122 protein-coding genes and 6 tRNA genes (1 of these 128 only partly in view) are annotated in these 114387 nt (G+C 33.8%); 81 read left to right on the forward strand and 47 right to left on the reverse strand.

Annotation, left to right across the window (positions count from 1 at the left end; all coding sequences use genetic code 11):
- Positions 1-322: 322 nt before the first annotated feature.
- On the forward strand, positions 323-901 hold the full coding sequence (locus EDC58_RS07540) for an O-methyltransferase (RefSeq protein ID WP_123352909.1): 579 nt from the start codon (positions 323-325) through the stop codon (positions 899-901).
- Between the two features lie 8 nt (positions 902-909).
- On the opposite strand, the gene EDC58_RS07545 is transcribed toward EDC58_RS07540, so the two are convergent.
- From EDC58_RS07545 to EDC58_RS07560, 4 genes are read right to left on the reverse strand one after another with little or no spacing between them, the layout of a single operon-like run.
- The gene (locus tag EDC58_RS07545; RefSeq protein ID WP_123352910.1) at positions 910-2616 is read right to left on the reverse strand and encodes a mechanosensitive ion channel domain-containing protein; all 1707 of its coding nucleotides are present in this window, start codon (positions 2614-2616) and stop codon (positions 910-912) included.
- Entirely contained in the window at positions 2613-3869 is a 1257-nt protein-coding gene (locus tag EDC58_RS07550) for a chloride channel protein (RefSeq protein WP_123352911.1), read from the reverse strand. Before EDC58_RS07550 ends, EDC58_RS07545 begins: the two co-directional genes overlap by 4 nt.
- Positions 3866-4480 carry a MarC family protein gene (locus tag EDC58_RS07555; RefSeq protein ID WP_123352912.1) on the reverse strand — a complete coding sequence of 205 codons (615 nt, stop codon included), beginning with the start codon at positions 4478-4480 and terminating at the stop codon, positions 3866-3868. The genes EDC58_RS07550 and EDC58_RS07555 overlap by 4 nt, the downstream gene beginning before the upstream one ends.
- An 8-nt stretch (positions 4481-4488) precedes the next feature.
- The gene (locus EDC58_RS07560) at positions 4489-5640 is read right to left on the reverse strand and encodes an OmpA family protein (RefSeq protein WP_123352913.1); all 1152 of its coding nucleotides are present in this window, start codon (positions 5638-5640) and stop codon (positions 4489-4491) included.
- Positions 5641-5833: 193 nt separating this feature from the next.
- On the opposite strand from EDC58_RS07560, the gene EDC58_RS07565 reads away from it, so the two are divergent.
- From EDC58_RS07565 to EDC58_RS07575, 3 genes are read left to right on the forward strand one after another with little or no spacing between them, the layout of a single operon-like run.
- Complete coding sequence (locus EDC58_RS07565) at positions 5834-6043, forward strand: hypothetical protein (protein WP_123352914.1); 210 nt, start codon at positions 5834-5836, stop codon at positions 6041-6043.
- Positions 6040-6420 carry a PIN domain-containing protein gene (locus EDC58_RS07570; protein ID WP_123352915.1) on the forward strand — a complete coding sequence of 127 codons (381 nt, stop codon included), beginning with the start codon at positions 6040-6042 and terminating at the stop codon, positions 6418-6420. The genes EDC58_RS07565 and EDC58_RS07570 overlap by 4 nt, the downstream gene beginning before the upstream one ends.
- Before the next feature lies 1 nt (position 6421).
- The gene (locus EDC58_RS07575; RefSeq protein WP_123352916.1) at positions 6422-8731 is read left to right on the forward strand and encodes a helicase HerA domain-containing protein; all 2310 of its coding nucleotides are present in this window, start codon (positions 6422-6424) and stop codon (positions 8729-8731) included.
- Here EDC58_RS07575 and EDC58_RS07580 read toward each other — a convergent pair whose 3' ends face one another.
- Entirely contained in the window at positions 8732-9415 is a 684-nt protein-coding gene (locus EDC58_RS07580; RefSeq protein ID WP_123352917.1) for a YaaA family protein, read from the reverse strand. It lies immediately after the preceding gene.
- Positions 9390-10358: an agmatine deiminase family protein gene (locus EDC58_RS07585; RefSeq protein WP_123352918.1), complete on the reverse strand. Its 969-nt coding sequence runs from the start codon at positions 10356-10358 to the stop codon at positions 9390-9392. The genes EDC58_RS07580 and EDC58_RS07585 overlap by 26 nt, the downstream gene beginning before the upstream one ends.
- A gap of 72 nt (positions 10359-10430) precedes the next feature.
- Here EDC58_RS07585 and EDC58_RS07590 point away from each other — a divergent pair, with 72 nt between their 5' ends.
- Positions 10431-10904 carry a rhodanese-like domain-containing protein gene (locus EDC58_RS07590; RefSeq protein ID WP_123352919.1) on the forward strand — a complete coding sequence of 158 codons (474 nt, stop codon included), beginning with the start codon at positions 10431-10433 and terminating at the stop codon, positions 10902-10904.
- 83 nt (positions 10905-10987) lie between these two features.
- On the opposite strand, the gene leuC is transcribed toward EDC58_RS07590, so the two are convergent.
- Positions 10988-12265 (reverse strand): 3-isopropylmalate dehydratase large subunit, encoded by a 1278-nt coding sequence (gene leuC, locus EDC58_RS07595; RefSeq protein ID WP_123352920.1) that lies wholly within the window; start codon positions 12263-12265, stop codon positions 10988-10990.
- Between the two features lie 186 nt (positions 12266-12451).
- Between leuC and EDC58_RS07600 the strand changes: the two genes are divergently transcribed.
- Genes EDC58_RS07600 through amrA form a run of 4 tightly spaced genes read left to right on the forward strand, consistent with a single transcriptional unit; the run spans position 12452 to position 14014 of the window.
- On the forward strand, positions 12452-12661 hold the full coding sequence (locus tag EDC58_RS07600) for a DUF2905 domain-containing protein (protein ID WP_123352921.1): 210 nt from the start codon (positions 12452-12454) through the stop codon (positions 12659-12661).
- Positions 12658-13125, forward strand: coding sequence for an RNA 2',3'-cyclic phosphodiesterase (gene thpR / locus EDC58_RS07605; protein ID WP_123352922.1), 468 nt, complete (start codon positions 12658-12660; stop codon positions 13123-13125). Before EDC58_RS07600 ends, thpR begins: the two co-directional genes overlap by 4 nt.
- Positions 13103-13384 carry an EscU/YscU/HrcU family type III secretion system export apparatus switch protein gene (locus tag EDC58_RS07610; RefSeq protein WP_123352923.1) on the forward strand — a complete coding sequence of 94 codons (282 nt, stop codon included), beginning with the start codon at positions 13103-13105 and terminating at the stop codon, positions 13382-13384. The genes thpR and EDC58_RS07610 overlap by 23 nt, the downstream gene beginning before the upstream one ends.
- A 60-nt stretch (positions 13385-13444) precedes the next feature.
- Positions 13445-14014, forward strand: coding sequence for an AmmeMemoRadiSam system protein A (amrA, locus tag EDC58_RS07615; RefSeq protein ID WP_123352924.1), 570 nt, complete (start codon positions 13445-13447; stop codon positions 14012-14014).
- Here amrA and EDC58_RS07620 read toward each other — a convergent pair whose 3' ends face one another.
- Positions 14015-15268 carry a hypothetical protein gene (locus EDC58_RS07620; protein ID WP_123352925.1) on the reverse strand — a complete coding sequence of 418 codons (1254 nt, stop codon included), beginning with the start codon at positions 15266-15268 and terminating at the stop codon, positions 14015-14017. It lies immediately after the preceding gene.
- 42 nt (positions 15269-15310) lie between these two features.
- Between EDC58_RS07620 and EDC58_RS07625 the strand changes: the two genes are divergently transcribed.
- The gene (locus EDC58_RS07625; protein WP_123352926.1) at positions 15311-15805 is read left to right on the forward strand and encodes an ATP/GTP-binding protein; all 495 of its coding nucleotides are present in this window, start codon (positions 15311-15313) and stop codon (positions 15803-15805) included.
- Here EDC58_RS07625 and EDC58_RS07630 read toward each other — a convergent pair.
- The 4 genes from EDC58_RS07630 to ilvD form a co-directional block, all read right to left on the reverse strand.
- Positions 15780-16640: a nucleoside recognition protein gene (locus EDC58_RS07630; RefSeq protein WP_123352927.1), complete on the reverse strand. Its 861-nt coding sequence runs from the start codon at positions 16638-16640 to the stop codon at positions 15780-15782. The genes EDC58_RS07625 and EDC58_RS07630 overlap by 26 nt on opposite strands.
- Positions 16641-16753: 113 nt before the next feature.
- Positions 16754-18340, reverse strand: coding sequence for a sensor domain-containing diguanylate cyclase (locus EDC58_RS07635; protein ID WP_123352928.1), 1587 nt, complete (start codon positions 18338-18340; stop codon positions 16754-16756).
- Between the two features lie 23 nt (positions 18341-18363).
- Entirely contained in the window at positions 18364-19452 is a 1089-nt protein-coding gene (locus EDC58_RS07640) for a GGDEF domain-containing protein (protein ID WP_123352929.1), read from the reverse strand.
- Positions 19453-19480: 28 nt separating this feature from the next.
- Positions 19481-21169, reverse strand: a complete 1689-nt coding sequence (gene ilvD / locus EDC58_RS07645) for a dihydroxy-acid dehydratase (RefSeq protein WP_123352930.1) — start codon at positions 21167-21169, stop codon at positions 19481-19483.
- Between the two features lie 269 nt (positions 21170-21438).
- On the opposite strand from ilvD, the gene EDC58_RS07650 reads away from it, so the two are divergent.
- Genes EDC58_RS07650 through EDC58_RS07660 form a run of 3 tightly spaced genes read left to right on the forward strand, consistent with a single transcriptional unit; the run spans position 21439 to position 25450 of the window.
- Positions 21439-24795, forward strand: coding sequence for a hydantoinase B/oxoprolinase family protein (locus tag EDC58_RS07650; protein ID WP_123352931.1), 3357 nt, complete (start codon positions 21439-21441; stop codon positions 24793-24795).
- 32 nt (positions 24796-24827) lie between these two features.
- The gene (locus tag EDC58_RS07655) at positions 24828-25064 is read left to right on the forward strand and encodes an antitoxin (RefSeq protein ID WP_123352932.1); all 237 of its coding nucleotides are present in this window, start codon (positions 24828-24830) and stop codon (positions 25062-25064) included.
- A complete protein-coding gene (locus tag EDC58_RS07660) occupies positions 25064-25450 on the forward strand; it encodes a type II toxin-antitoxin system VapC family toxin (RefSeq protein ID WP_123352933.1) in 387 nt (128 codons plus the stop codon). Before EDC58_RS07655 ends, EDC58_RS07660 begins: the two co-directional genes overlap by 1 nt.
- Here EDC58_RS07660 and EDC58_RS07665 read toward each other — a convergent pair.
- Genes EDC58_RS07665 through EDC58_RS07680 form a run of 4 tightly spaced genes read right to left on the reverse strand, consistent with a single transcriptional unit; the run spans position 25447 to position 28743 of the window.
- Complete coding sequence (locus EDC58_RS07665) at positions 25447-25965, reverse strand: hypothetical protein (protein ID WP_123352934.1); 519 nt, start codon at positions 25963-25965, stop codon at positions 25447-25449. The genes EDC58_RS07660 and EDC58_RS07665 overlap by 4 nt on opposite strands.
- Entirely contained in the window at positions 25962-26930 is a 969-nt protein-coding gene (locus EDC58_RS07670; protein ID WP_123352935.1) for an MlaD family protein, read from the reverse strand. Before EDC58_RS07670 ends, EDC58_RS07665 begins: the two co-directional genes overlap by 4 nt.
- Positions 26927-27676, reverse strand: coding sequence for an ABC transporter ATP-binding protein (locus EDC58_RS07675; protein WP_123352936.1), 750 nt, complete (start codon positions 27674-27676; stop codon positions 26927-26929). The genes EDC58_RS07670 and EDC58_RS07675 overlap by 4 nt, the downstream gene beginning before the upstream one ends.
- Positions 27673-28743, reverse strand: a complete 1071-nt coding sequence (locus EDC58_RS07680) for an MlaE family ABC transporter permease (protein ID WP_123352937.1) — start codon at positions 28741-28743, stop codon at positions 27673-27675. Before EDC58_RS07680 ends, EDC58_RS07675 begins: the two co-directional genes overlap by 4 nt.
- Positions 28744-28917: 174 nt before the next feature.
- Between EDC58_RS07680 and EDC58_RS07685 the strand changes: the two genes are divergently transcribed.
- On the forward strand, positions 28918-30000 hold the full coding sequence (locus EDC58_RS07685) for a hypothetical protein (protein ID WP_123352938.1): 1083 nt from the start codon (positions 28918-28920) through the stop codon (positions 29998-30000).
- Here the strand turns inward: EDC58_RS07685 and EDC58_RS07690 are convergent.
- Positions 29975-31684: an ABC transporter ATP-binding protein gene (locus tag EDC58_RS07690; RefSeq protein WP_123352939.1), complete on the reverse strand. Its 1710-nt coding sequence runs from the start codon at positions 31682-31684 to the stop codon at positions 29975-29977. The genes EDC58_RS07685 and EDC58_RS07690 overlap by 26 nt on opposite strands.
- Positions 31685-31705: 21 nt before the next feature.
- Here EDC58_RS07690 and EDC58_RS07695 point away from each other — a divergent pair, with 21 nt between their 5' ends.
- Genes EDC58_RS07695 through EDC58_RS07710 form a run of 4 tightly spaced genes read left to right on the forward strand, consistent with a single transcriptional unit; the run spans position 31706 to position 34615 of the window.
- Complete coding sequence (locus tag EDC58_RS07695; RefSeq protein WP_123352940.1) at positions 31706-32083, forward strand: rhodanese-like domain-containing protein; 378 nt, start codon at positions 31706-31708, stop codon at positions 32081-32083.
- A 48-nt stretch (positions 32084-32131) separates the two neighbouring features.
- Positions 32132-32593, forward strand: a complete 462-nt coding sequence (locus EDC58_RS07700) for a PAS domain-containing protein (protein ID WP_123352941.1) — start codon at positions 32132-32134, stop codon at positions 32591-32593.
- 52 nt (positions 32594-32645) lie between these two features.
- A complete protein-coding gene (locus EDC58_RS07705) occupies positions 32646-33860 on the forward strand; it encodes a sensor domain-containing diguanylate cyclase (protein ID WP_123352942.1) in 1215 nt (404 codons plus the stop codon).
- Between the two features lie 23 nt (positions 33861-33883).
- The gene (locus EDC58_RS07710) at positions 33884-34615 is read left to right on the forward strand and encodes an EAL domain-containing protein (protein ID WP_170151131.1); all 732 of its coding nucleotides are present in this window, start codon (positions 33884-33886) and stop codon (positions 34613-34615) included.
- Here the strand turns inward: EDC58_RS07710 and EDC58_RS07715 are convergent.
- Positions 34589-34661 (reverse strand) — tRNA-Ala (locus EDC58_RS07715). The two genes, EDC58_RS07710 and EDC58_RS07715, sit on opposite strands and share 27 nt — an antisense overlap.
- A 288-nt stretch (positions 34662-34949) precedes the next feature.
- Here EDC58_RS07715 and EDC58_RS07720 point away from each other — a divergent pair.
- From EDC58_RS07720 to EDC58_RS07730, 3 genes are all read left to right on the forward strand, one after another.
- On the forward strand, positions 34950-36041 hold the full coding sequence (locus EDC58_RS07720) for a tyrosine-type recombinase/integrase (RefSeq protein ID WP_123352944.1): 1092 nt from the start codon (positions 34950-34952) through the stop codon (positions 36039-36041).
- Positions 36042-36244: 203 nt separating this feature from the next.
- Positions 36245-36451 carry a ribbon-helix-helix domain-containing protein gene (locus EDC58_RS07725; protein WP_123352945.1) on the forward strand — a complete coding sequence of 69 codons (207 nt, stop codon included), beginning with the start codon at positions 36245-36247 and terminating at the stop codon, positions 36449-36451.
- The gene (locus EDC58_RS07730) at positions 36448-36819 is read left to right on the forward strand and encodes a type II toxin-antitoxin system VapC family toxin (RefSeq protein WP_123352946.1); all 372 of its coding nucleotides are present in this window, start codon (positions 36448-36450) and stop codon (positions 36817-36819) included. Before EDC58_RS07725 ends, EDC58_RS07730 begins: the two co-directional genes overlap by 4 nt.
- Before the next feature lie 16 nt (positions 36820-36835).
- Here EDC58_RS07730 and EDC58_RS07735 read toward each other — a convergent pair whose 3' ends face one another.
- On the reverse strand, positions 36836-37777 hold the full coding sequence (locus tag EDC58_RS07735; protein ID WP_123352947.1) for a helix-turn-helix domain-containing protein: 942 nt from the start codon (positions 37775-37777) through the stop codon (positions 36836-36838).
- Between the two features lie 108 nt (positions 37778-37885).
- On the opposite strand from EDC58_RS07735, the gene EDC58_RS07740 reads away from it, so the two are divergent.
- From EDC58_RS07740 to EDC58_RS07770, 8 genes are all read left to right on the forward strand, one after another.
- On the forward strand, positions 37886-38149 hold the full coding sequence (locus EDC58_RS07740) for a helix-turn-helix domain-containing protein (protein ID WP_170151132.1): 264 nt from the start codon (positions 37886-37888) through the stop codon (positions 38147-38149).
- A complete protein-coding gene (locus EDC58_RS07745; protein WP_123352948.1) occupies positions 38149-38457 on the forward strand; it encodes a hypothetical protein in 309 nt (102 codons plus the stop codon). Before EDC58_RS07740 ends, EDC58_RS07745 begins: the two co-directional genes overlap by 1 nt.
- Positions 38458-38486: 29 nt before the next feature.
- The gene (locus EDC58_RS07750; protein WP_123352949.1) at positions 38487-38867 is read left to right on the forward strand and encodes a hypothetical protein; all 381 of its coding nucleotides are present in this window, start codon (positions 38487-38489) and stop codon (positions 38865-38867) included.
- On the forward strand, positions 38864-39106 hold the full coding sequence (locus EDC58_RS07755) for a hypothetical protein (RefSeq protein WP_123352950.1): 243 nt from the start codon (positions 38864-38866) through the stop codon (positions 39104-39106). Before EDC58_RS07750 ends, EDC58_RS07755 begins: the two co-directional genes overlap by 4 nt.
- A complete protein-coding gene (locus tag EDC58_RS07760; RefSeq protein WP_211325240.1) occupies positions 39106-39885 on the forward strand; it encodes a BRO family protein in 780 nt (259 codons plus the stop codon). The genes EDC58_RS07755 and EDC58_RS07760 overlap by 1 nt, the downstream gene beginning before the upstream one ends.
- Before the next feature lie 13 nt (positions 39886-39898).
- Entirely contained in the window at positions 39899-40066 is a 168-nt protein-coding gene (locus EDC58_RS10090; protein ID WP_170151133.1) for a hypothetical protein, read from the forward strand.
- Positions 40067-40090: 24 nt separating this feature from the next.
- The gene (locus EDC58_RS10095) at positions 40091-41332 is read left to right on the forward strand and encodes a hypothetical protein (RefSeq protein ID WP_170151134.1); all 1242 of its coding nucleotides are present in this window, start codon (positions 40091-40093) and stop codon (positions 41330-41332) included.
- Positions 41333-41479: 147 nt separating this feature from the next.
- Positions 41480-41671, forward strand: a complete 192-nt coding sequence (locus EDC58_RS07770) for a hypothetical protein (RefSeq protein ID WP_123352953.1) — start codon at positions 41480-41482, stop codon at positions 41669-41671.
- 1312 nt (positions 41672-42983) lie between these two features.
- Here EDC58_RS07770 and EDC58_RS07775 read toward each other — a convergent pair.
- The 7 genes from EDC58_RS07775 to fliI all read right to left on the reverse strand — a co-directional run bounded on the left by EDC58_RS07775 (position 42984) and on the right by fliI (position 47494).
- Positions 42984-43068: transfer RNA gene (locus EDC58_RS07775), tRNA-Leu, on the reverse strand.
- A gap of 26 nt (positions 43069-43094) precedes the next feature.
- Positions 43095-43171, reverse strand: a tRNA-Arg gene (locus tag EDC58_RS07780).
- A 25-nt stretch (positions 43172-43196) separates the two neighbouring features.
- Positions 43197-43273: transfer RNA gene (locus EDC58_RS07785), tRNA-Arg, on the reverse strand.
- A gap of 17 nt (positions 43274-43290) precedes the next feature.
- Positions 43291-43367, reverse strand: a tRNA-His gene (locus EDC58_RS07790).
- A 46-nt stretch (positions 43368-43413) separates the two neighbouring features.
- Positions 43414-43491: transfer RNA gene (locus EDC58_RS07795), tRNA-Pro, on the reverse strand.
- A 44-nt stretch (positions 43492-43535) separates the two neighbouring features.
- Positions 43536-46184 carry an EAL domain-containing protein gene (locus EDC58_RS07800; RefSeq protein ID WP_123352954.1) on the reverse strand — a complete coding sequence of 883 codons (2649 nt, stop codon included), beginning with the start codon at positions 46182-46184 and terminating at the stop codon, positions 43536-43538.
- An 11-nt stretch (positions 46185-46195) separates the two neighbouring features.
- Positions 46196-47494 (reverse strand): flagellar protein export ATPase FliI, encoded by a 1299-nt coding sequence (fliI, locus tag EDC58_RS07805; protein WP_123352955.1) that lies wholly within the window; start codon positions 47492-47494, stop codon positions 46196-46198.
- Positions 47495-47556: 62 nt separating this feature from the next.
- Between fliI and tig the strand changes: the two genes are divergently transcribed.
- From tig to EDC58_RS07840, 7 genes are read left to right on the forward strand one after another with little or no spacing between them, the layout of a single operon-like run.
- Positions 47557-48843 (forward strand): trigger factor, encoded by a 1287-nt coding sequence (tig, locus tag EDC58_RS07810; RefSeq protein ID WP_123352956.1) that lies wholly within the window; start codon positions 47557-47559, stop codon positions 48841-48843.
- Positions 48843-49433, forward strand: a complete 591-nt coding sequence (gene clpP, locus EDC58_RS07815; protein WP_123352957.1) for an ATP-dependent Clp endopeptidase proteolytic subunit ClpP — start codon at positions 48843-48845, stop codon at positions 49431-49433. Before tig ends, clpP begins: the two co-directional genes overlap by 1 nt.
- The gene (locus EDC58_RS07820; RefSeq protein ID WP_123352958.1) at positions 49433-50440 is read left to right on the forward strand and encodes a GGDEF domain-containing protein; all 1008 of its coding nucleotides are present in this window, start codon (positions 49433-49435) and stop codon (positions 50438-50440) included. The genes clpP and EDC58_RS07820 overlap by 1 nt, the downstream gene beginning before the upstream one ends.
- Positions 50440-50970, forward strand: coding sequence for a peptide deformylase (def, locus tag EDC58_RS07825; RefSeq protein WP_123353079.1), 531 nt, complete (start codon positions 50440-50442; stop codon positions 50968-50970). The genes EDC58_RS07820 and def overlap by 1 nt, the downstream gene beginning before the upstream one ends.
- Entirely contained in the window at positions 50928-52412 is a 1485-nt protein-coding gene (locus EDC58_RS07830) for a YifB family Mg chelatase-like AAA ATPase (RefSeq protein ID WP_123352959.1), read from the forward strand. The genes def and EDC58_RS07830 overlap by 43 nt, the downstream gene beginning before the upstream one ends.
- Entirely contained in the window at positions 52409-53794 is a 1386-nt protein-coding gene (locus tag EDC58_RS07835) for an NAD(P)H-hydrate dehydratase (protein ID WP_123352960.1), read from the forward strand. Before EDC58_RS07830 ends, EDC58_RS07835 begins: the two co-directional genes overlap by 4 nt.
- Entirely contained in the window at positions 53787-54398 is a 612-nt protein-coding gene (locus EDC58_RS07840; RefSeq protein ID WP_211325241.1) for a tyrosine-protein phosphatase, read from the forward strand. The genes EDC58_RS07835 and EDC58_RS07840 overlap by 8 nt, the downstream gene beginning before the upstream one ends.
- Here EDC58_RS07840 and EDC58_RS07845 read toward each other — a convergent pair.
- The 15 genes from EDC58_RS07845 to EDC58_RS07915 all read right to left on the reverse strand — a co-directional run bounded on the left by EDC58_RS07845 (position 54384) and on the right by EDC58_RS07915 (position 71268).
- Positions 54384-54731 (reverse strand): diacylglycerol kinase, encoded by a 348-nt coding sequence (locus EDC58_RS07845; protein WP_123352962.1) that lies wholly within the window; start codon positions 54729-54731, stop codon positions 54384-54386. The two genes, EDC58_RS07840 and EDC58_RS07845, sit on opposite strands and share 15 nt — an antisense overlap.
- Entirely contained in the window at positions 54728-56296 is a 1569-nt protein-coding gene (locus EDC58_RS07850) for a sulfatase-like hydrolase/transferase (RefSeq protein WP_123352963.1), read from the reverse strand. The genes EDC58_RS07845 and EDC58_RS07850 overlap by 4 nt, the downstream gene beginning before the upstream one ends.
- Positions 56293-57846, reverse strand: coding sequence for a sulfatase-like hydrolase/transferase (locus EDC58_RS07855; protein WP_123352964.1), 1554 nt, complete (start codon positions 57844-57846; stop codon positions 56293-56295). Before EDC58_RS07855 ends, EDC58_RS07850 begins: the two co-directional genes overlap by 4 nt.
- Positions 57839-58861 carry a pseudaminic acid synthase gene (gene pseI / locus EDC58_RS07860; protein ID WP_123352965.1) on the reverse strand — a complete coding sequence of 341 codons (1023 nt, stop codon included), beginning with the start codon at positions 58859-58861 and terminating at the stop codon, positions 57839-57841. Before pseI ends, EDC58_RS07855 begins: the two co-directional genes overlap by 8 nt.
- Positions 58842-59291, reverse strand: a complete 450-nt coding sequence (gene pseH / locus EDC58_RS07865; RefSeq protein WP_123352966.1) for a UDP-4-amino-4,6-dideoxy-N-acetyl-beta-L-altrosamine N-acetyltransferase — start codon at positions 59289-59291, stop codon at positions 58842-58844. The genes pseI and pseH overlap by 20 nt, the downstream gene beginning before the upstream one ends.
- Entirely contained in the window at positions 59281-62604 is a 3324-nt protein-coding gene (locus tag EDC58_RS10155; protein WP_123352967.1) for an AAA domain-containing protein, read from the reverse strand. The genes pseH and EDC58_RS10155 overlap by 11 nt, the downstream gene beginning before the upstream one ends.
- A complete protein-coding gene (locus tag EDC58_RS07875; RefSeq protein ID WP_123352968.1) occupies positions 62605-63456 on the reverse strand; it encodes a UDP-2,4-diacetamido-2,4,6-trideoxy-beta-L-altropyranose hydrolase in 852 nt (283 codons plus the stop codon).
- Positions 63437-64117, reverse strand: coding sequence for a pseudaminic acid cytidylyltransferase (gene pseF / locus EDC58_RS07880; RefSeq protein ID WP_123352969.1), 681 nt, complete (start codon positions 64115-64117; stop codon positions 63437-63439). Before pseF ends, EDC58_RS07875 begins: the two co-directional genes overlap by 20 nt.
- A gap of 75 nt (positions 64118-64192) precedes the next feature.
- Complete coding sequence (locus EDC58_RS07885) at positions 64193-64480, reverse strand: nucleotidyltransferase family protein (protein WP_211325242.1); 288 nt, start codon at positions 64478-64480, stop codon at positions 64193-64195.
- A gap of 11 nt (positions 64481-64491) precedes the next feature.
- The gene (gene pseC, locus EDC58_RS07890) at positions 64492-65670 is read right to left on the reverse strand and encodes a UDP-4-amino-4,6-dideoxy-N-acetyl-beta-L-altrosamine transaminase (protein ID WP_123352971.1); all 1179 of its coding nucleotides are present in this window, start codon (positions 65668-65670) and stop codon (positions 64492-64494) included.
- Between the two features lie 13 nt (positions 65671-65683).
- Positions 65684-66673 (reverse strand): UDP-N-acetylglucosamine 4,6-dehydratase (inverting), encoded by a 990-nt coding sequence (gene pseB, locus EDC58_RS07895; protein WP_123352972.1) that lies wholly within the window; start codon positions 66671-66673, stop codon positions 65684-65686.
- A gap of 34 nt (positions 66674-66707) precedes the next feature.
- Positions 66708-67688, reverse strand: a complete 981-nt coding sequence (locus EDC58_RS07900; protein ID WP_123352973.1) for a capsular polysaccharide export protein, LipB/KpsS family — start codon at positions 67686-67688, stop codon at positions 66708-66710.
- Positions 67654-68523, reverse strand: a complete 870-nt coding sequence (locus EDC58_RS07905; RefSeq protein ID WP_123352974.1) for a glycosyltransferase family 2 protein — start codon at positions 68521-68523, stop codon at positions 67654-67656. Before EDC58_RS07905 ends, EDC58_RS07900 begins: the two co-directional genes overlap by 35 nt.
- Complete coding sequence (locus EDC58_RS07910; protein ID WP_123352975.1) at positions 68511-69575, reverse strand: capsular polysaccharide export protein, LipB/KpsS family; 1065 nt, start codon at positions 69573-69575, stop codon at positions 68511-68513. Before EDC58_RS07910 ends, EDC58_RS07905 begins: the two co-directional genes overlap by 13 nt.
- On the reverse strand, positions 69568-71268 hold the full coding sequence (locus EDC58_RS07915; protein ID WP_123352976.1) for an ABC transporter ATP-binding protein: 1701 nt from the start codon (positions 71266-71268) through the stop codon (positions 69568-69570). Before EDC58_RS07915 ends, EDC58_RS07910 begins: the two co-directional genes overlap by 8 nt.
- Before the next feature lie 24 nt (positions 71269-71292).
- On the opposite strand from EDC58_RS07915, the gene EDC58_RS07920 reads away from it, so the two are divergent.
- From EDC58_RS07920 to EDC58_RS07935, 4 genes are read left to right on the forward strand one after another with little or no spacing between them, the layout of a single operon-like run.
- Positions 71293-72366: a CDP-glycerol glycerophosphotransferase family protein gene (locus EDC58_RS07920; RefSeq protein ID WP_123352977.1), complete on the forward strand. Its 1074-nt coding sequence runs from the start codon at positions 71293-71295 to the stop codon at positions 72364-72366.
- Entirely contained in the window at positions 72363-72752 is a 390-nt protein-coding gene (tagD, locus tag EDC58_RS07925; protein ID WP_123352978.1) for a glycerol-3-phosphate cytidylyltransferase, read from the forward strand. Before EDC58_RS07920 ends, tagD begins: the two co-directional genes overlap by 4 nt.
- 2 nt (positions 72753-72754) lie before the next feature.
- Positions 72755-73885, forward strand: coding sequence for a CDP-glycerol glycerophosphotransferase family protein (locus EDC58_RS07930; RefSeq protein WP_123352979.1), 1131 nt, complete (start codon positions 72755-72757; stop codon positions 73883-73885).
- Positions 73885-74754: a glycosyltransferase family 2 protein gene (locus EDC58_RS07935; RefSeq protein WP_123352980.1), complete on the forward strand. Its 870-nt coding sequence runs from the start codon at positions 73885-73887 to the stop codon at positions 74752-74754. The genes EDC58_RS07930 and EDC58_RS07935 overlap by 1 nt, the downstream gene beginning before the upstream one ends.
- Here the strand turns inward: EDC58_RS07935 and EDC58_RS07940 are convergent.
- The 6 genes from EDC58_RS07940 to EDC58_RS07965 are packed head-to-tail and all read right to left on the reverse strand — an operon-like array spanning position 74741 to position 80970.
- Positions 74741-75571 (reverse strand): lysophospholipid acyltransferase family protein, encoded by an 831-nt coding sequence (locus EDC58_RS07940; RefSeq protein WP_123352981.1) that lies wholly within the window; start codon positions 75569-75571, stop codon positions 74741-74743. The two genes, EDC58_RS07935 and EDC58_RS07940, sit on opposite strands and share 14 nt — an antisense overlap.
- Positions 75555-76322 (reverse strand): hypothetical protein, encoded by a 768-nt coding sequence (locus tag EDC58_RS07945; protein ID WP_123352982.1) that lies wholly within the window; start codon positions 76320-76322, stop codon positions 75555-75557. Before EDC58_RS07945 ends, EDC58_RS07940 begins: the two co-directional genes overlap by 17 nt.
- Positions 76319-77419, reverse strand: coding sequence for a hypothetical protein (locus tag EDC58_RS07950; protein WP_123352983.1), 1101 nt, complete (start codon positions 77417-77419; stop codon positions 76319-76321). Before EDC58_RS07950 ends, EDC58_RS07945 begins: the two co-directional genes overlap by 4 nt.
- A complete protein-coding gene (gene ispD / locus EDC58_RS07955; protein ID WP_123352984.1) occupies positions 77412-78794 on the reverse strand; it encodes a 2-C-methyl-D-erythritol 4-phosphate cytidylyltransferase in 1383 nt (460 codons plus the stop codon). The genes EDC58_RS07950 and ispD overlap by 8 nt, the downstream gene beginning before the upstream one ends.
- Before the next feature lie 24 nt (positions 78795-78818).
- Positions 78819-79820: an undecaprenyldiphospho-muramoylpentapeptide beta-N-acetylglucosaminyltransferase gene (murG, locus tag EDC58_RS07960; RefSeq protein WP_123352985.1), complete on the reverse strand. Its 1002-nt coding sequence runs from the start codon at positions 79818-79820 to the stop codon at positions 78819-78821.
- 1 nt (position 79821) lies between these two features.
- The gene (locus EDC58_RS07965) at positions 79822-80970 is read right to left on the reverse strand and encodes an FtsW/RodA/SpoVE family cell cycle protein (protein ID WP_123352986.1); all 1149 of its coding nucleotides are present in this window, start codon (positions 80968-80970) and stop codon (positions 79822-79824) included.
- A gap of 89 nt (positions 80971-81059) precedes the next feature.
- On the opposite strand from EDC58_RS07965, the gene flgB reads away from it, so the two are divergent.
- From flgB to EDC58_RS08170, 41 genes are all read left to right on the forward strand, one after another.
- Complete coding sequence (gene flgB, locus EDC58_RS07970) at positions 81060-81488, forward strand: flagellar basal body rod protein FlgB (protein ID WP_123352987.1); 429 nt, start codon at positions 81060-81062, stop codon at positions 81486-81488.
- A 9-nt stretch (positions 81489-81497) separates the two neighbouring features.
- The gene (gene flgC / locus EDC58_RS07975; RefSeq protein ID WP_123352988.1) at positions 81498-81995 is read left to right on the forward strand and encodes a flagellar basal body rod protein FlgC; all 498 of its coding nucleotides are present in this window, start codon (positions 81498-81500) and stop codon (positions 81993-81995) included.
- A gap of 9 nt (positions 81996-82004) precedes the next feature.
- Entirely contained in the window at positions 82005-82298 is a 294-nt protein-coding gene (gene fliE / locus EDC58_RS07980; RefSeq protein WP_123352989.1) for a flagellar hook-basal body complex protein FliE, read from the forward strand.
- On the forward strand, positions 82298-84007 hold the full coding sequence (locus tag EDC58_RS07985; protein ID WP_123352990.1) for a peptidoglycan D,D-transpeptidase FtsI family protein: 1710 nt from the start codon (positions 82298-82300) through the stop codon (positions 84005-84007). Before fliE ends, EDC58_RS07985 begins: the two co-directional genes overlap by 1 nt.
- The gene (locus tag EDC58_RS07990) at positions 83994-85085 is read left to right on the forward strand and encodes a mechanosensitive ion channel family protein (protein ID WP_123352991.1); all 1092 of its coding nucleotides are present in this window, start codon (positions 83994-83996) and stop codon (positions 85083-85085) included. The genes EDC58_RS07985 and EDC58_RS07990 overlap by 14 nt, the downstream gene beginning before the upstream one ends.
- Complete coding sequence (locus EDC58_RS07995) at positions 85082-86383, forward strand: hypothetical protein (RefSeq protein WP_123352992.1); 1302 nt, start codon at positions 85082-85084, stop codon at positions 86381-86383. The genes EDC58_RS07990 and EDC58_RS07995 overlap by 4 nt, the downstream gene beginning before the upstream one ends.
- Before the next feature lie 86 nt (positions 86384-86469).
- Positions 86470-86892, forward strand: coding sequence for an Hsp20/alpha crystallin family protein (locus EDC58_RS08000; RefSeq protein WP_123352993.1), 423 nt, complete (start codon positions 86470-86472; stop codon positions 86890-86892).
- Positions 86893-86971: 79 nt separating this feature from the next.
- Positions 86972-88255 carry an NCS2 family permease gene (locus tag EDC58_RS08005; RefSeq protein WP_123352994.1) on the forward strand — a complete coding sequence of 428 codons (1284 nt, stop codon included), beginning with the start codon at positions 86972-86974 and terminating at the stop codon, positions 88253-88255.
- Between the two features lie 216 nt (positions 88256-88471).
- Positions 88472-88585 (forward strand): 50S ribosomal protein L36, encoded by a 114-nt coding sequence (gene rpmJ, locus EDC58_RS08010; protein ID WP_007475222.1) that lies wholly within the window; start codon positions 88472-88474, stop codon positions 88583-88585.
- Between the two features lie 3 nt (positions 88586-88588).
- Positions 88589-88957 carry a 30S ribosomal protein S13 gene (rpsM, locus tag EDC58_RS08015; RefSeq protein WP_123352995.1) on the forward strand — a complete coding sequence of 123 codons (369 nt, stop codon included), beginning with the start codon at positions 88589-88591 and terminating at the stop codon, positions 88955-88957.
- A 10-nt stretch (positions 88958-88967) separates the two neighbouring features.
- Positions 88968-89360, forward strand: a complete 393-nt coding sequence (gene rpsK, locus EDC58_RS08020) for a 30S ribosomal protein S11 (RefSeq protein ID WP_123352996.1) — start codon at positions 88968-88970, stop codon at positions 89358-89360.
- Between the two features lie 2 nt (positions 89361-89362).
- On the forward strand, positions 89363-89989 hold the full coding sequence (gene rpsD / locus EDC58_RS08025; RefSeq protein WP_123352997.1) for a 30S ribosomal protein S4: 627 nt from the start codon (positions 89363-89365) through the stop codon (positions 89987-89989).
- 13 nt (positions 89990-90002) lie between these two features.
- The gene (locus EDC58_RS08030; protein WP_123352998.1) at positions 90003-91007 is read left to right on the forward strand and encodes a DNA-directed RNA polymerase subunit alpha; all 1005 of its coding nucleotides are present in this window, start codon (positions 90003-90005) and stop codon (positions 91005-91007) included.
- Complete coding sequence (gene rplQ, locus EDC58_RS08035; protein ID WP_123352999.1) at positions 91004-91378, forward strand: 50S ribosomal protein L17; 375 nt, start codon at positions 91004-91006, stop codon at positions 91376-91378. The genes EDC58_RS08030 and rplQ overlap by 4 nt, the downstream gene beginning before the upstream one ends.
- A 76-nt stretch (positions 91379-91454) precedes the next feature.
- Positions 91455-91754, forward strand: a complete 300-nt coding sequence (locus tag EDC58_RS08040) for a NifU family protein (RefSeq protein WP_123353000.1) — start codon at positions 91455-91457, stop codon at positions 91752-91754.
- Entirely contained in the window at positions 91729-92094 is a 366-nt protein-coding gene (locus EDC58_RS08045) for a hypothetical protein (RefSeq protein WP_235823204.1), read from the forward strand. Before EDC58_RS08040 ends, EDC58_RS08045 begins: the two co-directional genes overlap by 26 nt.
- On the forward strand, positions 92069-93280 hold the full coding sequence (locus EDC58_RS08050) for a UDP-N-acetylmuramoyl-L-alanyl-D-glutamate--2,6-diaminopimelate ligase (protein WP_123353001.1): 1212 nt from the start codon (positions 92069-92071) through the stop codon (positions 93278-93280). The genes EDC58_RS08045 and EDC58_RS08050 overlap by 26 nt, the downstream gene beginning before the upstream one ends.
- Before the next feature lie 89 nt (positions 93281-93369).
- Positions 93370-93705 (forward strand): (2Fe-2S) ferredoxin domain-containing protein, encoded by a 336-nt coding sequence (locus EDC58_RS08055; protein WP_123353002.1) that lies wholly within the window; start codon positions 93370-93372, stop codon positions 93703-93705.
- Between the two features lie 10 nt (positions 93706-93715).
- Positions 93716-94090 carry an aspartate 1-decarboxylase gene (gene panD, locus EDC58_RS08060; RefSeq protein ID WP_123353003.1) on the forward strand — a complete coding sequence of 125 codons (375 nt, stop codon included), beginning with the start codon at positions 93716-93718 and terminating at the stop codon, positions 94088-94090.
- Positions 94090-94377 (forward strand): YbaB/EbfC family nucleoid-associated protein, encoded by a 288-nt coding sequence (locus tag EDC58_RS08065; RefSeq protein ID WP_123353004.1) that lies wholly within the window; start codon positions 94090-94092, stop codon positions 94375-94377. Before panD ends, EDC58_RS08065 begins: the two co-directional genes overlap by 1 nt.
- Positions 94374-95267 carry a DUF7488 domain-containing protein gene (locus tag EDC58_RS08070; protein ID WP_123353005.1) on the forward strand — a complete coding sequence of 298 codons (894 nt, stop codon included), beginning with the start codon at positions 94374-94376 and terminating at the stop codon, positions 95265-95267. The genes EDC58_RS08065 and EDC58_RS08070 overlap by 4 nt, the downstream gene beginning before the upstream one ends.
- A complete protein-coding gene (locus EDC58_RS08075; protein ID WP_123353006.1) occupies positions 95268-96104 on the forward strand; it encodes a polyprenyl synthetase family protein in 837 nt (278 codons plus the stop codon). It abuts the gene before it with no gap.
- The gene (locus EDC58_RS08080) at positions 96101-96403 is read left to right on the forward strand and encodes a nucleotidyltransferase family protein (protein WP_123353007.1); all 303 of its coding nucleotides are present in this window, start codon (positions 96101-96103) and stop codon (positions 96401-96403) included. The genes EDC58_RS08075 and EDC58_RS08080 overlap by 4 nt, the downstream gene beginning before the upstream one ends.
- A complete protein-coding gene (locus EDC58_RS08085) occupies positions 96393-96728 on the forward strand; it encodes a HepT-like ribonuclease domain-containing protein (protein WP_123353008.1) in 336 nt (111 codons plus the stop codon). The genes EDC58_RS08080 and EDC58_RS08085 overlap by 11 nt, the downstream gene beginning before the upstream one ends.
- Positions 96728-98596, forward strand: coding sequence for a transketolase (gene tkt / locus EDC58_RS08090; RefSeq protein ID WP_211325243.1), 1869 nt, complete (start codon positions 96728-96730; stop codon positions 98594-98596). Before EDC58_RS08085 ends, tkt begins: the two co-directional genes overlap by 1 nt.
- Positions 98593-99693, forward strand: a complete 1101-nt coding sequence (locus tag EDC58_RS08095; RefSeq protein WP_123353009.1) for a pyridoxal-phosphate-dependent aminotransferase family protein — start codon at positions 98593-98595, stop codon at positions 99691-99693. The genes tkt and EDC58_RS08095 overlap by 4 nt, the downstream gene beginning before the upstream one ends.
- 3 nt (positions 99694-99696) lie before the next feature.
- Positions 99697-100515 carry an ATP phosphoribosyltransferase regulatory subunit gene (locus EDC58_RS08100; RefSeq protein ID WP_123353010.1) on the forward strand — a complete coding sequence of 273 codons (819 nt, stop codon included), beginning with the start codon at positions 99697-99699 and terminating at the stop codon, positions 100513-100515.
- A complete protein-coding gene (locus EDC58_RS08105) occupies positions 100508-101749 on the forward strand; it encodes an adenylosuccinate synthase (RefSeq protein WP_123353011.1) in 1242 nt (413 codons plus the stop codon). The genes EDC58_RS08100 and EDC58_RS08105 overlap by 8 nt, the downstream gene beginning before the upstream one ends.
- On the forward strand, positions 101746-102165 hold the full coding sequence (locus EDC58_RS08110; protein ID WP_123353012.1) for a flagellar export protein FliJ: 420 nt from the start codon (positions 101746-101748) through the stop codon (positions 102163-102165). Before EDC58_RS08105 ends, EDC58_RS08110 begins: the two co-directional genes overlap by 4 nt.
- Positions 102155-102598: a Sua5/YciO/YrdC/YwlC family protein gene (locus tag EDC58_RS08115; protein ID WP_123353013.1), complete on the forward strand. Its 444-nt coding sequence runs from the start codon at positions 102155-102157 to the stop codon at positions 102596-102598. Before EDC58_RS08110 ends, EDC58_RS08115 begins: the two co-directional genes overlap by 11 nt.
- Before the next feature lies 1 nt (position 102599).
- Positions 102600-103058, forward strand: a complete 459-nt coding sequence (locus tag EDC58_RS08120) for a hypothetical protein (RefSeq protein ID WP_123353014.1) — start codon at positions 102600-102602, stop codon at positions 103056-103058.
- Positions 103055-104056: a UDP-glucose 4-epimerase GalE gene (gene galE / locus EDC58_RS08125; protein ID WP_123353015.1), complete on the forward strand. Its 1002-nt coding sequence runs from the start codon at positions 103055-103057 to the stop codon at positions 104054-104056. Before EDC58_RS08120 ends, galE begins: the two co-directional genes overlap by 4 nt.
- Positions 104053-105222 carry a nucleotide sugar dehydrogenase gene (locus EDC58_RS08130; protein ID WP_123353082.1) on the forward strand — a complete coding sequence of 390 codons (1170 nt, stop codon included), beginning with the start codon at positions 104053-104055 and terminating at the stop codon, positions 105220-105222. Before galE ends, EDC58_RS08130 begins: the two co-directional genes overlap by 4 nt.
- A 2-nt stretch (positions 105223-105224) precedes the next feature.
- Complete coding sequence (locus EDC58_RS08135) at positions 105225-106268, forward strand: NAD-dependent epimerase (protein WP_123353016.1); 1044 nt, start codon at positions 105225-105227, stop codon at positions 106266-106268.
- Between the two features lie 10 nt (positions 106269-106278).
- Positions 106279-107553, forward strand: coding sequence for a nucleotide sugar dehydrogenase (locus tag EDC58_RS08140; protein ID WP_123353017.1), 1275 nt, complete (start codon positions 106279-106281; stop codon positions 107551-107553).
- A 158-nt stretch (positions 107554-107711) separates the two neighbouring features.
- The gene (locus EDC58_RS08145; protein WP_123353018.1) at positions 107712-109079 is read left to right on the forward strand and encodes a mannose-1-phosphate guanylyltransferase/mannose-6-phosphate isomerase; all 1368 of its coding nucleotides are present in this window, start codon (positions 107712-107714) and stop codon (positions 109077-109079) included.
- A complete protein-coding gene (locus EDC58_RS08150; RefSeq protein ID WP_235823206.1) occupies positions 109079-109516 on the forward strand; it encodes a GDP-mannose mannosyl hydrolase in 438 nt (145 codons plus the stop codon). Before EDC58_RS08145 ends, EDC58_RS08150 begins: the two co-directional genes overlap by 1 nt.
- Position 109517: 1 nt before the next feature.
- Positions 109518-110696: a GDP-mannose 4,6-dehydratase gene (gene gmd / locus EDC58_RS08155; RefSeq protein WP_123353020.1), complete on the forward strand. Its 1179-nt coding sequence runs from the start codon at positions 109518-109520 to the stop codon at positions 110694-110696.
- A gap of 9 nt (positions 110697-110705) precedes the next feature.
- Positions 110706-111848, forward strand: coding sequence for a GDP-L-fucose synthase family protein (locus EDC58_RS08160; RefSeq protein ID WP_123353021.1), 1143 nt, complete (start codon positions 110706-110708; stop codon positions 111846-111848).
- A 3-nt stretch (positions 111849-111851) separates the two neighbouring features.
- Positions 111852-113165, forward strand: a complete 1314-nt coding sequence (locus EDC58_RS08165) for a flippase (RefSeq protein ID WP_123353022.1) — start codon at positions 111852-111854, stop codon at positions 113163-113165.
- Positions 113155-114387, forward strand: partial view of an O-antigen ligase family protein gene (locus EDC58_RS08170; RefSeq protein ID WP_123353023.1) — the 5' portion only. The gene runs 27 nt beyond the window's last position; 1233 of the gene's 1260 nt are visible here — the first part of the coding sequence; its start codon is at positions 113155-113157; its stop codon lies off the right edge, out of view. The genes EDC58_RS08165 and EDC58_RS08170 overlap by 11 nt, the downstream gene beginning before the upstream one ends.

The following is a 114387-nucleotide window of genomic DNA, read 5'->3' on the forward strand; positions in this document are numbered from 1 at the left end:
GCGGTGATGATACTGCATCCTTACGGATGTGGGAAAGTAGCTCCCCGCTACACTTTACAGTGTTAAATAACTTACAACTCCAACGAGTCTGGCACCAAATAAAACACAACAAACCTAAACATAAAACTCTCATTTAATAATGTCATATTATAAGTGTCTGACGCTGAAAGCTATTATCTTAAACATATTTTATTTTATGTTTACAATTTTTACAATAAAATCATATTGTTATTTTCTTTAAATTTTATGATGAAAGATATTTATGTAGATTAGTTGACTAAGGAGGGGTATGATATAATTTTGTTTTTAGTAAGGAGAAAAAATGTCGAATGAATATGTAAAAGAGCCGAGAGCCTTAAAAAATATAGTGGCAGACACGAAAAAAATCGGGTTTGATATGTGTGGTGAAAAGGATGTTGGAGTATTATTAAGAGTGCTTGGGGCAAGTAAAAGCGGGGAATTTTTGGAACTGGGAACCGGTACGGGCTTATCTACAGCGTGGATACTTGATGGGATGGATGAAAATTCGCATTTAATTACCGTCGATAACGATGAAAAATTGCTGAGTATTGCCAAAAAACATTTGGGTCATTATAAAAACGTTGAGTTTGTATGTGATGACGGGAATGCCTTTTTGGAGAGATTAAAGAAAGAAAATAAAAATTTTGATTTTATTTTTGCCGATACATGGGCAGGGAAATACGAAATGCTTGAAGATACGCTTGAGATGTTAAATGAAAAGGCTTTTTATATTATCGATGATATGTTGCCGCAGTCGAATTGGCCTGAAGGACATGAGAAAAAAGTAGAAAAGTTGATAGATTATTTGCATAACAGGGAAGATTTGGAAATTGTGAATTTAGGTTGGTCTTCAGGAGTTATTGTTTGTGTGAAAAAATGAAAAGATAACTATCTTTTGATAGTTATCTCAAAAGGTACGGTATCTTTAATATGAAGGTCTTGTTGAGGGAACGGAATAGTAATTCCCGCTTCATTTAGTGCGTTATATATCATTTTTAAGAATTTACTTCTTGTACGTCTCGGTCTTCTTGCATATTCGCCTTTTACCCATACGAAAAGTTCGAAATTAAGACTGCTATCAGCCATTTCCATAAATACTACAAGAGGTTTAACATCAAGTGACGGGTGTTTTTTTATATAAGGAAGGTTTGATTTTTCAAGGGCTTGGAATATTACTTTTTCTACTTTGTCTATATCACTACCGTATGCTACTCCAAAAGGTACTCTAAATCTTACGATATCATCGCCTAATGTCCAGTTAATTACGTTATTTTGAATAAAGCTTTGGTTTGGAATTATTAAGTTAATATTGTCATTTGTTCTGATAATTGTCGAACGCATGGAAATATCTATAACTTCTCCTCTTGTGTCTTGGTCAATTTCTATATAATCTCCAACTTTTATAGACCTTTCAAACATTAAGATAATACCGCTTACAAAGTTACTAACTACATTTTGCAAACCAAAACCGATACCAACGGATAGAGCACCGGCGATAATTGCAAGCGAGCTTAAATCAAGACCAACGACTTTTAATGCAATTAGAAACGAAAGAGTAATAATCGTATAATATCCCATATTGGCAAGAAGTGTGGCAGTTGAGTGAGAAATTTTATATTTATGTCTTATTTTGTAGATTAGATGTTTATAATATTTACCTACAAACCATCCGATAATAAGAACGATAACGAATATTGCAAAGTTTAGAGGTGTAATTGTTCTATTTCCTACGGTGAATAGAGGGTAATTTATAAAATGCAAGACTTTTTGCCATAAAAGTTCCGCTTCTTTTTTAGCTCCGTAAACTAATACTTTTGCTCCGAATGTTAATTGTTCGAAGTCGGTTACTAACTGGTTTATAGCCGTATAAAAATTATTGTCGATTTCTTTTGCGTATTTTAGGATATCGTCATCCGTGTTAAAGGCATGTTTGTTTTTATGTTGTAAATCGTTAAACCATAAAATTAACTGATTATTTAAGAGGTTTTTATATATCTCTTTTTGGCTGTTTAAGGTTTTTTCTATTAAATCTTGAGTTTTATTAATTGATTTTTGGTCGTTTAATAAGATGAATTTTTGAAGGTCTATTTTTAATTTTTCAAGTTGTTTTAAGTTGTCTTGTAATTTTTTTTGCCATTTATTTATCTCTTTTTTTGCATTTTGAATATCAAATTGGATGTCGTTTAATTTTGCGTGTAATTTTTTTTCAAAACCTGAAAAATTGTTGTTTAGAAAATTTAAAGTTTGGTTGTCTATTTTTAAAAGTTTTTCATAATATAAAAGTTGCAGTTGAGAAATGGGGTCTTTTTGGTTTTGTAATACGGAAATTTTATCTTCTATATCATTAATTTTTTCAGGTAAAGAGTTTTGTAGTATCAACATATCGTTTAATTGGTAAAAAGATTGAAGATATTCTTTTTGGTTTGTAGGATTTAGGTTTATTTTAGGAGGTTGGTAATTTAAGGTTTTTATTTTTTGAGCTAATATTGTTGCAAGTGAATAATTCGGTGAATTTTTTGGAATCGATTTTATTATATCGTCGATGTTCGAGGCATATAAGAGTATTGAAAAAATAGCTAAAATTAAAAATCTCATGTTTTCTCCTTGTGATGTATGAGTGTCGAAAGTTTTCTTATATCAAATTTTAAGGTTGAAAGATACGTTACGATTACTACGCTTATTCCTATAGGTATGATTACATTATAATCGTAAGTGACTTCCAAAGCCAAAACCACTGCCGTTAAAGGAAGTCTCATATTTACTCCCATAAATACTCCGGCACCTATAGCTGCAAAATAAAACGGTTCGATTGGAAAATCAACATATACCATAACTTCACCAAAACCGTAACCCACAAGGGCACCGATGCTCATAAGAGCAATAAAAACTCCTCCAACCGCATTAGCATAAAGTGAAACGCTTGTAGCTACTATTCTTAGAATTATCAAGATAAAAATCATATACAAAGGAAAATGATTTGAATCATTGATTAGAATTTTTACCACTTCGTGTCCGCTAAACGCAGCATAAGGTGATATTATTAGAATTGTTCCGATTATAAAACTTCCAATAGCCGCTAAAACGAAATTTTTTGAAGGCAGATGGATTTTTTCTTTTAAAAATTTTAATACTATTTCTTTCAGAGAAAGATAAAAATAGATAAAAAACGTAATTACCGGAATAAACAAAATCGTTGCGAAAATATATCTGTATTCTATAAATTTTCCTGTAGAATAATTAAAAATAAGCGGTTCTAAAAAATGCCACGCTATACTAAAAGCAATTACACTTGCTAATATTAAATATCCGGCAAAGTCCCTTACGAATTCGTATGCTATATTTTCTATAGCAAACATTATCCCTGTAATGGGAGATACGAAAATCGCGGCGATTCCGCTGCTTGCTCCTATACTTAAAGAAACTTTTAGTAGTTTTTTTGGAAGGTTGAAAATATTATGAAACTTTTGGGCTATCATTGCTCCTATAGCAGCCGAAGGACCTTCGTTTCCTACTGCAAATCCGCTTGCAAGTGAAAGAGATGAAGCGAAAATTTTTAAAAAGAGGTCTTTTATGCTGAATGTCATTTTGTTTTCGTCTATTGCTTTGGCAATTTCGGCCACACCGTATTCTTTTACTTTTTCGTTTTTTGAGATGAGATAATTGACTATCAAAATTGACAAAAACGGTACTAAATAAATATACCAAACGGGAAGTTTGTCGATAGTTTCAAAAGGGTCTCCTAAAAAAAGTAAAAAAGAGAGGTATTTGGTGGCCAAGGCGTATATAACGATAAAAATTCCCGTAATAATTCCTATTATTATCGAAGAAAAAATCAATTTTGCATTCATAATACCTCCCATAAAGTTTTTATTCCTCCCACTAAAAACAAAAATGCGACAGCTCCTATGATAAGTCCCATAATACGAGATGCGATTTTTATACCGTTAACGCCTAAAAATTTTGAAATTTTATTGGCGTTTAATAAAGTTAGGTATGTTATTAGTGATGATACGAAAATAGCTAAAATCAATAATGCTTTTTCTTGCAAAGTTACGGCTTTATGGCTTAAAACTATAATTGTGGTAATAACTCCCGGTCCAAATAAAATAGGAATGGCAAGAGGAATAATAGCAATATCTTCTTTTTCTTGCGCGGCGTCATGTTCTTCCTTTGTAGAATTGGCCGATGTGATTTCTTTACCTTGAATCATATGAATTGCAATTAATAACAAAACCACCCCTCCTATAGCTTTAATAGAGGGAATGTTAATACCGAATAATTTTAAAATCTCTCCTCCCAAAAACATAGTTGCGATACTTGCTATAAAAACCGTTAACGAACTTTTTTTAGCAACTTCCGGAATATCTGAAAATTTAACAAGCGAGAGCATAATAGCCGCTCCCGCTATCGGATTTAAAATTGTTATTAAAGAAATCGTATAAAACATCAATTCTTTCATTTAAAGCCTTAAAAGTAGAGTTTTGCCACCACTCTTCTGTTTTTTTCTCTACCTTCAGGTGTATTGTTAGGTGCTATAGGGTTTGCCGGTCCGTATCCTGCCCAACTTAGTCTGTCTTTTGAAATTCCAAGTTTGATAAGTGCGTCGTAAACCGCTTTTGCTCTTTTTTGTGACAATACTATATTATATGTTTTAGAACCGGTATTATCTGTATATCCTTGAATTTCGGCTTTATATGCCGGATTTTCTTTTAAGAATTCTGCAAATTCTTTAATTTTTTCCATATATTGAGGTTTTATTTTTGCACTGCAGCAATCAAATGTAATATCGAAATTAAAACTTACGGGACATCCGTTTTTATTTACGGTGATTCCTTTTGGAGTATTAGGACATCTGTCGAGATAATCAGGTACACCGTCGTGGTCGCTGTCAATTGGACATCCGAATTTATCTACTTTTACTCCTGCCGGAGTATTAGGGCATTTGTCAAGATAATCAGGTACACCGTCGTGGTCACTGTCAATAGGACATCCGTATTTATTTACTTTTACACCATGTGGGGTATTAGGACATTTATCGAGATTATCAGGTACTCCGTCCAAATCCGAATCTTTATATACGATTTTATGTACTATAGGTTGAGGTAGAGGTTGTTTTACTTGAGGTTTTTCACTTCCGAAACTATATTCGAATCCTCCTAAAAATCCTATATGATTGTCGTTATTATGGAAATCTCTAAGTCCTCTTGCCTCTACGAACATATCGAAATTTTTTGTAAATCCTATTTTCGCACCCATACCTGCATCTGCAATGGCAGCATTGTCATATGGTCCTTTTACCCATTGATATCCGGCACCTAAGAAAATATACGGTGTTAATTTGCTGTTTTGAATAGGAAAATCTTTTTCTACGTTTGCTAAAACTCTTGTTAAAGATGTATCGTTATCGATTCCCGGAATTTTAATTGCCGTGCTTTTTTCAAGTTCGAATCTTAAAAAGCGATTTTGTGGCAACTCTTTTGTAACTCTAATATTTAAAAAGTCGTAATTTTTCATCGGTGAATGAGTTACGCCGCTTCTTCCTCCTCCGATTCCAAGATTTAGATTCGTCGTTGCAAATAATGATATTGCAACAACCGACAGTCCTACAAATTTCTTCATAGTAAACTCCTTTTATTGAATTTTTAATTTAGGAATGGAATTATGAATCTTTTGAAAAAAAAAGGTTTTAAAAAAAATTTTTTTTGAAGAAAAAATTTACAAAATGCCTAAAATTTGGGGAATTTTAACATTTGATAGTATCTACGTTTTTTTTGATATAATATAATTATTTGTATATACAAAAGGATGAGGTTTGAAAAAATTAGTAAGTTTTAGAATAGAAGAAGAAACTCTTTTATTGCTTGAAATGCTTGCAAAAGAGTATGATACCACGAAAGTACATATTTTAGAAAATGCAATAAAAACGTATGCAAACATTAAAAAATTTAAAAAGAAAGATTTGATGAAATTTTGTGGAAAACTTTCTAAAGAAGATGTAAAAGCATTTAGGAATATAAAATGAATGGAGTTATGATTGACTATGAAATTGCCGTTTTATTTTTGAGCGGTAGTGAAAAAATTGGTAAAATACTTTTAAATTATGATGAATTGTATATTTCCGTTTTTGATTATTCTTTTTTATTGGCAGGTGCGGAATCAAGTAAAAACGTCTCTCATAATTTGTATTTGATAAAAGAGTTTATAAACGAAAATGTTGAGATAATCGATTTTACTAAAAAAGAAGCGAATGCTTTTGCAAGGATTAAAACAAAATACGAATTGGATAATATGGTTTTGTTAAACGCTTCTTTAGCTTTGTCTCGCAAACTGAAAATCTTAACCGCAGATGAATCGTATACGAAAATTAAAGAGTTGAAATCGGAAATAATAAAGGCGTAAAATGAAAGAAATTTATGAAAAAATGGGGCTTTTTTATTTGGGGAAAGATGCCGAGGATGATTCGCTTACTCTTAACAAATCAAAACATTTAACAACTCATGCGATTATAATCGGTATGACGGGTTCGGGGAAGACCGGGCTCGGGATTGATTTGATAGAAGAGGCGGCGATTGATAACATTCCGGTGCTGGTAATCGACCCTAAAGGCGATATGGGAAATCTATGTCTTGCGTTTCCAGAGATGAAGCCGGAGGATTTTAAGCCTTGGATTGATGAAAGTACGGCTCAGGCTAAGGGAATGAGTGTAGATGAGCTTGCGGAAAAAACGGCTAAAATGTGGAAAGAGGGGATTGAGAGTTTTCATCAAGACCTTGATAGGGTAAAAAGATACGCCGAGGTTGACAAGACGATATATACTCCCGGAAGTACCGCAGGGGTTAGTGTCAATATTCTTGGTAGTTTCGAAGCTCCGGGCGAAGAGGTGGTGGACGATGTCGATTTATTCGCTTCGCTTATTAATTCGAGCGTTTCTTCGATTTTGTCGCTTATCGGAATCGATGCGGACCCGGTAAGTTCAAAAGAACATCTGCTTATTAGCAATATTTTTTATTATTTTTGGTCTAAGGGACAATCTTTAAGCTTGGAAGAGCTGATAGGCTATATTACCAATCCTCCTTTTGAAAAAATAGGAGTTATGCCTCTAAAAACCTTTTATCCTCAAAAAGAGCGTTTAGAACTTGCTATGAAATTCAATAACGTACTTTCATCCGTAGGATTTTCGACTTGGATAAGCGGCGAGCCTCTTGATATCGGAAAAATGCTTTACGACAAAAACGGCAAAGCTAAAATCGCAATATTTTCTATAGCACATCTGAGCGATAACGAAAGAATGTTTTTCGTAACGCTTTTACTTAACCGTTTCATAAGCTGGATGAGAAGACAAAGGGGAAGTTCTTCACTTAAAGCCATGCTTTATATGGATGAGATTTTCGGGTATTTTCCTCCGAGTAAAAATCCTCCGAGTAAAGAACCGATGCTGCTTCTTTTGAAACAAGCAAGAGCCTTTGGTATCGGAGTGGTGCTATCTACTCAAAACCCTGTGGATATCGACTATAAGGGGCTTTCAAACATCGGTACTTGGTTTGTCGGTAAGCTTCAGACGAAACAAGATATCGAAAAAGTTGTGGATTCTTTGAGTGATGGAGAAGATAAAAAAGAGGTTGCTGAAAAAATAGCGAATCTAAAAGGCAGACATTTTTATCTTAAAAACGTGCATGAAGATGACGTAAGGGAATTTTATACGAGGTGGGTACTTTCATACCTAAAAGGTCCTATGACAAAAGACGATATCAGAAGACTTATGAAAGATAAAAAAACTGAAGTTCAAGAGACTCCCGCTGTTACTAAAACGAGTGATAGCGATGGTGGAATGAAACCGATTGTGAGTAAGAAAATAAAAGAGTACTTCAACGATACGAACATAAATTCCGACGATCCTTTTTATCCGTATATTTATGCAAATGCGAAAGTAAGGTTTTATAATCAAAAAAGAGGTATAGATTTTGAAGAGGAGTTTGATTACAAGCTTGAACTTTATGAGGGTATGAATACGATTGATTGGGAAGAGGCGGTTGAGGAGAGACCTACCAATTTATCAAGAAAATATAAAAGCTCGGCAAAATTTGCAAAACTGCCTGAGATTGTGGAAAACGCTACGTCTTTAAAAGAATTTGAGAGAAAACTAAAAGATTATCTTTATCATAATAAAAAAATAGAATTGTTTGCGTGTAAAAAACTCAAAATGGAGTCAAAACTCGGTGAGAGCGAAGAGGATTTCAGAGCAAAAGTGGATGGGGTTTTGAAAGATAAAAAAGAAGCGGAAATTGAAAAAATAGAGAAAAAATACAAAACCAAATTCGAAAGGCTTCAAGATAAACTTCAAAGGCTTGAGATAAAACTTGAAAAGGAAAAAAGCGACGTCAGCTCAAAAACGACCGATACTCTGCTTGATATCGGAATGGGGATTTTGGGTGCATTGTTCGGCAGAAAAAGCTCCGCCGTTACAAAGGGTGCGAGTGCGCTTAAAAAGGGAGGAAGAATCGTCAAAGAGAAAAGAGACGTCGAAGCGGTTGAGATGCAAATAGAAGAAGTAAAAGAGGATATTAAAAACTTAAAAGAAGAACTTGAAGCTGAGATTGAAAAAATAGAAGAAAAATATGACCCAAGTAATTATGAAATCGAATCTGTTAGCATTAAACCGAGAAGAAGCGACGTAAGTGTCGAGGATATCGCTCTTTTATGGGAGAAGTAGTTATTTTATTTCGCAAACAATCTCTTTTATTCCTTTTTTTTCTTGTATTTCCATAATTTCGATACCAGGGAATTCTATTTTTAGCACTTCTTCTATCGTTTTTGGTCTGTGAAGAGCGATGTGGCGAGTGAGTGTGCCTCTATATGCTTTTGCGAAATGACTGACTACTTTGCCGTTTTTTATGAATTTGAAGGTTACGGCGTTTTTGGGTTTATAGATTTTTTCGTAAAATTTGGCTCTTAGGTCTATGAAATCTTCGTTTAGGCTATCGAGAATTTCAGTAACTTTTTCTTTGTAAAATTTGTATATGTCAAAGCCGGGTTTGCTTCCTTGTTTTAGTGTGTAATAAGGTATCAAATCCGTAGGCTTTAGTATCCCAAAAAGGTTTGAGAAGATTATAAGGTTTTCGTTTAGGTATTCTTTTGCTTCGTTTGGAAGAGTAGGGTAGTCTAAATATTCAAAAGCAACTCCCGTATATCTTAAAATCGCTTCTTTGGCGGGTCGTTCTTTTATAGGGGTTTTGATGTCTCCGAAGTTTTTTATATCATCCGTTTTTTGAATGAATTCGTCATATTTTTTTATTGCTTCTTCTCTTAGAGGGTTTAGTTCCTTAAAAGAAGAAATATTAAAACTTTTGTCGCCTCCAAGGCTTTTTCTTTCACTCGGCGCTAATAAAATCTTCATTGAAATACTCCTTTGTTATGCAATGTATCGAACCGTGTTGTTTGATGAGGGTGTTTGCATTTATAGGTATGATTTCTCTATCTGGAAAGAGTGAATTAAAAAGGTCGTATACGTATTTGTCTTTTACGTCGTCATATACGGGCAGTAAAACGGCGTTATTTATGATTAAAAAGTTTGCGTATGTTGCTGGGAGGCGATGATTATTCCAATATTTAGGGCTTGGAAGTGGCAGAGGTATTATATTGAAAGAAGTTTTTTTCAGCTCTTCTTCCATTTTTGCGAGTTCTTTATAATGTATATCGCTTGAATCGGAGCACTTGCAATAGACGATAGTGTTTTCATCGACAAATCTTGCTAAGGTATCGATATGAGAATCGGTATCGTCTCCTTCTAAGAAGCCGTGATTTAGCCAGATTATTTCATCTACGAAAAGCTCGTTTTTTAAAAACTCTTCTATTTCATCTTTTGATAACGGATAGTTTCTGTTGGGCTCCAAAAGACACTGGGATGTTGTAAGGAGTGTTTTTCCGTTGGTGTCTATACTTCCGCCTTCAAGTACGAAATTGTAGCTTTTATGGATATTGAAAAGTTGTCTTGAGATGAGGTTGTCGTAATTTGCGGGGAATTTAAGTCCCCAGCCGTTGAATTTGAAATCTAAAAGTTTTATTTGAGTATCTTTTTTTACGCTTATCGCTCCGAAGTCTCTTGCCCAAGTGTCGTTGTTTTTGACTTTACGGAAAATAAAATTTTTGTGTTTAAGGTGAGAGATTGTATTTTCGTCTTGGTAGCAGATGAGGACTTTTTGGTATTGAGCTATAGCATAAGCTATTTCTGTAAATGTTTTGATAGCTTCTTCCAAACAGCAAGACCAATCTGTTTCTTTGTGAGGAAATACGAGTTGAACGAAACTTTGTTTTTCCCACTCGGGAATTAGATAATTCATTTTACTCCTTTGTTGATTGAAATCAATGGTTATTTTCTTTTTTGTCAATATAATACAAAAAAAGGAGAAAAAATGAAAAAGCTTTTATTAACGGGACTTTTAACCGCAGGATTTTTGTTTGCTTATAATCCGCTTGATGGTGTAAAAGCACAAAAACAAGCGGCGCTTAAAATCGTGGGAGATAGTTTTATAAACATAAAACAGCTCAAAAATTGGATAAAAAACAATAAAAATTTCCAAATCGTAGATGTTAGAGAACCTATGGAGTGGAATGCCGGCCAAATCGATTATCTTGAGACGATAAATTTGCCAAGAGGCGTATTATACGGAGGAGTTAAATCGGGAGCGTTAAAGCCTAATAAAACGTATGTAATCGTATGTAGAACGGGACATAGGGCGCTTTTGGCTGCGGCAACTCTTAAGAAATGGTATAACTTTAAGCATGTTTATGTATTAAAAGGCGGTATTAAAGCCTGGATTCAAAGCGGAGGGGTTGTGGTAAATTCGCTTCATTTAGGGCCTGTTAAAATTCAGCTCGTTAAATAAAACGGGCTTCCCTTTTTATAGCATTTAGAGTCTGTCACTGGTTATAAGAAGTTTAATAATAAATGATTGAAGAAAAAGAGAGATTAGATATCTCTCGGATCGGCGATTTTTCCGGCGATTGCACTTGCCGCGGCAACTGCCGAGTTGCTAAGGTATACTTCTGAGTTTCTGCTTCCCATTCTACCTCTGAAGTTTCTATTCGTAGTGGCTACACATCTTTCACCATCACCCAAAATACCCATATATCCTCCAAGACATGCACCGCAAGTAGGATTTGCTACAACTGCACCTGCATCGATAAGAGTATCGATAATACCTTCGTGCTCCGCTTGTTTGTAGATTCTTTGAGTTGCCGGTGTTACTATTAGTCTTACTTTTTTATGTACTCTTTTTCCTTTTAGAATTTCCGCTGCGATTCTAAGGTCGCTAAGAGTTCCGTTCGTACAGCTTCCGATATATACTTGGTGGATTTCGATATCGTCTTTTACGGCTTGGCTGATAGGTTTTCCGTTACTTGGCAAATATGGATATGCTACTAAAGGTTCGAGTTCGCTAACGTTTATTTCGATAGTTTGGGCGTATTTTGCATCAGGGTCCGAATAGTGAATTTTAGGCTCTGCGCGTAAAGGATTGTATTTTTTAACTTCGTTTAGGAATTCTTCGGTGATTTTGTCATATGCGATAATTCCGTTTTTAGCTCCGGCTTCTATAGCCATATTACAAAGGCTCATTCTATCGTCCATAGGAAGATTTTCGATTACTTCTCCCGTGAATTCAAGGGCTTTGTAAAGCGCTCCGTCAACTCCTATTCTTCTGATTAATTCAAGAATCAAATCTTTTCCGTAAACGTGCTCTCCTCTTTCGCCTTTGAAAATTACTTTGATACTTTCAGGAACTTTAAACCAGCTTTTACCCGTAATCATACAAAACGCGATATCAGTACTTCCCATACCTGTAGAAAACGCTCCTAAAGCTCCGTGAGTACATGTATGGCTGTCCGCTCCGATAATAACGTCTCCGGGGATTACAAGTCCTTTTTCAGGTAAAAGTCTATGCTCGATTCCCATATCTTTTTCGTCAAAAAAGTTTTTAAGGTCGTGTTTGTATGCGAAGTCTCTGTTTATTTTTGCTTGGTTTGCGCTTGCTATGTCTTTTGGCGGGATGAAGTGGTCTAATACAATTGCGAAATTATCAGGTTTTGCAAGTTTTTTTGCGCCGCTCTCTTCAAAAGCTCTGATTGAAATAGGAGTGGTAATATCGTTTCCGATAGTCATATCCACATCACACATAATAATTTCGCCCGGCTTTACTTCACGCCCTATATGTTCGGCAAAAATCTTTTCCGTAATAGTCATAGGCATAGTAATCCTTTTTTATTGGAATTATAGCTAATTTGATATAATTAATGAAAATATGGCGAAATCGTGAAATAGTGAGTTTGTGATATTGAAAAAAGATGAGAAATTGGTGAAATCGTGAAATTGAAAAGAGGGGAAATAGCAAGCACAAAAGTCGAAGAATTTGAAATATTTAAAAAAGGGAGGTAAATGGCGAAAATTTTTATATTTATAGGTGTGATTTTTATAATTATCGGGTTACTTCTTTATTTTTTCAAAGATTTTCCTCTGTTTCATTTGCCCGGAGATATCGTTATTAAAAAAGAGAATTTCGTATTTTATTTTCCTATTACGTCATCAATTTTAATAAGTGTCGTTTTGAGCGCGATATTTTATATCATTTCAAAGATTATGCAATGAGACTTTTTATAGCGACACCCGTTACTTTGCCGATATACGGGGCTATTAAACAATCTCTTTCGAAATACGTAGAGGGCAAGTGGGTTGAGGGGTGGAATTTGCATCTAACTCATAAATTTATAGGAGAAGACGAACCTGAAAAGTACCTAAAGAATCTGGATATTAAAAAAGATAGCTTTAAAATAAACGGCATCGGGACGTTTGGGGATAGGATTTTGTATCTTAAAGCCGATATCGACGACGATATAAACAGACAGATAAACGAAAAATTTTCGTTAAAAAACGATAAGCCTTTTAAACCTCATATCACTCTTTGTAGAATCAAAAACATAAAAGACGAAAAGTTTTGGGATGAGCTGAAAAAATGGGAAAATATCAAGCTCGAAGTGCCTCTTGAAGTCTATCTTTACAAATCGACTCTGACGAAAAAAGGTCCTATTTATGAAAAAATCCACAAATATTAAAGCAGTAGCGTTAAAATATAAGGCCTATGAAGACAATGCCCCTAAAGTCGTTGCAAAAGGAAAAGGGGTTTTGGCTCAAAAAATTATTCAAAAAGCAAAAGAGTACGACGTTCCTCTTTTTCAAAACGAAGCTCTTGCGGATATGCTTTTGAGTGTTGAGGTGGGTGAAGAGATTCCTCCGAAAATGTACGAAGCGGTGGTCGAGGTGTTTGTGTGGCTATATAATTTGGAAGAAAAAGCTCAGCTTAGTAAAGGTTAGTTTAGTTTACAAGACTAAAGTTTTGTGATATAATAAATAAAAGCTGTTAAGGAGGGGAAAATGGAAAAATACGAAATATTGCCTAAACTTGCAAGGCTTTCTATTGCGGAGGAATTTGAGGGGAAAAAACTTATAGATAAAAACGAATGGCTTGAAAAGTATCCTTGGTTGGCGGAAGAGAGAGCGACTTTTGTCACTTTAAAAATGAAAGATAAACCCAGAGGAAGCAATCTTAGAGGATGTATAGGTTCTATTTTGCCGTATCGTCCTTTGATTGACGATGTTATTGCAAACGCAAAGGCTGCGGCGTTTGAAGATCCGAGATTTCCACCTTTAACTCCTGAAGAATTTGATAGAGTGAAAATAGAAGTTAGCGTGCTTACGATTCCTGAAAAAGTGGAATACGAAGATATCGCCGATTTAAGAAGCAAAATCAGACCGGGGGTTGATGGTGTGATACTTCAGCTTGCAAATCATCAAGCAACGTTTTTACCGGCAGTCTGGGAAGAATTGCCGGTATTTGACCTGTTTTTCGCACATCTTTGCGTAAAAGCCGGGCTTCCGGGAGATTGTTTGAGATATCATCCGACAATTTACAGATATCAGGCTATAGAAGTAGAAGAGGAGTAGTTATTTAATTTCGGCTTTGAATTTCAAATCTCCGTATAAAGCCGTATCCTCTTCGTCTTTTGCCGAAGTTTCTATCAATCCCAAATGGTATTCGTTTTTGTTAAAGAACTGCCAGCCGTTTATATCGTGCTGAGGGTCGTCTATTAACGCCATAGGAATATAGGCGATAAGACCTTTTTTATAAAGAGTGTAGCGATTTTGATACATTTGGTTGTAGAAATTGTAGATTTTGTTATCCCAGCCGTCTTTGTTGAATTCTCCGTCGTCAATTTGTCCGTTTGAATTTTTGTCATCCCATGTACCGCTTGCAATTGCTACGTAAGCCAAAAGTACCGGTTTTTTGTAGGTGTCGTGTAAAAAGGCGCTCAGGTTTTCTACTCTTTTTGCTAAATAATCAATACCGATTTGAGAATCAGTATAGTGTATAAGATTCGGGTCGTCTTGGGTGCCGGGATTGTCCGGGTCTCTTGAAAATTGAGATACCATTTCTTGAAACGATATGAAATCTATTTTATCAAGAAGATATTTATAAACCGAGTAGCTTTTTATCCATTCGGATTTGTCTCCAAGAGCGCAGTTTGCATATCCGCACTCCGGATACGTTTCGTTTGCGTTTCTTTTGCCCGTGTCCATCATACAAAGAGAAAATTTTGCGTCTTTTATTTTTGATTTGATGATATCTATCGCGTTTGAGAAGATACCTGCCATTGTTTTTGAGTTGTTTTCGTCGTTTACGATAAAATTTTTATTAAATTCGGGCTCGATTATTATAATTTTTTCGCCTTTTAATTTTGAGATGTAATTTGCAAACGTATCGGCGGCTTGGTAGTAGTCGTCTATTTCGTCTTGGGTTGGCATTTGGGTTAGTGAATCTCCAAAATAGTAAAAAATAAATACCGGAATCTTGCCTTCGTCCATTGCTTTTTGGATATCGCTCCATTCATACCAATCGCTCGGAGCTCCGTTATCAAACCACTCTTTTACAAACCACATGGAGAAATATTTTTTTGAAGAGGCGAATTCGATAGCTTTTTTGAATCCTTCATAGGAAAATTTCGCCGTTTCGTTGTATTCATTCGGTGAAGTCGTTTTAAAAAGAAATTTTGCTCCGTCAAACCATTTTATTTTGCCGTTTTGCAGATAAAACGGATATCCGTTTCGTATCGGAGTGCCTAATTCGGCGCTATCGGAGTCATTTGTGCCGTTTTGACATCCCAAAAACAATAGTGCGATTATTAAAAACAAAATTCTCATAAAATTCCTTTTTTTGTCGATTTAAAAATAAAAGGCTATAAAATGCTTATCGACACTTCTTCGATTAATTCAACCTCGTTTTCGTTTCATTTTACCACAAGTAGCGGAGATAGGATAGATTTGGAAATGAGTGACAGCTTAAAAGCTACGAGTAGTTACAAAAAAAGTTCGGATACTACGGTAAAAGAGATTAGTTTGGAACATGCTTTTGAATATAAATTTCATTATAAAGGGAACGGATTAAGCGAGCAAGATAAAAAAGAGATAAAAGAAGCATTTAAGAAGATAAAACCTATGTTGGAGAAATTCTTAAAACAAAAAGATACTAATGAAAAAACGATGACGAATTTTTCGCAGATGTTGAAATCATCACTTCCTTTGCCAAAAAACGATAATCACCTAAATGCAATTAAAAACGAGGGTGTAAAAACTTTTGATGATGTTTTAAATGAAATAAAAGCTTCTTTTGATGAGCTAAAAAAAGCAAAAGAGCTTTTTGATAAGTTGTTTTCTAAAAATTTTGAGTTTTATGTTTGAACGGATAAAATTTAACGACCAAATAAGAAAAGATAACGGCTAAAATCACCCTGATAGAAACCAAAAGCCAAAAGTTAGCTCCGAAAAGTACGAATAAAAGAGGGTCTTCTATTAGAGAGTGGGCTATCATAAGAAACGTACCCACAAAAAGCAGCTCTTTTTTACTAAGACGATTTTTTTCAGCTATCAAAATCCCCGCTCCGTAAGTAATTCCCAAAATTATGCCCGTAATTATCGAAAAGGGAGCGCTTAGGTTTTTGTTTTTGAATAGTTTTTCTTTGATAAAATGCATAACGATGATGATTATTGTTATTAAAATGATGATTTTTACAGCCAAAACGGAGGCGTTATATAAAGAATTTCCAAGCATATCCCAAAAAGAGTCGTAATGAGGTAGCGATATCTCTTTTTGGAGTGTTTTACCTTCTATATGAATAGGAAGCGCTCTAAAAACAATAACGGCAACTATTCCTACACCTATTCGAAGAAGTGTGGAGTACCAATGAGGCATACCGAGTTTTTTCATGATAGAATTTTCAACGGGCAGTGCGTGAGCGATACCCAAAAAAAGCCCTAAAATTGTCCATTCGTAAGGCGTTAGCCCAAGAGGAGCGGCAAATGCTATTGCGGCGTAGAGATTAAAAAGCACTCCGGCGGCAATTGAAAGAGAAACCTCGGGACTTAATCCCATAATGGAAGTAATAGGTTCGAAAATAAAAGATATTTTTTGCAAAATTCCGAAATAGATTAAAATATCCGCTAAAAGATAAAAAGGAATTACAAGTTTTATGATTAAAAGAGCAGTTTTCAATGATTGGTTTATTAGTTGTTTCACTCTTACTCGCTTTTTAAAGGCATTGTAACAAATTGTAATTATTATTTAATATTCCCTTATTCGATTGTTTATAAAACGGCGATATCGGAGTTTTTTCGTAACATTTTGTTACACTATATTTCGACTCTGTTTTTTCCGTTTTGTTTTGCTTTGTAGAGGTTGATATCGGCTCTTTTTATTGCATCAAAAAGAGTTTTATCAAAAGAATTAAGCTCGCTAATTCCGACGCTTATTGTGAATTTCAGGTTTTTATTTCCTATTTTTACTTCTAAATTTTCAATAGCTTTTCTGATTTTTTCAGCTACTTTATACGTATCTTGAAGAGAAGAGTTCGGCAGGATTAATAAAAACTCCTCACCTCCGTATCTGATTAAAAAGTCCTCTTTTCTGATGATAGATTTTATCGTATCGGCAAGTTTCGTTATTATCAAATCACCAATATCGTGACCGAAATTGTCGTTTATTTGTTTAAAATTATCTATATCGAGCATCACAATACCGACTTTTGTTTTTTTCAAAGAGTATTTGGTAAATAGTTGGTTGGCTTTTTCTTCTAAAAATCGTCTGTTAAGAGCTTCGGTTAGGCCGTCTTTGTAGGCTTTGTCACTATACTCTTCAACTTTTTCGCTTAAGATATTAAGATATGTTTTGATTTTTTGAGCCACTTCTATTAGATTGTTTTTATAAATATCAAGTTCGTCTTTAGGGGTGGTTTTTTGAGGAATTTGAGAAAATTTTTGTTCTTTTATGAGAGTTAAAATTTTATTTATATCTTCCATTTTTGTAAAAATCCACCTAAATAGTATAAAAACTATCCCGAAAGCCACTAAAAATCCTAAAAGTTCGATAATCGTTTTTTCGATAAGGATTCTTTTTATAGTCGCAATCGATTGTTTTATGTCGTCTTTTATTACCAAATATGCCATAGGATGTCCGAAAAAATCTGAAATTTTGATTTTTGTGAAAACATAATTGTTTTTTACTTCAAATCCGGGTTTTAAATCGATGTTTTTAAATACTTTTCCTAAAACCTTGTAGTTTTCATAAGTCGGTAGTTTGGCGTATTCTTTGTATTTTTGAGGTAAAAGCATTTTTTTTAGAATATCGTTATTTAGATAAATGCTTACGCTTTGAGCTCCCAACTTTTCAAACAGCTTTTTAAAAATTTTAATGTTTAACCCAAAAGATAGGCTTCCAAGGATTTTACCGTTATAAATTATCGGATATGTTGCTCTAAGACCAGGATATAATCTACAGACATAATAATGGGTAGAAGGTTGAAAAGACGTATCCACCCACAAAATATCGGCTCTGCTTTTTGAGACGTTGATGTTGTATTGTTTTAGATTTGCAAAATTGACGAAACTTATTGCAGGAGCTTTGAAAAAATGAATCTCTTCGATTATATTTGAATTATGCAGATTTTTATAGAGAGGTTTTATATAACTGATTAATTTTGTTCTGTTGTTTTCAAGATAAGATTCTATGATTATAGGAGAAGAAGTTAAAAATTTAGCAAATGCGTCTAAGAATGTTTTTTTACTGTCGTATAAAACGTTATATTCTTTTAATCGGTTTTCATATGTTTCTTTTGCTTTTTGAGTGACTAGTTTTGTAAGGCTTTGTTGATTGTAAAAAAAAGAAATGATTATTATGATTATAGTTAAAGTCGCTAGTATGAAATATATTCTTTTTTTCACTTAAAGCCTTTATGTCTTAAATATCATAGTTCAACTCTGTTTTTTCCGTTTTGTTTTGCTTTGTAAAGGTTACTATCGGCTCTTTTAATGGAATCATAAATATTTTGATCGTTATATTCTATTTTTGAAATACCTGCGCTAATTGTGATTTTCATATTATCCAAGGAATTCGACTCCACGGCTTTTATGAGTTTTTTAGTTATTCCTAAAGCGGTGTGAAGTTCCGTTTCGCTTAGTAAAATCAAAAATTCTTCGCCTCCGTATCTAATTAGAATGTCTTCTTTTCTGAGGTTTTCTTTTAAGATTTTAGCTACGTATTCTAAAACTTCATCTCCTTTTTTATGTCCGTATGTGTCGTTTATTTTTTTAAAATCGTCGATATCTATCATAATAACGGAAGTAGGAAAAGATGAAACTTTTGCTTTTAGGAAAATTTTGGTTTCTATTTCTTTGAAAAAATTTCTATTGAAGGTTTGGGTAAGTTCGTCAATATAGGCTTTTTTCTTGTAATCTTCGACTTTTAGAGATAGAAGTTTTATGTACGTTTCTATCTCTCGGCCTAATTTTACTATTTCGTTTCTAAATTCGTCACAAATGTTTTTTTCCGGTGTTAGGGGAGGCAGTTTTTCAAATTCTCTTTGTTTAATATTGGCGATTATACTTCTTACTATTTTAAATCTTTTTAGTAAAAATTCGATAAAACAAAACATTAAAGTAAAAAACATTAGAGAAATAACGGTAATGACTATTAAATTTATTGTCGCTAATTGTAATAGAGGAGATATTTCTTGTTTAATACTGTCTTTGATAATTATAGTTTTATCTTTAATTCTAAAAATTGAAATAACCGTATTATCTATGATTTTATAACCTGGATTTTCTTTTGTGGAGATAATTTCGGCATTTTTAAAATTTTTAAGAAAGTTTTGTAAATTTTTTTCATGAGTTAAAAGTTCGTTTTTTCTTAGAATGTAGATTTTTTTTGCAAGATTTTCTTTTAGGGAATTAATAGTTTTTTTATTTACTTCGTAGCTTAAAAAAATGGCAAAAAAAGTTACTAAAATTAATATCGAAAAAATAGTAATACGTATCTTATAATGTTTTAAATTCATAAAGTGCCCTTTAAAGCGGGCAAAAGGCTTATTCAGCCTTTAAAACAGCTCCGTTACTCGCGTTTGTTACTAACATTCGGTATTGTTTTAGCCATTTGCCCGGTACTTCTTTTTTAATCGGTTTGAATTCTTTTTTTCTTTTTTCGATTTCTTCTTGTGGTAAATCGACATTTATAGAGAAATTATCAACATCTATTTCGATAATATCTCCGTCTTTTAGAAGTCCTATCATTCCGCCCTCAGCCGCTTCAGGAGATACGTGACCGATACTTAGCCCCCTTGTAGCACCAGAAAATCTTCCGTCCGTGATAAGAGCGACTTTGTCTCCAAGCCCCATACCCATAATTAAGCTTGTAGGAGCAAGCATCTCTTGCATTCCGGGACCTCCTTTAGGCCCTTCGTATCTGATTACTACGACGTCTCCTTCTTTTACTTTTCCGCTTGTAATACCCTCAATCGCTTCTTGCTGAGAATCAAAACATACGGCTTTTCCTCTGAATTTTCTGCTTCCTGTGATTCCAGCCGTTTTGATTACGCATCCTTCTTCGGCTAAATTACCGAAAAGTATCGCAAGTCCTCCCACTTCACTATAAGGATTTTCAATAGGATGAATTACGCTCGGGTCTTTAACTTCGGCGTCTTTGATTCTGTCTGCTACTGTTCCGCCTTCGATTACAGGGTTGTCAAGGTAAAGGATAGTGTCGCTTCTTCTGCTGATTTCTTTCATAACGGCACTCATACCGCCTGCTCTGTGGATATCTTCCATATGTACCGTTTGAAGTGACGGCGAAATTTTTGCGATGTGTGAAGTGTGTCTTGCGATTTCGTTTAGTTTGTGAAGGTCAAAATCAACATCCGCTTCTTTTGCGATAGCCATCATATGAAGTACGGTATTTGAGCTACCTCCCATAGCCATATCCACTACGAATGCGTTGTGGATTGCCTTTTCGTTGATTATGTTTTTGATTTTGTATTCTTGTGTGAGCTTCTCGTCTTTAGCGATTTCGCATATTCTTCTTGCCGCTTTTCTTAATAGCTCTTCTCTTTCAGGCGTAAGCGCTAAAATCGTTCCGTTACCTTTAAGCGCAATACCCATAGCTTCGATTAAAGTATTCATAGAGTTTGCCGTAAACATACCAGAACAGCTTCCTCCACCCGGACACGCAAGACATTCAAGCTGATAAAGTTTTTCTTCGTCGATTTCGCCTTTTTCGAATTTACCCACTCCCTCAAATACCGTCGCAAGGTCGATAGGAGTTCCGTCAGGTAAATGGCCGGCTCTCATAGGACCGCCTGTTACAAAGATAGTAGGTACGTTTACTCTAAGCGCTCCCATAACCATACCAGGAGTAATCTTATCGCAGTTCGGGATACAGATAAGAGCGTCGAGTTTGTGGGCGTTCATAACCGTTTCGATAGAATTTGCGATAATTTCTCTACTTGGTAAGCTATAAAGCATTCCGTCATGCCCCATAGCGATTCCGTCATCCACACCGATTGTGTTAAATTCAAACGGAACGCACCCGTTTTTTCTAATTTCGTCTTTAACGATTTCAGCGTATTTGTTTAAGAAAAAATGTCCCGGAATAATTTCGATAAAGCTGTTGGCAACTCCGATAAAAGGTTTGTCAAAGTCCTCGTCTTTAAGCCCTGTGGCTCTTAATAAACTTCTGTGAGGGGCTCTATGCCAGCCTTTTTTTACTTCATCACTTCTCATATTCTTCCTTTTGTTAGTTTTTTGCTTATTTTATCACAAAAATATTATAAAATTCTTGAAACTTGAAATGTTAAAACTAAATAAGCGAAACAATTGCGAATTTTAATGGAAAAAAAGCGTTAAAAAAAGCACACTAAAAGCGTGAGCGGTCTGTGCTTTTTAGCTTTTTTGCAATGGCTAAAATTTGCTCTTTTGTTGAGCTATTTAGTTTTATAATGTTTAAGAAGTCGTATGAGAAGTATGAAAATAATCATTTTAAAAGGGCGCGTATGCTGAAAATCGCAATAGACAGAGGCGGGACTTTTACGGATATTTATGCGGTGTATAAAAACAGGGTGATTGTAAAAAAGATATTGAGCGAATCGCCTTTTTATGAGGATTCGAATACTCAGGCGATAAAAGAGGTTTTTGATGAACTCGGCGAGGAGTTTGATTTAAGCAAAATAGAGTGGATAAGGCTTGGGACGACTGTGGGGACGAACGCTTTGCTTGAGGGCAAGGGGGCCGATGTTACGTTTGTAGTGACAAAAGGTTTTGGAGATTTGCTTGAAATTCGAGACCAAAGAAGAGAGGATTTGTTTGCTTTGAATATCAAAAAACCGAAACCTCTTTATAAAAAAGTAATTGAAATAGATGAACGCGTAATGCCGGGAGGCAGGGTGGAAAAAGAGCTTGAAAAAGAAATAGAATTTGACGAAAACGTAGCGGTTTTGTTTTTACACTCATACGAATATCCGGAGCATGAAAAGAAAATAAAAGCAAAATCAATTTCAAGAAGTCATGAAGTCTATCCTATCATAAACGCCGTATATAGAGGCGACACGACGGTGATTGATGCGTATCTCACACCCGTGATTAAAGAATACGTCGCTAAAATCAAAAAGAATCTCGGTGAAAATATCTATTTTATGAAAAGTGACGGCGGGCTTTGCGGTGCGGATGAATTCAGAGGTGCCAATTCCATATTAAGCGGTCCGGCAGGCGGAGTCGTGGCGTTAAAGACCATATACAAAGATAAAGCGCTAATCGGATTTGATATGGGCGGAACGAGTACGGATGTCAGCAGGTTTGACGGAGAGATTGAGCTTAAGTATTTCGATAAAATCGCCGGGCATTACATAAGCTATCCTATGGTGGATATTCACACCGTCGCAGCCGGCGGGGGAAGCAGGCTTTTTTATAAAGACGGGATGTTTTTGGTAGGGCCTGAAAGCAGCGGCTCTAACCCCGGACCACTTTGCTACGGAAGAGACGGGTATCTTAGCATTACCGACGCAAATGCCGTCACCGGAAGAATAGATGTCGAAAACTTCCCGAAAATTTTTGGAAAAAGCGGAAAAGAGCCATTGGATATTGAGGCGAGCAAAAGAGAATTTGAAGAAATTGCAAAAAAAGTCGGCAAAAGCATAGAAGAAGTGGCAGAAGCGTTTTTGGACGTGGCAAACGAAAATATGGCAAACGCAATAAAAGAAATCACTGTCAAAAAAGGATTTAACCCGAGTGAGCACGTGCTTTGTAGCTTCGGAGGAGCCGGGGCTCAGCATGCAGTAGGGGTGGCGAGGAAACTCGGAATAAAAGAGATTTTTATACACGCTCAAAGCGGTATTCTCTCAGCCTACGGCATAGCAAATGCGGATATTACAAAAAGCGAAACGATTGTGGTGGAAAAAGAGATAGAAGAAGTTGATTTTGAGAAGCTTTTTGAGGGTGCGGATGAGAGAAAAGTGTTTTTAAAATACAAAAACACCAATACCGCGATTGAGGTTGAGTATAAAAAAGACTTTTTGGAAGAATTTAAGGCTAAATACAAAAGAATGTTCGGATTTTTGCTCGATAGCGAAATAATCGTGGAAAGCATTAAAAAAGTGTATGTCAAAAAAAGCGAAAGTATAAAAAGAGCAAGAATTAAGTCAGCAAAAATGAAGCCTTTTAAACAAAAAGAGATTTTTCTAAACGGAAAATGGCAAAAAGCGGACGTTTATAAGGATATTTTTGCCGGTAACGTAATAAAAGGACCGGCTTTGATACTTCAAAACACTTCCACTATTTTACTGGATGAGGGAAGTATTGCGGAGATAAACGAATACGGAGATATTACGATTAAACTAAAAGACATCAAAGAAACGGCGCTTTTAAAAGAAGCCAAATTAAGCTTATACGCAAACAGACTCAAATTCATAGCCACAAAAATGGGGGATATTCTTAAAAAGACGGCAATGAGTGCGAATATCAAAGAAAGAGAGGATTTTTCGTGCGCTATTTTTGATAAAGAGGGCAACCTTATCACAAACGCGCCTCATATTCCGGTGCATCTTGGAAGTATGAGCGCAGTTGTTAAATCGATTATCAAAAAACACGAAATAAAAGAGGCTACTTACATCTCAAACGCTCCTTACGAAGGAGGCTCTCATCTGCCGGATATCACGGTTGTGACGCCTTATTTTAAAGACGGAGAACTTATTTTTTGGGTGGCAAGCAGAGGTCATCACGCCGATATCGGTGGGGTGGTGCCCGGAAGTATGCCGCCTTTTTCGAAGACTTTGCAAGAAGAGGGGGCTGTGATTGAGAGTTTTGAGATTGTGGAAGATGGCGAATTTAAAGAAGAAAAAATAAGAGATATTTTAAAAAGTGCCGGTGCAAGGAAAATAGAAGAAAACATAAGCGATATAAAAGCCCAGATTGCTGCGAATATGGCGGGGATTGAGGAGCTAAAGAGGCTTGATATCAAAGAAATGCTTTGGTTTTTTGAAGAAATCAAAAAAATCAGCGCTGGGAAAGTTGAGAAGTTTTTTGAAAATTTAAAAGAAGTGAGCGCTACCGAGTATCTTGATAACGGAGCGATTATTAAATTTAGAGCTTACAGGGATGAAAAAATAGTTTTTGATTTTAGAGGCAGCTCACCGGAGCTTTTTGGCAATCAAAACCTGCCTTTTTCGGTGCTTAGAAGCGCCGTGATGTATTCTATAAGGGTAATGCTAAATGAGGATATCCCGCTAAATGAGGGAATATTGGAAAATATCGAAATAAAAGTCGATGAAAATTCGATTTTAAATCCTTCAAAAGAAGCGGCGGTAGTGGGCGGAAACGTGACTACCAGCCAAAGAATAGTTGACGTGATATTTAAAGCTTTTGAAGTGGTGGCGGCGAGTCAGGGGTGTATGAATAATGTAATTTTTGGAAATGAAAATTTCGGATATTATGAAACCATAGGCGGTGGTGCGGGAGCCGGGGACGGGTTTGATGGAGCCGGCGGAGTGCATACCCATATGACGAATACGAAAATCACCGACGTTGAAGTTATTGAGAGAAGATATCCCGTGATGATAAAGGAATTCAGTATCCGAAAAAACAGCGGTGGAGACGGAAAATACAGAGGTGGAGACGGGCTGAAAAGAGTTTATAAATTCCTTGAAGACGTTGAGGTGAATCTCTTAACGGAAAGACGAGTATTCGCTCCATACGGACTAAAAGGCGGTAGTGAGGGCAAAAAAGGTGAAAATTTGCTTTTAAGAAATGGAAAAATCTATAACCTAACCGGCAAAAACAGCTTTAAAGCCCAAAAAGGCGACGAGCTTATAATCAAAACACCGGGAGGGGGAGGGTATTTGACAAAAAATTCTAAATAATATATACTTTTTGTATATACAAGGAGATAAAAATGATTACGAAAGTTTTTAAAAACGGAAATTCAAAGGCCATTAGGATTCCTAAAAATTTTATTGACGATAATGTAGAATTGGTCGAAATTAAAAAAGAAGGGGATAAAATAGTAATTGTTCCCAAAAAAAACTCTTTAGACGAGTTGTTTGAACTTATAGAAAAAAACAAAGAGATAACAAAAGATTTTTTAGATGAGAGAAATCAGCCTTTAACTCCGTCAAAAGAGATTTTTTAATGTTTTATATGCTGGATACGAATATTTGCTCGTATATTATTAAAGGGTTTATTCCGAAATCGAAACTTGAAAACAAAAACATTATAATATCTTCTATCGTCGCGAGTGAGTTATTGTATGGCGCAAAAAAGAAAAACTCTAAAAAGCTTATCAAAATCGTTGATTTGTTTTTAAATAACTTTGAAATCGTTGATTTTAATATAAAAGCTGCAAAAGAGTATTCGAAAATAAGAGTGGAACTAGAAAAACAAGGACTAATTATAGGGGCGTATGATTTACAAATTGCGGCTCATGCAAAGAGTTTGAATGCCGTTTTGGTTACGAATAACACAAAAGAGTTCGGAAGAATTAAAGGTTTAAAGCTTCAAAATTGGTTGGAGGATTAAAAACCTCCTAACCACTCTACCAAATCCTTCTCAAATTTTTCCACCGCTTTGTTAAATGCCGCAACGGCGCTTTTTGCGTTAGGGGAGCATGGGATTTTGTAGTGGAAATCTTTTGTTTTGTCGTTTGCGTATGCTTTGATATCAAGCACTACGTAAGATGAGTTTTTGGTAACGACGTGGGTTGCGTTTGTGACGAAGAGTTTTAGGTTTATGTCGGCTTTTTTATCGAAATAGACCGCTTTGTAGGCGTTAAAGAGTGCGTTATATACGCTTTTTTTTATGAGGTTGTCAAAGTCATCTATCCATTGAGAGTAGAGGTACGGGTTTTTCTCAAAGCCTTTTTGCCAATATATTTTTCTTGTTTGTAAGATAGGGGTCGTTTGGATTTGCAGGTTTATCGTTTTATCGGATTTTTGCGTGATTTGGACGTTCGGATTTATCGTGTAGTTCGTTACTACGTTTTTGCTGCTGCACGCAAGAAAAAAAAGAGGTGTTATCAGAAGTAGTTTTTTCATTCTCCAGGTCCTTTTGGTGGATTTGCTTTTTTGAAAATAATATCGCTTGGTGAATTTTGGAGTTCGTTTAATAGGTTTTCGAGTTTTATTGTGGCTTTTTTAATTTCGTTGCTTGTGGTGTCTATCGGCTTGAAACTCTCAAGCAGTGCGTCTTTTAGGTCGAACTGTCCCTCTTTTGTTTTTTTTGTAAGCTCGGAAATTAAAATATTGCTGTTTTTTACGAAAGAAGAGACGTTTGAGTTTAGCTGATTGAAGTTTTGAGTAAATGCTTTTTCAGTTTTAATCGTATGAGTTGTGAGGTTGTGAATGTCTTTTCGTAAGGCGGTGATAGTTTTGTTTAGGTTGTTTTGTAATTGATTGAAGTTTTGGATAGTGTCTTTTAGCATATATTTGTTTTTGTCTAAATATGCGCTGATTTTTTCGAGATGTATAAGCATATTTTGTAAATGAGAAGCTTTTTTAGGGTCTAATATCGTATTTAGATTATCGAGTAATGTGTTTAGTTTGTCCGTAGTACTCGATAACGCTTCGAAAAGTTTTGCATTGAATGACGGGATTGTTTTGATTGTTGCGGGGTGGTGTTTTGACGTTTTGAGAATAGGGGAATTTTTGCTTCCTCCTTCGATTTCTATATATTTTAATCCCGTAATTCCTTCAAGCTCGAGTACTGCGTACGAGTCTTTTCTAAGAGGGATATTTTTATCTACCGTAAAAGTTACGATTACGGAGTTCGGCTCGTTCGGGTTGATAGTGATTTTTTTTACGCTTCCGATATTCACACCCATATATTTTACGGGTGAGGCGATATTAAGTCCTGAGACGGATTCGTGAAAAATCGCTTGGTAGTAGTTTTTGGGTTTTTTGTTTGCGTTAAACTTACCGAGCCAATATATGAAATATACCGCACCTGCCGTTAAAAGCAGGGTAAAAACCGCGAGGATTATGTAGTTTACTCTTCTATTCATTCTATCTCCATTAATATTGGTTTTAAAAATTTTTGGACTTTTTTGTCTGTGGATTTTACTGCTTCGTCGAATGTCCCTTCGAATACCACTTTTTTGTCTATTAATATACAAAATCTATCTAAAACGTTTGCGATTGTTTGAGGGTCGTGTGTCACCATAACGACCGTCGGTTTGAAAAGCGAGTGTAGCTCTTTAATCAGCGAATCGAAAGCCCTTGCGCTTACCGGGTCAAGGCCGCTTGTGGGTTCGTCTAAAAAGAGGAGTTTGGGATCAAGCGCCAAGGCTCTTGCGAGTGCCGCTCTTTTTACCATACCTCCGCTTAAGTTTTTCGGCATTTGGTAGGCGACTTCTTCTTTTAAGCCGGTGAGTTTTAGTTTTGATATGGCTGTTTTGATTATGAACTCTTCCGGTAAATCGGTATATTCTTCAAGGACTACGCTTATATTTTCAAGTACGTTTAAAGAGCTGAAAAGTGCCCCGAATTGAAACAAAACACCCCAATTTTTTTTGAGCTCTATCTCTTCTTTTAAGCTTAGTTTCGTGATGTCTTTTCCCATTATTTCAATAAGCCCTTTAAAGCTGTGTTCTAATAGTATCATCTCTCTTAAAAGAGTACTTTTTCCGCTTCCGCTGGCTCCTAAAATGCCGTAAATTTCGCCTTCGTAAATCGTAATGCTGATGTTGTCGTGGACTACTTTTTGTCCGAACTTAGTCGTTAGGTTTCTTACTTTTATTATTTCTTTCATATTCCGAACTTTGCAAAGATAATTGAAAATATGGCATCAAGCGCAATAACCCAAAATATAGCGTTTACGACACTTTTTGTGGTGTATTTTCCTATATCTTGAGTAGAATTTCGCACCTGAAAACCTCTATACGTTCCGATAAGCGCTATGACTATTCCGAAAAACGGAGCTTTTCCAAGCCCTATGAAAACTTGCGTTAAAGATAAAACGTCTCGGGTTCTGTTTAGGAACATATCAAATCCGATGTTTAAACTAAGAGCCGAGATTATCATACCTCCCAAAATCCCTATCATATCGGCGAAAAACACGATTAGAGGCATTGCGATAATCATCGCTATTACTCTTGGAATTACCAAAAACCAAAAAGGCTCGAATCCCAATGTTTTCATAGCGTCAATTTCTTCCGTGAGTTTCATTACTCCTATTTCGGCACTAAAAGCGGATGCGCTTCTACCGGCTACGACTATAGCTGCTATTAGAGGGGCTATTTCTCTAAAAATAGAGATATCAAGCATATCTACGATAAAGATATTGGCTCCGAATTTGCTAAGCTGCATAGCGCCCTGATATGCCATAACAACACCCACCAAAAAAGAAGTAAGCCCCACAATCGGCAACGCCCCGGCTCCTGCTTTTACGATAATGGCCGCCGTTTCTTTAAATCTGAATTTCCAAGGATGTGTGATTAAAAATATCAAAAAATAGATAAATTCGCCGAAAAAAAGGAGGAAGTTTATAGTGTTTTCTTTTATTGCGAAAAAGATGTCGTTTAGGTAGTTTGATGCGTGAAATAAAAAGTTTGTTTTTTGCTCCGGAATTTTTAAATCTTTTGCATTTTGAGCTACGAAATTAAAAAGTTCTTTTAAATGAGGAGGCAGATTGATGATTTTGTGGTTTTTTGAGAGCTCCACCAAAAACAAAGCACCCTCGTAATCCATACTTTTTAGCTCTTTTAGGTCTATTGTCATATTTTTTTCTTTTTTTAGGTAATAGGCTTTTTGAATCGTGTTTTTATCCAATGAGCCTACTAAAGAAATTAAATGGTGGTTTGTTATTATTTTTAGCATTATTCTCCTAAAGTCAATTTTTATGTGCGTATTGTACTAAAAAAACTTGATATTTAAATGACAATCTGAAATATTATTCATCCTTTGAAAGGTATTTTAACATATTCGAAAAAACGACGATTAAAAACCATAATTTGATATAATTACACTAAAAAATTTTAAAGGTTGCGGTTTATGTTTTATTTACCGAGTAAAGAAGAGTGTGATTATATCGTTGAGAATTCCAAGCAGTTTTTTAGAAAAGATTTCGAATTTTTGGGAAAAGAAGTAGCGGTGTATCATTATAAACAAGGGGATTTTGAAGAGTTTAAGAAATATAATGCATGGGAGCTTAGGGCTCTTACTTTTATTAAAAACGACGGAAAATGGGAGAGATTTTTAGGGATTCATAAGTTTTTCGAGCTAAACCAAGCGCCCGGTTGGATGGTGGAGGATTTGATAGATAAAAAAATTATAAAAGTCCAAGAAAAAATAGACGGAACGCTTATGCAGCCTATATTGATAGACGGAAAAATTTACTTTAAAAGCAAACTAAGATTCGATTCTTATCAGGCGTTGCGTTCTAATGAAATCTTGAAAAAATCTCCTAATTTAAAAGAGTTTATTTTGAAATGTTTTGATGAGGGGAAAATTCCTCTTTTTGAGTATGTTTCTGAAAAAAGTCAGGTGGTAATGGATTATGGAAAAGAAGCTTTGATTTTAATTCAGGTGAGGGACTTAAAAACCGGGGAGTATGATTTGGAATTTGAAAAAAAGGCGCAAAAATATAATGTCGAGTGTGCGCCGGTGTGTGAGCCGAAACCTTTGAGAGATTATTTGGAAGAAAAAGAGGTTTGTGTTAGTAAAGAGGGGTGGGTTTTGATATTTGAAGATATGAAATTCGTAAAACTCAAAACCGACGAATATCTAAAAAGACATAAAATTTTAGGGGATATAAAAGAGAACAATATCATCCAAATGGCGCTTGATAGGAATATTGATGATTTGTATGGGATTTTGAATCCAAAAAGCGAAAAATACGAATATGTAAAAGAGATTCACGAATTATTTAACAAAAAATATCACAACCTAAAAAGAGATATCAAAAAAGCTCTTAAACTTCCAAAAAGCGAAATGAAAAAACGCTTTGCAAACCACCCTCAGTATGAAGTTATAGCGCTGTGTCATAAAAGAAAAGATTTAAGCGAGCTTGACGAGTGGCTCAAAAAACAGACAAAAAAACTAAAAGGCGCTAAGAAGTTTTTGGAGAGAGAGTAACGATTTTTTTGTCTTTTACCATCAAAATCTCTTCGGCTTTTGAGATTGTCTCGGCTCTGTGCGCGATGATGATAGAGGTTCTGGATTTTAGGAAAGGTTCTATGTTTTTGAATACTTTATCTTCCGTTTCGATATCAAGGGCAGAGGTGGATTCGTCTAAAATTACTATTTTGGGCTTATGAAGCAGGGCTCTTGCAATTGCTACGCGCTGTTTTTGCCCGCCGCTGAGTTTTACTCCGTTTTTACCGACATACGTATCGAGTTTTTCAGGCCACTTTTCGACCGTATCTTTTAGCTCAGCAAGTCTCAGAGCTTCCCATATTTCTTGTTCGTCAAAATTTTTGCCGAGTGTAAGGTTAAAACGCAAAGTGTCGTTAAAGAGTCTTGTTTCTTGCAAAATCAATGCGACGTTTTGGCGGATTTTGTCCAGGCCTATTTCTTTAAAACTTGCGCCGTTATATAAAATATCGCCGTCATTCGGTACGAAAAATCCCGAAATCAGCTTTGCAAACGTGGTTTTTCCGCCACCGCTGGCGCCAATTAGTGCGGTAATTGTGTTTGGTTTTATGGTAGCGTTTGCGTTTTTTAGTATCCAATCGCTCTCTTTATATTTGAAGCTTAAGTTTTTGACTTCTATTGTGACGTTTTGAGAAAAAGGGTCTTTTTTATGCGGAAAAATAGGTTCTTTTTGAAGCTCCAGCACTTCGTTTATTCGCTCAAGAGCCGCTTTTGCGCCGAAATATGCGTATTGGATATTGATAATCTCTTGCATAGGGCTCATCATAAACCAAAGATACCCAAATACTGCCAGCATCAGTCCGATACTCAAAGTATCGTATGCAACCGCCAAAATTCCGGCGGCTCTAAATACCTCGAATCCTATCAAAAATATCAAAAAACTCGCCCTACTAAACGCCTCGCTTTTGTAGCTGAATTCAAAAGACTTTTGTTTGAGCTCTTTTGATAAACCTATAAGTTTTTTGAAAAAGAAGTTTTCTTTGTTGTATGCTTTTATCTGCTCGAAAAGCTCAAGCGTTTCTATCAGTGCTTCTTGGAAGATACTTATTGCCTTGTTTTGTTCGCGTTTATATTTTTTGACTTTTCTGGCGATTTTACCAGACAGCACAACGACAAAAGGATTTAAAAGCAATATAAAAAGTCCGAGTTTCCAATTGATAAGAAGAAGTACAACCGCCACTCCTATTAACGTAAGTGCTGAAATTACGAATTTTGAGACCGATTTTATTAAAAATTCTTCTACAGTATTTACGTCGCTAATCAGACGACTTGCGATATCCCCCGTTTTTAGGTTTTCGTATTCGTTTAGGGAAAGTCTTTTCAGGTGTTCTAAGACGCGGATTCTAATTTTGTAAGTGATGTCTTTGGTTATTTTTTCAAAAAAGTATGTTTGTGCGACGTTTAGGGCTATAAAGGCGCTTCTTAAAAAGACCACCACAAAAAGAGTGACTAATACGTAACAAAACGCAGAGCAGTTTCCGAAAACCGCACTTATGGTCTTGGTCCATAAGCCGGGCTTATGTAAAAGTACTTCATCTATAAGTAAAGGCATTAAAAGGGGTATCGGTATTGATATTATAGTGGCTATTAATGCTATAATCTGAGCGAGAATAAATTCGCGTTTGTATTTTTTTATTTCGTTTAGTAGTTTTTTGAAACTATACAATTTCAGCCTTTAGGAGTTTTTATGAAAAAAATTATACTATTATTTTTTGCGATAGCCGCTTTTGGTTTTACTTCTGTGGACGCTACGGTTGAGAATATAAAAAAACTCCGTAATCAAAACATTACGATTGTAGATATAAGAACGCCTCCGGAGTGGGAAGCTACGGGTGTGATACCGGGAGCCTTAAGAGATACGTTTTTTCTGCGTGACGGGTCGATAAATAGGGATTTTTTGCAAACTCTTAAAAAAAACGGAGTGAAAAAATTCGCAATTATATGTCGTACGGGACATAGGAGCGCTGTAGCTGCCGAAATTTTGGAAAAAAACGGAATAGAGGTGATTAATCTAAAAGGTGGTATGTTTAGGTTGATGAAGGATATGTTGAAAAGAGAGTTTTAATTTGTAAAAAAAATATGCCGATGTTGTTTTAAAGTATCGGAGGAGCGTATGAAAATAGAAGATTATCTCAAACTTTTTGAAGAAAACCCTTATGTTTCTGTTATTTTGTATAGAGAAAAGATAATTTATGCAAATAAGACTTTTTGTGATTTGATAGGAATGAGCAAAGAGGAGATAATTAAAATCGCTCCGGAGGATGTGTTTCCCGATGAAAATTTAAGAAAAAAAATAAGAGAGACAATAAACAGACGCTTAAAAGGAGAGGTCTTTCACACTCCTTATCCTCCTCTTGAAATAGTCACTAAAAATAAAAAAAGAACTTATATAAAGTTTTTGTCTCAAACAGTCGAATACGAAGGAAAATATGCCGGTTTGGCTATTGCTTTGAATGTTAGCGAGGATGTGAAAAAAAACTTTTTAATCGATATTTTGAAAGATATCAACCAGACGATAATTACAAAAGAGAGCGAAAAAGAGATTTTTGAAAACATAGCCGAAAATATTCTATAAAAAAGGCGCTTTTGAGTGCGTGTGTATTTCTATTCGTAATGAAGAAACTAATATGATGGAGCCTAAGTATTGCCGGGGGAATTTTGATGAAAAGTTGTCTTTAAAAATAAGAGAAAATCTAAAAGCAGATGAAAAATACAAAAATCGATGTAGTGCTGTAAAATATCTGCTTGATGATGAATTTTTGGTGATAAATTCTATTGAAGAGTTTAACTTTGTCAATGAGGATATTAAAAAAGATTTGTTAAGCAAAAACTACAACTCAATACTCTTTTTCCCTATTAACAAAGAGGGGAAAATATACGCTTCAATCGGTGTTTGTTCCAAATATGTCGATGATTTCGATAGTAAAACGCTTGCGATTTTCGAAGAAGCCAAGCAAGATATAGAGTTTGCTCTCAAAAAGAGCGAAAATATGACCTATCTGAAACTTTTACAAGAAGCTCTTGATAAAGCTTATTCGTGGGTTTTGATAACGGATGAAGACGGAAAAATTTTATATGCGAACAAAAGCGTTGAGGAGGTGAGCGGTTATAGTTTTTCTGAGATTTTCGGAAAAACTCCGAGTGTTTTTAAATCCGAATATCACAACGAAGAGTTTTATCAAAAGCTTTGGAATAAAATATCAAACGGCGAAATTGTAGAAACTACTCTCATAAATAAAGACAAATACGGTAAATCTTTTTATCTAAAAACCAAAATAATTCCGCTTTTGGCTCCGAACGGGAAAAAATATTTTATTTTTTTGGCGCTTGATATAACTCACGAAAAGAAACTCCAAAACAAACTCAAAAAAGACCTGATTACCGGACTTTTAAATAGAAGCGAGTTCGTAAAACTCCTAAAACAAAAACTAAACGATAATAAATACGCACTGATAATTGTGGATTTGAGAGACTTTAAAATATTCAATCAATTAAACGGAAACGCGCAAGGTGACGCGCTTTTAAAAGATATGGCAAAACTCCTCAAAGAGACCTTTTCAAACGCATTTATTTCGAGAATAGGAGGTGATGAGTTTGCCGTTTTGACCGAATATTCGAGTAAAAACGAAATTACTGCTTCAATAAATAGGCTGATGCACAAAATAAAACATCTAAGAAACTTTCATAATAAAATCTCCGCAAACGTTGGAATAGCATTGTATCCAGAGCATTCGAAAGATATTGTAAAACTGATAGAAAAAGCGTATCTTGCGCTGGAGATTGCAAAACAAAAAGGAGATTTCGCGAGCGAATTTTTTAGCGAAGATATCAGAAAAAAATAGAAGAATACTCGGACGTAAAAGAGTTGATAATAAAAGCTATTAAGAAAAACGCTTTTGTGTATCATTTTCAGCCTTATGTAGATGCAAAAAGTTTTGAGATAGTGGGGGCTGAAATACTTTTGAGGATTGATTTGAACGGCAAACTGATTTATCCGGACGTTTTTATAGATTTTGCCGAAAATAGCGGCTATATTAAGGAGATTGAAAAAATAATGTTTCCTAAATATATCGAATATCTAAAAAAACTCGATATATCTCTTTCTTTTAATATCTCCGGAAAATCTCTTAGTGATGAAAAACATATCAAAACTCTTTTTAGAGAATACGAAAATTTGCCGGTTATTATAGAATTGACAGAGCGCGAAATAGCCGGAAATATCGAATATACGAAAGAAATTTTCAGTTTTTTTAAACAAAAAGGCTTTAAACTCTCAATCGATGACTTCGGTACCGGGTATTCGTCACTTACATATCTCAAAGATTTACCGGCTGATTTTATAAAAATTGATATGTCATTTATTAAAAATATAGAAAATTCTACAAAAGATTTGGCTATTGTAGAAACGATAATAAACTTCGCTCATAAATTCGGGTTAAAAACGGTTGTTGAGGGAGTAGAAACAAAAACGCAAGTGGAAATACTACAAAAACTTAATGCAGATTGTCTTCAGGGATACTATTTTGCAAAACCAATGCCGTTTGAAGAGTTAAAGGATTTTTTGAACAAGTGGAGACAACGGGACTCGAACCCGTGACCCCCACGCTGCCAGCGTGGTGCTCTACCAGCTGAGCTATGTCCCCGTTTGTGATAGATATTTTACTAAAAATTGAATAAAATGCAAAGGTTTTATTAGGAAAATTATAATGTCAGACACTAAACAAAGTGATTTTTAAAATGGTGCGGGAGAGAGGACTCGAACCTCCACGCCGTATTTTTCATTGATTTTCTTTCGTTTGATTTTACCCCGTATTTTAGGGCTTTTTGGAAATTATTTTTTGATATGATATACTTTGATTTGATATGAAATAGCTAAAAAACGGACACCCAAGAGGACACCCGGCGGGGTGGAGGCAGAATGGAGGCAAGCAATGGCTATCAATTCAAAAGAGTTTAAAAGTATAGGTTTAGCAAATATCAAACAGCATAAAAAAGATAAGCTGAAATTTTTATTTGATTTTAGAGTCAATGGTAAAAGATACAGAAAGGTAGTGACTTTACAAGAACGTCCGAATTGGAGTTTGAGAGAGTATAAAAAAGAGCTGGTTAGTATGCTTAATCAATATAGGGAAGATATTTTAAGCGGATATAAACTCAATGAGACGTTAAGCGTTGATGACGTGTTTGAACTATATGTGAAAAATAATCCCGTATCTGAGAATTGGGATAACAAAAGACGCAGGATATATAACTTATACCTCAAAAACGAAATAGGCAGAAAGAAAATAGGCAAGGTAAAAGAGATTGACTTATTACAAATTCTTACGGCTCTTAAAGATAAAGGCTTGAAAAGCACTACAAGAAAAAGAGTGCTTGATGTTATTAAGCCCGTGTTTAAATTCGCTCACCGCAATAAAATTATCAAAGAAAATCCGGCAGAGAATATCAACGTAAAAGTAAAAGATACTAAAAAAATGGTAACGAATGCCGGAGAAAAGCTAAAAAAAGTATATACCGGCATAATGGAAGTATTTGCCGACGACCCGTTTTACAGGGCTTTATTTTTATTCGCTCTTACAGGCAGAAGAAAAAGTGAAATACTCAATTTAAAATGGGAACATATTGATTTTGAGAATAATTACTATTGGATAGCTGATACTAAGCCGAATGAAAATCAGCGTTATGACCTGCCGCCTATTATTAAGCTGGCTCTGCTTGAGTTAGGTCCAAAAGCAAGCGGCTATGTGTTTGAAAGTCCGGTAAAAAAAGGTAAGCCTATAAATAAAATCGATAGACAGGTGGATAAATTAAAAGAGCATATCAAAATGCCTGAATTTCATATGCACTACTGCCGTAATATTTTAACGTCCGCCCTGCTTGAAAAAGGCGTTTCCACATCTATTTTATCCGGCGTATTAGGGCATAAGAACGCAACGACTATCAATAAGTATGTGAGTATCAATTATCACGCCTCTACCCAAAAAGCAAATCAGGAAATGCTTGAAATAATAGAGCCGAAATAAGCCTCTTTTTCTTTTGGGCTATATACATACCTACTGAGGTAGTTTTTTGATTGTAGGCTATTTTAGGTCGAATTATAAAGATATTTTGTGGGATAATGAGCTACAAAAATTATTTCCACCTGCTCTTGCTCCTATATATTATAGCAAACGAAATCAACCTCATCGCTTATTATATGATATAATGATAATAAAAAAGGTATATTATGAAAACGGCTCAAGTTTATTTTGAAGACAATATATTTGAGCAACTACAAAAAGAAGCTCAAAAGAGAAATATTACTATATCTGAACTTATACAGGAATTAGTGCAAACGAGCATTAAGAAAAAACCCGCTTTTGATAAAATGGTTGGAATTTGGAAAGATAAAAATATTGATATTGAAGAAATTAGAAAAAAAGCGTGGAGATGATTTTATTAGATACAAATATATTAATTGAGATATTTAAAGGAAATGAAAGCATTGCTACAAAATTAAGCTCTTTAGATGAGGACTTTGCAATTTCATCTATTACGCAAATGGAACTTTATTATGGAGCTTTTAACAAGAGGGAAATTCATCAGCTTGATAAATTTTTATCAGACTTTTATATTTATCACTTAACCCCGGCTATTTCTATAAAAGCAGTGGAGCTTATCAAAACATACTCTAAAAGCCATAATTTGAACCTGCCTGATGCTCTTATAGCTGCTACAGCTATTATAAAACAAACGCCTCTTATTACTCTTAATTTGAAAGATTTTAAATATATTGATGAATTAGAAATAATAACTATATAATTTTTGATGAGGTGTATTAAATATCTTCCACCTCATCCTTGAACTTGAGTAACTTCTCTATTATCTTATCTTTAAACGCAGGCGGGGCGTATTTTAGCAGTTCGCATATCTGTTTGTCTTTTGGGTCGGTTGGGGCTGGGATACTTTGGGATTTTTCAAATTTTCCAATTTTAAATTGATAATGTTTTATATTTTCTTTTGTTAAGGTAATACCTTGTTGAAGTAATGTATTAAAATTTATTAGTATTTGTGCTTTTATATCGTGTATTTCTTTTATAGTTATACCTATATTCCCTAAATCAGTAGCAACGATTAAATTTAAGTTTTTTATAAAATCAAATAAATTGAGATTATCAAAATTTTTTAATATATATTCAATAACATTTTTTTCAAAAAAATCTTTAGGATTAAAAGTATTGATAGCGACAACCGCTATTATTTGAGATATAAGACATTGTTTATATTTGTCTTCTTTCAAATTTTTTAAAATTATTTCTTCTTCTTTATCAGAATTTATAAAATCTATCTCTATGTCTTTATAGCAATTAATTAAATTATTAAAAGATAATGGTGACGAGTTTGAATTTACGATAAAATTAGTGTTTTTATTAAAATAATTAAATACTAATTCTGATAAAAATATTTGATAGTCTTTTTTAGTAATATCAAAATTTAAGAAATAAAGTAATAGTCTAAAATTTTTGCTAAATTTAGTTAATAAATGCTGTTTCACATATTTTTCACTTATATCTATATCTATGTCTACATTAAAAATAGAACTATCTATTCCATACAGAGCAGAGATGCCTTGGATATACTTTATTCTTTCATTGAAATCCAATTTGCCTTTCTCATATCTTTCAATTGTGGTTGGGGAAACTTCCAAATATTCAGCAATTTTTTTTCTGCTATATCCTAAATCTTTTCTTAATCTTTCTAAAAGCTCATTTTTTTTCATATTTCTCCTTTTATAATACAAGGATAATTTTGTATCATACAAAAAATATGATACAATACTTTTGTAATCATATAATACCAAAAAACACACCACCACAAAGGAGTGAAAATGAATAGAGCGGAACTGCTAAGTCAGCTTGGAGTAGATGAGGTGCAAAGACTTATGGCTGAGGCAATTAAAGGTATGGTGAAAAAAGAGTGGTTAACGCCTGAGGAACTGCAAGAGGAATACGGCATAAGCATTCACGCACAAAACAGAATGAGAATGGAAAGACGCATTCCATACAGCAAAGTCGGGAAATTCATCAGATACAAAAGGAGCGAGATTGAAAAATGGCTTGAAGACCACAAAATCGAAATGGTAGGCGGGTAATGAAATCTATCAATTGGAGAACGCTTAACAGCCGACGTGTAATTGAGTGTATAGATAAGCTGTTAGCTGGAGAAGAGCTAAATAGAGTCGTAAATAACTGCTCTTTTACGCATTTATCAAAAATAATCGTGGAGATAAGAAAGTATATCGGCAAAAGCGGCATAGTGAATATTCCAAGCGGTATAGGAAAAATCACAAGTTATAAATTAGCAAACGATGATGAGGTAAAGCAAAGGTTATTAGAGTTAAAAGATGAAATCATAGACAGAATAGAGGCAAAAGCCTCTAAGGGTATCAAATCAAAATAGCAAAAAATTATAACATAAAGGGGTATCAAATGAAAATAGCAAGAATAATTCCGGTAGAAGATGAAAAAGCGATAGCAATAACGCCAAGAGGTGAGAGTAAGTTAGTCAGTTTAAAAGATGAAATGGCTCATTTTTGGAATAAACATCCTTTAATAGAACTATCAAGAGATGACATAATCAGCAATTTAAGCGATGCGGATGTCGAGCTGGATAACGTTTTGGCTTTTATAAGTGCCCTTGATAGTTTTATAGCCGATAAATTTATTCAAGATGACGATTTGGACGAATACACCAAAGACAATGCGAGAAACGCTCTACGGCTCTTAGACAAAATCACTGAAAGTCTTGATACTATCCAAAGAAGAATAGGAACTTCCACATATGCGATTATGCAAAAGGATATTAAATGAATGAAACTATCTGTCATATTGATAGAACGGCTAAAAATATTGATATTGCCCTTAGGTTTTTGGGTGAAAAAACGGACAGGCTGAGTGAATTATTAAAGATATTTGATGAAAAATGTGAGATGAAAGATGAGGTTATAGCATTCGATGAGGTTGTGAATGATATTAACGAGCTTTATGAACTGCTTAACAATCTAAGTGAAGAATTGAAAGAGCAAATATTATCATTGGAGGGGAAATAATGGAAATCAAAGTATTCAATAATCACCAATTCGGAGCGGTAAGAGTTTTAAAAGATGAGGCAGGTGAACCTTGGTTTGTAGCAAAAGACGTCGCAACTATACTTGGATACAAAAGACCGGCAGACGCTATTAGACAATTAGTGGATAAAGAAGACAAAGGGGTCGGTAAAATACCGACACCCGGTGGAATGCAAGAGATGACTATTATTAACGAAAGCGGTTTTTATGCGTTGGTTTTCAATAGTAAACTCCCACAAGCCAAAAAATTCAAACGCTGGGTAACAAATGAAGTATTACCGGCAATTAGAAAACACGGCTTATACGCCACAGATGAAGTAATAGAAAAGACTTTAAATAATCCTGACTTTATGATTGAGATTTTACAAAAATTCAAAGAGGAAAAGCAAAAGAGGATAGAACTTCAACAAGAGCTCCAGCAAAACCTGCCTTATATAGTTTTTGCTAAGCAGGTAGAAACTTCCAAAACTTCAATCAAAATAAGAGAATGGGCGAAAATCATAAGCAAGAGAGGCTATACAATAGGTCAAAACCGGCTTTTTAAATGGCTAAGGGATAACGGCTATCTTATGATAAATAATGAGCCGTATCAGGCGTATATAGACAGGGGATATTTTGAAGTTAAAACCAAGGCAATTCATACGCCTACCGGGGAAAAACAGGTTAAGACAACCTATGTAACTTCAAAGGGTCAGGTGGCGTTGACTGAAAAAATTATCGAATATTTAAAAGCAAAAAAAGCGGCTTTACAAGCTGGATGAGTAAGGATTATCAATGAAAAACGCTGAGGTAAAAATATATAAATTAGACAACGGCTTATATCAGATAGAGGCAGGTAAAAAAGCTATCGTATTACCGGCTAAAAGCAAGTCTGAGGCATTAAAAAAGGCTTGCCGCTACCTGCCTATTGATTGTAACAAAATCGCCTTACAGGAAAAATAACAACCTCATCAAAAAGGGAAATTAATGAGAGAGTTTATAACGATAAGGCAAAAAGCCTTTTATGAGTTTCTAAGTGATTATAACAAAGATAAGCCAAAAGAGCAACAGATATGGCTGGATTTAAAAGATATAGCTATATTTGAATATATAGCTCAGTTATGCACCACAGAACACAAAAAGATTAAACAAAGCAGAATAATCATCAACGATACGGAATATACTCATATAGCTTACAAAAAGATTATTGAGGATAATCCGCTTTTGAATATTTCCACTAAAAGACAGATGTTAAGGATAATTGAAAAACTGCAAAAATTAGGCTTAATTAGAAAATATTTTGCATTAGAAAAAGGCAGTAAAACATACTTCACCTTAGGACATACAGGTCTTACCCTTACGACATCAATGTCCGAGGTGGTAGGACATCAAAGTCCGACCCCTTTCGACACGAATGTCTTACCCCCTAAGACATCAATGTCTGACAATAGTAAGTATAATATAGATAGTTATAATAGTAAGAATAAAATAGAAAGAATTAAATATATATACGCAAATCTTTCTTTTTTTGAAAAAAAACTTTTTATTCTCTTAGGAAACTTACAAAAACATTTTGAAACTTATAATCTAAAAGTTAACACCTATAAGAAACATTTAGAAGTATTTAGGGGATTATCATCTAAGTATGAAGAAGTAGAACTCATAACGGCTATATATGCAAGAGCTATTAAGGCAATAAGAGAGACAAGCGGTAGTCAGTTAAAGACAATAGCAAATCCAAACTTCCTAAAAGCAAGTATGGAAGACTTACTATTAGAGGCTAAAGAGTTTATGGAATATGAGGATTTAGGTGAGGATAGTATTGAAACTGAGTTTTATTTTATGGCTGATACGGGAACATATTTGAACTTTTATAGTGAGATAGACAGATACTCAGGAGAATTTATAGACAAATCTGGTAATGCGATAAATATTTCAACGTTAGAGGAAGACATATTCTTAATGAGAGAGTATTTAAAGCAGTTTGGTATTGAGCTTATAAGTGAAATAAAATCTGATACTTTAGACGATGCAATTAAAAATATTCCTTATGAAATAATGGTCGGTAGATATTTTCACTCTCTTTTAGATGAGGAACTTTTAAAACATTGGTATGGTATTAAAACCCTTGATGATTTTGTGAATTTTTATAATGAATATTTAAAAACAAAAAAAGTAAATTACAAAGACTTAAAACTTCAATTAATGGAAAAAGTCTCAATCAAATAAAACACTCTCAAATTGCCCTATATTAGCCTCTACAATCAACGAAAATGATTTTCAAGTATGTAGGTAGCCGATGAGGTTTAAAAACGCTCATACCGGCTTTTTCAATTATGATATAATGAAGTAATGATTAAGTGTAAGGCTGGATAAATGAAAGATATTATTTTAATGTGGAAAATAGCAAGGTTTGTTATTGCTTTAACAATAGCGGTCGTAAGCTGGGTGATATTGAGTATTGTTTTAACTATTTTCATCAAAAACGATATTGCGGCTTTAATAATCTCAACTTCTTTTATTTTGCTTACGCTTTATCTTTACACTAAGGAACTTATAAGAGAATAAGCGGGTCCTGCTTAGCGAAAGTTTTGGCTGCGGGGCTTGCGACTCCCAAAATTCACTCACACAATACAATTTTTTTAGGTTTAAATATTTCAATAATCATTTTTGAAACTTCTTTTTAAAAGCAAGGAATATCGGTAGTTTTTAAGCAGTTTTTCAAAAATTATTGTTTAACATTATTGAAACTTTTAGGTTTACTTCAAGGAATGATTTTAAATCGCTTACATTATATAGCGATTTTTCATTGTTTGAATATTTGAAGTAAAAATTTTCGTTATGAGTGTATGAAATTTGGAGTCGCGAGTGCCCGCAAATGAAATTCAAGCAAAAAAGGACCCAACAAGGACCTTAAAAAGCAAGCGGGTCCTTTGAGGTGAAAATCGCCTGCGGTGGTCGCCAACCCCAGCTTTTACACACACAAAACTGAAAAAAAAGTGGTTAACATTCTTGACAAAATGCTTAATATTCCCGAAATATAGGAGTTTTTAAAGAGTTAACCGATGTCAAGTAGTTAACTATCGGTTGACAAATTTAGTTAATTTTTTTCTTTAAATATACCGAAATTTAGGGCTTCTAAGAGAGTTAACCAAAAAGTTAACCACTTGACAAAAAATGTCAACCAGTTGACATAATACTTGACAAAAATTTATCTGTTTAAAAGTAGGAAAATTGTCGAAAATTAGGAGATGTTACGGCTTTTTATAATGTCAACTGATTTGTCAACCAAAATGTCAACCGCTTGACAAAAAGTTAACCAAGGAGTTAACCAGTTAACTTTTGAGAGGGGGTGGGTTAAAGATTATTTACCCTGCATATTAGCAATCGGACGCTTAGCCTTGCAAAAACAAAAACCGCTTTTAAGGGGGTGGGGTATCCTGCTTACCGACCCCTTGCTAAGCCCCTGTCTAAGCTCAGCAATACAACACTGCAACTGCTTATGAACTCCTTTTTTATCGGCATAATCCCAGCTAAAAGTGAAAAAAAGCACCATAAATTCCCAGCTTTTGCCTATAAAGGTGAACTGGTTATCAGAAAAAGTTAACAGAAGTTTACGGGCAAATTGAAAAGTCAACAAAAGGCAACAAGATTTTTGACAAGGAAACAAAAGGAAACACAGCTTTTGAAAGTTTCCATAAAACTAAACAAATATTTTGAAAATTTTAGTAAGTGTGAAGTTTTGAAACATTGTTTTTGATGAATAGATTATGAATTAAATGAAGTTGAAATTTGAGAAAATTGATTAAAAACGGACACCTTTGAGGACACCTCATCAGTTTAAAAGTTATCAAAACATCGTATTTATGGGGGTTTCAAATGGTGCGGGAGAGAGGACTCGAACCTCCACGCCTTGCGGCACCAGATCCTAAGTCTGGCGCGTCTGCCAGTTCCGCCACTCCCGCTTATTAGGAGAAATTTATGATAAAAGTGGTACGCCCTGCAGGACTCGAACCTGCGACCTACGGCTTAGAAGGCCGTTGCTCTATCCAGCTGAGCTAAGGGCGCTTATTTTTTAAAGCTTTTTAGGTTTTGGCGCGTCCGGTAGGACTCGAACCTACAACCTACGGATCCGAAGTCCGTTGCTCTATCCAGTTGAGCTACGGACGCTGAACTGGATAGAGCAATGGGGTGGATGACCGGACTTGAACCGGCGACCTCCAGGGCCACAACCTGGCGCTCTAACCACCTGAGCTACACCCACCACAAGTGAGAAGCTCAGGTAAGCTTTCACTTATAGTGGGTTTAAATGGTCGGAGTGGAGGGACTCGAACCCCCGACCCCCTGGTCCCAAACCAGGTGCGCTAACCAAACTGCGCTACACTCCGTTTCGCTTGTCTTTGTGGATTGAAATTATAAGTAAAAAAATTTTTTATGTCAAGATTTTTTGGGAAGATTTTTTAAAAAGATTTTGTAATTTATTTAGAGGTAGAGGTTTTGAGTATAAAAATCCTTGAATCAGGTCGCAATTTAGTTCTTTTAAGGTTTTTTCTTGTGCTTTTGTCTCTACTCCTTCGGAAATGGTTTGCATATTGAATTTATTTGCGAAATCGAGGATTATTTCGAAGATTTTTTTATCGTTTTCGGATGAATTGATATTTTGTACGAAATCTTTATCTATTTTTAGGATATCTGCATAAAGGTTTTTTAGGTATTTAAAAGATGCGTAACCGCTGCCGAAATCGTCAATTGCTATTTTAAAACCTTTTTCTTTTAGTTTTTTAAAAATTTCGAAACTTCCGTCAACAAGTAATCTCTCGGTAACCTCTATAGTTATATTTTCTTCTATACCTTTAAAAAAAGAGATAATATTTTCAACGTGTTTTTTGTCTTTTAGTGAGGTTGATGAGAGATTAAAAGATATTGGTATTTTTATTTTTCTTGCGGTATCGGCTAATTTTTTTAGCATTTTTTGTTCTATTTGTTTGATTATTCCGCTTGTTTCGGCGTAAAGTATGAAGCTTTCGGTACTCATTTGGGTGTTTTTTATCCTCAAAAGCGCTTCCGCACCTATGAATTTTTTTTGTTTAAGAGAGTAATAAGGTTGGAAATAGTATTCGAAATCGTCGTTTTTTAGAGCTTTGTTTATGGCGCTTTTCGTTTTTATATATACGGTTAGGCTATGCGAGAGGCTCGGGTTGTATATTTCAAAGCTGTTTTCGTTTTGTTTTGCTATGTGAAGTGCGATTGAGGAGCATTCAAGCAGTCTTTTCGGGGTGTAGGCGTGTGAGAAATAATAAGCGATTCCGATATTTACGGAAGGGTTGTACTCCGGAAAAGTCAGGTTTTTAATTTTTTCTATTATTTGCTGGGCGTGGATAATTATTTCGCTTTCGTTGTTAAAAGGTATAAAAAGTGCGAATTCGTCGTTTCCTATTCTTGAGGGTAGATAGTTGGCAAAATTTTCTTTTAATATGTTTGCGATGTTTTTTAGGACGATGTCTCCGAATTTCGAGCCTTTTATTTTATTAATGATTTTGAAGTCTTTTATGTCTATAAGTAAAAGGGCGTATTTTTGGTTCGGATATTCTTCTATGATTTTTTTCGATTTTGTCAAAAATCCGTCTCTATTCAAAAGAGCCGTTAAAGAATCGAGGTATTGTAAATCGCTTATTTTCGCTTCGAGTTCTTTTTCTTTTGTAATGTTCATACCAAGGGAGACGAAGAAGTAGTTGTCGTTTACTTTTACGGGAACTATTCTGTCTTTTAGATAAAAAAGTGTACCGTCTTTGCGTTTGTTTATTATTTCCGTTTCGAAAACTTCACCTTTTGTGACCGTATTCCATAATTTTTTGTAAAACTCTTTATTATGTAGTCCCGATTTGAATATATTTGCGTTTTTGCCTATAAGTTCGTCTTTTGAGTAGCCGCTTAACTTAAATACTACGTCGTTTGCATAAAGGATGTTTCCTTGTTTGTCCGTTATTACTACCCATTGAAAACTTTTTTCAACCGCTTCTTTTAGGATAAATAAAATATTAGTAATAGTGATGTTTTCTATAGCTTTTTGGATATTCGTACTGATTTCGGTAAGAATTTCCGTTGTCGATGAATCGAAGTCGTTTTTGTATTTTGAGAAAATATCGATAGTGGCAATGAGCTTTTTGTTTATGACAATAGGCAAAGATATCAACGATTCGTAATCTTGAGGCGGTTTTTGAGGGTTGTTTATGAGATTCAAAGTCGCATCGATAAAAAGCTTTGATTTTTTAATAGTTTGAACGCACTTTTGCAAAAGTGTCAGTTCATTTTTTTCTTCAAGCAAAATTTTATTTATATCCGAAATCAATTTAAGAAGCATTTGGTGTTTAATCTCTTTGGTTTTATCTATTGCGAGTAAAAACCCGGCGTAATCGTGGTCGTAAAGGATTGTTTGGGAGAAAAACTTAAGATGTCTGCGGCTGTTGTTTAGGCTTTTCGTTTCTACTTCTACGAAATTAAAAAACTCTTCCCCTCTTAATCTTTTTTCGACGACTTTGTTTATTTTTTCTTTGAATTTATCAGGAAGAATATCGGTAGGGTTTAGGGTACATATGGTTTTTTGGTCGGTTTCTAATATGTCGCAAATAGTTTTGTTGGCGTAAATGAATTTGTTTTTGTATATCAAAACCCCGATATGAGGGGAGTTTTGGAGCGTGTTGTATATTTGAACGAGCTCTTCTTCTTTGCTGATATCTATACCTATTCCGAGAATCGTGTAGATGTTGTCGGTTTTGTCTATTACTTTTAGGATGTCTTTGAAAAAATGATATTTGCCGTTTTTGTCTTTGAATTTATATTTTAATACGAAAGTTTCTTGTTTTACTAATTTGGGTAGATTTTTTATAAGAGACTCTTTGTCTTCTGGGCTTAGGTTTTGAAGACATAGGTCTTTATTGAACTCTTCTGCGGAATATTGGGTGTAGTTTCCGGATTTTAGGAGTTTGAACTCCAATAGTTCCGCTTTTTCGTTTTCAATTTTTACACGTGTGATGTATGTTGTGGTGGGTAAGAGTTTGGAAATTTCGTTTTGTAAATCCATGGCTCGCTTTTTTAAACAAGATTATATAACATTTGGCGTATTTCATCAAAAGAAAAGAGCTCTTTTGGCGATTGTTTGAGGAAATTTTCCATCGCTTCTTTTTTGTTTATAGCTTCATCAAGCTCAGGGTCGACGCCTTTTTGATAAGCGCCTATTCGAATAAGCACTTCGTTTTCTTTCAAAAGAGCATATAAACGTTTGAATTTTTGAGCTTTTTGAAGATGCGTGTCATCTACGACGTTGCTCATAACCCTGCTTGCCGATTTTAGGATGTTTATAGGAGGGTATATACCGTAATCCGTTAGTTCTCTATCAAGAATAATATGTCCGTCAAGAATACTTCTCGCTTGGTCGGCTATCGGGTCTGCGGAGGTGTCGTCTCCTTCTACCAGCACGGTAAAAAATGCGGTAATAGCGCCTTTTCCTTTCTCTTTTCCGGCTCTTTCCATGAGTTGAGGCAAAAGCATAATGGAGCTTGGCGGGTAACCTTTTGAAGTAGGGGGCTCGCCCATGGCAAGACCTATTTCTCTTTGAGCCATCGCAAAACGCGTAACGCTATCCATCAAAAACAAAACGTCTTTGTTTTTGTCTTTGAAATATTCCGCTACCGCCATGGCGCTAAAAGCTCCGTATTTTCTCATTAGTGCGCTATCGTCGCTGGTTGCTACGATTATGACGGTGTTTGTTAAATCTCCACCCAAGTTATGCTCTATAAATTCCGGAATTTCTCTACCCCTCTCGCCGATAAGCGCTATGACTTTAATATCGGCTTTGCTGCCTTTTACTATCATACTCATAAGCGTCGATTTCCCAACGCCGCTTCCTGCAAAAATTCCGAGTTTTTGGCCGACTCCGCAGGTCAAAAGTCCGTCTATCGCTTTGACTCCCGTCGGGAAGGGAGTATCTATTACTCCTCTTTGAAGAGGGGATATCGGTTTTTTCATAATCGGATATTTAGTCTCGAATTTTATCTCCCCAAGACCGTCCACCGGTCTCATAAAAGGATCGACCACCCGTCCTAAAAGAGCCTCACCCACCGGAATTTGCATTCCTTCTTCGTCGATATAGACTTTGTCTCCGATTTTCAGGCCTTCAAGAAAACTAAAAGGAGTGACTACGAACTCTTTTTCTCTAAGAGCGGTAACCATTCCTAAAACTTCGTGGTTTTGAGAAACTATTTTTACGATATCTCCCACACTCGGGTTTAAGCCGTGGGCTATTAAGTTTGTTGCGTTTATGTTTTTTATATAACCGAAAGGTTTGCTTAGAGGCTTTTGTTTTAGTTTCTCTTTTATTGATTTTAGGCTCATATTCCTTCTTTTGAGTTTTATTTACTTTTATGGTATTATACCCATTAAAAAAAGGGATTTTAATGGTTGAAGCAAAAAAAATTGACTCTGCAAACGCGATAGTTACAGGAAAGATCGACAACGAAACTCTTGAAGCTAAAAAAGACAAAATCGCAAAAGAGATTGCTAAAAAAGCGAAAATTCAAGGATTCAGACCCGGAAAAGTTCCGGTAAAAGTAGTCAAAAAAATGTATGCTGCCGATATCGAGCAAGAAGCTATTTCAGAAGCGGTAAAAGAACTTCTTGATGAAGGTATCAAACAATTAGGAACTGCGGAAATTATCGGTGAGCCTGAAGTTACTAAATTCGATAGAAAAGAAGACGGAATCGAAATTGAGATTAAAGTATACACTAAGCCTGAATTAAATATCGGTGATGAGTATAAAGAGTGCGTACCGGAAGTGGAATTACCGGAAGTTAGTGATGAAGAAGTTGAAGAAGAGCTTAAAAAAATAGCGGAATCTATGGCTGAGAATAAAGTTTCTCAAAAAGATACTCTTGAAGAAGGTGATATTGCGGTAATCGACTTCAAAGGTTACATTGACGGAAAACCTATGGAAAACGGAAGTGCTGAAAACTATCCTCTTGAAATCGGAAGCAAAAGCTTTATCGAAGGGTTCGAAGAGCAACTTGTGGGAATGAAAGTAGGAGAAACAAGAAAAATCAAAGTAAAATTCCCTGAAAACTACGGAGCGAAAGAAATCGCAGGAAAAGAAGCGGAATTTGAAGTAACTCTTCAAGAAATTCAAGAAAAAGTTCCGGCAGAAATCAACGACGAACTTGCAAAAAAATATATGAACGACGAAAATGCAAACTTAGAAACTCTTAAAAAATTCATTAAAGATTCTATCCTACAAAGAAAAAAAGCGGAAGTTTTCCAACCTCTAAAAGAGAAAATAGTTGAGTGTTTAGTAGAAAAATACGATATCGATTTACCTGAATCTATTGTTGAGAGAGAAATCGACGTTATCGTAAATAACGAAGCTCAAAAATTAAGCCCGGCAGAGCTTAAAGAACTTCAAGAAAACCCTGAAAAACTAAAAGAATTCAGAGAAAAATTCAAAGAAGAAGCAAAAGAGAGAGTAAAACTTACATTCCTAATCGACGCAATCGCTCAAAAAGAAAACGTAAGCGTTAGTGACGACGAGCTAATGCAAGTGGTTTATTATGAAGCGTTAATGCAAGGACAAAACCCTCAAGATATGGTAAAATATTTACAAGAAAACAACCTTATTCCTGTTATGAAAATGAATATGGTTGAAGAAAAACTTCTAAATAAACTTTTAGAGGATAAAATTAAGGGAGAATAATGAGTTTATTAATACCTACCGTTATAGAAAAAACGGGAAGAGGCGAGAGAGCTTATGATATCTACTCTCGTCTTTTAAAAGACAGAATCGTAATGCTCCAAGGCGAAATCAACGACCACACGGCGAGTTTGATTGTGGCTCAGCTTTTGTTTTTGGAAGCAGAAAATCCGGAAAAAGATATCTATCTTTATATTAATTCACCGGGAGGTGTCGTAACAAGCGGTTTTGCTATTTACGATACTATGAACTACATTAAACCCGACGTTGTGACGATATGTATGGGTCAAGCGGCGAGTATGGGAGCGTTTTTGCTAAGTAGCGGAGCTAAAGGCAAAAGATTTGCGCTTCCTCACGCAAGAATTATGATTCATCAGCCTCTTGGAGGAGCTCAAGGTCAGGCGACGGATATCGAGATTCATGCAAAAGAGATTTTGAGAATGAAAAAAGAACTAAACAAAATCTTAGCCGAAAATACAGGCCAAAGTGTCAGAAAAATAGAAAAAGACACCGAAAGAGACTTCTTTATGAGTGCTGAAGAAGCTATGAAATACGGACTAATCGATAAGGTTCTTAAAAAAAGAGAAGGTTAATGACAGAGAAAGATAGTAAATTTTCATCCATTGAAGCAAGAGACTTAAACGAGGCCGTCTCTCCTCTTGAGAAATTTGCTAAAAAAGTCTTCGATAAACTAATCGAGGAGGGTGTGCCTCCGCTTCCTTATTATTACAGAATCTATTTTTTTAATATGCTTGATGATGAAGACATTAATTTCAGAAAGCATATTTATGAAATGATAGCGGTAGAAGAGAGTAACGAAAACGAAAAAGATTTCGAACTCGAAAGAAAACTCAAACTCTCTTTTAAATACTCAAAAGAGCTATTACAACGCACCGCTATGATATACAAAAATGCAAATACGATAAAAGAGCTTTTAAACAAATATGCCGATGAAATCTCTTTTATCGCTTCTCCAAAAGCTCTTGAAAAAACTCTAAAACAATTCGAAGCTAAGCTTGAGGCGATAAATAAAAAGCTTGATTTGGAACTTAACGAAGTCAAAAAGTTATATTCCAAAAACATCGAAGTTTTAAAAGAGATAGAGAGCAATTCGATGTTCGATCAAAGATACGGAGTTTATAACAAAAAATATTTCTTAAAAATAGTCCAAAAAGAGATTAAACTTATCGATAAATTCTCACATGTAAGCTCTGTCGTGACTATTAAGATTAAAGACGAAATATTAAGACAACTAAAAAATGAGAAAAATATAATCCTTGCTAATAGAAGCGTTTCGAAGATTATTTTGAAAACTTCAAGAAGAACGGATACGGTGGCTCATTTAGGCGAGGGTATTTTTGCTATGCTTTTGAAAAATACCGATAGAATCGGAGCTTCAAAAACAATTGAGAGATTATCTGATATGATTTCTACGGCTTCAGTGTTTTTTGAAGGAGAAGAAGTAGAGATTCAAATCGTCGGGGGGGTTGTTGAGATAAAAGACAAAAAAGACGCGAAAGAGTACGTCGAAAATGCGATAAATGTAATGAGAGAGGCTGAAGAAGAGGGAATGCTATATAAAGTTTATGAAGGAGAATAATGGCTGTTTTAGATATCGTAACCTATCCGAATAAAATATTAAAAGAGGTTTCAAAACCGGTAGAAAGATTTGATGAAGAACTTCATAAACTTCTTGACGATATGTATGAAACGATGTTAAAAGAAGGCGGTGTAGGGCTTGCCGCTATTCAAGTGGCGGTACCAAGAAGAGCTTTGATAATCGACCTTGGAGATGAAGAGGGAAAACAGAGCAAAGATACGTTAATCGAGGTGATTAATCCGGAATTTTTGGAGTGGGAAGGCACTCAAAAAGATACCGAAGGGTGCTTGAGCGTACCTGAGTATTATGACGAGGTGGAAAGATACAAAAAAGTTAAAGTCAAATTTTTCGATAGATACGGAAAAGAGCATATTATGGACGCCGAGGGGCTTTTGAGTGTGGCATTTCAACATGAAACGGATCATCTTGACGGGCATTTGTTTATCGAGAGGCTCGATTATATCAGACGTAAAAAATTTGAAAAAGAGTGGAAAAAGCTATTAAAACAGAAACAAAAACGAAAAAAATAAACTCTGCCACACTTGACGGATTTATTGCTAAGAAAGTAGAAGTCGAGAGCTCTTTTATAAGAGCTTTGCCCGGATTTTCTATTGTAGGGCTTGGAAGCCAGTCGATTCAAGAAGCGAAAGAGAGGGTAAAATCCGCACTTTTAAATAACGATTTTGAATTTCCCCCTTTAAAAATCACTATTTCTCTAAGTCCGAGCGACCTAAGGAAAGAAGGTAGCCATTTCGATTTACCCATAGCGTTAAGCATTTTGTATCATAATAAAGAGTTTGATTTTGAGGACTTTTTGGTACTCGGAGAGCTCGGGCTTGACGGGAGGCTTAAAGATACGACTTCTATTTTTCCTCTTATTCTTTCTCTCAGACCCAAAAAAGTTATTATTCCTCTTGAAAGTGCGAAAAAGGTAAGTAAAATACCGGGAGTTGAGATATTCGCTTTTTCTCATTTAAGCGAATTTGAAAAATTCGAGCCTCAAAAAATAGAAAAATCTTCTTTGAGTTATTCTTATCTTAAAATAGACGGCGAAAAATACTATTACGACGATAGTTTCAGGCTTGATTTCAGTGATGTTTTAGGACAAGAAAAAGCAAAAGAAGCGGCTTTATATTCCGCGGCCGGATTTCATAATATTTTGTTCGAAGGGTCTCCCGGGGTTGGAAAATCGATGATTATTAGCAGACTTAGGTATATTATGCCTCCTATGAGTCTTGATGAGATACTTGAAGTTGAGAAAATAAATGCGATAGAGGGTAATGATGTCGAATTCAAACCTCACAGGCCTTTTAGAAATCCGCACTACTCATCTACAAGAGCCGCGATTTTCGGTGGCGGAAGTAGGGGTGCTAAGGTCGGGGAGATTGCTTTTGCGAATAAAGGGATTTTGTTTTTTGACGAGCTTCCTCATTTTCAAAAAGACGTACTTGAAAACTTAAGACTTCCGCTTCAAGATAAAAAAGTTTTAATCAGCCGTGTAAATTCGAAAGTGGAATACGAAACCGATATTTTATTTGCGGCGGCTATGAATCCTTGTCCTTGCGGGAATCTATTGAGTTTGCATAAAGAGTGCAGGTGCAACGAGCTTGAGATTAGGCGCTATAAAAACAGAATTTCCGAGCCTCTATATGATAGGATAGAAATTTATCATCAAATGATTGAAGACGATAGCGAAGAGACAATTTCGAGTAAAGATATGTTCGAGAAGATTTTGATAGCTTTTGAGATGCAAAAAGGTAAATTTAACGCGAATCTTGAAGAGAATCATAAGTTTGAAATGGAAAACGAGGCATATGATATAATACAAAAAGCGATAAAAAACTTTTCTCTTAGCAAAAGAAGCGAATTTAACACCCTAAAACTTGCAAAAACTATCGCAAATACCCGAAAAAGAGATAAAATTATAAAAGAAGATATTTTTAAGGCTCTGAGTTTTAGGAGGAGAGTATGAATCCGGTTTTTAAAGAGGTCTATTCTCTTGATAAAAAATGTTACGAGAAGTTTAATTTGACCGAAGATATTTTAATGGAACACGCCGCATATTCAATGGCGCTTGAAATTTATAAAAGATTTCCGAAATTCAGCAAAATAAATATTGTCGCAGGTCCGGGAAACAACGGAGCTGACGGAGTTACGCTTGCAAGAATTTTGCATGGGGATTATATCGTTAATCTCTATTTGCCGCTTGGGGCTAAATCTCAGATGTGTAAATTGCAGCTTGAGAGATTTGAAGCGGTGGGAGGAAAAGTAAAAGAGAATTGCGAAAGCGGCGATGTTATCGTGGATGCTTTGTTCGGCAGCGGGCTAAAAAGAGATTTGAGCGATGAGATAGCAGGTCTCATTCGCAAAATGAATAAAGCAAAAGCGTTTAAAATTGCATGCGACATTCCTACCGGAATAGACGATAACGGAAATTTAAGACCCGTAGCTTTTAAAGCCGACATTACGGTAACTATGGGAGCTGAGAAGCTAAGCTTGTATAGTGACGCGGCAAAAGATTACGTAGGAGAAATAATAAGAGCCGATTTGGGAGTTAGTTTTAATAAATACAAAGGTCCTACTCATTATCACGTTTGGGAAAAAGAAGATTTGATACTTCCTCTAAGAGATAAACAAAACGCTCACAAAAGAACTTACGGACATTTGGGTGTGCTTGTAGGCGAAAAGCCGGGTGCCGGGATTATGGCGGCTATGGCGGCTTTTAATTTCGGAGCGGGGCTTGTTAGTGTCGTAAGTCATGACGATAAAATCAATATCCCTTATGAAATTATGCACTCTCATCATATTCAAGGTTTTAGCGCTTTGGCGTTTGGTATGGGGCTTGATAATCATTTTGACGATGAAATGGAAGAGATTTTAAAACTTGACATTCCTATGGTTATTGATGCGGATATGTTTTATAGAAGCGAAATAAGAGATTTTTTAAGTAAGGAAAATATAGTCTTAACTCCTCACCCTAAAGAATTTGCGGCGCTTTTGAAGGTAGTGGGGATGGGTGAATATTCTCCAAGCGACGTACAAAAAAACAGATTTTACTTGGCTGAAGAATTTAGTAAAAAATATCCTAAAATAGTTTTGCTTTTAAAAGGAGCGAATAAGATAATCGCTTACAAAGGAAATCTTCATATCGATCCTAACGGCAGTGTAGCGCTTGCAAAAGGCGGAAGCGGAGATGTGCTCTCAGGGATGATAGGTTCTTTGTTGGCGCAAGGGTGGCATCCTTTAAAAGCTACGATTCACGCAAGCCTTGCGCACTCTATCGCCGGTAACTATGAGCCTAATTACGCTCTTACGCCTCTAAAACTAATAAAAAGGTTAGAAAATCTTGCGTGAGTTTTTGAAAGTAATAACCGAAGAGCACAATATTTTAAATCTTTTTTGGTTTAATTTTCACGAGGTGGACGAGGGAGTTTATAGAAGCGCGCAACTCACTCCTTGGAGACTCAAAAAAATAATAAAAAAATACGGCATAAAAACTATCATAAACCTAAGAGGTAACAACAAAAACTATCTTTATAAAAGAGAAAAAGAGATTTGTGAGGAGATGGGGGTTGAGTATTATACGGTGGCACTTCTTTCCCGCTCTCCCGAGAGAATCAAAAAACATGAACTTGAAAAGTTGATTCATATCCTAAAAACAGCAAAAAAACCTATTCTTTTTCATTGTAAAGCGGGAGCGGATAGGACTGGATTCGTAGCGGTTTTGTGGCATATTTTAAACGGGCGCGATAAAAAATGGGCTATTGATAAGGAGCTTAGACTGAAATATTTGTATTTGCCATGGAGCAAAGCGGGGAAGATAAAAAGGGTTTTTGAGCTTTATGACGGGAAAAGCGATTTTGTAGAGTGGTTTGATAAGAATAGAGAAAAATTTAAAGAGTTTAAATCAAGCAAATTAGGCGATTTTATAAGCGATAAGGTGTTAAGAAAGGAATAAGTTTATTCCCCATATTACAGCAGCCTGAACGAGGCTGAAAAAGACAGCCGCGCTTGCCGTGTCTTTTGCCCTTTTAGCAAATTCATGCCACTCATCAGTTACCAAATCTACGGTATATTCTACTGCGGTATTTAGAGCCTCCGTAATTAAAATAAAAATCAAACTCGCTGCCATTATCGATTTTTGTAGAGCGCTTAAATCAAGAAAAAAAAGAAGCGCCAAAAGAGGAATAATAAACAAAAGCTCAAGCTGAAAGGCTCTTTCTTTAAGAAGTGTCAAGATTCCTTGTAATGCGTAACTTGCGTTTTTAAAAAGATTATATTTTTTTTTCAATATCTGACCTTTTTGATTAATTTTACACAATTTTCAGGATTTTTTAGTGGGTTTTGGCAATTTTTGAATTTATAGTGCATCCAGCCGGCACTTCCGTCTATTTGTACCCCGTTTACGTAATATGTGCCGTCTTCATTAGGATTGATAATCTCATATCCCAAATCTTTTGTTAGCATTTTTGAAATTTCATAGTGGTTGTAAAATTTTTTGTTTAGGTTTTTGTGGTATTTGTCGCTGTAGTACAAAAACGGCACGAACGTATCTCCCCAAACGAGTTGAGAGTGTCCGTATTTGCCGTGTTCGTCAGGAAATCCTAACATTTCTCCATGGTCTGAGGTGAAGTAGATTACGAAATTTTTATGATGAGTTTTCATATAGTTTATTACGCTTGAAATTACATAGTCGTTGTAAAGGACGCCGTTGTAATAATCACCTCTTCTTCCGCTGAATTTGTAAAATTTAGAAGGGACGTATTTGTTATAAGGAGAGTGGACGGCTTTTAGGTGCAATACTACGAAAGTTTTTTTATCAAACGGGATTTTTTCAAGTGCTTTTACCAAGGAGTCGTCGTATTTTCTTTTAAATTGCCATTCGAATTTTTTATGTTTTGCGAAATTCATCACTTTTGACATCAAACTAACGTCGCTTTGCATGCTAAGCCAATATGTGTCGTATCCGTTTTCGTCTGCAAGTTTCATAATGTTGGTTTTGTTATTTAGGAGAAGTTTCATATTGTCGGGTTCTCTTTTATTGTAAAAAAACGTCGTAACCGAACAAATCGTTCTCACCGAGCAGCTGATAGCCGGTTTGAATTCGAAATTTTTATCCGTTTTTGCGAGTTTGTCGAGATTCGGCGTGTCGTTTACGTCCCAGCCGTAGAGGTGCATACGTCTAAAATTGAGACTCTCACCCATAATCATTATAACTATCGGTTTTCCGCCGTCAACTTTTTTTACGACATAAGGTTTGTAATTGTGATGAGGTTTTTTTCTAAAGGTATCCAAAAAGGCTAAATAAAGGGTGTTTAGGGTGTTGAAATAAGAAAAATGAGTAAAATTAGCAAGATAAATATTCGGTTTTTTGTGAATAAAATAAGGATAAACTATTAATAAAAGTATGAAAAATGCGGTTGAGGGTTTTGGGAATTTCAGAGGTTTTAGTTTTTTATCCAAATAGTAAATAAAAAAGCTAAGCCCTCCCCATAAAATCAATAAAAATATCGTTAAAGGCAAAATATCCGAAATAGAATAAATTACATCTTTTAAATCGTCGCTATTGCCTAAAATTCCGATTTCATAAGGCATTAGATATGTGTGAAAATATGCGAAATGAGCGATACTTATAAACGCAAAAAGTACAAAAAGCGATAAAACGCTTGTTAAAAACCATCTCGGAGTAAAGCTTAAAATAAAAGTAATCCCAAGAGTTGCGAAAAATTCACGGCTGAATCTGTACCACGTAAAATCATAATACCCGTGAAAAAACAGATTCGTTATAAAATCCGGAGCTATTAAAATAGCGGTCGTTATTAGCATAAAGATTATATTCGGTAGTAATTTTTTCAATCCTTGTCCTTGAGTTTAATTATTTTTTGGTTTTTAAATTTATAATGTAAAAATCCTGCGCTTCCGTCTATTTTTACACCGTTTACAAAATAAGTTCCGTTATCGTTGGGATTGGTGATTTCGTATCCCAAATCTTTTGCAAGCATTTTAGAAATTAAATAGTGATTATAATATTTTTTACTTAATTTTTTGTGAAAGGCGTCGCTGTAATATATAAAAGGTACATAGGTATCTCCAAAAACGAGTTGAGAGTGTCCGTATTTGCCGTGTTCGTCAGGAAATCCTAACATTTCCGCGTGGTCGGAAGTGAAGTAGATTATGAAATTTTTATGATGAGCTTTCATATAATTAATTATGCTTGAGATGATATAATCCACGTACAAAACGCTGTCGTAGTAACTGTATATTTTGTATTTATGATAGTTTTCATAATTAAAGGGCCATTTATAAAAAGATTTAGGGGTATATTCTTCGTATGGGGAGTGGTCGGCTCTTAGGTGTAGTACTATGAAAGTTTTGTTGTTAAAAGGTATTTTTTTTAACTCTTTTATCAGCGCGTCGTCATATTTTTCTTTGAAATCTTTTCTTGTTTTTTTAATATCCGCATAATTCAAAAGAGAAGAAATCGATGTGCCTTCTTCTTGCATACTTAGCCAATAAGTTTTATAACCGTTTTGTTTGGCAAGTTTTAAAAGGTTTGTTTTTTGAGATAGTAAAAGGCCGATATTTTGAGGCTCTCTTTTTACGTTAAAAAACGTAACGACGCTTACAGGCGTATTAATTCCCCCGCTGATTGCTTTTGCAAATTCAAAATTTTTATCCGTTTTTGCGAGTTTGTCGAAGTTCGGCGTGTCGTTTACGTCCCAGCCGTAGAAGTGCATTCTTTTAAAATTAAGACTCTCTCCCATTATCATAATTACAATCGGTTTTCCTCCGTTTATTTTTTTTACTGTATAAGGTTTGAATTTATGGGTTTTTTGAGGTGAGAGATTATCTATTATCCATAAATCAATTGCAAAAAGTGTGTTTAAATAGCTAAAATGCGTAGCGTTTGGCATATATACGGCTTTTTTCTTTGCCATAATAAATGGAAAAATTATCAAAAGAGTTATTAAAATCAATGAAGTGTATTTATGAGTTTTGGGTTTTGTTTTATGATGAAAAAAATTCAATATAAACAATATGCCTATAAGCGCGAAGATAAGAAAAATTACTAAAAAAACAATTGATTTTAACGAATCGATGATGTCTTTATATTCGCTAAAAAGCAAATCAAGTTGGTATGGAGGCATATAAGTTCTGAAATATCCGTAATAGCCTATTTGAACGAAACTAAGAGCAATAAAAAAAAGTCCCCAAAAAATCTTTTGTTTTTTTGGTAAAAAAGAGATGATAAAAGCTATAACAAATGTAATTATTATTTCTTTGATAGTGTTTTTTGAAGTAAAAATATAATAATTTTTCCACCAAAAATTTGCAATGAAATCCGGCAGAAGTAAAAAGAGAGTAAACAAAACAGCAAATATAAAATTGCCTTTGGTTTTACTCACCTATGTCCTCCCATCTAAGTCTATCGCCTTTTTCCAAATCGCGGCACGCTTTTTTGCCGAGAATCTCTGGCAAGTATTTCGGATGAAGTCCGAATCCCGGGCGTATCGCTTTTACGTTTTCACGTGTAAAAGGTTCTCCTTTTTTGATGTCTTTTACCACATACAAGCTTCTTGCAAACTGCCTTCCACTTTTTGGTTTGAAGTTAATCTCACCTATCATCTCTTCCGTTTCTCTAACTGCTTTTACCATTTCTTTGAATTCCTCAGGTGTTAGGCTGAAATCTTTATCCGGGCTATCTATCGATTTGTCCAAAATAAAATGTTTTTCAATTATTCTCGCTCCCATAGCCACAGCCGCTACCGGCGCTGAAATACCTAAAGTATGGTCTGAAAATCCTACTTCTGTTTTAAATATCTCTTTTAATGCCGGGATAGTTTTTAAATTTACTTCGCTTCTCGGTGCCGGATATGCCGATGTACATTTAAGAAGGGCCGTTTCAACGCCTCTTTTTTTGCATATATCTACGACGTCTTGAATTTCTTGTAAAGTGGCTATTCCTGTAGAAATAATTACAGGTTTTCCTTTGCTTGCCGTATAATCTATAAGTTCGTAATCCGTTATTTCAAAAGAAGCGATTTTATATGCCGGAGGGTTGAATTTTTCAAGAAAATCGACTGCTTCTTTGCTAAATGGAGAGCTGAAAATTTCAAGTCCGAGGTTTCTTGCATATTCAAAAAGCTCTTCGTGCCATTCAAGCGGCATAGCGGCATTTTTATATAGCTCATACAGGCTACTTCCGTCCCAAAGCGTTCCACCTTTAATGATAAAATCCTCTTTTTTACACTCAATCGTCATCCAATCCGCCGTGTAAGTTTGAAGCTTAATAGCGTCCGCTCCCGCCTCTTTTGCGGCGGAAATAGTATCTTTTGCTACTTGAATATCGCCGCTATGGTTTGCGGATAATTCGGCTATTATGAATACTTTTTTTTGAGTGTCATGGTTTCCTATTTTCATTTTTCAGCTCCATTTTGATGAGGTCGTCTTTTTTATCCGTTTGGATAAATCCGAATTTTTTATAAAGGTTTATAGCTTTAACGTTATCTTCAAAGACGTAAAGAATTATTTTTTTTGCTTTTAACTCGTTAAAAGCGTAATTTATCGCAAATTCCATTAATCTTTTGCCGACTTTTTGTTTATTCGGATTTTTATGTATTCCGATATCGACGTAATCTTTGAAAAGCTCAAAATTTACAACCCCCAAGTCATCTACTTTCAAGTAGATTTTGTTAGGTTTATTTTTTAAGCTTTCTATAAACTTCAAATGGTTTTCAAGTGGAATTTCTTCTTTATTATACATCCATTTTCTAATTTCCGGATGATTTCTCCAGCTTAAAACCTCTTTTTTTTCTTCTAAAGATAAATCTTGGAATTTTTTATATTTCATTTGCACTTTCCGTATATTTACATTTCGGGAAATTTTCACATCCGTAAAATTTTCCGAATCTGCCCGTTTTTAATATCAATTTTCCTCCGCATTTAGGGCATGTTTTTGTTTTTTCTTTTATAAAATATTTTTCGTTTTTATCAAAATAAAAATTTTTCCCGTTTATTTCGATTTCTTCCGTTAAAAGTTTCAAAAGTGTTTCTTTATCGATTTTTGAAGCGGTGGTTTTGTTTTCTTTCCATATAATAAACCTGCAACCTTGCGTTTGTTTTGTTTTTGGACTCCAGTGATAGTTTTCGCATTTGAAACATTTTTCATCTTCGATAATACATCCCCCGCACAAAGGACACTGAGCTATTTCACAGCTAAAGTTTTTTTCTATGTATTCCACAAGGGTTTTCGTATAAATTCCGGCGTTTTTCATTCCGTTTTTGTTTCCGAAAACCCAAAATGCGCTTTTGGCTCTTGATACCGCCACGTTCATCATATTTCCGTCGTCTTGGTTGGTGAAATGCTCTCCAGTAAAATTTTTATCGATCGCCGGAGAAAAGAGTATTATTTCCCTCTCGCTTCCCTGAAAAGCGTGCACCGTTCCGACGAGAATTTTTTGAAGATTGTATCTGCCGGCGTCTTTTAGGTATTTTTTGATAGTTCTTTTTTGATTGTTAAAAGGCGTTACAATTCCGATATGTCTGTAAAACTGGTCGGGAGTTAAATTTTCGTTTTTGTATTCGTTGTAAAGTTTTGTCAGTTTTTCAATATTTTGAGTTAAAAACGAAACAATGGCTTCGGCTTCTTTTTTTGAGGAGTTGTTTTTAACTTCCGAATCTACGTTGATTATTTTCATTGAAGGATATTTTCCGTCTAAATAAAGTTTCGGGTTAAATGACCTAACTTTTGGTATTAAAATGCCTTTGTAAACGATTTCGTTGCAATATTCAATAATTTCGTCTTTACATCTGAAATGTTCTTTTAGCCATAACGCGTTTTTTTCGTAAGGTTTAATATCAAAACTCTCAAACCATACCGACCTGTTTGCGAGTTTTAAAAAATTGGTAGCAATAGCGCTGTGATTTTTTTTGAATTCGTCGTAGTCAATATTTTCGAGTCTGTTTTTGATTATGGATTTATCCACTATTTCATCAAAAGGATATACCGGCTCTATCTGTTTTTCGTCTCCTACTATCACCATTTTCTTTGCGCTAAAGAGTGCGGGAAGAGCTACGGGTGCCAATATCATTCCGGATTCGTCGGATAATACCAAATCGAAAAACGATTCGTTTAATACATAGCCGTTTTCTTTTTTTTCTTTAAACGCTCCGTATAAAGAGTGCATGGTTACCGTTAGCATCGGAAATAAAGGAGTGATTACGAAAAGCCTTTGTATATTTGATAATTGCGGTTTTTCCACTATTTCAAAAAATTTTCCGTTTTTTTTGAGTCCGTATGTAGTTTCGTTTTGTTTTAGTGTCTCGTTTAATAAATCAGTCAAATCTTCGATTGTTGAAACTTTAATTTTGTTATTTTTTTTAATTGTAAAATCGCATTTACTGCATTTAAAATATTTTTCTTCGTTTATGATGTTTCCTCCGCAAATAGGGCAGTTTGAAATTTTTGGTCTATTGATTTTTTTGAGGTTTTGAATAAAAAACGCTTCCAAAAGGTGCAAAGAATAAAAAAAGGTTTCAAATCTTACGCTTGTATCTAACTTTTCGTAAGTTTTTATTAAATTTTCTGAATTTTCTATCGTTCGGTTTATAACCGAGATGTTTTGAATTATTTTTTGAGATAAAAACTCTATAATTTCGTTTAATTCATATGATTTTTCAAAACTTTTTTCGAAAAACTCTACAAAATCCTCTTCCAATTCTTCGGGATTGATATTTTCTAAATATTCGAAAATATTATCAATTCCCGTGAATAACACCCCGTTTTCGTATTTGTTTTCGCTGTTTCTTATTTGAGGGACTACGCAATAATTGTTAATTAAATCTATTTTTTTATCCGCGTCGTATTGAGGGAGTTTTAGCCATCTTTTAAAAAGAGGGTTATCGAGTTTGTCGGCTTCTTCGAAACCTCCAGAGATTCCTTCTATAATGTTGTTTATCGCCTGTCGAACGCTGGAAGTGCCTAAAATAGGCATACCGGTGTCGATTAAGGAATAAGGGTCGTTTTTTACTTTATCGTATGAAATTTTGGCTTTTAATGCGTTTTTGACTATATAATCGGCAAAAATACCTCTTAAAAGAGCCGTTTTACCGGTCCCTGGAGGTCCGTTTACGGGAATAATGTCAAGTGCTGAGAGGTATGCCGAAAGTGCGAGCCGTTGCGAGAGAGTTAAAGCGAATTTAGAGCTGAAAGAGCCGAAATGCGATTTTTGAAGGTCTTTTAATTTTTCTTCGGTGATGTTTAGAGTGTTTTTCGGGCTTGTTTCAATATCAACTTTTTCAAAATATCTTTTCGGATGAAAATATAAGATTCTGTTTAATTTGTCGTTTGGTGAAATGTTTTCGAAATAAGGAATAATAGAAGATTTATAAGCGTTTATCAATCCTAAGGTTATTAAATCGCTTTGGATTAGAGCTTCCGTGTTTACGACGGCTATTAAAGAAAAAACTTCGTTTTGAATTAAAGTATTTAAGTTTTCGTTTTTATTAATTTTACTTGCCAATGCTTCGTTAAAATTTTTAATAAATTGATATAACGAATCGCTTTTTTTTACGTATAGATTTGAGCTTTCGGCATATTTTTTTAGGACGCTGAAAAAAAATTCTTTGTCTTTTTTGGGATATCTTTTTTCGAATTCCTCGTCGTTTAACTCTTTTTTTAAATTATCTAAATCTTCATGGTTTATAGCGAATATTTTACTTGAAGCGTAGTAATTATTAAAAAACAACTCCGCATTATCAAACAACGAATCGAAAATCTTGGATTTAAAATTTATGGAAAAATTTTTTAAATCGAATAGTAATTTTTGAAATTTTTTGTCGATATCGAAAGAAAAGTAAATGGGAGCGGAGTAAATTTTATCTTCTCTTGTTTTTGAAACTTCAATAAATTCGTTTACAAACGGAAAAAAAACGATTTTGTATTTATCTTTCTTTTCAAGTTTTTCGAGATGATTTATTAAAATACAGAGGTTGTCTTTAAATGTTTTTTTGTCTTTTTCTCCGTAATTAATTAAAAAGTAATTTATGTCGTTTAGGGAGTTTTTATCTATATGTCCTTGGTTTTTTTGAAATTTAATCGATGTTAGAGACGATTGAATTAAAAAATCGAGATAATAGGTTATTATTTTTCTGTTTTCAAGCACTCAATAGCCTTTTTTGCGAATTATATCAAACACTTTTTTGATTTCTCTTTCACTTAAAACCTTTATGCGTTTTTGTTTTAGGTATTTTGCTATTTCTTTTTGATTGTCGGCTATTTGTACGGCAATAAAAGGCAGTTTCATATACATAGCTTCAAGGGCTATAGTGCTTGGTGTAATTATGCCAAATTCATTTTTTGCCATTGCGAGTGCCACGTCTTCGTTAATATGAAGATGACACCATCTGTTTAAAAAGCAAAATTTTTTTATTTTTTTTAGGTTTTTATTTGCGCTTGTGGTGTAGAGGTGGATAGGTGTTTTGAGTTTATGTTTTTTTAGGATGTTTAGCACTTTCAAGCTCATCTCTTTTGCATCCGTACCTCCGAAACTTATAAAAATGCCTTTTCTTTTAAAATGTCTTTTTTTAGCTTTTTTAAAATTTTCACCTACAAGAGGCTTTTTTAGGATTGTTACTTTTACGTTTTTAGGGTATTTTTCTCTTTTTGCGGCCGGGTTTACGTTGATTATTTCATCGCAGCAGTGTTTTTTATACGTATCGTCAAAACAGATAAGCTTGATATCAGGGAAAAGGTTTTTGAATTTTTTTTCTTCTTCGTAAGTGAAGTCGTAATTATCTATGATTACTTTGTCGGGGTGTAGTTTTTTAACTATTTCAAAAAATTCGTTTTCGTCTTTGATTTGGATAATAGGCAAATCGGTCTGTTTTTGTTCGCACTCTTTACAAATAATAACAATCTTTTCATTTTTTAATTTTAACTTTTCACTAAAAAGGGTAGCTCTTTTTAAGTGCCCAAGCCCTATATCGCTTGAAAAATCAACTCTTATCAGAGTCATTCAGCGCCTTAAAAATAAGCTCGGCTCTTATAAAATCTTCAATCGTGTCGATGTCTTGGACCAAGTATCTCGGAATAAGTATCGGGATATTTCCGTCAAAAGTGAATTTTTCTTGGCAACTTAGTTTTTTCCAATAAAACTGAGCGGCGTCGTGATAGACTTCTTTTAAATCTTGACTTCTTGTGTTGAGGTATTGGGGCCATAGCATTTTTGCCTTTTGATTTTCAATCTCAAATCCTCTCCAAATAGGAAAGTCATACGTCGTAGCGCTAAACGAAAAGCAAGAATCGGAATTTTTTAGTTTTTCAAGTCCGGTTTTGAGGTATTTAATATCAAGAAGCGGGGCAGTGGCATATATCATACAGGCGTATTTGTATTCGCCGTTTTTGTTAAGTTCTTTTATTGCGTGTTCGAAAACCTCCATACTCGTAGAAAAATCATCGGCAAGCTTTTTTGGTCTGTAGAGTACTTCGGCCCCGTATTTTTTAGCTACATCCGCTATTTCTTCGCTATCAGTCGAGACTACAATTTTTTCAAAAAGTTTCGAGTTTTTGGCTTTTTCTATGCTGTAGGCTATAAGCGGTTTGCCGTGGAAGAGTTTTATGTTTTTTTTGGGGATTCTTTTGCTGCCGCCGCGTGCCGGAATAATGCATAGGTTCATTGTATTTTATCCAAAGCTTTTTTTACGAAATCTAAATTTTTATTTTCTTCTATCATTTCTTTTATTCTATCTATTTCAGACATAAATCAAATCCTTTTCAATTCTTTTACGAATAATAGGTCGTATGGAGTCGTAATAGCCCATATCGATTTTTTTATTCAATTTTTCTTCTAAGAAATATTTTGTATCGATCATTTTGAAATAGTCTTTTTTTCTTGCTTTTATAATTGCAATATCTATATCGCTGCTTTCTTTATAGTCATCCCTTGCCATACTGCCGAATACCGCAAATTCCTCAATACCGAATTTTTCCTTTAAAACAGGCTTTAATTCTCTTAATTTTTCAATGATTTCTTTATTCATCAAAAGCCTTTTTATTTTATTATATCAAAAAGCTTTTCTATGACGTATTCTTGTTCTTTTTCATTCAAAGCCGGATACATCGGCAGCGAAAAAGCTTCTTCATAATATTTATACATATTCGGCAGATTCTCATTTCCATAGCCTAAGTTTTGATAGTAAGGCTGTTTGTTTATCGGAATGTAATGCAGCTGAAGACCGATTTGCGCTTCTCTCATTTTATAAAAAAGCTCAGCTTTTGTGATGTTTAGTTTGCTAAAATCGACTCTTACTACGTATAAGTGATAAGCGCTGTTTTTATTAAAAGTATAGAGAGGTTTTATTTTCGAATTTTCAAAGGCTTTGTCGTATTTTTTTGCTATTTCGTGTCTTTTTTGGATGAAACTATCGAGCTTTTTTAGCTGAGAAATTCCAAGAGCACATTGGATATCGGTTATTCTGTAGTTGTAGCCCAGCATTTGCATTTCATAATACCATGGATTGACATTGCCTTTTTTGTCATAAGCCATATCTTTATTGATGAAGTTTTCTTTTACCATTCCGTGGTTTCTTAAAATTTGGGCTTTTTTGTAAATTTCTTCGTCATTTGTCAAAATAGCTCCGCCCTCGGCCGTTGTGATATGTTTTACCGGATGAAAAGAGAATATCGTAATATCGCTGTATTTGCAGTTGCCGATTTTCCCTTCGTCATACACGGCACCTATTGCATGCGCGGCGTCTTCTAAGATTTTTACGTTGAAATTTTCTCTTATGAATTTAAGTTTTTCCATATCGACCGGATTGCCGCTAAAATGTACCGGATATACGGCTTTTATTTTAGGATTTTTTTCGAGTAGTTTTATTGCTTCATCAAGATTTATATTTCCGTCTTGATTTATATCGACAAATATCGGTTTTGCACCTGCGTAAAGGATTGAATTTGATGTTGCAAGAAATGAGTTGGGAGTTGTAATTACCAAATCCCCGGGATTTAAAAGAATAAGAGAAGCGATATGAAGTGCAGCCGTGCCGTTACTGACAACTACGGCATATTTTGCACCCGTATATTCGCAAAGGGCCTTTTCAAATTCCCTGACTTTTGGACCCGTAGTTAAAAAATCGCTATCAAGTACTTCCAAAACGGCATTTTTATCGTTTTGATCGATATATTGTCTGCCGTATGGGATAAATTTATTTATTTTTTTATTTTCCATTTTCCACTATCCATTATAAAAACTCTTTTGCAAGTTCTAAAAATTCTTCTTTTGTTAGCCACCAATCGTTTGTTCCCGAGCTATATTCAAATCCGATATCTTTTTCTTTCCCGACTTCTCCTAAGTTGTTTTTGGTGTAGTCTGCGCGGAAGTTGAAATTGATAGTCGGTACGATTACGTAATGGTCGTCGAATTCTACGCATCTGTCGTCTCTTGTAATCATAACTTCGTGAAGTTTTTCTCCCGGTCTTATTCCTACGATTTTTAGCTCGCACTCAGGACACAGGGCTTTTGCCAAATCGACTATCTTCATAGAAGGGATTTTCGGGACGAATATTTCTCCACCTTGCATTCTCTCAAAATTTTTAAGTACGAAATTAACTCCTTGTTCGAGAGTTATCAAAAATCTCGTCATTTCCGGATGAGTAATAGGCAATACTTTTTCCCCGGCTTTTATCAGCTTCATAAAAAACGGCACAACGCTTCCGCGGCTTCCGATTACGTTTCCGTATCTAACTACTGAAAATCTCGTTTTTCTTTTTCCTACCAAGTTATTCGCCGCAATAAAAAGCTTATCGCTTGCGAGTTTCGTAGCTCCGTAGAGGTTAATAGGAGCCGCCGCTTTATCGGTACTTAGAGCTATTACTTTTTCGACTTCGTTCGCTATCGCCGCGTCAATTACATTTTCGGCTCCGTTTATGTTTGTTTTTACCGCTTCCATAGGGTTGTATTCCGCCGCCGGGACTTGTTTTAGTGCTGCTGCGTGGATTACTATATCCACATCTTCCATGGCTTTTTTGAGTCTTTCTTTATCCCTAACATCCCCGATAAAATACCTCATACATTTATCGTTGAATTTTTGCGCCATTTCGAATTGTTTAAGTTCGTCTCTGCTGTAGATGATGATTTTGTTGGGTTTGTAGTTTTTTAGCAAAATTTCGGTATATTTTTTACCGAAACTCCCAGTTCCGCCCGTGATTAAAATATTTTTGCCGTCGAACATTTAAAATACCCCTTTTTCATAAAAAAAGCAAAAACTATTCCTTAAGTAGTTTATCCCTTTGATGTTTGATTTCTTCTATAGTTTCGATTATTTCGCATTCTCTTTTTTCATATGGATTATAATAATTGCTATAAAGAATATATGCTGCTGCAAACACTTCAAGAGGAGTGAGTTTTCTTTGTCTTCTTTCATTTGTCAGTTTATCTTGCGTAATTCCCCAGCCGGCGTAAAAAGGCATACCGAAAGTCACCACTTCTTTTCCCAAAAACGCCGCTTCAAAGCCCATTTGGGATGTTTGGGTATAGACTTTGTCAAATTCTTCTAGTAGCATTACGGGGTTTGTGTTTTCAGTTATAACTTTGCAATATTTTTTTGCAAGGTCTATATCTATCGAGCTTTGTCTTTTGCCGGTTAGTACGTCCGGGTGGACTTTTACAAACACGTCCGCACCTTCATTTTCTTCAAGAGCGCTTAATATTATATCTTTTGGTTCAAATTCGTAAGCTCTACCATATACAAGGGAATTATCCCCTGCTGTTTGGGCGATTATTAGCACTTTTTTCTTTTTGGATTTTTTTACCTTCTCAGGTAAAATTAAAGGAGAAAGGTTATATTTTGAAATTTTATATTTTTTAATAAGTTCTATTGCATCACGGGCGGTTTGGAGAAGCTTTTCGTTGTTTTTAAAATCATAAGTTTTTAAAATTCTCTCAATTCTTGTTTCTTTGCTGGCGTCATAATGCATTCCGGCATCATCCTCCACCACGGAAAAAGCGGGATACCCTTCAACCCCAAGGCCCACGGAGCGTATGAATCCGTCTTCCAATAAAAGCCATTTTGGCATTTCCATGGCTTCAAGACCGCTTTTTTTGTACCCCCAGCCTAAAAAAACGGCGTTTTTATCAAAAGCAGGTACGATATGTTTAAAAAAAGGCGGTACATAAACGACAGGTTGATATTTTTTGTAGTTTTTTGCGCGTCTATTTATGAGTCTGATTGATGTGCTGTAAAACATTCATTGCCTTTTCATTCGTTAAGATTCCGTATTTTTTCAGTACGTTTATTTCGTTTTGTTTGAAAACCAAGTTATTATAAAATTCTTCTTCAAGTTTTCCAACACTCAGTAATTTCACCCATCTTTTGTAATGAGGGCCCATTTTAGCCCCTTTTTCAAGAAGCTTTTTTCTATTTTCTATATTTTTTTTGAATTGCTCGTAACTTCTTATAGGGTAGTGAAAAACTCTTATTTTTTCAAATCTTTTTATTTTATCATAATGTCTGAAATAATCCCTAAAATCAAGCAGATGAAGCGCCTTATGATTTCCGCCTCTAATCCATAAAAGTCCTTTTGGCTTTATAATGACTTTAGGAGATATTTTGGTAAGGATTATCGAGATGTTTTCGCTGCTAAGTTGAGTGTTTTTTCTATAAAAAATAGGATTTTCGACTCTAATCTCACTCTCCCACCAATTATTTAGCCCTTCATAAAGCAAAAAATTAAATCTATCAACCGTTAAAACAGCCTTTTTTTGGTTTTTAAGGGCTTCTTTCAGGTTTGTTTCGGCATACCAAAACTCATCCGCGTCGTTTGGAATAAGCCAAGATGGATTATATTTTTTTCTTGCGATATGAGTTAGTTTTGTCATCCATTTGGCTTGATTGTAAGTCCCTTTTTCATCAATTATAGTGATTTCGAATTCTTTTTTTAGCTCTTCCAATAATTCTCTTGTCCCGTCGGTGGAATTATTATCCATTACCACGAAACTATCGACGCCTTTTTTTGCGTGAAAGCGGATATTTTTTTCTATTATGTCTATTTCGTTTTTTACTAAAATCGTCATCGTAAGCATTGAGATATCCTATCTTTTAGTTTTTCAAAGTGTTTAATGTCCGGATTTTTCCATGAGCTTGGTATCAGATATTCGTAATAAAGATATCCGAGAAAATTTTTAATAAGTTTTTCATCAATTTTCCATGAATCAAGACTATTTAATATATTTGTCAGCTCTTGAATATTATCGGCGTGTTTTACTATTCCTTCGATATTATAAAAAGCTTCTCCAAGAGTTATCACTTTTTTATTAAAAAGCAGACTTTCAATTCCAACACTTGAATTGATAGTGATAACAGCTTTTGCATTTTTAATAAGCTCGCTTGTGGGGTTTGTGGCGAAATGAACGTTTTTTTTGGCTTTTTTTATTAAATTTTCGTAATTTGTTACTCTATCGCTAGGGTGTGCTTTGAATATAAAATCAAAATCGAACTTATCGGCAATTGAATTGATAACTTCAAAAAACTGCTGCATCGATTTTATCCAAGGAGAAAAATAGATAATTTGAGAATCATAATTTACCTGAAGAGGAATAAAAACGTATTTTCTGTTTAAATCAAGCTCATTTCCTTCAAGCTTTTTAACGGGTGTGCGAGGAATTAGCTCTTTTGGCAGAGGCTTTTTGTAATATTCTAAGTTTTGATAAAATTTTTTATCTCTTGGTACCGAATTTAGAGCATTTACTCCTTTGCAATCCGCTTGTGTGGTATTTGGCAAAAAGCCGTTTTCAAAATAGATTTTTTTTGTGTTAAATTCATTGATAATAAACTGAGGATATTTTATTCCGTTCCAGATTCCTATGAGTTTGGGGTTATATTTTTTGATTATTTTTTTATATTCGCAGTAAATCAGTCGGCTTTCTATTTGGAGGTATTTTTTGTAAAGCTTAAGCCTTCGACCTGAATATTTGTTGTTTAATTCTTCAAACTTTTTGCTGAGGTCAATTTTGGGGGCGTTGCAAAGCGAAAACTTGGCCCTTATTACTTTTGAGGAAAAAGGAAGGTTTTCGCTTAATGTTTTGAAGTATTTTTCCTGATGAGTGTTGTGGGCTATGAAAATAATCTCATACATTTTTATTATAAAGCCTTTTAAATTCTTCGCACGAATCTAAAAGCTCCTCTTTTTTGCCGCGGCATACGATTTCGCCTTCTTTAAAGACGAGTATTTCATCGGCGTTTTCCACGGTTGAAAGTCTGTGCGCTACTATGAAAATCAGTTTGTCTCTCAGGTTTTCAATTGTTTTCATAATAACCGCCTCGCTTTTATTATCAAGCGCGCTTGTAGCTTCATCAAGAATTAAAACATCCGGGTTTGTGTATAAGGCTCTGGCTATTGCAATTCTCTGTCTTTGCCCTCCGCTGAGATTACTTCCGTTTTCCTGAAGTTTTGTGTAAATACCGTCCGGCAGGGATTCTACGAATTCAAGGAGGTTAGCTTTTTTTAGCGCTTCTTTTATTTTTTCTTCGTCTATCTCTTTTCCGTATGCGATATTATGAGCTATTGTATTATTAAAGATATGAACATTTTGTGGAATATATGCAATTTTTTCTCTTAAATCTTTAATTTTGTAATCTTTTATATCTTTATTATTAATTAATAGTTTTCCTTTATTTACATCATAAAATCTTAAAATAAGACTCACAAAAGAACTTTTACCTCCTCCGCTATCTCCCACAAGTCCTACAATTTTAGGCCTTTGGGCTTTATAGTTTATATTTTTAAGAGCCGTTTTTTTACCATATTTAAGAAAAACTTCTTTAAATTCTATTGTATCTATTTTTTTAAGACTTAATTTACCGCTTATTATTTTGGGTTTTTGTTTCATGATTTTTTCAATTCTTTCCTGTGCTGCAATAGCAATTTGAATATTTGAAAGAGTGGTAGAAAGTCTTCTTATTGGATCTGTTAACATAAACAGTGCGGTTAAAAATGAAAAAAATGCTCCGGTAGTCATTTCACCGTGTATTACTTCTTTTCCCCCTACATATATTATAATTGCTGCCATTAGAGCACTTGTGGTTTCTAATATAGGTATAAGCATAGCTTTTGTTTTGACAGTATGTAAATCTATTTTTAAAAATTCATCATTTCTTGTTTTAAAAATATTAAGTTCATAAGTATCTGCATTATAAGCTTTTATAGTTTCGATATTTTTGAATATTTCACTTAAATGTCTTGTGAGTGTTGCAGTTTTTTTTTGAGATTCTTTTGCAATTTTTTTTACTTTTTTTGAAATTTTCTGAACAGGAATTACTATTAGGGGTACAACGATTAATAAGAAAGCAGCAAGACGAGGATTTTGGTAAATAACAACTGCACTTAAAAAGATTATACTTAAAAAATTTTTTATAAGATTGGCCATTTGAGTGCTTACTGCTGAAAGTATTTTATCAATATCATTTATTGTTCTACTTATAAGTGTTCCTGAATGATTCTTTCTGAAAAAGTCTAAATCCATAGTGAAAAGTTTTGCTAGAAATTGTTCTCTTATTTCTTTTACAATATCTCTTCCTACATATCCAATATAATATGTACTTAAATAGTTGCCTAGACCTTTTAAAAAATATGATAAAATAATACCGATAGGAAGAATCATTAACATATGTTCATTTTTCTTGATAAATATTTCGTCTAGTACTGGTTTTACTAGATAAGCAATTGCTGCAGTTGAAGCAGAAGCTATTATCATACCTAAGATTGCAATAATAATTTTAAATTTGTGTTTTTTATAAAATGGTAAATATTTTTTTAAAAAATTAAGCATAAATATCCTTTATAAAGGCAAACTTTGTTATTTAAAAATAAAAAAAGTTTAAATATTAATAATGAAATTATAATTTATTTTGCTGGAAATAAAAAACAATTATATCAATTATATCAATGGGAAAGGGTTTTTGAATATATAAACCAATACATTAAAATAGGTATTGTTTTTTCAAATGATAGGACGTATAAGTATGTGAAAAAAAATAACCTTTTTCATAGTTTTACAAAATATTTTATTAAAGATAAAGAAGAATTAATAAAAGCTTATAATGCTTCTAAGAGTTTAAAAATCATTTTATATTTAAATAATAATATAAAAAATTTTTTATCTTTAATACATAATAAAGCTTTTCATATTCATATTGGACATGGAGAAAGCGAAAAAGACTCTTCGATTTCTAATCAAATAAATGCATATGATTATGTTTTTGTTTCAGGAAAAGCTTCTATTGATCGTTTTAAAAAAAATTTTTTAAATTATTCTTATAATAAACATAAATATATTGAAATTGGAAGACCAGTATTGGATTTTATTAAACCTATAAAAATTGAGAATCTTAATAATAAAAAAGTTGTGCTTTATGCGCCTACTTGGGAGGGAAGTTTAGAATTTATGAATTATTCATCTTTAGAATATGGAAAAGAAATTTTGAAATTTTTTATTAATAAAAAATATTTTATAATATATAAACCACATCCACTTATTGGAAGTAGAAATAAAAAATATAAAAAAATACAAAAGGATATTATGAAATTTTTAAAAGACTACAAATATTCATATGTACATGATAAAAATGTTTTAGATGTTTTTCCGTTGATAGATTTTGCGATTTTTGATAATTCTTCAATTATTATCGATTATTTAAGTTTTGAGAAACCTTATATAATTACTAATTTTGGCAATAAAAGTTCTAATATTTTAATGGAAAAATCTGTTGTTTTGAATAGGTTAAATGAGTTAAATAGTAAAGTTGATTTTAATATGAAACCTAATAGATATCTAAAAGAGTATTATTTAGGATGTTTTGATTATTCTAATCAAGAAGCAACTAAATATTTTTTAGAAAAATTATTTTTATTAAAAGGAAAAGTATGAAAACGGTGATTACATATGGAACTTTTGATTTATTTCACATAGGGCATTTGAAATTAATTGAAAGGTTAAGGAATATAGGAGATAGATTAATTGTTGCTGTTTCAACTGATGAATTTAATGAGATAAAAGGTAAAAAAACAATTATTCCATATGAAGAACGTGCTGAAATAGTTGCAAATATTAAAGGAGTTGATTTAGTTATTCCTGAGGTTTCATGGGAGCAAAAAATAGAAGATATAAAAAAATATAATGTTGATATTTTTGCTATTGGAGATGATTGGAAAGGTAAATTTGATTTTTTAAAAGATTATTGTGAAGTTATATATCTTCCTAGAACTCATGGAATTTCAACAACTCAAATAAAACAAAAACTTTGTAGGGAATAATAATGGGATTATTACATAAAAAAATTTTTTCTTTTTTTAATTTTTTAAAAAAAGATGAGAATAAATTTTTATTTGTCGTAAAAAAAAGAACTTATCTTAGTGGAAACTTACTTGCATTTTTAATTTTTATGTTGGATAAGAATAAAGAATTAATTGTTTTTAAACATGGAAAATGTGCCATGCAAGTAAAAAATTTTTTAATAAAACAAGGGGTGAAAGTTTATGAAAATTCTTTTAATTTAAAAGATGTGGCTACATCAAAGTACGTATTTGTTTCACATTCCCCATATGATGCGTATATTACAGATAATAAAGATCGATATATCATAAATCTTTGGCATGGTGTACCTTTTAAAAAAATAGGATTATTAATTCCGGGAATAACAGCTAAAAAAAGGGAGAAAATCATTAAAGAAAATGCATTAATAGATATGGTTATATCATCATCAGATAAAGATAAGGAAGTTATGGCTGAAGTTTTTGGAATTGATGAAGAAAAAGTAAAAGTTACTGGGCTTCCAAGGTATGAATTTTTATTTAAAAGTTATGAGATTACAAAAGATATGGAAAAAAGATTAAAAAAGATTAAACAAAACAAAAAACTTGTTCTTTATGCCCCAACATTAAGGGAGAAAATAAATGATCCTCTTGAGCAGATTTATGAAGAGGAGTGGAGAAAAATTGATTCTTTTGCCAAAGCAAATGAGATCGTATTTGCTGTTAGGAGTCATTATTACGAACAGCATTCTTTTAATGAAATCGTAAAAAAATTTGATAATATTGTTTTATTAAACCATAAAGATTTTTTTGAAACTAATACGATTTTAAAATATACTGACTTACTTATAAGCGATTTTTCTAGTATTTGGATAGATTATTTACTTTTAAATAGACCAATTGTAGGTTTTGCGAAAGATTTTGAACATTTTATGAAGAATGAAAGAGGCTTTTTATATGATTTTGATTCTACATTCCCGGGTAGCTTTGCAAAAAACGTAAATGAAATGCTTACATACATAAAAAATGATATTGGTAAAAAGATTGAATATCCACAAAAAAGACTTTTTCATAAGTATGATAAAAATTTTTCTAATTATGTATATAATGAAGTAAAAAAATTAAAAGGTAAATAATGATTGATTATTTTTTTCATAAAATAAAAACTCCTGTAAAAATTTGTTTTGTGATGGTTGTTAAAGATGAAGAAGAAAAAATAAGGGAGAGTATAATTTTTCATCATAATTTAGGCGTGGATAATTTTGTAATAGTAGATAATGGTTCAACCGATAATACTATTGATATAATAAAAGAATTGCAAAAAGATATTTCAATTGAATTATTGCATCAACCAGGTATATTGCAACAAGCAAAATTTATGACAAAAGCTATAAAGCTTGCAAAAAGAAAATATAACCCAGATTGGGTTATTAATAGTGATGTTGATGAATTTTGGGTGCCTATTGATAAAAATAAGAGTTTAAAAGATATATTGAATTTTAAAGGGGGAGTGCTTTTTGTAAGAAGAAATAATATGGTGATGTATCATGGGCTTAAGAATTGGAAAGAAGCTAAATATAGAGTGGCTAATCCTATTTGCAGAGAAGAAAATTTTAAAAATAATTTTTTATTAGGAAAAATTGGAAGAAAGGTTATTGTGAATCCTCATGGATATTTTAAGACTAATACAGGGAATCATAGTGCGGAACATATAGCATTTTGGAAAAAAAAGGAATTAAAAGATTTATTAATTTATCATTATCCGATGAGAGGATGGAAATATTTTGAAAATAATGTAAAAAATAGAATAAATGTATTAAAAAATGGGGGTAAATCTGGTGCCCAATATAAAAAATATATGAAAGCATATGAGGCTGGAAAGTTAAAAGAACTTTATGAATCAATGTTTTTAAGCTTGAGTGAAGTGGAATGTCTAAAAAAAATGAATATCCTAAAAGAAGATACTACGATAATTGATTTTTTTAAAAAATTTAACCTTTATTAATATTTTTCCATCTATTGTGAAACCAATAATATTGATCAGGATATTTTTTGATCATTTCTTCAATTATATCAGCTTGCCATTGAGTGAAGTCTTGAATTGAGTCATTTTTTGTAAATATTCTTGAAGGTTTGAATTCTATTACGTATTTACCTTCTTTTTTATAACTAAAACCAGGGACTACGATTGCTTTTAAACTTTTTGAAAGTTTACTAACAGCTGGATTAAAAGGGGTATTTGGAATAAAAAATTTAACTTTAAGTGCTGTTGAAGCATTTGAACGTTGATCTATAAGTACTCCTAAAATTCTTTTTTCGTGAAGAAGTGATTTTACTATTTCACGTGAGCTTCTTTTTTTATTTATAAGCTTTATATTTTCATTGCCTCTAATTTTTTTAAAGAAATTATTAATTTTAGGGTCTTCTATTTCTCTCATAACGACAGCCATTGGTTTTTTATATCTTTTTACAATAACTTTGGGGCTAATTTCCCAATTTCCAAAATGAGCAGTTACTAAAATAACAGGTTTATTAGATTTAAGAGCTGTTATAATATATTCTTCTCCAATTATTTCTATTTCATTCAGTTTTTCAGGATGTTTTTTAAACTCAATTGTGTCTTCAAAAAAAGTTAAAAAATTCTTATAGGTATTTTTTGCAATTTTTATTTTTTCAGGTTTTGATTTATGAGGAAATGCAATATTAAGATTTTTTAAAACTGTTTTTTTTCTGAAAAAATCAAGGTAATATATTAACCACCATATTTTGCTTAAAATTTTTAAGGAAGCTAATGCATAAAATATTCTAAATAGATAATACATCTAATACTTCTTTTTTAAAGTTATTGAGTTTGAAATTTCCTAAATAATATTCTTTGGCTTGTATTGTATTGATATTAAAATTTAAACTTTTTATTTCATTTAAACTTTGAATTTGTTTAATGAATTTGGTTGAATATAAGCTTATATTGTTAGGGTTATATATTACAATTTTTTTATTTGTAGAGAATAATTTTGGAGAAAAATTTTTTCTATGAACAATTAGATAATCTTTATAAGATATTATAATATTTTTATCTAATTTAAATTTTATTAAATTTAAACTATTAAATGTCCTTATGTTTTCAAGAATAGAGATGTTATGATTTTCAATTATTGTTCCAATATTTTTTATTATTAGGTGTCTTTTTTCAAAAGTTTTATAAATGTAATCTATTGAAGCTTCATTAGGGACCCAAATTTCATCATATGCTCTGAAGGATTTATTATATTTTATAAATTCATTTGATTTGTTCCCAATATATATATGTTTTAAGTTATTGAATCTTAATATATGAATATTTTTAGAAGAGTGTGTAGAGAAAAAAATAGTAGATAAATTTTTTTTATTTACAATGTCTTCTACATCTTGAGGAGATTTTGCATATATAATATTTAAATTTTTTTCAATTAATTTACAAAACAATGTTTTGTTTCTTATTAAATATAATGTTTTAAGATTTAATTTTTCAAAAATATTTGCCCATTTTAAAAAATTATTTAAATTTTTATCGGCATAATAAAATGTAATCATTTTGCTATCTTTCTTATTTCTTTAATAAACACATTATTTAATGTCAAATCTTTACTTAAGAAGTAGTCAATTGCCTTCTCTCTATTATTTGCTAAAAAATCGTTATTATTTAAAATTACTTCTTCAAATTTTTTTTTAAATTCTTTTAAATTAGAAAATGTATATGTATAATCTGATAATGAATATTTAGTTTTAGATAATTTAATATTTTTATTTTTTGGATAATAAACAAAAATAGGAGAATTTACACTTAAACATTCAGTTATTACCGCTGAAATATCTGTAATAAATAGATTTGATTGTTTTATGATTTCATTTACAGGATAAATTGCTTCGAAAATTTCTTTTTTATATTTAGTACTTAAGTTTGAAATATCTTGTTTAATATTTTCAATTTCTTTCTGTGTAGAACCAAGTCTGGGATGGTATTTAATGTGGAGTTTTTCTATAAAGTCATATTGGTTTAAATATTTAAATATATCTTTAATAATATATATTGATGAATAATCTTGTTCTTTGAATACTCCTTCCCATGTTGATAAGTATGCAATGTTTAATTTAGGAAATCTTTTTTTCCACTGAATTGAACTTAATTTTAAGTTTTCTTTTAAAGTAGGACGACCTACTTTTTTGTGCACTAAACCTTGATAATTAAATCCTGCATTTCTAAATCTATCAATGTGTGCTTCTCCTGCAACCCAATTTTCATCATAAATACGAAAAAACTTGTGAGCGCTCGCGGTTTTGTCGCTATCTCCATGACCAATAAAAACATGTTTTAAATTATTATATTTTAGTGTATGCATATTGTTACCAGTATTTGATAAATAAAAAATTGCTTTTAAAGGTAAAGCTTTGAAAATATTGTTTATATCTGTTGGGTTTTTTGCATATATTATAGATTCGTTTTTAAATCGTGTTTTTATTAGATCATAAACTTTTTTATGTCTAGTTAATATTGAAAATGAAACTTCACTTTCTTTAAAAGAGTTATACCACATATTAATATATGCTGATACATCTGTATTTTCACCAATATGTATAATAATTTTAGAATTTTTATTGAATTTATATTTTTTAAGAGTTTTCCTAAACATTATCCTGAACTTTAATATCAATTATTTGTCCTGTGAAGTTAAAAAGTAAAGTATTAATAGTAGTGTATGCTACATCAATTGGGTTAAGTAGGGTATTAGGATCTTCTTGTCCAAAATTTTTAACTCTCATTGGAGTTAATGTTCTTTCAGGATTTATACAATTAACTTTAATATTTTTGTTTTGCCATTCTTCAGCTAAAGCTTGAGTTAAGTTAACTATCGCAGATTTAGTAGAACTATACAAAGAATAAAAAGCTCTTCCTCTTGTATATGAGCTGGATGTAAAGTTTATTAAGTGTCCTTGAGTTTTTTCTAAAAATTTATATGATTCTTTTGCTATATAAACTGCTCCTAAGTAGTTTATTGAAGTTATTTTTTGGATTTCTTCATATGATGTTTGAGTTAAAGGTTTTTTGATTAAAATCGACGCTGTATTAATTATATAATCAATTCTTTTAGTCTTTTCATATGTTGAACTTAAAGCATATATAACATCTTCTAATTTCGATACATCTGTATTAGTTTCTGTTCTAGAGAAAGAATAAATTTTTGTTCCATATTTTTTAGCAATTTCTTTTATTTCTTTTCCAATTCCATATGAACCTCCAAAAATTACCATTACTTTATTTTGCAAGTTTTTAATATATTCTTCATCAGAAAACTTATGTTTTATTTTTATCGTTTTAAGTTGAAATAATTTATCTGCTATATAAATATCTTGCGGATGGGTGATTTTTATATTTTTAACATGACCTTTTACAACATAAATAGGTTCTTCTGGCAAATATTTTTTTACTATACCACAATCATCAGTAGGTTTAAAATTGTTGTCTTGCTGTGCTAATTCATAAGCTTTTTTGATTGTTTTAAGTTTAAAAGCTTGGGGTGTTTGGCCTTGCATCATAGCTGAGCGAGGAGGAATTTTTTTTATATAATTGTTTTCAACTTCTATTATAGTGTCTGTAGCTGGAATTGCTACGTCTATAGCATTGTAAATATTAAGATTTTCAATACATTCATCAATTATATTTTGGTCTAAAAATGGTCTTACTGCATCATGAAATAGCAAATTTATATCTCTCTCGTTTTCATAAGCTTTAATAGCTGCTAATGAGGAATCTTTTCTTTCTTTACCGCCATTTAAAATTTTTGAAACTTTTTTAAAATTATTGTTTAAAACGATTTCTTCTATTTTATGTTTCCATTCTGGATGAATTACAATACATATTTCGTCAATATTATCATTTTTTTCAAATACATCTATGGTATGCTCTATTATAGTTTTTCCTGCAAGCTTTGTAAATTGTTTAGGTATATTACCACCAAATCTACTTCCAACACCACCGGCTAAAATAACTGCAATATTCTTAGGCATATATCTCCTCTTTTTTTTTTAAAATTATATCAAAATCCTATCCGCGATATATTTCGCTCCCTCTTTTTTATTGACGTTTTTTAGATTTTTTGACATCTCTTCAAGGTTTAAGTTCAAAATTTTATCTAAAATCTCAATTTTTAGTTCGTTTTGTCTGATTACCAAAGCGGCGTTTTTATCCGCAAGAAATTTTGCGTTGTGGTATTGGTGGTCTCCTGCGGCGTATGGATAAGGTACGAAAAGAGTGGGGATTTGGTTTGCCGCAAGCTCGAAAAGAGTCGAAGCGCCCGCACGGCTTATTGCAAAATCGGCTTTTTCTATTTTTTCGATGAGGTTTTTATCAAAATCAAAAACATCTGCTTCAATTGAGTTTTTTTCATAGAAATTTTTTACTCTCTCAAAGTCTCTTTTTCCGCTTTGGTGGATGATTTTTATATTTTTTTGCTTTAATAGGGGAGCTATTCGTATGGCAAAATCGTTGATTGCTACGGCTCCTTGGCTTCCTCCTAAAAAAATTATGGTTTTTAGCTCTTTTCTGATTCTTGCTCTTTCAAAAAACTTATCTTCAACAGGGTACGGGTCATTGTAGAGGAAAGTATTGAAAAACTTTTTTGAAAAAGGTTTTAAGATTTTATTAAGCGAGCCTATGTGGGCGTTTTGTTCGTGGATAAAAAGCGGTGTGTTTGAAAAAATAGCTCCAAAACTCGCAGGTGCCGCGCTATATCCGCCTACGCTAAATACCGCTTTTACGTTGTGTTTTTTTATTATTTTTTTAGCTTCGAAAGATAGTTTTATTATGTTTGATAGGGAGTTTATTTTTCCGAGTCCTTTTTTATTAACTACACCGCTTGAATCTAAAAAATATTTTTCACTAAAGCCCTCGTCTTGAGCGAACCACTCTTTGTCCGCACCTTTTGTCGAGCCGACATAAATCGGTTTTATCCCTTTTTTGTTGAGTTCTTCTTTTATTACTTTTGCGATTTTCAGATGTCCTCCCGTGCCGCCTCCGGTGATTAAAATATTCACTCTACTCCTTTATATATTTCGCTCTTTTGCTTATCATCAAAACCATACCTATTGCGGTACAAAGCGCCATAAGAGAACTACCTCCGTAGCTTAAAAACGGCACGGTCAAACCTTTGATAGGAATCAAAGAGGTAACCCCAAGGCCGTTTATAATAAATTGAATAGCTATCAAACTGCCGACTCCAAGAGCAAAAAGTTGATACTCTTTTTTTTCGCTTCTAAAAGCGATTTTGAAAATTCTATAAATCAGATACCCGATTAAAAACGTAATAAGTCCTATACCGATAATTCCCGTTTCTTCGGCAATTCCGGCAAGTACGAAATCCGTATGCACGTCGCTTAAAAATCCTAACTTGAATATTCCGTTACCAAGGCCAGTGCCGAATATACCGCCGTGATGAATCGCGTTCATCGATTGAATCACCTGTCCGTAGTTTGCGCTTGAGCCGTCAACTATAGGCTGAGGCAAAAAGTTCGAACTTGCCGTATATAGCCAGTCTTTTATACGTTTGAATCTATACGGCGCAAAAAGAATTGCCGGGACAATTATAGAAACTGCGGCAAGCACCATAACCCCGAATGTTTTAAGCTTACCTCCCGCAGCCAAAAGCATTAAAATAAAAAGACTTATCATTACGAAAACTTGCCCTAAATCCGAAAGCATAAAAACTATCAAAATCCAAAAAAGGCCTAAGAAAATCAAATGAGGCAAAAACTGCTTGATATCTTCTTTTAGGTTTCTTGTTTTTTGGATTTTTCTGGTGAAAGACCATGATAAAAAGAAAATAACCCCGATTTTAAAAAATTCAACCGGAGAAAATTTAAAAGGTCCTATTTTTATCCATCTTTTCGCTCCGTTAATGATAGGAGCTATACTTTCTGGTAAAAAAGGAAGTACTAAAACCAAAATTCCCGATATGACGAATATTATCCATCCTATTTTGTTAAACCACTTATCAGGGTTTAGGTTTGCAAGGAGAATCATTATTAAAAATCCGACACTTCCGAATAAAATGTATCTTCCTAAAAAATGGTATTCGCTTAGATGTCTTCTCATTTCCAAAAACACCGGCAGCGTAAAGGAAAACACCGCACCTGCAAGCATTAAAACGGCTACGATTATAAAAATTTTATGGTCTACTTTTTGCAAATTAATAACCTTTGGATATAATATTGATAAAATTTTAGCATAATAGTTTTGGGAATGTTTTTTGCTTGCTATCGTAAAAAGGCTTGAAAATGGCATTTGAAATCAGCAAAAGTTTTGATATTTTAGAAAAATCTCTTTACTATCGAAAAATCAGACAAGATATGATAGCAAGCAATATAGCAAACGCTGATACGCCTTATTATCGTCCAAAAGACATCAGATTTGAAGAGGCGCTCGAAAAAGAAGTTAATCAAAAATTCGGAATTAAAGATAAAACGTTACAATTAGCCGTAACGAATCCTCGCCATTTGGAACCAAAAAGTTTAAGCGACTCCGCAAAACCGATAGTTTTCTTTAGAGACGGGCATTTAGCAAGAAACGACGGAAATAGTGTTGATATCGACGTAGAAATGAGCGAAATGGCTAAAAACAATATGGCCTATAACGCTTCGATTGCCGCTCTTAGAAAAGATATAGAGCTTTTCAAAGCGGTTATCGATTCTACAAGAAACCTATAAGGTTAAAAAATGGGATTTTTAAATAGTTTCGATATTTCTGGATACGGACTTTCGGCTCAAAGGTTCAGAATCAACATTATTTCCGAAAATATTGCAAATGCCAATACGACAAGAACGCCGGAGGGTGGACCGTATAGAAGAAAAGAGGTTATTTTTAAAGCCGTGCCTTTTGAGCAACAATTGAATAACGAAATAGAACAAAACGCAAGATTTCACAAATACGAAAATCCTCTTGATGAAGAGGGTGAAGATTACGCAGTGGCAAAACCGCCTATTGAGACGGTAGTGGTGGATAAAGTCGTTAGAGATGATAGCAAACCGATTTTGAAATACGATCCGAGCAATCCTGATGCGGATGCAAACGGATATGTAGCGTATCCGAATATTAATCCGGTGGTGGAAATGGCCGATTTAATAGAAGCGACACGTGCATATCAAGCAAACGTAGCGGCATTTCAGAGTGCAAAATCGATGGCGCAAAACGCAATAGACATACTTCAGGCATAAGGATAGAAAATGGCTTTTATTAATAAAGTTGATAATTTAAATAACTTACAAAATATTTCTAAGACGAATAAAAAAGGCGACTCTTTAGATTTTGAAAAAATGCTAAAAAACGAGATAGATTCTACTAATAAATTACTTGAAGAGTCGGAAAAAGCACAAGCCGATATCGCAACAGGTCAAGTCGAAGATTTGGCAAGAGCGAGTATTACTATCCAAAAAGCCGAAATGAAAATGAAAATGATGCTTGAAGTAAGGAATAAAGCGATTAACGCCTATAAAGAGCTTATGAAAACTCAAATTTAATGAATAACAGAATTCCTGCAATATTTCTATTTTTTATCTTTTTTATCTCCGTTGTTTTCGCCGCTTTTGTGTTTTTGGCGATAGCAAAACCAAAGGGATATTTCACTCCTAAAATCAAAATCACCCAAAGTGCGGTTAGGGGAGATATCAAAACAAAAGATTATACCGTTGCAAAAAGTGAAAAATTATACGGAGTTTATGTTTATCCGAAATATTTGGACTCTGATAAAAAACAGCTTTTTTATACTCTTTTTTCAATTTACACGGATATTCCGGTAAGAGAGCTTAAAAGAGCTGTTATTATCGGAAAACAAAACGGCCTTAGCCGTATTAGAATAGCTACGGTGGATTTAAAAACCAAACAAAACCTGATATATCTTAGAAAAGTACTTGATAAAAAAAGAGTGTTTTTAACGGATAAACGTACAGGAATAAGACTTGGATACGAAATAGAGAGTCTTGATTTTAAAAGAGTTTATCCTTACAAAGATACTCTTCAACCGTTTTTGGGTAGATATAGAAAAGACGAAAGAAGAGGGGATAACGGGCTTGAGCTCTATTACAACGACGTCTTAAGCGCAAAACAAGACGGGTACAAAATCGGATATAGAGACGTATACGGAAATATCATTTATGACAAAAGCGCTAAAATAAAAAGACCTATCAACGGAAAAGATATCAAACTTAATATAAATTTGGCTTTACAAAGAAAAATAGAAAAACTTTTGAGTTTTCAAAAACAAAAGCTTCAAGCAAAAGAAGTCCTTGCGGCGGTAATGGATTCTAAAAGCGGGAAAATTTTAGCCATTGCAAGCTCAAACAGATACGACCCGGCTCACATTACTCCGAGAGATATTCCGAATATGAAAATAAGTGCGGTAAGAGAAGTTTTTGAGCCCGGGTCCGTTATGAAGCCGATTACTTTTGCCATTCTTTTGGAAAATAACAAAGTAAATCCGTATGAAGTTTTAAACGCTCATAACGGACGCTGGAAACCGGAGTGGAGAAAAACTCCGATTAGAGATGACGAGCCTTTTAAGTGGTTAAGTGCAGAGGATGCGATAGTCCATTCGAGTAATATCGTTTTATCCGAACTTTCTTTAAGGTTAACTCCCGATGAGTTTTTTAACGGACTTAAAAAATTCGGTTTTGCAAGCAGAACCGGTATCGATTTGCCTTATGAAGTAAAAGGAAGAATTAGGAGCAGAAGACTTTTAAACTATCCTATTTACAAATCAACTACGGCTTACGGATACGGAATTCTTGTGACGTTCGTGCAGCTTTTAAAAGCATACAACGCTTTTAATAACTACGGAATCGAAGTAACCCCTAGACTTGCAAATATGCCTAGTGAATCAAAAAGGGTTATGAGTGCTAAAAATGCCGAAATAATGCTTAAAATCTTAAGAAAAGTGGTTTTAAAAGGTACGGGTAAAGCCGCTATCGTAGATGGAATATTTACGGCCGGAAAAACGGGTACCGCTCATGTTTCTATGGGTAAAAAAGGATATCAGCAAATTTATAACTCTTCTTTTATCGGATTTGCAAACGACAAAAACCACCGTTATACCATAGCCGTTACGTTTTTCGATATCAAAGCCAAATGGCCTAATTATTTCGCTTCTCAAAGTGCCGTGCCTACTTTTAGAAAAATAATTGATATAATGATAAACGAAAATTTACTGAAGGAGACGAATGCAACAAAATAATTTCGAGTCGTTACTTAATATATTGAATTATAAATTTTTGTCTCTGCCACTTTATAAAATCATTTTGGCTTTTGTAGTTTTATTTCTTTTTTTGGCTTTAAGAAGAGCTTTTACGTTATATATTTTGAAATTTTTTCGTTTTTTGGTTAGAAAAACAAAAACAGAACTTGACGATAAATTTTTAAAAGCCATTAAAAATCCTTTGAGGTTCGTTTTTGTTATTGCGGGACTTTATTTTTTCTTTTTGCTTTTGGAAGTCGATTATGGAATTGTAAATCATATATTAAAAGGCCTTTTGATTTTCGATATTTTTTGGGCGCTTTATAATATCGTAGGAGAATTCGAAGAGTATATTTATAAAGCTCTTGGGAAATTCGGAAGAGCTTCAAGGGAGTTCGTATCGTTTATTATTAAGCTTTTGAAAATTTTTATCGTATCTATCGGAATAATCGCTTTACTTCAGGATTGGGGTATAAATGTAACCGGTTTTTTGGCTTCATTGGGGCTTGGTGGTCTTGCTTTTGCGCTTGCGGCAAAAGATACGGCTGCTAATATTTTCGGAGGAATAGCGATTTTAACCGACAATATTTTTAAAATCGGAGAGTGGGTTAAAGTCGGAAACGTCGAGGGAATAGTGGAAGATATCGGTATGAGAACTACAAAAATCAGAGCTTTTGATAAAAGACTTATTATTTTACCGAACGCGACAATCGCAAATAGTGCCGTGGAAAATTACAGCAGACGCGATAAAAGAAGAATAATGATGAGAATCGGGCTTGTGTATAATACGCCTATAGAAACAATAAAAAAGATAACCGATGAAATAAGAGATATGCTATTAAATCATCCGGATATCGCAAAAGACGAGAGTTTATTAATCTATTTTGATCAATTCGAAGATTCGAGTTTGAGTATTTTTTGTTACTTTTTTACGAATACGGCTGTTTGGAAGGATTATTTGAGAATAAGAGAGGATATCAATCTGAAAATAATCGAAATCGTAGAAAGAAACGGAAGTGCTTTTGCATTTCCTAGCAATAGTATTTATTTTGAAACTCCATTAAAGATTGAAAAATGAAAAAAAGACAAGTTATTATAATTGGCGTTGTAGTTTTTTTATTATTGAGCGGCTTTTTGGTTTATAAATCACCTGTGGGTGCGGGGATTGTAAAAGAGTATATTTTTTCGAAAATTTCTTTTTTAAAAAACTTTGAAATTAAAAGTTTTAATTATTCTTTTAACAATTTTTCCATAGATTTGGAAAAAGATAACAATAAAGTTAGTATTTTCGGAAATCTTTTTCCTTTTAATGCGGTGTATGAAGCCAAACTCCTTGATTTGGAAAAGGTAACCAAAGATTTTAGAGGAAGTGTTTTATCAAGCGGTAATATTAAATACGAAGATGCGGTAAATATTTCGGGAAACGCTATTTTAGCTGATGGTTACGGAGAGTTTTTATTAAAACTTACAAACTCTTTAGGAGGTAATTTTAAAGGTAGCGGTTTTAATATTCAAAAACTTTTTTATATGGTTAAATTAAATTTTCCTTATCTTTTAGGAAATGTCGATTTGGATATCGATTTTGTGAATAATATGGCGAAAACCAAATTTATTCATAAAGGAAAACTTCAATTTAAAAATCTCACTATTCCGATTGAGCTTAACGGTAATGTTTTTATAATGGATAGGGAAAACTATAATCTCCAATCAAAATTCAAATCCGATTCCGGAAGCGGAGATATTTTCGTGACTTCAAAAAACGGAGTGCTTAGCGTAAAAGGTAATATTAAAAAAATGAAATTTATAAATTTAAAAGAGCTCACTTTATATCCTTTTCATTATCACGCGGATATAAGTTTTAATTATTCACAAAGCGATGATATTTTAAATTTTAAATCGGATACGTTTGAGGGATATTACAACAAAGAGATATATATTCAACTAAAAAATCAGCCTTCAAGCGATTTCTTTAAATATGTAAATATTACCCCTTTTATTGAAGGTGTGGTTACGGGAAGCATTTCTATCGGAGATAAAGGCAATTACGATATTTTATTTAATAATGCTAAATTTTTACCTAACAATTATACGAGATATATTTTAAGAACGTCCGGAGCTAATTTGGCTCAAAATCAGACTATTTTCGTAAAAGGCACTTTTGATAAATATCATTTAGTATTTAATCTTCTTTCAAAAACGAAAGATTATTCCTTAAGTGTAGAGGACGGGCTATATTCATATAACGGAAGTTTTAATTTTACGTTGTCTATCGTAAGACATAACAGATATTACAAATACGAAATAAACAATGCCGGAATAAAACTTATAAAAACTAAAAGTTTAGATACAACATCGTCAGAAACTTTAGTCTTTTAATATAAAGATACTTGACAAGATTGAATAAATTTGTTATAATTCCTCCAGAATTTGATAGATAAAAAATCTATCAAAAGGAGGGGAAAATGTGGCCAATGGTATTTGATCCGTTTAGAGAATTACAAGATATCGAAAGAAGAATCGGAGCTGTACTTCAAGCAAACAAACCTATTCAAAAAGTAGAAACATTTACACCTGCCGTTAACGAAAAAGTTGATGAGAAAGGTTATTATTTAGAAATCGACCTTCCGGGCGTTAAAAAAGAAAATATTGAAATCTCAGTAAACGACGGAGTTTTGACAATTTCCGGTGAGAGAAAACTTGAAAAAAAAGAAGAGGGAGAAAACTATACGAGAATCGAAAGCTTTTTTGGAAGATTCGAAAGAGCTTTCAAATTACCTGCTGATGCGGATTTAGACAATATCGAAGCTAAATACGAAGACGGTGTATTAAAAGTTTTCATTCCTAAAAAACAAAAACCGGAAGGTAAAAAAATCGAAATCAAATAACCTTTCTCTCGCCTTCTTTTAGCACTTTCTTAGCACTCTTTTTTGTTATTATCGTTTAAAATCCCTAAAAGGCGTTGTTATGTTTGAGAGAATATTTAAATTAAGCGAACACGGCACCAATGTTTCTACCGAAGTTAGAGCCGGATTTACTACGTTTCTTGCAATGATGTATATCGTACCTGTAAACGCCTCTATTATGAGTCTTACCGGAATGCCTTTTGATGCTTTAATCACAGCGACAGCCGTTGTTACTATTATTTCGACGATTTTAAACGGGTTTTGGTCAAATACTCCTGTTGCTATGAGTGTAGGTATGGGACTGAATGCTTATTTTACGTTCGGACTTGTAAAAGGAATGCATCTGCCTTGGCAAACGGCTCTTGGAATCGTAATGATTTCGGGGCTTATATTTTTAGCGCTTTCTTTGACAAGATTTAGAGCTTGGGTATTCGAATCCGTTCCCATTGATTTAAGACGAGCAATAAGTGCCGGAATAGGTGCTTTTATCGCCTTTATAGGTCTTAAGGGAATGGGTGTGATAGTCTCAAACCCCGCAACTTTCGTAACTCTTGGCAATCTTCATAATCCCGAAGTTTTGCTTGGAGTCGAAGGTTTTATATTGGCTGCTCTTTTTTATTCGTATAGAATAAAAGGTGCTTTTATTTTATCGATTGCATTGACTTCTATTACAGCATGGGTGTTCGGACTTGGAAAGTTGCCCGAGGGTATTATTTCTATGCCCGCAAGTATTGCTCCTATCGCTTTTAAATTTGATATTTGGGATGCTTTGAAACTTTCGTTAGTTCCCGTAATCGTTACGTTTTTGGTAACCGACCTTTTCGATACTATCGGTACTCTTGCCGGAATCGGTATGAGAGCCGGTCTTTTCAAAGACCCGAAAGAGCTTGAAAAAACCCTCCAAGCCGACGCTGCCGCTACGGTAATCGGTGCGAGTTTGGGGACTTCGACTACAACTTCTTTTATCGAAAGTGCAGCGGGTGTTGAAGAAGGAGGAAGAACGGGGCTTACGGCAGTTGTGACAGGGTTATTGTTTATTACGACTCTGTTTTTCTTACCTATATATAAAGCAATACCCGATAATGCGATTTATCCTATCTTGGTAATGGTGGGCGTTTTGATGTTCGGAGAGCTTAGAGATGTAGATTTTTCCGATATTACTACAAGTGTTAGCGTCTTTTTGACGGTAATATTGATGCCGCTTACTTATTCGATAACATTAGGGCTTAGTGCAGGTTTTGTTGTTTATTTCATATTGGCTTTACTTAGAGGTGAAAAAGAAAAAATTACTTTCGGTACCGCTTCTATAGCACTTATCGGGCTTTTGATGTTTATAGTGCACTAAAATTCCTTCTTAAAAGGAAATATCGTGACTAAAATTTTTGGTCACGAGCCTTTTTTTACTACGTTTTCACTTTTCACATTTTAATTATATGGTATAATTTCGTCCCCCTAAACTGCAAAGAGGCTTTGCAAATGTCAAAAGGCACTTGCAAGGGCTGGTCTTTGAACCTATGGGGGCGTTTTTTTAAGCGGTCAAGAAGTAACCTAAGGAGATATTATGAAAGTTAGAGCATCAGTTAAGAAAATTTGCCCTAAATGCAAAATCGTTAAAAGAAAAGGTATTGTTAGGGTAATTTGTGAAAATCCAAGACACAAACAAAGACAAGGATAAAACATGGCGAGAATTGCAGGTATAGACTTACCAAAAAAGAAAAAAATTGAGTACGCTCTTCCATATATTTACGGAATCGGACTTACAACAAGCAGAAAAATTCTAAAAGACACTGGAATTGACCCTGAAAAAAGAGTTTACGAACTTACTGAAGAAGAAATTTCAATCCTAAACAAAGAAATCCAAAACAACTACATCGTTGAGGGTGAACTAAGAAAAATCGTTCAACTTAACATTAAAGAACTTATGGATTTAGGATGCTATAGAGGGCTAAGACACAGAAAAGGTCTTCCTGTAAGAGGTCAAAGAACTAAAACAAATGCCAGAACAAGAAAAGGCAAAAGAAAAACTGTCGGTGCAAAAGCGAAATAAGGGGTAGATGATGGCAAAAAGAAAACTTACTAAAAAGAAAAAAATTAAAAAACAAGTAGGACGTGGAGTAGTATATATTTCTGCGACATTCAATAACACTATGATTACTGTTACTGACGAAATGGGTAACGCACTTTGCTGGAGCTCTGCGGGAGCATTAGGTTTTAAAGGAAGCAAAAAATCAACTCCTTTTGCAGCTCAACAAGCGGTAGAAGACGCTATGGCAAAAGCCAAAGAATACGGAATTAAAGAAGTAGGTATTAAAGTACAAGGACCAGGTGGTGGTAGAGAAACTGCAGTTAAAACTGTAGGTGCAATCGAAGGAATTAAAGTATTATGGTTAAAAGACGTAACTCCTCTACCACACAACGGATGTAGACCAAGAAAAAGAAGAAGGGTGTAACGATGGCAAGATATACAGGACCTGTTGAAAGAATTGAAAGAAGATTAGGCGTTAGCTTAGAGCTTAAAGGTGAAAGAAGATTAGCTGGTAAATCAGCACTTGACAGAAGACCTTACGCACCTGGTCAACACGGACAAAGAAGAGCGAAAATTTCTGAATACGGACAACAATTAAGAGAAAAACAAAAAATCAAATACTATTACGGTGTACTTGAAAAACAATTTAGAAAATTCTTTAAAGAAGCTAACAGACAAGAAGGAAGTACAGGGGAAAACCTTATTAAACTTCTTGAAAGAAGGCTTGATAACGTAGTTTACAGAATGGGATTTGCGACAACAAGAAGATTCGCAAGACAACTTGTAACACACGGACACGTTTTAGTTAACGGAAAAAAAGTAAATATTCCTTCTTACCTTGTAAAAGAAGGTGATAGAATCGAAATTAAAGAAAAATCTAAAAACAACCCTCAAATTCAAAGAGCGCTTGAGCTTAGCGCACAAACAGGTATCGCTCCGTGGGTTGACGTTGATAAAGAAAAAGTAGTTGGCGTATTCCAAAGAGTACCTGAGAGAAGTGAAGTAAATATTCCAGTAGACGAAAGATTAGTAGTTGAGTTATACTCTAAATAATAGGGGCTAAAAAATGAATAAAATTAAAACAGAAATTTTGATTCCAAGTGAATTTTCATACGAAAAAAAGGATAACTTCGCAAGAATAGAAGTTTATCCTTTTGAAGCTGGTTTTGGAGTTAGCGTAGCCCATCCTATCAGAAGAACACTTATCGCTGCGACTACGGGATATGCTCCCGTTGCGCTAAAAATTGAAGGTGTTAAGCACGAATTCGACAGCCTAAAAGGTATGCTTGAAGACGTTGCGAGTTTTATTATTAATCTTAAAAATATCAGATTCAAAATCAAAGATTCTGAAAAAGACGAAGTGACTGTAGATTACACGTTCGTAGGACCAAAAGAGATTAAAGGCGAAGATTTAATCAATGACGACGTTGATGTCGTTACACCTGATGAGTATATTGCTACTCTAAACGAAGAGGGTGAGCTTAAATTAACTCTTATTATTAAAAAAGGTATGGGATTCGTAGCGGTTGAGAACTTTAGAGACCAACTTCCTGAAGGTTTCATCGGACTTGACGCATATTTCAGCCCGATTAAAAAAGTTGTATACAATATCGAAAATATGCTTGTAGAAGACGACCCGAATTTCGAAAAAGTGATATTCGAAGTTGAAACTGACGGACAAATCGACCCTATCGACGCGTTTAAAGACGCTATTAATAACTATTTGAACCAATTCAGCGTATTTTCTAAAGAATTTAAACTTGAAACTAAAAAAGTTGAAAACGTAGAATTACCTGAAGAATATAACGTATTATTCGAGCCAATCGATACGTTGAATTTAAGAAGCAGAAGCTTCAACGCCCTTGATAGAGCCGGAATCAGATTTATCGGTGAGCTTGTATTAATGGGTAAAGAAAAAATTGCTAATATCAAAAATCTCGGAACTAAATCTTTAGAAGAAATTTTTGAAAAACTTGAAGAAATCGGATTTAGTTTATCTAAGCCGCTACCTCTTGATATTAAAAAGGCAATTGAAGAGAAACTTTCTAAATTAAAGGAGACTGAGCAATGAGACATAGACACGGATACAGAAAGTTAGGTCGTGACAGCGAGCACAGACAAGCGCTTTTAAGAAACCTTGCTTGCGACTTAATTGAAAACGGTAGAATCGAAACAACTGTTCCAAAAGCAAAAGAACTTAGAAAATATATCGAAAAAATCGTAACAAGAGCTAAAAACGCGGATTTCAACACTCACAGATACGTATATTCAAAACTTGGAAGTAACGCAAGAGCTAAAGCGGCAACTCAAAAAGTTATCGAAGAAATCGCACCTAAATTCGAAAACAGAAAAGGTGGATATACAAGAATTATCAAAACAAGATTCAGAAGAGGTGATGCGGCTGAAATGTGTATCATCGAATTCGTAAGCGAAGAAGCTTAATCCTCTTTTTTTCTCCTCTTTTTTCATTAAAAACTAACAATTTTATGCTATTATAAGGCTAAAAAAAGGATAATGAATGGCTGATAACATTCCATTTTCAAACGAAGAATTAAAAGAAGCGGTTAGCGCAGTACTTGAAGAAGTTAGACCTATGCTTCAAATGGACGGAGGAGACGTAACTCTTATTGATGTTAGAAAACCTGTAGTTTTCGTACAGCTTCAAGGCGGATGCGTAGGTTGTGCGAGTGCGGGTGCGACATTAAAATACGGAATCGAAAAAGCATTAAAAGAAAAAATTCATCCTGAACTTGTAGTAATGAACGTACCACACGGATATGAGGATCAGCTTGATGAGCTCGTTAAATATTCGTTCTGATATAAAAGAATTATTAGAAGACGCAATCGCTAAAAAGGATTATCAAAGAGTGATGAAAATCCTAAGCGAGATATTAAAAGAAGAAACTATTCCTAATAATAACGAATTCGACGGTATTTTATTCAAAGACGTAAAAGAAATCGTCAAGAAAAAAGAGGATTTGGAAAATATTTTATTATCGACAAAAGTAATTTTCGAAACGAAAGAAGATTTATTAGAGTTTTTTGAAATGCTTTTAAAATATGGATTCAAAGAAAACGCAATAAGCTATTTTGAAGAGCTTTTACCGCTAATTAACGACATCGAGATAATTGATGGATTTAATTCACTACTTAAATAATTCACTTATTACGGACAATACCAAAGAGCTTGATTCAAACAAGCTCTTTTTAAAAACTTCCCAAAACTCAAAATATGCAAAAGATATAAAAAATTACATAACTCCAAAAGAGCTTCTAAAATCTCTAAATCTCAAAACGAAATTCATAGGAATTACAGGTACAAATGGAAAAACGACTACGGCTTTCGTTTTGGGATATTTATTGAATTCTTTAGGTTACAGCGTAGGAATTCAAGGAACGGAAGGTTTTTATTTCAACGGAGAATTAAAAGAGCCAAAAACTCTAACTACTCCTCCTATTTTTACAACAATAAAAAGAGCTTTTAAATACAAACCAGATTTTTACATAATGGAAGTTAGCTCTCATGCCATAGTTCAAGATAGAATCGAAGGGCTTGAATTCGAAGCGAAAATTATGACCTCTTTTTCTCAGGACCATTTGGACTTTCATAAGAGTATGGAAGAATACAAACAAGTAAAAGAGAGTTTTTTTCAAGATGAGAGTATTAAGATAATTAATGGAAAATGGAAAATGGAAAATGGAAAATTAATTATTGTGAATATCGGTGGGTATGATTTTAAAGTTAATCCAAATAATTTATATGTTTTAGAAAAACCTATTGTCGATGATATTCCTATGGCCGGAGAGTTTAATAAAATGAATTTTTCATTAGCGTTAAAAACAGCTTCGTTGCTTACGAATTCTTCACTTTCAACTTTTGATTTTTCACTTTTTAAGGGTGTTGCCGGAAGAATGGAAATAGTCTCAAAAGACCCTCTTGTTATAATCGATTTTGCCCATACGCCGGATGGAATGGAAAAAGTTTTGAGTGCCGTGGAGGGCAAAAAAATCGTAGTTTTCGGAGCCGGTGGAAATAGAGACAAAGATAAAAGACATTTAATGGGAGAGGTTGCAAGCAAATATGCCGATTATATTATCGTTACAAACGATAATCCTCGCTGCGAAAATCCTCAAGATATTGCAAAAGATATCATAAAAGGAATATCAAAACCTTATGAAGTGATTCTCGATAGAAAAGAGGCTATCAAAAAAGCTCTTAAATTAGCAAAAGAGAAAAATATGACTTTGATGATTTTGGGAAAAGGTGATGAAAAATATATGGAATTTTGTGATAAAAAAATACCTTTTAGCGACAAAGAAGCTGTTTTTGAATCAAAAAGCTGAAATTGTGATAAAATATCTAATAAAATATTTGATTTAATATTAATTTAATTTATTAAGATATAATCCGTTAAAAAACAAAGGAGTTAAGTATGCAAATGCCAAAACCAAAAAATATAATCTTTATGTGTCAGGTAAAAAGACCGCCGAACTTCCCAAAACCAAGTTGTGTTAGGGAAGGAAAAGAAGATTTGTTCCCTTATACTCAACAAAAAATGATGGAAATGGGAATCGACCCTATGACGAATTGGATAGTACCTACGGGGTGTCTAAACAGATGTAATTTCGGGCCGGTAATGCTTGTGGAGCCGGGAAGCTATATGTATGTAGACCTTGATAAAGCGAAGATTGACAGAATCTTAGAAGAGCATATCAAAAACGGAAATCCGGTAGAAGAGTATCTGATTCCTAAGGAATTCTGGGCGTAAAGGTTTAAAAATGACAATTGAAATGCTTTATAGCAAAATCCATAGAGCCACTGTAACGGATGCCAATTTGAATTATGTTGGCTCCATTACTATCGATGAAGAGCTTATGGAAGAAGCTAATTTATTTGTCGGCCAAAAAGTCGATATAGTAAATATAAATAACGGAGAGAGATTTTCCACTTACGTAATCAAAGGCGAAAGAGGAAAAAGAGACATCTGCCTAAACGGTGCGGCGGCAAGAAAAGTTCATCCGGGAGATAAAATTATTATTATCGCATATGCGAATATGACGCTTGAAGAAGCAAAAAAATTTAAGCCGGCTGTCGTTATTGTCGATGATAATAACAACGTAATTGAAAAAACAACCTATTTACAGGAGGGGTAATGTTCGGAAATATCGATTTAAACGAAATGATGCAAAAACTGCAAGAGCAACTTCAAGAAGCGGACAATAAAACATATACCGCAAAAAGCGGCGGCGGGCTTGTTGAGGCTACGGTTAACGGAAAATTCGAAGTTATAGATATTAAAATTGACGATTCTTTGCTTGAAGATAAAGAGTCTCTTCAGATTTTGCTTATGAGTGCGATTAACGATGCGATTAAAATGGCAGTTGATGATAAAAAAGCGCAAGCGATGAATATGTTCGGAGGAATGAATTTAGGACAATGAAAAAACTTTTTTTACTAATACCGCTCTTTGCTTTTGCTCTGAATCTTGATTTTTCCGCGTGTTATAAGAAATTTTCTTTCATAAAATATTCAATCCCCGTTTCTAAAACAAAAAGCGTAACTTTTTATAAACCTAAAAAATATATTTATTACGACCCTTTTACGGGGCTATATGTATTTAGAAATTCGAATGCGAAAGTCGTAAAATTTTATGAAAATCCCAAACTCGGCTGGTGGATGGCGGGGATTAAGCAAAACGGAGTTTATGCTGGCAGCTATGCAAAAGCTCCTATTTTTTTAAATATGGGAGAGCTTAGTGTAAAAGCACCTAAGACTGCGGTAGTAAGCGATCTTTTTTGTAGAGCCTACGGAGTGGCAAACGGCTTTTTTATGCCGAGCAGTTATCTTTTACATTTCGTAAAATACGGATATTGGGGAGATGTCGGTATTGATGTCGATGAAGATATGGTCGTAAAATATGTCGATCCTTTCTATGCAAAAGGAATAAAACCGGGAGATAAAATCCTAAAAATCAATCTAAAACCGGCAAATCCTAAAACTTTTACGAAATATGTTATATTGAATAAAGTAGGAAGAGCCGTTACCATCAAGACAAGAAGAGGCGTTTATGTTTTGAGTGTTAGAAAAAAGATATATAATTTTACGCCTTTGATGCATTTCGGGATATATGTGGATAAAAATTTGTATGTAAAACTGCCGCCGAAATATAAAAATAAATTTTTTGCAAACAAACCGATAAAAATCTATGCGATTAATTCAAAAAGAGTTTATTCTTTTGAACAATTAAAACGAGTGTTTTCGTATAACAAAAATGTTACAATTACGTTTATACAAAACGGACTTAAAGTTAAAATTCCACTAAGGAAATAAATGGAAGAGTTTATAAAAAACAATCTGATAAAAGCGGAATCTTTTCACCCGTATTACGAAAAAGCTCTTAATGAGATGTTATTAGCCGGAGGTAAAAGATTCAGACCGAAACTCCTCTTATCGGTCGTAAAAGCCTATAATCCTCTTCTTTTAGAAAATGCCAAATACGCGGCTTTTGCGCTTGAGCTTATTCATACTTATTCTTTAATTCACGACGATTTGCCTGCTATGGATAATGCGGACCTAAGACGCGGACATCCGACTCTTCATAAAACATATGACGAAGTTACTGCTATTTTGGTAGGAGACGCCCTAAATACTTACGCTTTTGAAGTCTTAAGCAAAGCTCCTATGCATAACGACGTAAAAATAGAGCTGATAAAAATATTGGCTCAAAACGCGGGGCCTGCTGGTATGGTGCTTGGGCAGGCGATAGATTGTTATTTTGAAGATAAAAAGCTGAATTTGGAAGAATTAAAAACACTTCATCTAAACAAAACCGCAAAACTCATAGCCGCAAGTCTTCAAATGGGAGCTGTTATAGTAAATAAACCCGAACTTGCCCAAAAGCTTTATGATTTCGGACTGAAACTCGGACTTTTATTTCAAATACAAGATGATTTGCTTGATTTGCTTGATAGTGAAGAGACGGGTAAAACCACGGGAGTCGATACTAATAAAAATACTTTCGTAACACTCTTAGGCGAAGAAGAAGCAAAAAAAGAAGCCGATAAACTTGCGAGTGAGCTTTCAAACGAACTTGATTCTTTTGATGAGAACTTAAAAACGGAACTTAAAAAACTTCTTGATAATTATCTTTTTAGGCATAAAAGATGAGCATTAAAGATGAAGTTTTAAGATACATAAAAGAAAACAAAAATCGTTTTGAAAAAGAGTACGGAATAAAAAAAATATATCTTTTCGGCAGTGTTGCAAGAGGCGAAGATAATGAAAATAGCGATATCGATTTGATGGTTGAATTTGATACCGATAAAAATATAACGATTTTCGAATTGATGATGTTTGAAGAAGAAATGAAAAACAAATTCGGTAGAAAAGTGGATGTTGCGACTAAGGATATGTTAAAGCCGATAGTTTATAATTACGTTCAAAAAGATTTGCTAAATGTTAAATAGGGATAAAGAGCTTTTTTTACGTGATATAATTGAGAGTATCGATGCTATTCATATTAAAGGGTATGAGTTAGAAGATTTTAAAAATGACAGAAAAACGTATCAAGCTGTAGTGAAAGAATTTGAAATAATAGGTGAAGCAACGAAAAACGTTTATGAGTTGTTAAAGGAAAAATATCCGAATTATCCGTGGAGGTTGATAATTGATTTTAGAAATAAATTAACCCATGAATATTTCGGAGTGGATTTTGTATTGATTTGGAATACGATATTTTTAAAATTACCTGAATTGAAACAGATGATAGAAAAACTAATAAAGGAGCTTTAATGGATTTACAAATGAAAAAAAAGATGGCCGATACGATAAGATTTTTAGCGGCTGATATGGTGCAAAAAGCAAATTCGGGTCACCCGGGAGCGGCTTTGGGGCTTGCCGATATTATGGTGGAACTTAGCGAAGTTATTAATATCACTCCTCATAATCCTCAGTTTATCAATAGAGACAGAATCGTTTTTTCAGGCGGACACGCAACGCCTCTAATATACTCTATGCTTTATTTGTGGGGATATGATATTTCTCTTGATGATTTGAAAAACTTCAGACAACTCGGAAGCATTACTCCGGGACACCCTGAATACGGTCATACTCCGGGAATCGAAGTAACTACGGGACCTCTTGGACAAGGTGTCGCAAACGCCGTAGGTTTTGCGATGGCTAAAAAATTTATGCATAAAAAATTCCCTGAAATAGACCATAAAGTTTGGTGTTTGTGCGGTGATGGTGATTTGGAAGAGGGAATTTCTTATGAAGCTTGCAGTATTGCCGGAAGTCTCGGGCTTGAAGATTTGATTATTATTTACGATAGCAATAATATTTCGATTGAAGGGGAAGTGGAGCCTGTATTTAAAGACGATATTAAAAAAAGATTCGAAGCTCAAAACTTCAGAGTGCTTGAAATGAACGGGCACGATTACGAAGAGATTTCAAAAACTCTAAAAGAAGCGTTAAAAAGTGACGGCAGACCGACTCTTATTATTGCAAAAACCATTATTGCAAGAGGTGCTGTAGGGCTTGAGGGTAGCGAAAAAACTCACGGTGCTCCTCTTGGAGAAGAAGTTATCAAAAAAAGTAAAATCGCAGCAGGATTCGACCCTGAAAAGACGTTTTTCTTACCGGATGACGTGCTTGTTAGATTCAGATGTGTAAAAGAAAGAGGCGAACTTTTGGAAAAAGAGTGGGAGAAAAAAGCAAGAGTTGATGAAATTAAAGCCTTTTTCGAAAAAGATTTCTCAAAAATCAAATGGCCTGAATTTGAAGAGGGAGCGAGTATCGCTACAAGAAAAAGTAACGGAGAAATTTTAAACGCTATTGCAAAAGCGATTCCGAGTTTCCTTGGAGGAAGTGCGGATTTGGCGCCGTCAAACAACACTTGGCTAAAAGACGAAGACAAATTCCCTCACGGAAGAAACGTACAATTCGGGATTAGAGAACATGCGATGGCGGCTATTAACAACGCTTTTGCGGCATACGGATTTTTGCCTTATGCGGCAACATTCTTGGTGTTTAGCGATTATCTAAGAGGAGCTCTTAGAATCGCGGCTCTTAGCAGTCATAAAAACTATTGGATTTTCACTCACGATAGTATCGTAGTCGGAGAAGACGGACCTACTCATCAACCTGTAGAGCATATTACGTCTCTTAGAGCTATTCCGAATCTTTATGTTTTCAGACCGGCGGATGCGAATGAAAACGTAAATTGCTGGAAAGCGGCTTTAGATATCGACGCACCGGTTGCTTTTGCACTTAGCCGCCAAGGTTTGAAAAACATCACACCTAAAAACGCGGATGTAAGCAGAGGTGCTTATTTGTTAAGAGACGGCGATGAAAAACTGACGTTAATAGCAAGCGGCAGTGAGGTTAATTTGGCTATGGAAGTAGCGGAAAAACTTAACGCAAGAGTTGTTAGCGTGCCGTGTTTCGAGCTTTTTGATAAGCAAAATAGCGAATTTAAAAAAGAGCTTTTAAAAGGAAGAGTGGTAGCAATCGAAGCCAATAGAGGATTCGAGTGGTATAAATATGCCGATGAGGTAATCGGAATGGAGACTTTCGGTGCAAGCGGCAAAGGGCCGGAAGTTTACAAACACTTCGGTTTTGATGCAGAGACTATAGCAAATAAAATAAAGGGTGAAAAATGATATTGGCAACTCCGGGACCTGTTGAAATTCCTCTTTTTGTAAGAGAGACGTTTCTTAAAGAAACGATTCATCACAGAACGCCTGAATTTAAAGAGATTTTGCTTGAAGCGCTTGAGAGATTCAAAAAAATTACGCACCTACCAAACGCGGTGTTTTTAAGCAGCTCGGGTACGGGTGCTATGGAAGCTGCGGTAATAAACAGCGTAAAGAAAAAAGCTCTAACTATTAATGCCGGAAAATTCGGTGAGAGATGGGGCAAAATCTGTGAAGCTCACGGAATCGAATTCAAAGAGATAAAATACGATTGGGATACTCCGGCAAGCGTTGATGAAGTGATAGCTGCTATCGAAGAAGACAAAGATATCGATACGTTTTTTATTCAAATTAGTGAGAGTGCCGGCGGACTTAGACATCCCGTAGAAGAAATCGCAGCCGAAATTAAGCTGATAAACCCTGATATTGTCGTTGTTGCGGACGGGATTACCGCTCTTGGCGTTGAAGATATCGATACGAGCAATATCGATATTGTAATCGGAGGAAGTCAAAAGGCGTTTATGTTGCCTCCTGGTCTTGCGATGCTCGGGCTTAGCGATAAAGCTGTGGAGAGAATCGGCAAGGGAAGAGGATTTTATTTTAACCTCGCAAACGAAATTAAAAAACAAAAAGAAGGTACGACGGCATTTACTCCGGCTACGAGTTTGATTATCGCATTAAATGAAGTTATGAAAAAATTAGAAGAAATCGGTCTTGATAAACATTACGAAACCACTGCAAAAAGACACAAAGCCGTAATTGCCGCCATAGAAGCTATAGGACTTAGTATTTTCCCTCAAGTTCCGGCACTTTCGATGGCTGCCGTATATTTTGAAAAAGCCGAAGAGCTTAGAAAAATCCTAAAAACGAAATACGAAGTAAACGTAGCGGGTGGTCAGGATTTTATGAAAGGTAAACTGTTTAGAATCAACAATATGGGACTTATTGAGGATTATAAAATGGAGCATATTCTAAATAGCGTCGAGCTTGCTCTTGACGAGCTTGGTATCAGAAAATACGACGCTACGGCCGTAAAAGTTTACAGCAATGAAAAATTAAGGTAAAAAATGATATTCGCACACGATATTCCGGACGGAGCTAAGCTCTATTTCGGTAAAAAAGCCAAAATAAAAAGAGAAATCGAACACATTGCGAGTGAAGTGTTTGAAAACGAAGAGTATGAAGAGATTGTAAGTCCTTATTTTTCATATCATCAGCTTGAAGCGTTGAGTGAAAAAGAGCTTATCAGATTTACGGATAGAGAAAACAGAAGTGTCGCTTTAAGGGGAGACAGCTCTATCGATATCATCAGAATTGTTTTAAAAAGACTAAAAAGCGAAGCGAAAAAGTGGTTTTACATTCAACCTGTTTTTCGCGCTCCTTCTACCGAAATCAATCAAATCGGTGCCGAGTGGCTTGAGGGAAATATCGAGGATGTTTTGAATACGAATATCAATATTTTAAACAGACTCTCAAAAAAATATCCTCTAATCCTCTCTCATATTCAAATTCCAAAAGAAGTTTGTAAATTAACGGGACTCGATATCGAAGATATTAAAAAAATGAGAATTTATAAGTTTGAAGAACCTTGGTTAAAAGAGCTTTTGAAAGTTAATAGTATCGAAGATTTGGAAGATTTAAGCAAATATCCTCAAAGTATCGCCGAGTCTTTGAAAGAGCTTAAAAAGGTAGCTAAAGAAGTAAATTATGATATCATTTTAGCGCCGCTTTACGTTGCGAATTTGAGATATTATACCGGCGTGTTTTATAGATTTATCAATAAAAACGACGTAATAGCAAAAGGCGGTGAATACGTTGTAGAAAGCGTAAAAAGCGCCGGATTTTCAATATATACGGATAATCTTTTAAAGGATTTGGATGATTGATTTAATAGTTGGGCTTCAATGGGGTGACGAAGGTAAAGGTAAAATAGTCGATTTGGTAGCGAAAAATTACGATATCGTAATAAGAAGCCAAGGCGGACACAACGCCGGGCATACGGTAGTTGTGGACGGAAAAAAATACGCTCTACACCTGCTTCCAAGCGGCGTATTAAACAAAAACGCTACGAACGTAATAGCAAACGGAGTTGTCGTATATCCTCCTCAGCTTATAAAAGAGATTAAAAATTTCGGACACGATATCAAAAAAAAGCTTTTGATTTCCGATAAAGCTCATATGATTTTGGACCACCATATAGCAATAGACCAGGCAAGAGAGAAACTTAGAGGCAAAAACGCAATCGGAACCACAGGTAGAGGTATCGGACCTGCATATGCCGATAAAATCGCAAGAGTCGGCGTTAGAATGGGCGAGCTTAAAAACATTCCTAAACTTATTGAAAAGTTAGAGCACTATTATGAGATGAACAAAGGGTATTTCGATTATTTGGGTATAGAAATACCAAGCCGCGAAAAGCTTGAGAGTGAATTAAAAGAATGGCAAGAAGAGCTTGGAGAACTTATAGTGGATACTACGAAATATCTTTGGGATAACTTTGATAAAAATATGCTTTTAGAGGGTGCTCAAGCTACGCTTCTTGATATCGACCACGGGACTTATCCTTATGTTACAAGCTCCAATACAATTGCAAGCGGTGCTTTGACGGGTAGCGGTATTCCGCCAAAAAGACTTAATAAAGTAATAGGAATCGCAAAAGCTTATACTACGCGTGTCGGAAACGGACCTTTTCCTACGGAAGATTTAAGTGAGAGCGGAGATAAAATAAGAAAACAAGGTGCGGAGTTCGGGACTACTACAGGTAGACCAAGACGCTGCGGGTGGTTTGACGTAGTGGCTGCAAGATATGCGGTAACTCTAAACGGATGTGACGAAGTGGCTATTATGAAACTTGATGTTTTAGACGGCTTTGATAAGGTTAAAGTTTGCGTTGCGTATGAAAAAGACGGAGAAGTAATCGATTATTTCCCAAGCGACCTTGATGGAGTGAAGCCTGTATATGTAGAGCTTGAGGGCTGGGATAAAAGCGCTCATGTTAGAAATTGGGACGATTTACCTCAAAATGCGAAAAAATATATAGAATTCTTAGAGGAAAAAATCGGTACTAAAATCAAATACGTCTCAACCGGAGCCGAAAGAGACGCGACAGTTATTAGATGAAGACGAAATTTGATAGCGTAGTCAAATTAAAAAAACAGCAAGTCGAAAAAATCCAAAACGATATCCAAAAAATAAACAAAGCCGTTTTGGAGCTTTCGTCTAAAATAGAGGAGCTAAAAGCTTCTCTTATGCAACTCACTCTCCCAAAAAGCGGGAGCTTTTCCAAAATTACTCAAATAAACACCCAAAAAACACTTCTTAGAAACGAAATACAAAACCTCCAAAACCAAATAAACATCCTAAATAACAGAAAAAACGAATTGTTAGAAGAGCTTAAAAAAGCAAGAATCGAATATGAAAAGATGAAATATCTCCAAGGCGAAGAGATAAAAAAACAGCTAAAAGAGATTAAACTTAAAGAGTCAAGAGAAATGGATGAAATAGCTATTCTTTTAAGGAATCAAAATGAATCCTGAAAAAATCTATTTGACTCAAACCGATACGACGGTCGGTTTTTTGTCTCAAAACAAAAAGAGACTGAACGAATTAAAAAATCGTCCTTTAAATAAACCCGTTTTAAGAGAAGTTGATTCTTTAAAAACCTTAAGAAAATTTGTAAGAGTCCCGAAAAAGTTTAGAAAAAGGGTCAGAAGAGCGGAAAAAACGACTTTTATCTATCCGAACTCAGAGAGTTTTAGAGTTGTAAAAGATAAAAATCATCTCGAGTTTTTAAAAAAATTTTCGTGGATGTATTCTACTTCGGCAAATTTACACGCCAAAAAGTTTGACGAAAAATGGGCTAAGAGCGTCGCCGATGTGGTTGTCGAGAATAAAAACGGGCTTTTTGAGGGAGAAGCTTCAAAAATTTATAAAATTTCAAAATCAAAAATCAAAAAAATAAGAGGTTAATATGAAAAAAATTATTTTGTTTTTTATAGGGGTGCTTTTTTTTGCGGGTTGTAGCGTAAAGACAACTCCGGTGTATGTGACTTTTAAGTCTCCGAAATTAAAAATATCCGACCAAGGTTTTTTAAAAGAAGGTCCGGGATATAAAGAATTTGAACTTTATAAAGGAGGAGTCGGATATAAGCTCACACTCAAAAACTCAGTAGTTTGCATAAACGGGCAGTGTATGGATAAGGGAAAATTTATAAAAGAGTATTTGGGAGAAGAGTATCCGAGCGATTTCTTTGACAAAGTGATAGAAGGAAAACCGATTGAAAACTTTGGTAAAATTATAAGAAAGGGTGATGGTTTTATCCAAAAAAAAGGGAATATTTTATATAGTGTAAAAAAGAACGGTGTTTTATTTAAAGATAAATCTAAAAATATCATTTTATTAATAAAAAAACTAAGGGAGAAAGGATGAATATATTAATCACGGGCGGAGCCGGATATATAGGAAGTCATGTAGTTAAATTATTGCTTGAAAACACTGATAGTGATGTAACGGTGATAGATAATTTGGTTACGGGATTCGAATCGACAATAGATGAGCTTAAAAAAATAAGGGATTTTGATTTTATAAAAGCCGACCTTAGCAATTGGAATGAAATCGAAGGCATTTTTAAAGCAAGAAAATTTGAGGCGATTATTCATTTTGCGGCTTCTTTGATTGTTCCGGAGAGTGTTGAAAATCCTCTTAAATACTATCTTAATAATACGGCAAATACTGCAAATCTTGTAAAACTCGCGAATGATTACGGAGTAAAAAAGTTTGTTTTTTCTTCTACGGCGGCAACATATGGCGAGCCTGATATCAGTGAGATAGGGAATGGAATAAAAGAAGATTTTCCTACAAATCCTATTAATCCGTACGGTCAAAGTAAGCTTTTTAGTGAAAAGATAATTCAAGATACCGCAAAGGCGAATCCTGAGTTTAAATATGTGATATTTAGATACTTTAACGTAGCAGGTGCGGCTCCTGATTTAAGTATCGGTCAAAAGACTAAAAATGCTACTCATTTAATCAAAGTGGCAAGTGAATGTGCTTGTGGAAAAAGAGATGGAATGTATATATTCGGGACGGATTATCCGACACCTGACGGGACTTGTATAAGGGATTATATTCACGTAATGGATTTGGCTGATGCTCATATCAAAGCGCTTGAATATTTGGAAAATAACGAAAGCGATATTTTTAACGTTGGATACGGAAAAGGTGCGAGCGTAAAAGAGGTGATTGATACGGTAAAAAAGGTTAGCGGAGTTGATTTTAAGGTACAGGACGCTCCAAGACGTGCGGGAGACCCTGCTATGCTTATTTCAAATTGTGATAAAATTAAACAAAAAATGAATTGGACTCCTAAATATGACGATTTGGAGTTTATTTGTAAAACCGCTTATGAATGGGAGAAAAAAATATGAAAATTGCAATTGCGGGAACGGGATATGTAGGGCTTAGCAATGCCGTACTTTTAGCTCAGAATAATGAAGTAGTGGCACTTGATATAGTGCCTGAAAAAGTGGAGCTTATAAATAAAAGAATAAGTCCTATAGAAGATAAGGAAATTACTGAGTTTTTTCAAAAAAAAGATTTGAATCTAAAAGCTACGACGGATAAAAAAGAAGCATATGAAGGGGCGGAATACGTAGTAGTAGCGACTCCGACAGATTATGACCCGGTTACTAATTATTTCAATACCAAATCGGTCGAGAGTGTAATAAAAGATGTAATAGAAATAAATCCTAAAGCTACAATCGTAATCCGTTCAACTATTCCTATCGGATATACTGAAAGAATAAAGAAAGAGTTTAACTATGAAAATATATTTTTCGTACCTGAATTTTTAAGAGAGGGGAAAGCTCTTTTTGACAGTCTGTATCCGAGTCGTATAATTGTCGGAGAAAAATCCACAAAAGCCGAAATATTCGCAAATCTTTTAAGAGACGGGGCTTTTAAAGAGACAATTCCTATTTTATTTACGAATAATACCGAAGCCGAAGCGATAAAACTTTTTGCAAATACCTATCTTGCGATGAGAGTGAGCTTTTTTAACGAGCTTGATACGTTTGCCGAAATGAAAGGTCTTAATACAAAAGAGATAATCGAAGGTGTTTGTCTTGACCCTCGAATCGGGAATTATTACAATAATCCGAGTTTCGGATACGGAGGATATTGTCTGCCAAAAGATACGAAACAACTTCTTGCAAATTATACTCTTGAAAATATTCCGCAAAGACTTATCGAAGCTATAGTGGATAGCAATACTACAAGAAAAGAGTTTATAGCAAAAAGAGTGCTTGATAAAAACCCTAAAGTTGTAGGGGTTTACAGGCTAACGATGAAAGCCGGAAGTGATAATTTCAGAAGCAGTGCTATATTCGATGTAATGGAGATGCTAAAACCTTTTGTAAAACTTATCGTATATGAACCGATGGCAAAGGGTGATGAAATTGAAGGTGTTGAGTTTGTGAATGATTTTGAAGAATTTGTGAAAAAAAGCGATGTTATTTTGGCAAACAGAATTGATGAAAAACTTCAAAAACACAAAGAAAAAGTATATACGAGAGATATTTATAGCAGGGATTGAGTATGAAAATATTAATAACAGGAACAGCCGGATTTATCGGATTTCATTTGGCAAACAGACTTCTTGAGCGTGGTGATGAGGTAGTAGGTCTTGATAATATAAACGATTATTATGATGTAAATTTGAAATACGGTAGATTAGAACAAGCCGGAATTGATAAAGATAAAATAGAATATGGAAAAGTTGTAGAGAGCAAAAAATATCCGAATTATAAATTTATTAAACTAAATCTCGAAGATAAAGAGGCTGTTGATAAACTTTTTAAAGAAGAAAAGTTTGATAAAGTCTGTCATTTGGCGGCACAAGCCGGAGTTAGATATTCTCTTACAAATCCGGATGCTTATATTCAAAGCAATATCGTAGGACATATGAATATTTTAGAAGCTGTGAGACACAATGGGGTAAAAGCTTTAAGTTATGCAAGTAGTTCGAGTGTTTACGGGCTTAATAAAAAGCAGCCTTTTTCGACTGACGACAACGTGGACCATCCTATAAGCCTTTATGCCGCGACGAAAAAAGCGGATGAGCTTATGAGCCATACTTATTCGTATCTTTATAATATTCCGACTACGGGTCTTAGATTCTTTACCGTATACGGACCTTGGGGAAGACCCGATATGGCTCTTTTTAAGTTTGTAAAAAATATCCTTGAAGATAAACCTATTGATGTTTATAATTATGGAAATATGCAGAGAGATTTTACGTATATAGATGATATTATCGAAGGGGTAGTGAGGGTTATTGACAATTCTCCAAAAGGAAATCCAAACTGGGACGGGCGACCGAGTGAGAGCGTAGCGCCTTATAAAATTTATAACATTGGGCGCGGTAAGCCTGTAAAACTTATAGATTTTATAGAAGCTATTGAAGAGACTCTCGGGAAAGAAGCCAAAAAAAATCTGCTTCCGATGCAACCCGGAGACGTACCGAGTACTTGGGCTGATACGAGCGCACTTGAAAAAGAACTCGGTTATAAACCGAAAGTGGATGTAAAAGAGGGAATTAAAAAGTTTGTTGATTGGTATAGATGGTTTTATAAAGTTTAAAGGAAAACATTTGAAAAAGATTTGTATAATAGGTTTAGGGTATGTAGGACTTCCGCTTGCTGTTGCATTTAGCGAAAAATATGATGTCATAGGTTTTGATATATCCGAACAAAGAATTAAAGAGCTAAATTCGGCCTATGATAGAACTCTTGAAGTTAGTGAAGAAGAGTTAAAAGCAGCACTTGATAGAGGAATAAAATTTACAAATAAACTTGATGAAATTAAAGATGCGAATGTTTATATAGTAACCGTACCGACTCCTATAGATAAGCATAAAAATCCTGATTTGAATCCTTTACAAAAAGCGAGTGAGTCAGTCGGAAAAGTACTTAAAAAGGGCGATATCGTAATATACGAATCTACAGTATTTCCAGGATGTACCGAAGAAGTTTGCGTACCTATTCTTGAAAAGATGTCAGGACTTAAGTTTAATGAAGACTTTTTCGTAGGATATTCACCTGAGAGAATAAATCCGGGAGATAAAAAACATACCGTTAAAAAAATACTAAAAGTCACTTCAGGAAGCACACCTGAAATCGCAAAAGAGATAGATAAAATATACGCTTCTATTATAGAAGCGGGGACTCATCTTGCTCCTTCGATAAAAGTAGCAGAAGCTGCAAAAGTAATAGAAAACGCCCAAAGAGATATCAATATCGCTTTTGTAAATGAACTTGCACTTATATTTGATAAGCTTGGAATCGATACAAAAGCGGTACTTGAAGCTGCGGGTACTAAATGGAACTTTTTAAAATTCAATCCCGGACTTGTAGGAGGGCATTGCATAGGAGTCGACCCGTATTATCTTACATATAAAGCAAAAGAGATAGGATATCATCCTGAAATAATATTAGCGGGTAGAAGACTTAATGACAATATGGGAATATTCGTTGCAAATAAACTTGTTAAATTAATGATACAAAAAGGCCATACGATAAAAGGCTCGAAGGTTTTGGTGCTTGGTATTACTTTTAAAGAACACACGCCGGATATTAGAAATAGTAGAGTTATTGATGTAATAAAAGAATTAAAAGAATTTGGTATGGAAGTTGATGTTTTCGATCCTTGGGCCGATGAAGATGATGTTAAAAAAGAGTATGGGTTCGGATTGATAAATAAAAAAGATATGAATATCGAAAATTATGACGGAATAGTACTTGCGGTTGCTCATAAAGAATTTAAAGATTTGGAAGACTCTATTAAAAAAGCAAAACAAAATTCAAATCTTGTAGTTTATGATATTAAAAGTTTTTTTGATGAAAATATAATTGACGGTAGATTGTGATATTAAATAAAAATGAATTTTATGATAAAATTTCATAACATGTTTTAGGGAAAGGGAAAAAGGGGGAGTTAGCTTCAATTTGCTTCGAAGTGCTCCTCTTTATAGTAAATTATTTATTAATTCGTTGTTTATTTTATTTTTAATGTTTGGGAGAGAGGATGAAAAACGTCATATTATGTGGAGGGAGTGGAACTAGGCTTTGGCCGTTGAGTAGGACACTTATGCCAAAGCAGTTTTTGAAATTATTTGAAGAAAAGAGTTTATTTCAAAAAACGATAGATAGAAATAGTGAATATTGTGAAAAGTGTATAATTATTTCTAATATAGAACAATATTTTATTGCTTTGGATCAACTTGAAGAGATTAATAATAAAAAATTTAATATTAAAAATACTGTGTTTTTACTTGAAGAAATTGCTAGAAACACTGCCCCGGCAATAGCATTTGCAGCACTTGAAAGTGATGAAGAAGAGATTCTTTTTGTTACACCGAGTGATCATTTGATAAAAGATGAGGATAAATATAAAGAGGCTATAGAAAAAGCAAAAGAACTTGCTGAAAAAGATTATTTAGTAACTTTCGGTATTACCCCGAGTGAACCTCATACGGGATATGGGTATATTGAAGCAAATGGGGAAGATGTAATAAAGTTTCATGAAAAACCAGATTTAAAAACGGCTCAGGAATATTTAAAAGAAGGGAATTATTACTGGAACAGCGGAATGTTTATGTTTAAAGCCGGAATTTTTTTAGATGAGCTTAAAAAACATTCTCCTGAAGTTTACGAGGAAGTATTAAAAAGCTACGAAAAAAGACAGACAATAGGTAAGAATCAGATAAGACTAAAAGAAATGCAAAATATTCCTGATAAAAGTATAGATTATGCTGTAATGGAAAAAAGTGACAAAATAAAAGTAGTTCCAAGTGAATTTGACTGGAACGACGTGGGAAGTTTTGACTCTTTAATCGAGGAGATTTCTTCACAAGAAGCAATTGAAATAGATTCAAAAAATAACTTTTACTATAAAGATAATCCTAAAAAAGTTATATCCACTATCGGACTTGAAGATTTTATAGTAGTGGATACAAGAGATGCTTTACTTATCGCTAAAAAAGGATTGTCTCAAAAAGTAAAAGATGTTGTAAAAGTATTAAAAAGTAAAGAAAATGAAATTACTCATCATCATACTATAGTGCATAGACCATGGGGTGTTTTTGAAAATCTTATTGATGAAAACGGATATAAAATAAAAAGAATAATTGTAAAACCAGGAAAAAGATTGTCTCTTCAAAAACATTTTCATAGAAGTGAACATTGGGTAGTGGTAAGCGGTACGGCTGAAGTACAAGTAGGAGATAAAACTTATTTAGTAAGGCCAAATGAATCAACTTATATAAAAATGGGAGAAATACATAGGCTTTCAAATCCTGGAAAAATTCCGGTAGTATTAATTGAAGCTCAAGTTGGTGAATACACAGGTGAAGATGACATAGTGAGAATTGAAGATGATTTTAAGAGGGTATGATGAGGGTAAGTAGTGAAATATTTGAATGTATTGTAAAACATACACCATTAGTTTCAATAGATTTTATTATAGAAAATGATGGAAAAATTTTACTTGGAAAAAGAGTAAACGAACCTGCAAAAGGATATTGGTTTACAATAGGCGGAAGAATTTATAAAAACGAAACAATCAAAAATGCTCAAAAAAGGATTCTAAAAGAAGAGCTTAATTACGAAGACGAATTTAATCCTGAGTTTATAGGTATATTTGAGCATTTTTATGATACGGGATTTAATGGAATAGAAACGCATTATGTCAATATTGCTTATAAACTAAAAAATATAAACTTAATAGAACTTCCAAAAGTTCAGCATAATGAATATAAATGGTTTGGTTTAGACGAGTTACTAAATGCCAAAGATGTACACGAATACGTAAAACAATATTTTAGGAGTTAGAATGAGTAAGAAAAAAGCATTAATAACAGGGATTACAGGTCAAGATGGGAGTTATTTAGCAGAGTTGTTGTTGGAAAAAGGGTATGAAGTTCATGGAATAAAAAGAAGAACTTCACTTTTTAATACGGATAGAATAGATCATTTATATAAAGATCCTCATGAAGAAGATGTAAATTTCTTTTTGCATTATGGAGATATGACAGACAGTATGAACCTAACTAGAATTATTCAAGAAGTTCAACCGGATGAAATATATAACTTAGCAGCTCAGTCACATGTAGCGGTAAGCTTTGAAGAGCCTGAATATACGGCAAATGCTGATGGTATTGGGACACTTAGAATACTTGAGGCAGTAAGACTTCTAGGACTTACAGATAAAACAAAAATATATCAAGCGTCAACTTCAGAGCTTTATGGGCTAGTACAAGAAGTACCTCAAAGTGAAAAAACACCTTTTTATCCGAGAAGTCCTTATGCGGTAGCTAAACTATACGCTTATTGGATTACAGTAAATTATAGAGAAGCGTATAATATGTTTGCTGTTAATGGAATTCTTTTTAATCACGAAAGTCCAAGAAGAGGTGAGACATTTGTAACCAGAAAAATTACAAGAGGTATGGCAAGAATCCTTTTAGGACTTGATAAAAAGCTATATCTTGGAAATCTAAGTGCCAAAAGAGACTGGGGACATGCAAAAGATTATGTAAGAATGATGTGGATGATACTTCAGTATGAAAAACCTGAAGACTGGGTAATAGCTACTGGTAGAACTACAGAAATTAGAGAATTTGTAAGACTTACCGGAAAATATTTAGGTCTTAATATAAAATTTGAGGGTGAAGGTGTTGATGAAAAAGGAATAGTAGAAGGTATAAATGAAGAAAAATTACAAGAAGTTTTAAAAGAGGCAAATGTTTCTCATCCTGAGAGTATAATAGAGCATGCAAAAAGTTTAATCGGAAAAGATATTATTAACGTAGACCCGAAATATTTTAGACCGACAGAAGTAGATTTACTTCTTGGTGATGCGACAAAAGCTAAAGAAAAGCTTGGATGGGAACCGAAAATTACTCTTGAAGAGATGACAAAAGAAATGGTAGAGAGTGATTTAAAAGAAAACTATCAAGAACTTGTTCTTAAAAAATGCGGATTTGAAGTACCAAGCAGTTGCGGTATTTAAGGGGTTAAAATGGATAAAAACTCAAAGATTTATGTGGCCGGCGGTACTGGACTTGTAGGAAGTGCTATTATTAGAAAGCTTAAAGAAAAAGGATATAAAAATATTGTATCTACTTATCATAACAGAAAACCAATAGATAATGAAGTAGAATGGCATAAACTTGATTTAACAAATCAAGAAAATGTAAAAGACTTTTTTGAGAGTGTGAGACCTGAATACGTTTTTCTTGCCGCGGCAAAGGTTGGGGGAATAGTTGCAAATAATACTTACAGGGCTGATTTTATATACGAAAATCTCCAAATCCAAAATAATGTAATTTATAACGCATATAAATATAATGTAAAAAAACTGATGTTTCTTGGAAGCACCTGTATTTATCCAAAAAATTGTCCTCAGCCTATAAAAGAAGAATATCTTTTAACGGGTGAACTTGAATATACAAACGAACCTTATGCAATAGCAAAAATTGCCGGGATTAATATGTGTGAGAGTTTTAATCTTCAGTACGGCACAAACTTTATATCTGTAATGCCTACAAATCTTTACGGAGAAAATGATAATTTCGACCTTGAAAAATCTCACGTATTACCGGCACTTATTAGAAAGATACACCTTGCAAAAGCACTAAGTGAAGAAAACTTTGATGAAATAAGAAGAGATTTAAATAAAAATCCAATAGAAAACATAAGTGGAAATGCAAGTGAAGAAGACATCTTAAAGATACTAAAAAAATACGGAGTTACTAAAAATCAAGTAGAAATCTGGGGAAGCGGAAAGCCAAAAAGAGAATTTTTATATTCTGATGATATGGCAGATGCGTGTGTGTTTTTAATGGAAAATGTGGATTTTAAAGATATTGTAAACATACATTATGGCAAAAACACTACATGTGACATTACCGAATACAAAACCAAAGAAATCAGAAAAACTCAAATAAATATAGGAACAGGAAAAGATATAAGCATAAAAGAACTTGCAGAAATGATAAAAGACATTATTGGATTTAAAGGTGAGTTTTATTTTAATACATCAAAGCCTGACGGAACTATGAGGAAAGTTACTGATGTTAGTAAACTTCATTCTCTTGGGTGGAGACATAAAGTTGAGCTAGAAGATGGTATTAAAAAAATTTATGAGTGGTATAGGAAGTAATAAGTGATAAACAAACTTAAGAAAAATTTTCATTATATAGAAATTTTAAAAAAAGGAAGTATAAATTTTATTTTTCAAATCATTGGGATAGGATTGGGATATCTATTTATTTTCATGCTTGCTAAATATTTTAATGCAGAAGGTGTAGGTTTATTTTCTTTAACTTATTCTGTTCTTACTATTTTTTTATTATTTGCAAAATTTGGTTTTGATTTGGCAATTGTAAAATTTGTATCAGAATATAAAGATGACTTTTCTAAGTTAAAGGATTTGTATATAAAAACATTGTTTTTTTTAATTCCTTTAAATCTTTTATTGATTAGTATAATGTTTTTTTTGAGCAAATATATTGCGATATATATTTTTCATAATGAAGAAATTATAAGATATTTAAAACTTTTTTCTCTTTTGCTGTTTCCAATAACTTTAAGATTTATTAATGCTAATTTTTTAAGAGGACTAAAATCAATTGCTGAATACTCTTTTATTCAAAGCATAAGTGTATATTTGTTTAGTGTAATTGTTTTATTTATCATAGTACAATTCTTTAATTATAACATGTTAGATTTGTTTGTGGCTTATTTTTTAGGAGTTCTAATTGCTTTTTTTATTAGTTATTGGTTTTTAATAAAAAAAATAAATTTTTTTAGAATATCAAGGGATTATTTTTTTAATTTAAAAACTCTTATAAAAGTTGCTTTTTCTATGCTTTTGGCAAATTCTTTAATGTTAGTAATCACTACATCTGATTCGATAATTCTTGGATATTTTACTTCTTCAAAAAATGTAGGTATATATAATATTGTAATTAAAATAGCTGTAGCTACATCTATATTTATGACGGCAATTATGAGTATTGTTTCATCAAAGTTAATTGAACTGAATAAAGAAAATAAACTTTCACAAACTATGCAATTTGTAAATACAATTGTTTTTTCTTTAAGTGGAATTATAATAATATTTATTTTTATTTTTAAGGAAAAAATATTAATGCTTTTTGGTAAAGAATTTATAGCCGGAAGTGTTGCTCTTAGTTTGTTACTTTTTGGTAGGTTGATTGAGTCTATGAGTGGTACTGGTAATTATGTTTTACAAATTTTAGGATATGAAACAATTGTAAGAAATATAATGTTTATTGCAGCTTTTTTAAATATTGTTCTTAATTTTATATTGATTCCTATATATGGAATAAATGGTGCGGCATTTGCAAGTATGATTAGTATTGTGTTTTGGAATCTAATGTATATATTTTACATTAAACAAAAATTAGGCTTTTGGAATTTACCTAATTTATTAAGGTTGAAAAGTGGAAAATAAAAAAGTAAGTTTTAAAATAATGTTTCCGTTATATTTAATTTTCTTTTCACTATTGTTATTTTCCACCAGAGATTATTCACAAGTGCAATCTTCACCTATAAATATTTCTAATATAAATAGGATTATAGGTATTTTATTAGCATTTGCTTTTGTTTTTATCTTTTTTTTAAAAAACTTAAAAATCCGAAAGCTATCATTTCTTTTTATTTTATATTTTAATTATATTTTAGTGAGTTTTATCTCAATAATTTTATTTTCAAATAATTTTTTATATTCTTTTTGGAAATTATTTGAAATTTTAGTGGTTTTTTTAATAGGAGTATATTTTTGGAGTTTAAGTTTTTACTTTGAAAAAATGGCATATATATTATATAATAGTTTTTTAATGTTTTTTAAATTATTATTAATTTCTGTAGTGTTAAGTATAGTATTTTTTCCTTCTATGGCACTAGAATCAGCTTCTTCAATTGGTAGTGCGTTAATTTCATTTAGAGTAAATGGAGTTTTTCCTGTTATTAATGCAATAAGTGTTGGTACTATAAGTTCAATAGTTTTTTTTGATTCATTTATAAATTATATTTTTAAACTTAATTCTAAAAAGAAAAATTTATTTTGGATGATTCTTTCATTTATTTTATTAATTACTTCACAAAGTCGAACATCTTTATTAGGTCTTTTTGCTGCTTTATTTTTAGTATTTCTTTTAAGTAAAAAAATTAAATTATTGTGGAAAATTTTTGCGCTAATTTTTGTTTTAATTATAGCAATTATCTTTAATAATATTATAGTGGAACTTTTTGTTCGGGGAAATAATGAAAATACATTAATTACAATCAGTGGTAGAACATATTGGTGGAATTATATATGGAATAAAATTCTTAATGATAATATATGGCATCAATTATTTGGTTATGGTTATGCATCAGGTGTTAGAGAATTAGCATTGATTCCTTCAAATGGATTGATGCAAACTTTTGACTCAACTTATTTTTCATCATTAGCAGCAACTGGATTTATTGGTACATTTCTTATTTTTATAATTTTTGTTTATTTAATATTAAGTTCATTAAAGAAATTAAATAAAGGTTTGGACAAAATGATGTATATAAGTAATATTAAGGTATTAGGAATCACGATTATTTTATTTATTAAATCTTTTACTACAGATACAATCAATGTATTAACATTTTATTTACCTTTTTTGTTTTGCATAGTAATATTA

Origin of the sequence: Caminibacter pacificus, from assembly GCF_003752135.1 — a bacterium.
GTDB classification, from domain to species: domain Bacteria; phylum Campylobacterota; class Campylobacteria; order Campylobacterales; family Nautiliaceae; genus Caminibacter; species Caminibacter pacificus.

Bases quoted from the DNA above. Each gene is read 5' to 3' on its own strand.
- pseB (WP_123352972.1), bottom strand. From the start codon at position 66,673: ATGTTCGACGGCAAAAATATTTTAATCACGGGCGGAACTGGGAGTTTC.
- rplQ (WP_123352999.1), top strand. From the start codon at position 91,004: ATGAGACATAGACACGGATACAGAAAGTTAGGTCGTGACAGCGAGCAC.
- EDC58_RS07910 (WP_123352975.1), bottom strand. From the start codon at position 69,575: ATGTATGAGATTATTTTCATAGCCCACAACACTCATCAGGAAAAATAC.
- pseF (WP_123352969.1), bottom strand. From the start codon at position 64,117: ATGAACCTATGCATTATTCCGGCACGCGGCGGCAGCAAAAGAATCCCC.
- EDC58_RS08115 (WP_123353013.1), top strand. From the start codon at position 102,155: ATGAATCCTGAAAAAATCTATTTGACTCAAACCGATACGACGGTCGGT.
- rpsK (WP_123352996.1), top strand. From the start codon at position 88,968: ATGGCAAAAAGAAAACTTACTAAAAAGAAAAAAATTAAAAAACAAGTA.
- EDC58_RS07585 (WP_123352918.1), bottom strand. From the start codon at position 10,358: ATGAATTATCTAATTCCCGAGTGGGAAAAACAAAGTTTCGTTCAACTC.
- rpsM (WP_123352995.1), top strand. From the start codon at position 88,589: ATGGCGAGAATTGCAGGTATAGACTTACCAAAAAAGAAAAAAATTGAG.
- pseI (WP_123352965.1), bottom strand. From the start codon at position 58,861: ATGAAAATAGGAAACCATGACACTCAAAAAAAAGTATTCATAATAGCC.
- EDC58_RS07675 (WP_123352936.1), bottom strand. From the start codon at position 27,676: ATGAAAGAAATAATAAAAGTAAGAAACCTAACGACTAAGTTCGGACAA.
- EDC58_RS07725 (WP_123352945.1), top strand. From the start codon at position 36,245: ATGAAAACGGCTCAAGTTTATTTTGAAGACAATATATTTGAGCAACTA.
- EDC58_RS07705 (WP_123352942.1), top strand. From the start codon at position 32,646: ATGATGGAGCCTAAGTATTGCCGGGGGAATTTTGATGAAAAGTTGTCT.
- EDC58_RS07695 (WP_123352940.1), top strand. From the start codon at position 31,706: ATGAAAAAAATTATACTATTATTTTTTGCGATAGCCGCTTTTGGTTTT.
- EDC58_RS07905 (WP_123352974.1), bottom strand. From the start codon at position 68,523: ATGCTTACGATGACGATTTTAGTAAAAAACGAAATAGACATAATAGAA.
- EDC58_RS07740 (WP_170151132.1), top strand. From the start codon at position 37,886: ATGAATAGAGCGGAACTGCTAAGTCAGCTTGGAGTAGATGAGGTGCAA.
- EDC58_RS07540 (WP_123352909.1), top strand. From the start codon at position 323: ATGTCGAATGAATATGTAAAAGAGCCGAGAGCCTTAAAAAATATAGTG.
- EDC58_RS10090 (WP_170151133.1), top strand. From the start codon at position 39,899: ATGAAAAACGCTGAGGTAAAAATATATAAATTAGACAACGGCTTATAT.
- EDC58_RS07800 (WP_123352954.1), bottom strand. From the start codon at position 46,184: ATGGATTTACAAAACGAAATTTCCAAACTCTTACCCACCACAACATAC.
- tig (WP_123352956.1), top strand. From the start codon at position 47,557: ATGGTTGAAGCAAAAAAAATTGACTCTGCAAACGCGATAGTTACAGGA.
- EDC58_RS07995 (WP_123352992.1), top strand. From the start codon at position 85,082: ATGAAAAAAAGACAAGTTATTATAATTGGCGTTGTAGTTTTTTTATTA.
- EDC58_RS07835 (WP_123352960.1), top strand. From the start codon at position 52,409: ATGAATCCGGTTTTTAAAGAGGTCTATTCTCTTGATAAAAAATGTTAC.
- EDC58_RS07745 (WP_123352948.1), top strand. From the start codon at position 38,149: ATGAAATCTATCAATTGGAGAACGCTTAACAGCCGACGTGTAATTGAG.
- tkt (WP_211325243.1), top strand. From the start codon at position 96,728: ATGGATTTACAAATGAAAAAAAAGATGGCCGATACGATAAGATTTTTA.
- def (WP_123353079.1), top strand. From the start codon at position 50,440: ATGGCTGTTTTAGATATCGTAACCTATCCGAATAAAATATTAAAAGAG.
- EDC58_RS07610 (WP_123352923.1), top strand. From the start codon at position 13,103: ATGAAAAAATCCACAAATATTAAAGCAGTAGCGTTAAAATATAAGGCC.
- EDC58_RS08075 (WP_123353006.1), top strand. From the start codon at position 95,268: ATGGAAGAGTTTATAAAAAACAATCTGATAAAAGCGGAATCTTTTCAC.
- leuC (WP_123352920.1), bottom strand. From the start codon at position 12,265: ATGCCTATGACTATTACGGAAAAGATTTTTGCCGAACATATAGGGCGT.
- clpP (WP_123352957.1), top strand. From the start codon at position 48,843: ATGAGTTTATTAATACCTACCGTTATAGAAAAAACGGGAAGAGGCGAG.
- EDC58_RS07550 (WP_123352911.1), bottom strand. From the start codon at position 3,869: ATGAATGCAAAATTGATTTTTTCTTCGATAATAATAGGAATTATTACG.
- EDC58_RS07990 (WP_123352991.1), top strand. From the start codon at position 83,994: ATGCAACAAAATAATTTCGAGTCGTTACTTAATATATTGAATTATAAA.
- EDC58_RS08055 (WP_123353002.1), top strand. From the start codon at position 93,370: ATGCAAATGCCAAAACCAAAAAATATAATCTTTATGTGTCAGGTAAAA.
- gmd (WP_123353020.1), top strand. From the start codon at position 109,518: ATGAGTAAGAAAAAAGCATTAATAACAGGGATTACAGGTCAAGATGGG.
- EDC58_RS07665 (WP_123352934.1), bottom strand. From the start codon at position 25,965: ATGAAAAAACTACTTCTGATAACACCTCTTTTTTTTCTTGCGTGCAGC.
- EDC58_RS07760 (WP_211325240.1), top strand. From the start codon at position 39,106: ATGGAAATCAAAGTATTCAATAATCACCAATTCGGAGCGGTAAGAGTT.
- EDC58_RS07545 (WP_123352910.1), bottom strand. From the start codon at position 2,616: ATGAGATTTTTAATTTTAGCTATTTTTTCAATACTCTTATATGCCTCG.
- EDC58_RS07590 (WP_123352919.1), top strand. From the start codon at position 10,431: ATGAAAAAGCTTTTATTAACGGGACTTTTAACCGCAGGATTTTTGTTT.
- EDC58_RS10095 (WP_170151134.1), top strand. From the start codon at position 40,091: ATGAGAGAGTTTATAACGATAAGGCAAAAAGCCTTTTATGAGTTTCTA.
- EDC58_RS08150 (WP_235823206.1), top strand. From the start codon at position 109,079: ATGAGGGTAAGTAGTGAAATATTTGAATGTATTGTAAAACATACACCA.
- EDC58_RS07985 (WP_123352990.1), top strand. From the start codon at position 82,298: ATGAATAACAGAATTCCTGCAATATTTCTATTTTTTATCTTTTTTATC.
- rpsD (WP_123352997.1), top strand. From the start codon at position 89,363: ATGGCAAGATATACAGGACCTGTTGAAAGAATTGAAAGAAGATTAGGC.
- EDC58_RS07685 (WP_123352938.1), top strand. From the start codon at position 28,918: ATGTTTTATTTACCGAGTAAAGAAGAGTGTGATTATATCGTTGAGAAT.
- EDC58_RS08135 (WP_123353016.1), top strand. From the start codon at position 105,225: ATGAAAATATTAATAACAGGAACAGCCGGATTTATCGGATTTCATTTG.
- ispD (WP_123352984.1), bottom strand. From the start codon at position 78,794: ATGCCTAAGAATATTGCAGTTATTTTAGCCGGTGGTGTTGGAAGTAGA.
- EDC58_RS08110 (WP_123353012.1), top strand. From the start codon at position 101,746: ATGAAGACGAAATTTGATAGCGTAGTCAAATTAAAAAAACAGCAAGTC.
- EDC58_RS07600 (WP_123352921.1), top strand. From the start codon at position 12,452: ATGGCGAAAATTTTTATATTTATAGGTGTGATTTTTATAATTATCGGG.
- galE (WP_123353015.1), top strand. From the start codon at position 103,055: ATGAATATATTAATCACGGGCGGAGCCGGATATATAGGAAGTCATGTA.
- EDC58_RS08030 (WP_123352998.1), top strand. From the start codon at position 90,003: ATGAATAAAATTAAAACAGAAATTTTGATTCCAAGTGAATTTTCATAC.
- EDC58_RS08045 (WP_235823204.1), top strand. From the start codon at position 91,729: ATGAGCTCGTTAAATATTCGTTCTGATATAAAAGAATTATTAGAAGAC.
- EDC58_RS08160 (WP_123353021.1), top strand. From the start codon at position 110,706: ATGGATAAAAACTCAAAGATTTATGTGGCCGGCGGTACTGGACTTGTA.
- EDC58_RS07915 (WP_123352976.1), bottom strand. From the start codon at position 71,268: ATGCTTAATTTTTTAAAAAAATATTTACCATTTTATAAAAAACACAAA.
- EDC58_RS07900 (WP_123352973.1), bottom strand. From the start codon at position 67,688: ATGTTTTACAGCACATCAATCAGACTCATAAATAGACGCGCAAAAAAC.
- thpR (WP_123352922.1), top strand. From the start codon at position 12,658: ATGAGACTTTTTATAGCGACACCCGTTACTTTGCCGATATACGGGGCT.
- EDC58_RS07755 (WP_123352950.1), top strand. From the start codon at position 38,864: ATGAATGAAACTATCTGTCATATTGATAGAACGGCTAAAAATATTGAT.
- EDC58_RS08000 (WP_123352993.1), top strand. From the start codon at position 86,470: ATGTGGCCAATGGTATTTGATCCGTTTAGAGAATTACAAGATATCGAA.
- EDC58_RS07560 (WP_123352913.1), bottom strand. From the start codon at position 5,640: ATGAAGAAATTTGTAGGACTGTCGGTTGTTGCAATATCATTATTTGCA.
- EDC58_RS07735 (WP_123352947.1), bottom strand. From the start codon at position 37,777: ATGAAAAAAAATGAGCTTTTAGAAAGATTAAGAAAAGATTTAGGATAT.
- EDC58_RS08050 (WP_123353001.1), top strand. From the start codon at position 92,069: ATGGATTTAATTCACTACTTAAATAATTCACTTATTACGGACAATACC.
- EDC58_RS07655 (WP_123352932.1), top strand. From the start codon at position 24,828: ATGATTACGAAAGTTTTTAAAAACGGAAATTCAAAGGCCATTAGGATT.
- EDC58_RS08100 (WP_123353010.1), top strand. From the start codon at position 99,697: ATGATATTCGCACACGATATTCCGGACGGAGCTAAGCTCTATTTCGGT.
- EDC58_RS07945 (WP_123352982.1), bottom strand. From the start codon at position 76,322: ATGATTACATTTTATTATGCCGATAAAAATTTAAATAATTTTTTAAAA.
- EDC58_RS08105 (WP_123353011.1), top strand. From the start codon at position 100,508: ATGATTGATTTAATAGTTGGGCTTCAATGGGGTGACGAAGGTAAAGGT.
- EDC58_RS07820 (WP_123352958.1), top strand. From the start codon at position 49,433: ATGACAGAGAAAGATAGTAAATTTTCATCCATTGAAGCAAGAGACTTA.
- EDC58_RS07575 (WP_123352916.1), top strand. From the start codon at position 6,422: ATGAAAGAAATTTATGAAAAAATGGGGCTTTTTTATTTGGGGAAAGAT.
- EDC58_RS08130 (WP_123353082.1), top strand. From the start codon at position 104,053: ATGAAAATTGCAATTGCGGGAACGGGATATGTAGGGCTTAGCAATGCC.
- fliI (WP_123352955.1), bottom strand. From the start codon at position 47,494: ATGAGCCTAAAATCAATAAAAGAGAAACTAAAACAAAAGCCTCTAAGC.
- EDC58_RS07680 (WP_123352937.1), bottom strand. From the start codon at position 28,743: ATGCTAAAAATAATAACAAACCACCATTTAATTTCTTTAGTAGGCTCA.
- amrA (WP_123352924.1), top strand. From the start codon at position 13,445: ATGGAAAAATACGAAATATTGCCTAAACTTGCAAGGCTTTCTATTGCG.
- EDC58_RS07640 (WP_123352929.1), bottom strand. From the start codon at position 19,452: ATGAATTTAAAACATTATAAGATACGTATTACTATTTTTTCGATATTA.
- EDC58_RS07700 (WP_123352941.1), top strand. From the start codon at position 32,132: ATGAAAATAGAAGATTATCTCAAACTTTTTGAAGAAAACCCTTATGTT.
- EDC58_RS07670 (WP_123352935.1), bottom strand. From the start codon at position 26,930: ATGAATAGAAGAGTAAACTACATAATCCTCGCGGTTTTTACCCTGCTT.
- ilvD (WP_123352930.1), bottom strand. From the start codon at position 21,169: ATGAGAAGTGATGAAGTAAAAAAAGGCTGGCATAGAGCCCCTCACAGA.
- rpmJ (WP_007475222.1), top strand. From the start codon at position 88,472: ATGAAAGTTAGAGCATCAGTTAAGAAAATTTGCCCTAAATGCAAAATC.
- flgB (WP_123352987.1), top strand. From the start codon at position 81,060: ATGGCATTTGAAATCAGCAAAAGTTTTGATATTTTAGAAAAATCTCTT.
- EDC58_RS07940 (WP_123352981.1), bottom strand. From the start codon at position 75,571: ATGTATTATCTATTTAGAATATTTTATGCATTAGCTTCCTTAAAAATT.
- EDC58_RS08120 (WP_123353014.1), top strand. From the start codon at position 102,600: ATGAAAAAAATTATTTTGTTTTTTATAGGGGTGCTTTTTTTTGCGGGT.
- EDC58_RS07660 (WP_123352933.1), top strand. From the start codon at position 25,064: ATGTTTTATATGCTGGATACGAATATTTGCTCGTATATTATTAAAGGG.
- EDC58_RS07770 (WP_123352953.1), top strand. From the start codon at position 41,480: ATGAAAGATATTATTTTAATGTGGAAAATAGCAAGGTTTGTTATTGCT.
- EDC58_RS08065 (WP_123353004.1), top strand. From the start codon at position 94,090: ATGTTCGGAAATATCGATTTAAACGAAATGATGCAAAAACTGCAAGAG.
- EDC58_RS07625 (WP_123352926.1), top strand. From the start codon at position 15,311: ATGCTTATCGACACTTCTTCGATTAATTCAACCTCGTTTTCGTTTCAT.
- EDC58_RS07930 (WP_123352979.1), top strand. From the start codon at position 72,755: ATGGGATTATTACATAAAAAAATTTTTTCTTTTTTTAATTTTTTAAAA.
- tagD (WP_123352978.1), top strand. From the start codon at position 72,363: ATGAAAACGGTGATTACATATGGAACTTTTGATTTATTTCACATAGGG.
- EDC58_RS08040 (WP_123353000.1), top strand. From the start codon at position 91,455: ATGGCTGATAACATTCCATTTTCAAACGAAGAATTAAAAGAAGCGGTT.
- EDC58_RS07580 (WP_123352917.1), bottom strand. From the start codon at position 9,415: ATGAAGATTTTATTAGCGCCGAGTGAAAGAAAAAGCCTTGGAGGCGAC.
- EDC58_RS08080 (WP_123353007.1), top strand. From the start codon at position 96,101: ATGAGCATTAAAGATGAAGTTTTAAGATACATAAAAGAAAACAAAAAT.
- EDC58_RS08085 (WP_123353008.1), top strand. From the start codon at position 96,393: ATGTTAAATAGGGATAAAGAGCTTTTTTTACGTGATATAATTGAGAGT.
- EDC58_RS08005 (WP_123352994.1), top strand. From the start codon at position 86,972: ATGTTTGAGAGAATATTTAAATTAAGCGAACACGGCACCAATGTTTCT.
- EDC58_RS07730 (WP_123352946.1), top strand. From the start codon at position 36,448: ATGATTTTATTAGATACAAATATATTAATTGAGATATTTAAAGGAAAT.
- EDC58_RS07555 (WP_123352912.1), bottom strand. From the start codon at position 4,480: ATGAAAGAATTGATGTTTTATACGATTTCTTTAATAACAATTTTAAAT.
- EDC58_RS08070 (WP_123353005.1), top strand. From the start codon at position 94,374: ATGAAAAAACTTTTTTTACTAATACCGCTCTTTGCTTTTGCTCTGAAT.
- flgC (WP_123352988.1), top strand. From the start codon at position 81,498: ATGGGATTTTTAAATAGTTTCGATATTTCTGGATACGGACTTTCGGCT.
- EDC58_RS07950 (WP_123352983.1), bottom strand. From the start codon at position 77,419: ATGTTTAGGAAAACTCTTAAAAAATATAAATTCAATAAAAATTCTAAA.
- fliE (WP_123352989.1), top strand. From the start codon at position 82,005: ATGGCTTTTATTAATAAAGTTGATAATTTAAATAACTTACAAAATATT.
- EDC58_RS07875 (WP_123352968.1), bottom strand. From the start codon at position 63,456: ATGACTCTGATAAGAGTTGATTTTTCAAGCGATATAGGGCTTGGGCAC.
- panD (WP_123353003.1), top strand. From the start codon at position 93,716: ATGACAATTGAAATGCTTTATAGCAAAATCCATAGAGCCACTGTAACG.
- EDC58_RS07720 (WP_123352944.1), top strand. From the start codon at position 34,950: ATGGCTATCAATTCAAAAGAGTTTAAAAGTATAGGTTTAGCAAATATC.
- pseH (WP_123352966.1), bottom strand. From the start codon at position 59,291: ATGAAATATAAAAAATTCCAAGATTTATCTTTAGAAGAAAAAAAAGAG.
- EDC58_RS07935 (WP_123352980.1), top strand. From the start codon at position 73,885: ATGATTGATTATTTTTTTCATAAAATAAAAACTCCTGTAAAAATTTGT.
- EDC58_RS07885 (WP_211325242.1), bottom strand. From the start codon at position 64,480: ATGAATAAAGAAATCATTGAAAAATTAAGAGAATTAAAGCCTGTTTTA.
- pseC (WP_123352971.1), bottom strand. From the start codon at position 65,670: ATGGAAAATAAAAAAATAAATAAATTTATCCCATACGGCAGACAATAT.
- EDC58_RS07750 (WP_123352949.1), top strand. From the start codon at position 38,487: ATGAAAATAGCAAGAATAATTCCGGTAGAAGATGAAAAAGCGATAGCA.
- EDC58_RS08145 (WP_123353018.1), top strand. From the start codon at position 107,712: ATGAAAAACGTCATATTATGTGGAGGGAGTGGAACTAGGCTTTGGCCG.
- EDC58_RS08095 (WP_123353009.1), top strand. From the start codon at position 98,593: ATGATATTGGCAACTCCGGGACCTGTTGAAATTCCTCTTTTTGTAAGA.
- EDC58_RS07570 (WP_123352915.1), top strand. From the start codon at position 6,040: ATGAATGGAGTTATGATTGACTATGAAATTGCCGTTTTATTTTTGAGC.
- EDC58_RS07620 (WP_123352925.1), bottom strand. From the start codon at position 15,268: ATGAGAATTTTGTTTTTAATAATCGCACTATTGTTTTTGGGATGTCAA.
- EDC58_RS07650 (WP_123352931.1), top strand. From the start codon at position 21,439: ATGCTGAAAATCGCAATAGACAGAGGCGGGACTTTTACGGATATTTAT.